The 115343-nt window shown below is 39.1% G+C and carries 104 protein-coding genes, 2 pseudogenes and 1 riboswitch (1 of these 107 only partly in view); of the genes and pseudogenes, 61 read left to right on the forward strand and 45 right to left on the reverse strand.

Annotation, left to right across the window (positions count from 1 at the left end; all coding sequences use genetic code 11):
- The 4 genes from FL972_RS00905 to FL972_RS00920 all read right to left on the reverse strand — a co-directional run.
- Window positions 1-365 carry the 5' portion of a hypothetical protein gene (locus tag FL972_RS00905; RefSeq protein ID WP_144602416.1) on the reverse strand. Its footprint begins 103 nt before the window's first position, so only the first 365 of its 468 coding nucleotides appear in the window; it begins with the start codon at window positions 363-365; its stop codon lies beyond the left edge, outside the window.
- Between the two features lie 11 nt (window positions 366-376).
- Complete coding sequence (locus tag FL972_RS00910; protein ID WP_144602418.1) at window positions 377-1201, reverse strand: DUF2490 domain-containing protein; 825 nt, start codon at window positions 1199-1201, stop codon at window positions 377-379.
- 1 nt (window position 1202) lies between these two features.
- Complete coding sequence (locus FL972_RS00915; protein ID WP_144602421.1) at window positions 1203-3146, reverse strand: hypothetical protein; 1944 nt, start codon at window positions 3144-3146, stop codon at window positions 1203-1205.
- 264 nt (window positions 3147-3410) lie between these two features.
- Complete coding sequence (locus FL972_RS00920) at window positions 3411-4814, reverse strand: arginine decarboxylase (protein ID WP_091650414.1); 1404 nt, start codon at window positions 4812-4814, stop codon at window positions 3411-3413.
- 291 nt (window positions 4815-5105) lie between these two features.
- On the opposite strand from FL972_RS00920, the gene rocF reads away from it, so the two are divergent.
- From rocF to FL972_RS00980, 12 genes are all read left to right on the forward strand, one after another.
- On the forward strand, window positions 5106-6056 hold the full coding sequence (gene rocF, locus FL972_RS00925) for an arginase (RefSeq protein ID WP_144602423.1): 951 nt from the start codon (window positions 5106-5108) through the stop codon (window positions 6054-6056).
- A 242-nt stretch (window positions 6057-6298) separates the two neighbouring features.
- A complete protein-coding gene (argS, locus tag FL972_RS00930; RefSeq protein WP_144602426.1) occupies window positions 6299-8089 on the forward strand; it encodes an arginine--tRNA ligase in 1791 nt (596 codons plus the stop codon).
- A 1-nt stretch (window position 8090) separates the two neighbouring features.
- Window positions 8091-8681 carry a glutathione peroxidase gene (locus tag FL972_RS00935; protein WP_144602429.1) on the forward strand — a complete coding sequence of 197 codons (591 nt, stop codon included), beginning with the start codon at window positions 8091-8093 and terminating at the stop codon, window positions 8679-8681.
- A gap of 9 nt (window positions 8682-8690) precedes the next feature.
- Window positions 8691-9599, forward strand: coding sequence for a 1,4-dihydroxy-2-naphthoate polyprenyltransferase (locus tag FL972_RS00940; RefSeq protein WP_144602431.1), 909 nt, complete (start codon window positions 8691-8693; stop codon window positions 9597-9599).
- 74 nt (window positions 9600-9673) lie between these two features.
- Window positions 9674-10525, forward strand: coding sequence for a universal stress protein (locus tag FL972_RS00945; protein ID WP_144602433.1), 852 nt, complete (start codon window positions 9674-9676; stop codon window positions 10523-10525).
- A 47-nt stretch (window positions 10526-10572) separates the two neighbouring features.
- The gene (locus FL972_RS00950) at window positions 10573-10926 is read left to right on the forward strand and encodes a translation initiation factor (RefSeq protein ID WP_144602435.1); all 354 of its coding nucleotides are present in this window, start codon (window positions 10573-10575) and stop codon (window positions 10924-10926) included.
- A gap of 89 nt (window positions 10927-11015) precedes the next feature.
- Window positions 11016-12284, forward strand: a complete 1269-nt coding sequence (locus FL972_RS00955; RefSeq protein ID WP_144602437.1) for a serine hydrolase domain-containing protein — start codon at window positions 11016-11018, stop codon at window positions 12282-12284.
- 254 nt (window positions 12285-12538) lie between these two features.
- Window positions 12539-13399: an ATP phosphoribosyltransferase gene (gene hisG, locus FL972_RS00960; RefSeq protein ID WP_144602439.1), complete on the forward strand. Its 861-nt coding sequence runs from the start codon at window positions 12539-12541 to the stop codon at window positions 13397-13399.
- 21 nt (window positions 13400-13420) lie between these two features.
- Window positions 13421-14716: a histidinol dehydrogenase gene (hisD, locus tag FL972_RS00965; RefSeq protein WP_144602441.1), complete on the forward strand. Its 1296-nt coding sequence runs from the start codon at window positions 13421-13423 to the stop codon at window positions 14714-14716.
- The gene (gene hisC / locus FL972_RS00970) at window positions 14713-15765 is read left to right on the forward strand and encodes a histidinol-phosphate transaminase (protein WP_144602443.1); all 1053 of its coding nucleotides are present in this window, start codon (window positions 14713-14715) and stop codon (window positions 15763-15765) included. Before hisD ends, hisC begins: the two co-directional genes overlap by 4 nt.
- Window positions 15766-15981: 216 nt before the next feature.
- Window positions 15982-17079, forward strand: a complete 1098-nt coding sequence (gene hisB / locus FL972_RS00975; protein WP_144602445.1) for a bifunctional histidinol-phosphatase/imidazoleglycerol-phosphate dehydratase HisB — start codon at window positions 15982-15984, stop codon at window positions 17077-17079.
- Window positions 17080-17165: 86 nt separating this feature from the next.
- A complete protein-coding gene (locus FL972_RS00980) occupies window positions 17166-17963 on the forward strand; it encodes a tetratricopeptide repeat protein (RefSeq protein WP_144602446.1) in 798 nt (265 codons plus the stop codon).
- On the opposite strand, the gene FL972_RS00985 is transcribed toward FL972_RS00980, so the two are convergent.
- Window positions 17960-18838 (reverse strand): ATP-grasp domain-containing protein, encoded by an 879-nt coding sequence (locus FL972_RS00985; RefSeq protein WP_144602447.1) that lies wholly within the window; start codon window positions 18836-18838, stop codon window positions 17960-17962. The two genes, FL972_RS00980 and FL972_RS00985, sit on opposite strands and share 4 nt — an antisense overlap.
- A 95-nt stretch (window positions 18839-18933) precedes the next feature.
- Between FL972_RS00985 and FL972_RS00990 the strand changes: the two genes are divergently transcribed.
- Window positions 18934-19713 carry a polyprenol monophosphomannose synthase gene (locus FL972_RS00990; RefSeq protein ID WP_091650373.1) on the forward strand — a complete coding sequence of 260 codons (780 nt, stop codon included), beginning with the start codon at window positions 18934-18936 and terminating at the stop codon, window positions 19711-19713.
- Here FL972_RS00990 and FL972_RS00995 read toward each other — a convergent pair.
- Complete coding sequence (locus FL972_RS00995; protein ID WP_144602449.1) at window positions 19664-20878, reverse strand: ABC transporter permease; 1215 nt, start codon at window positions 20876-20878, stop codon at window positions 19664-19666. The genes FL972_RS00990 and FL972_RS00995 overlap by 50 nt on opposite strands.
- 39 nt (window positions 20879-20917) lie before the next feature.
- Between FL972_RS00995 and FL972_RS01000 the strand changes: the two genes are divergently transcribed.
- The 6 genes from FL972_RS01000 (at window position 20918) to FL972_RS01025 (ending at window position 27024) form a co-directional block, all read left to right on the forward strand.
- Window positions 20918-22099: an exo-beta-N-acetylmuramidase NamZ family protein gene (locus FL972_RS01000; protein WP_144602452.1), complete on the forward strand. Its 1182-nt coding sequence runs from the start codon at window positions 20918-20920 to the stop codon at window positions 22097-22099.
- A gap of 31 nt (window positions 22100-22130) precedes the next feature.
- Window positions 22131-23057 carry a methionyl-tRNA formyltransferase gene (fmt, locus tag FL972_RS01005; protein WP_222115997.1) on the forward strand — a complete coding sequence of 309 codons (927 nt, stop codon included), beginning with the start codon at window positions 22131-22133 and terminating at the stop codon, window positions 23055-23057.
- Between the two features lie 45 nt (window positions 23058-23102).
- Complete coding sequence (locus tag FL972_RS01010) at window positions 23103-23609, forward strand: dihydrofolate reductase (protein WP_144602455.1); 507 nt, start codon at window positions 23103-23105, stop codon at window positions 23607-23609.
- The gene (locus tag FL972_RS01015) at window positions 23602-24390 is read left to right on the forward strand and encodes an SDR family oxidoreductase (RefSeq protein WP_144602457.1); all 789 of its coding nucleotides are present in this window, start codon (window positions 23602-23604) and stop codon (window positions 24388-24390) included. The genes FL972_RS01010 and FL972_RS01015 overlap by 8 nt, the downstream gene beginning before the upstream one ends.
- A gap of 4 nt (window positions 24391-24394) precedes the next feature.
- Window positions 24395-25651 carry a competence/damage-inducible protein A gene (locus tag FL972_RS01020; RefSeq protein ID WP_144602459.1) on the forward strand — a complete coding sequence of 419 codons (1257 nt, stop codon included), beginning with the start codon at window positions 24395-24397 and terminating at the stop codon, window positions 25649-25651.
- Between the two features lie 86 nt (window positions 25652-25737).
- The gene (locus FL972_RS01025) at window positions 25738-27024 is read left to right on the forward strand and encodes a dihydrolipoamide acetyltransferase family protein (RefSeq protein ID WP_144602461.1); all 1287 of its coding nucleotides are present in this window, start codon (window positions 25738-25740) and stop codon (window positions 27022-27024) included.
- Window positions 27025-27049: 25 nt separating this feature from the next.
- On the opposite strand, the gene FL972_RS01030 is transcribed toward FL972_RS01025, so the two are convergent.
- The 5 genes from FL972_RS01030 to FL972_RS01050 are packed head-to-tail and all read right to left on the reverse strand — an operon-like array spanning window position 27050 to window position 34995.
- Window positions 27050-29896: a PAS domain-containing hybrid sensor histidine kinase/response regulator gene (locus FL972_RS01030; RefSeq protein ID WP_144602462.1), complete on the reverse strand. Its 2847-nt coding sequence runs from the start codon at window positions 29894-29896 to the stop codon at window positions 27050-27052.
- Complete coding sequence (locus tag FL972_RS01035; protein ID WP_144602464.1) at window positions 29896-30903, reverse strand: cache domain-containing protein; 1008 nt, start codon at window positions 30901-30903, stop codon at window positions 29896-29898. The genes FL972_RS01030 and FL972_RS01035 overlap by 1 nt, the downstream gene beginning before the upstream one ends.
- A gap of 22 nt (window positions 30904-30925) precedes the next feature.
- Window positions 30926-31165 carry a hypothetical protein gene (locus FL972_RS01040; protein WP_091650345.1) on the reverse strand — a complete coding sequence of 80 codons (240 nt, stop codon included), beginning with the start codon at window positions 31163-31165 and terminating at the stop codon, window positions 30926-30928.
- The gene (locus FL972_RS01045) at window positions 31162-31578 is read right to left on the reverse strand and encodes an OsmC family protein (protein ID WP_144602466.1); all 417 of its coding nucleotides are present in this window, start codon (window positions 31576-31578) and stop codon (window positions 31162-31164) included. Before FL972_RS01045 ends, FL972_RS01040 begins: the two co-directional genes overlap by 4 nt.
- A 39-nt stretch (window positions 31579-31617) precedes the next feature.
- Complete coding sequence (locus FL972_RS01050; protein ID WP_144602468.1) at window positions 31618-34995, reverse strand: methylmalonyl-CoA mutase family protein; 3378 nt, start codon at window positions 34993-34995, stop codon at window positions 31618-31620.
- A 223-nt stretch (window positions 34996-35218) separates the two neighbouring features.
- On the opposite strand from FL972_RS01050, the gene FL972_RS01055 reads away from it, so the two are divergent.
- The 5 genes from FL972_RS01055 (at window position 35219) to FL972_RS01075 (ending at window position 41848) form a co-directional block, all read left to right on the forward strand.
- Window positions 35219-36511, forward strand: a complete 1293-nt coding sequence (locus FL972_RS01055; protein ID WP_144602470.1) for an acetyl-CoA hydrolase/transferase family protein — start codon at window positions 35219-35221, stop codon at window positions 36509-36511.
- A gap of 78 nt (window positions 36512-36589) precedes the next feature.
- The gene (locus FL972_RS01060; RefSeq protein ID WP_144602472.1) at window positions 36590-37936 is read left to right on the forward strand and encodes a sugar porter family MFS transporter; all 1347 of its coding nucleotides are present in this window, start codon (window positions 36590-36592) and stop codon (window positions 37934-37936) included.
- Window positions 37926-38801, forward strand: coding sequence for a carbohydrate kinase family protein (locus FL972_RS01065; protein WP_144602474.1), 876 nt, complete (start codon window positions 37926-37928; stop codon window positions 38799-38801). The genes FL972_RS01060 and FL972_RS01065 overlap by 11 nt, the downstream gene beginning before the upstream one ends.
- A 125-nt stretch (window positions 38802-38926) precedes the next feature.
- Window positions 38927-41233, forward strand: coding sequence for a TonB-dependent receptor (locus FL972_RS01070; protein WP_250161253.1), 2307 nt, complete (start codon window positions 38927-38929; stop codon window positions 41231-41233).
- A 12-nt stretch (window positions 41234-41245) separates the two neighbouring features.
- Complete coding sequence (locus tag FL972_RS01075) at window positions 41246-41848, forward strand: hypothetical protein (protein ID WP_144602476.1); 603 nt, start codon at window positions 41246-41248, stop codon at window positions 41846-41848.
- Between the two features lie 155 nt (window positions 41849-42003).
- Here FL972_RS01075 and FL972_RS01080 read toward each other — a convergent pair whose 3' ends face one another.
- The gene (locus FL972_RS01080; RefSeq protein WP_144602478.1) at window positions 42004-42516 is read right to left on the reverse strand and encodes a hypothetical protein; all 513 of its coding nucleotides are present in this window, start codon (window positions 42514-42516) and stop codon (window positions 42004-42006) included.
- An 87-nt stretch (window positions 42517-42603) separates the two neighbouring features.
- Between FL972_RS01080 and FL972_RS01085 the strand changes: the two genes are divergently transcribed.
- Together FL972_RS01085 and FL972_RS01090 are read left to right on the forward strand one after the other, a co-directional pair.
- Entirely contained in the window at window positions 42604-44196 is a 1593-nt protein-coding gene (locus FL972_RS01085) for an ATP-dependent DNA ligase (protein WP_144602480.1), read from the forward strand.
- On the forward strand, window positions 44186-46645 hold the full coding sequence (locus FL972_RS01090; protein ID WP_144602482.1) for a ligase-associated DNA damage response DEXH box helicase: 2460 nt from the start codon (window positions 44186-44188) through the stop codon (window positions 46643-46645). The genes FL972_RS01085 and FL972_RS01090 overlap by 11 nt, the downstream gene beginning before the upstream one ends.
- Here the strand turns inward: FL972_RS01090 and FL972_RS01095 are convergent.
- The 4 genes from FL972_RS01095 to FL972_RS01110 all read right to left on the reverse strand — a co-directional run bounded on the left by FL972_RS01095 (window position 46642) and on the right by FL972_RS01110 (window position 51833).
- Window positions 46642-48090 (reverse strand): TrkH family potassium uptake protein, encoded by a 1449-nt coding sequence (locus FL972_RS01095; protein WP_144602484.1) that lies wholly within the window; start codon window positions 48088-48090, stop codon window positions 46642-46644. The genes FL972_RS01090 and FL972_RS01095 overlap by 4 nt on opposite strands.
- Window positions 48091-48093: 3 nt before the next feature.
- Window positions 48094-49440: a Trk system potassium transporter TrkA gene (gene trkA, locus FL972_RS01100; RefSeq protein WP_091650315.1), complete on the reverse strand. Its 1347-nt coding sequence runs from the start codon at window positions 49438-49440 to the stop codon at window positions 48094-48096.
- Between the two features lie 139 nt (window positions 49441-49579).
- Window positions 49580-50824, reverse strand: a complete 1245-nt coding sequence (locus FL972_RS01105; protein WP_144602486.1) for a DNA recombination protein RmuC — start codon at window positions 50822-50824, stop codon at window positions 49580-49582.
- Entirely contained in the window at window positions 50814-51833 is a 1020-nt protein-coding gene (locus tag FL972_RS01110) for an alpha/beta fold hydrolase (protein ID WP_144602487.1), read from the reverse strand. Before FL972_RS01110 ends, FL972_RS01105 begins: the two co-directional genes overlap by 11 nt.
- Before the next feature lie 84 nt (window positions 51834-51917).
- On the opposite strand from FL972_RS01110, the gene FL972_RS01115 reads away from it, so the two are divergent.
- Genes FL972_RS01115 through FL972_RS01130 form a run of 4 tightly spaced genes read left to right on the forward strand, consistent with a single transcriptional unit; the run spans window position 51918 to window position 54588 of the window.
- A complete protein-coding gene (locus FL972_RS01115) occupies window positions 51918-53150 on the forward strand; it encodes an Nramp family divalent metal transporter (RefSeq protein WP_186299965.1) in 1233 nt (410 codons plus the stop codon).
- A 56-nt stretch (window positions 53151-53206) separates the two neighbouring features.
- The gene (locus FL972_RS01120; RefSeq protein WP_144602489.1) at window positions 53207-53752 is read left to right on the forward strand and encodes an RNA polymerase sigma factor; all 546 of its coding nucleotides are present in this window, start codon (window positions 53207-53209) and stop codon (window positions 53750-53752) included.
- A gap of 33 nt (window positions 53753-53785) precedes the next feature.
- Window positions 53786-54148, forward strand: coding sequence for a hypothetical protein (locus tag FL972_RS01125; RefSeq protein ID WP_144602491.1), 363 nt, complete (start codon window positions 53786-53788; stop codon window positions 54146-54148).
- Window positions 54145-54588, forward strand: a complete 444-nt coding sequence (locus FL972_RS01130; RefSeq protein ID WP_144602493.1) for a Spy/CpxP family protein refolding chaperone — start codon at window positions 54145-54147, stop codon at window positions 54586-54588. The genes FL972_RS01125 and FL972_RS01130 overlap by 4 nt, the downstream gene beginning before the upstream one ends.
- Before the next feature lie 37 nt (window positions 54589-54625).
- Here FL972_RS01130 and mscL read toward each other — a convergent pair whose 3' ends face one another.
- Window positions 54626-55051, reverse strand: coding sequence for a large-conductance mechanosensitive channel protein MscL (mscL, locus tag FL972_RS01135; protein ID WP_144602495.1), 426 nt, complete (start codon window positions 55049-55051; stop codon window positions 54626-54628).
- 172 nt (window positions 55052-55223) lie between these two features.
- On the opposite strand from mscL, the gene FL972_RS01140 reads away from it, so the two are divergent.
- The 6 genes from FL972_RS01140 to FL972_RS01165 all read left to right on the forward strand — a co-directional run bounded on the left by FL972_RS01140 (window position 55224) and on the right by FL972_RS01165 (window position 61745).
- Window positions 55224-57278 carry a S9 family peptidase gene (locus tag FL972_RS01140; RefSeq protein ID WP_144602498.1) on the forward strand — a complete coding sequence of 685 codons (2055 nt, stop codon included), beginning with the start codon at window positions 55224-55226 and terminating at the stop codon, window positions 57276-57278.
- A 113-nt stretch (window positions 57279-57391) separates the two neighbouring features.
- A complete protein-coding gene (locus FL972_RS01145; RefSeq protein WP_091650278.1) occupies window positions 57392-57766 on the forward strand; it encodes a methylglyoxal synthase in 375 nt (124 codons plus the stop codon).
- Window positions 57766-58752, forward strand: a complete 987-nt coding sequence (gene pfkA / locus FL972_RS01150) for a 6-phosphofructokinase (protein WP_091650273.1) — start codon at window positions 57766-57768, stop codon at window positions 58750-58752. The genes FL972_RS01145 and pfkA overlap by 1 nt, the downstream gene beginning before the upstream one ends.
- A gap of 83 nt (window positions 58753-58835) precedes the next feature.
- A complete protein-coding gene (locus tag FL972_RS01155; protein WP_144602501.1) occupies window positions 58836-59354 on the forward strand; it encodes a hypothetical protein in 519 nt (172 codons plus the stop codon).
- Between the two features lie 69 nt (window positions 59355-59423).
- Window positions 59424-60525, forward strand: a protein-coding gene (gene prfB / locus FL972_RS01160; RefSeq protein WP_139217432.1) for a peptide chain release factor 2 whose coding sequence is annotated in 2 segments (ribosomal slippage) — window positions 59424-59483 and window positions 59485-60525 — 1101 coding nt in all. Because the reading frame shifts where the segments join, the coding sequence is not laid out codon by codon here.
- Between the two features lie 50 nt (window positions 60526-60575).
- Entirely contained in the window at window positions 60576-61745 is a 1170-nt protein-coding gene (locus tag FL972_RS01165; protein WP_091650264.1) for an MFS transporter, read from the forward strand.
- A 239-nt stretch (window positions 61746-61984) separates the two neighbouring features.
- Here the strand turns inward: FL972_RS01165 and FL972_RS01170 are convergent, their stop codons facing one another.
- The 5 genes from FL972_RS01170 to FL972_RS01190 all read right to left on the reverse strand — a co-directional run bounded on the left by FL972_RS01170 (window position 61985) and on the right by FL972_RS01190 (window position 67199).
- Entirely contained in the window at window positions 61985-63337 is a 1353-nt protein-coding gene (locus FL972_RS01170; protein WP_144602504.1) for a M24 family metallopeptidase, read from the reverse strand.
- 76 nt (window positions 63338-63413) lie between these two features.
- A complete protein-coding gene (locus tag FL972_RS01175; protein ID WP_144602507.1) occupies window positions 63414-64763 on the reverse strand; it encodes an MATE family efflux transporter in 1350 nt (449 codons plus the stop codon).
- A gap of 1 nt (window position 64764) precedes the next feature.
- Window positions 64765-65307, reverse strand: coding sequence for an NUDIX domain-containing protein (locus FL972_RS01180; RefSeq protein ID WP_144602510.1), 543 nt, complete (start codon window positions 65305-65307; stop codon window positions 64765-64767).
- A 56-nt stretch (window positions 65308-65363) separates the two neighbouring features.
- Window positions 65364-65846: an Lrp/AsnC family transcriptional regulator gene (locus FL972_RS01185; protein ID WP_091650251.1), complete on the reverse strand. Its 483-nt coding sequence runs from the start codon at window positions 65844-65846 to the stop codon at window positions 65364-65366.
- 210 nt (window positions 65847-66056) lie between these two features.
- Window positions 66057-67199: a tol-pal system protein YbgF gene (locus FL972_RS01190; protein WP_250161260.1), complete on the reverse strand. Its 1143-nt coding sequence runs from the start codon at window positions 67197-67199 to the stop codon at window positions 66057-66059.
- Window positions 67200-67335: 136 nt separating this feature from the next.
- On the opposite strand from FL972_RS01190, the gene FL972_RS01195 reads away from it, so the two are divergent.
- Window positions 67336-67986 (forward strand): sulfate ABC transporter permease, encoded by a 651-nt coding sequence (locus FL972_RS01195; RefSeq protein ID WP_144602515.1) that lies wholly within the window; start codon window positions 67336-67338, stop codon window positions 67984-67986.
- Here FL972_RS01195 and FL972_RS19745 read toward each other — a convergent pair.
- Together FL972_RS19745 and FL972_RS01205 are read right to left on the reverse strand one after the other, a co-directional pair.
- On the reverse strand, window positions 67983-68207 hold the full coding sequence (locus FL972_RS19745; RefSeq protein ID WP_394344568.1) for a DUF2256 domain-containing protein: 225 nt from the start codon (window positions 68205-68207) through the stop codon (window positions 67983-67985). The genes FL972_RS01195 and FL972_RS19745 overlap by 4 nt on opposite strands.
- Complete coding sequence (locus FL972_RS01205; RefSeq protein WP_144602518.1) at window positions 68123-69592, reverse strand: cryptochrome/deoxyribodipyrimidine photo-lyase family protein; 1470 nt, start codon at window positions 69590-69592, stop codon at window positions 68123-68125. The genes FL972_RS19745 and FL972_RS01205 overlap by 85 nt, the downstream gene beginning before the upstream one ends.
- 39 nt (window positions 69593-69631) lie before the next feature.
- On the opposite strand from FL972_RS01205, the gene FL972_RS01210 reads away from it, so the two are divergent.
- Window positions 69632-69916, forward strand: coding sequence for a TIGR03643 family protein (locus FL972_RS01210; RefSeq protein WP_091650918.1), 285 nt, complete (start codon window positions 69632-69634; stop codon window positions 69914-69916).
- Window positions 69917-69935: 19 nt separating this feature from the next.
- Here the strand turns inward: FL972_RS01210 and FL972_RS01215 are convergent, their stop codons facing one another.
- The 4 genes from FL972_RS01215 to FL972_RS01230 are packed head-to-tail and all read right to left on the reverse strand — an operon-like array spanning window position 69936 to window position 72243.
- A complete protein-coding gene (locus FL972_RS01215; RefSeq protein ID WP_144602520.1) occupies window positions 69936-70271 on the reverse strand; it encodes a rhodanese-like domain-containing protein in 336 nt (111 codons plus the stop codon).
- 25 nt (window positions 70272-70296) lie between these two features.
- The gene (locus tag FL972_RS01220; protein WP_144602522.1) at window positions 70297-70581 is read right to left on the reverse strand and encodes a hypothetical protein; all 285 of its coding nucleotides are present in this window, start codon (window positions 70579-70581) and stop codon (window positions 70297-70299) included.
- Window positions 70551-71435 carry a sterol desaturase family protein gene (locus tag FL972_RS01225; RefSeq protein ID WP_144602524.1) on the reverse strand — a complete coding sequence of 295 codons (885 nt, stop codon included), beginning with the start codon at window positions 71433-71435 and terminating at the stop codon, window positions 70551-70553. The genes FL972_RS01220 and FL972_RS01225 overlap by 31 nt, the downstream gene beginning before the upstream one ends.
- Before the next feature lies 1 nt (window position 71436).
- Complete coding sequence (locus FL972_RS01230; RefSeq protein WP_144602526.1) at window positions 71437-72243, reverse strand: sulfite exporter TauE/SafE family protein; 807 nt, start codon at window positions 72241-72243, stop codon at window positions 71437-71439.
- A gap of 208 nt (window positions 72244-72451) precedes the next feature.
- Here FL972_RS01230 and FL972_RS01235 point away from each other — a divergent pair, with 208 nt between their 5' ends.
- Window positions 72452-73255 (forward strand): universal stress protein, encoded by an 804-nt coding sequence (locus tag FL972_RS01235; protein WP_144602529.1) that lies wholly within the window; start codon window positions 72452-72454, stop codon window positions 73253-73255.
- Here FL972_RS01235 and FL972_RS01240 read toward each other — a convergent pair whose 3' ends face one another.
- Window positions 73256-73912 (reverse strand): Crp/Fnr family transcriptional regulator, encoded by a 657-nt coding sequence (locus FL972_RS01240; protein WP_144602531.1) that lies wholly within the window; start codon window positions 73910-73912, stop codon window positions 73256-73258.
- Window positions 73913-74104: 192 nt separating this feature from the next.
- Here FL972_RS01240 and FL972_RS01245 point away from each other — a divergent pair, with 192 nt between their 5' ends.
- From FL972_RS01245 to FL972_RS01275, 7 genes are all read left to right on the forward strand, one after another.
- Entirely contained in the window at window positions 74105-75367 is a 1263-nt protein-coding gene (locus FL972_RS01245; RefSeq protein WP_144602532.1) for an NAD(P)/FAD-dependent oxidoreductase, read from the forward strand.
- A 105-nt stretch (window positions 75368-75472) separates the two neighbouring features.
- Window positions 75473-76102: a hypothetical protein gene (locus FL972_RS01250; RefSeq protein WP_144602535.1), complete on the forward strand. Its 630-nt coding sequence runs from the start codon at window positions 75473-75475 to the stop codon at window positions 76100-76102.
- 106 nt (window positions 76103-76208) lie between these two features.
- Window positions 76209-76430, forward strand: a complete 222-nt coding sequence (locus tag FL972_RS01255) for a FeoA family protein (protein WP_091650216.1) — start codon at window positions 76209-76211, stop codon at window positions 76428-76430.
- 6 nt (window positions 76431-76436) lie between these two features.
- On the forward strand, window positions 76437-78572 hold the full coding sequence (gene feoB / locus FL972_RS01260) for a ferrous iron transport protein B (RefSeq protein WP_144602537.1): 2136 nt from the start codon (window positions 76437-76439) through the stop codon (window positions 78570-78572).
- A gap of 1 nt (window position 78573) precedes the next feature.
- The gene (locus tag FL972_RS01265) at window positions 78574-78690 is read left to right on the forward strand and encodes a FeoB-associated Cys-rich membrane protein (protein ID WP_144602539.1); all 117 of its coding nucleotides are present in this window, start codon (window positions 78574-78576) and stop codon (window positions 78688-78690) included.
- A gap of 48 nt (window positions 78691-78738) precedes the next feature.
- Window positions 78739-80214, forward strand: a complete 1476-nt coding sequence (locus FL972_RS01270; protein WP_144602541.1) for a lipopolysaccharide biosynthesis protein — start codon at window positions 78739-78741, stop codon at window positions 80212-80214.
- A gap of 434 nt (window positions 80215-80648) precedes the next feature.
- On the forward strand, window positions 80649-81569 hold the full coding sequence (locus FL972_RS01275) for a universal stress protein (protein WP_091650203.1): 921 nt from the start codon (window positions 80649-80651) through the stop codon (window positions 81567-81569).
- Window positions 81570-81572: 3 nt separating this feature from the next.
- Here FL972_RS01275 and ypfJ read toward each other — a convergent pair whose 3' ends face one another.
- Window positions 81573-82463 (reverse strand): KPN_02809 family neutral zinc metallopeptidase, encoded by an 891-nt coding sequence (gene ypfJ, locus FL972_RS01280; RefSeq protein WP_144602543.1) that lies wholly within the window; start codon window positions 82461-82463, stop codon window positions 81573-81575.
- Window positions 82464-82659: 196 nt separating this feature from the next.
- On the opposite strand from ypfJ, the gene FL972_RS01285 reads away from it, so the two are divergent.
- Window positions 82660-83442, forward strand: a complete 783-nt coding sequence (locus FL972_RS01285) for a 3-keto-disaccharide hydrolase (protein WP_144602545.1) — start codon at window positions 82660-82662, stop codon at window positions 83440-83442.
- Window positions 83443-83476: 34 nt separating this feature from the next.
- On the opposite strand, the gene FL972_RS01290 is transcribed toward FL972_RS01285, so the two are convergent.
- From FL972_RS01290 to FL972_RS01310, 6 genes and pseudogenes are all read right to left on the reverse strand, one after another.
- Window positions 83477-83884 carry an energy transducer TonB gene (locus tag FL972_RS01290; protein WP_144602547.1) on the reverse strand — a complete coding sequence of 136 codons (408 nt, stop codon included), beginning with the start codon at window positions 83882-83884 and terminating at the stop codon, window positions 83477-83479.
- Window positions 83885-83958: 74 nt separating this feature from the next.
- Window positions 83959-84279 (reverse strand): annotated as a pseudogene (locus tag FL972_RS19705) (energy transducer TonB); the annotation flags it as partial.
- Window positions 84280-84495: 216 nt separating this feature from the next.
- Window positions 84496-85230 (reverse strand): annotated as a pseudogene (locus FL972_RS19710) (M56 family metallopeptidase); the annotation flags it as partial.
- Window positions 85227-85601 carry a BlaI/MecI/CopY family transcriptional regulator gene (locus FL972_RS01300; RefSeq protein WP_144602549.1) on the reverse strand — a complete coding sequence of 125 codons (375 nt, stop codon included), beginning with the start codon at window positions 85599-85601 and terminating at the stop codon, window positions 85227-85229. The gene FL972_RS01300 and the pseudogene FL972_RS19710, both read right to left, overlap by 4 nt.
- Before the next feature lie 87 nt (window positions 85602-85688).
- The gene (locus FL972_RS01305; RefSeq protein WP_186299966.1) at window positions 85689-86516 is read right to left on the reverse strand and encodes a DUF4249 family protein; all 828 of its coding nucleotides are present in this window, start codon (window positions 86514-86516) and stop codon (window positions 85689-85691) included.
- Window positions 86516-88915 carry a TonB-dependent receptor gene (locus tag FL972_RS01310; protein ID WP_144602554.1) on the reverse strand — a complete coding sequence of 800 codons (2400 nt, stop codon included), beginning with the start codon at window positions 88913-88915 and terminating at the stop codon, window positions 86516-86518. The genes FL972_RS01305 and FL972_RS01310 overlap by 1 nt, the downstream gene beginning before the upstream one ends.
- 143 nt (window positions 88916-89058) lie before the next feature.
- On the opposite strand from FL972_RS01310, the gene FL972_RS01315 reads away from it, so the two are divergent.
- The 13 genes from FL972_RS01315 to dprA all read left to right on the forward strand — a co-directional run bounded on the left by FL972_RS01315 (window position 89059) and on the right by dprA (window position 101132).
- A complete protein-coding gene (locus FL972_RS01315; RefSeq protein WP_144602557.1) occupies window positions 89059-90024 on the forward strand; it encodes a VWA domain-containing protein in 966 nt (321 codons plus the stop codon).
- Window positions 90024-90668: a hypothetical protein gene (locus FL972_RS01320; protein ID WP_144602559.1), complete on the forward strand. Its 645-nt coding sequence runs from the start codon at window positions 90024-90026 to the stop codon at window positions 90666-90668. Before FL972_RS01315 ends, FL972_RS01320 begins: the two co-directional genes overlap by 1 nt.
- Window positions 90665-91267: a hypothetical protein gene (locus tag FL972_RS01325; RefSeq protein WP_091650175.1), complete on the forward strand. Its 603-nt coding sequence runs from the start codon at window positions 90665-90667 to the stop codon at window positions 91265-91267. Before FL972_RS01320 ends, FL972_RS01325 begins: the two co-directional genes overlap by 4 nt.
- A 38-nt stretch (window positions 91268-91305) precedes the next feature.
- Window positions 91306-92487: an acetyl-CoA C-acyltransferase gene (locus FL972_RS01330; RefSeq protein ID WP_144602562.1), complete on the forward strand. Its 1182-nt coding sequence runs from the start codon at window positions 91306-91308 to the stop codon at window positions 92485-92487.
- Window positions 92488-92539: 52 nt separating this feature from the next.
- A complete protein-coding gene (locus FL972_RS01335; RefSeq protein WP_144602565.1) occupies window positions 92540-93628 on the forward strand; it encodes a toxin-antitoxin system YwqK family antitoxin in 1089 nt (362 codons plus the stop codon).
- A 58-nt stretch (window positions 93629-93686) separates the two neighbouring features.
- On the forward strand, window positions 93687-94628 hold the full coding sequence (locus tag FL972_RS01340; RefSeq protein WP_144602567.1) for a phosphoribosylaminoimidazolesuccinocarboxamide synthase: 942 nt from the start codon (window positions 93687-93689) through the stop codon (window positions 94626-94628).
- A 105-nt stretch (window positions 94629-94733) separates the two neighbouring features.
- The gene (locus tag FL972_RS01345) at window positions 94734-95117 is read left to right on the forward strand and encodes an STAS domain-containing protein (RefSeq protein WP_144602570.1); all 384 of its coding nucleotides are present in this window, start codon (window positions 94734-94736) and stop codon (window positions 95115-95117) included.
- Window positions 95114-96034 carry a ribonuclease Z gene (locus FL972_RS01350; protein ID WP_144602572.1) on the forward strand — a complete coding sequence of 307 codons (921 nt, stop codon included), beginning with the start codon at window positions 95114-95116 and terminating at the stop codon, window positions 96032-96034. The genes FL972_RS01345 and FL972_RS01350 overlap by 4 nt, the downstream gene beginning before the upstream one ends.
- Window positions 96031-96822, forward strand: a complete 792-nt coding sequence (locus FL972_RS01355; RefSeq protein ID WP_144602574.1) for a queuosine precursor transporter — start codon at window positions 96031-96033, stop codon at window positions 96820-96822. The genes FL972_RS01350 and FL972_RS01355 overlap by 4 nt, the downstream gene beginning before the upstream one ends.
- Before the next feature lie 229 nt (window positions 96823-97051).
- The gene (locus FL972_RS01360; protein WP_091650154.1) at window positions 97052-98815 is read left to right on the forward strand and encodes a DEAD/DEAH box helicase; all 1764 of its coding nucleotides are present in this window, start codon (window positions 97052-97054) and stop codon (window positions 98813-98815) included.
- Window positions 98816-98887: 72 nt separating this feature from the next.
- Window positions 98888-99592, forward strand: a complete 705-nt coding sequence (locus FL972_RS01365; RefSeq protein WP_144602576.1) for a 16S rRNA (uracil(1498)-N(3))-methyltransferase — start codon at window positions 98888-98890, stop codon at window positions 99590-99592.
- 87 nt (window positions 99593-99679) lie between these two features.
- Window positions 99680-100033, forward strand: coding sequence for a MerR family transcriptional regulator (locus tag FL972_RS01370; protein WP_144602578.1), 354 nt, complete (start codon window positions 99680-99682; stop codon window positions 100031-100033).
- Window positions 100005-101132, forward strand: a complete 1128-nt coding sequence (dprA, locus tag FL972_RS01375; protein WP_144602580.1) for a DNA-processing protein DprA — start codon at window positions 100005-100007, stop codon at window positions 101130-101132. Before FL972_RS01370 ends, dprA begins: the two co-directional genes overlap by 29 nt.
- Window positions 101133-101134: 2 nt before the next feature.
- Here dprA and FL972_RS01380 read toward each other — a convergent pair whose 3' ends face one another.
- The 7 genes from FL972_RS01380 to FL972_RS01410 all read right to left on the reverse strand — a co-directional run bounded on the left by FL972_RS01380 (window position 101135) and on the right by FL972_RS01410 (window position 113288).
- Window positions 101135-101686 (reverse strand): PepSY domain-containing protein, encoded by a 552-nt coding sequence (locus FL972_RS01380; protein ID WP_144602582.1) that lies wholly within the window; start codon window positions 101684-101686, stop codon window positions 101135-101137.
- A gap of 3 nt (window positions 101687-101689) precedes the next feature.
- Window positions 101690-102541 (reverse strand): hydroxymethylglutaryl-CoA lyase, encoded by an 852-nt coding sequence (locus FL972_RS01385; RefSeq protein WP_144602584.1) that lies wholly within the window; start codon window positions 102539-102541, stop codon window positions 101690-101692.
- An 85-nt stretch (window positions 102542-102626) separates the two neighbouring features.
- Window positions 102627-103580: a methylenetetrahydrofolate reductase [NAD(P)H] gene (gene metF / locus FL972_RS01390; RefSeq protein ID WP_144602586.1), complete on the reverse strand. Its 954-nt coding sequence runs from the start codon at window positions 103578-103580 to the stop codon at window positions 102627-102629.
- Complete coding sequence (metH, locus tag FL972_RS01395) at window positions 103577-106294, reverse strand: methionine synthase (protein ID WP_250161255.1); 2718 nt, start codon at window positions 106292-106294, stop codon at window positions 103577-103579. Before metH ends, metF begins: the two co-directional genes overlap by 4 nt.
- The gene (locus FL972_RS01400; RefSeq protein WP_144602751.1) at window positions 106284-107336 is read right to left on the reverse strand and encodes a homocysteine S-methyltransferase family protein; all 1053 of its coding nucleotides are present in this window, start codon (window positions 107334-107336) and stop codon (window positions 106284-106286) included. Before FL972_RS01400 ends, metH begins: the two co-directional genes overlap by 11 nt.
- A gap of 62 nt (window positions 107337-107398) precedes the next feature.
- Window positions 107399-107498, reverse strand: a riboswitch (SAM riboswitch).
- Between the two features lie 111 nt (window positions 107499-107609).
- Window positions 107610-108926, reverse strand: coding sequence for a hypothetical protein (locus FL972_RS01405; protein ID WP_186299967.1), 1317 nt, complete (start codon window positions 108924-108926; stop codon window positions 107610-107612).
- Between the two features lie 69 nt (window positions 108927-108995).
- Window positions 108996-113288, reverse strand: a complete 4293-nt coding sequence (locus tag FL972_RS01410) for a PAS domain S-box protein (RefSeq protein ID WP_144602588.1) — start codon at window positions 113286-113288, stop codon at window positions 108996-108998.
- A gap of 201 nt (window positions 113289-113489) precedes the next feature.
- On the opposite strand from FL972_RS01410, the gene FL972_RS01415 reads away from it, so the two are divergent.
- On the forward strand, window positions 113490-113810 hold the full coding sequence (locus FL972_RS01415; RefSeq protein WP_144602590.1) for a YbjQ family protein: 321 nt from the start codon (window positions 113490-113492) through the stop codon (window positions 113808-113810).
- Window positions 113811-113812: 2 nt separating this feature from the next.
- Here FL972_RS01415 and FL972_RS01420 read toward each other — a convergent pair whose 3' ends face one another.
- Both FL972_RS01420 and FL972_RS01425 read right to left on the reverse strand, forming a co-directional pair.
- Window positions 113813-114070 carry a (2Fe-2S) ferredoxin domain-containing protein gene (locus FL972_RS01420; protein ID WP_144602592.1) on the reverse strand — a complete coding sequence of 86 codons (258 nt, stop codon included), beginning with the start codon at window positions 114068-114070 and terminating at the stop codon, window positions 113813-113815.
- Entirely contained in the window at window positions 114070-115323 is a 1254-nt protein-coding gene (locus FL972_RS01425; protein ID WP_091650111.1) for a DUF819 family protein, read from the reverse strand. Before FL972_RS01425 ends, FL972_RS01420 begins: the two co-directional genes overlap by 1 nt.
- Between the last annotated feature and the right edge of the window lie 20 nt (window positions 115324-115343).

Genomic DNA, 115343 nt, shown 5'->3' on the forward strand with positions numbered 1-115343 from the left:
CATTGAAGTCCAGTACCCACATTGAATGTATGGAGATTTACAGGTGGATTCTCACTCAACTCAAATACTCTCTTATAATAGCCGTATCCTGAAGAAGCGTACCATTGATATTTTTTTTCTGTCAGATAATACCGTGCATCTAAATTTACCCCAGTCGCTTTTCCTGTTGCCGGTAGATACACAGATACGCTAGGACTAACAGATAAATAATGAATAGGGAAATATTCACCCGATATATTCATCGCAAAAAACCCAGGTTGGAATCGAAAATCATAGCCCTGAGATATCCTCCATTGCTTTTGATATTGAGCATGAACGCTCATGGATAAAGTAATTGCGATCAGCAATAAGCCAAATTTCTTCATGATTTTTAACCTTAAAATTGGAAGTCTCTGGTCAATGGTTTTCGGTTACCTCTAAAATCAAATGTGTACATAATATTCAAGCGAATAATATGTCTGTTCCGGTAAATACCCAAAGTGGATGTCGGGCCATAAGTCCACATATGTCCTCCAAAAAACATGAGGTTGTTGTAGGTATAACCTATTGCCGTGTATAGACGATTTTCTTCAAAAATATTCAGCTTAGTCTTGCCAGTTTCGAAGAATATCTCATTAGACGGTGCAATAAAAAAGGTCTTATTTTCCATTTTCGGCTTATTTAAAGGAACATAAGCCGTGATTTTATAGCGATACCTATTGGTAAAATCATAATCATCACCCACGTTATTTAATCGCTTGAATCTATGCTCAAATCTAAATTGATGAAGAACCTTTACCCTGCCGACTCCCTGTGTAAGCAACCATTGATGCCAAATTCTAGGTTCTAAGACAGAGGTCTCAAATTCCGGATTTCCAGGTTCAGGTGTGTAATTCCAAACTAAGGTCGGACCGAAAGTAACTTCGAAATTGTCTGTGAATAAATAGGTCATCCCGAAACGGTTATAAACCTGCCCCATTCTACCCACAAAATCACTTCTGTTGTCTATACTACTTCTCCTTCGATAGTGATTTTCCTGATACCACCACCACTTATCTGACAGCCTCAGCTTGAGGTACAACCCATTCCAGAGCTCAGTTGTTGCAGGTAAACCTTGGGGCTCTGTCATAGGAGAACTTTGAGCCAAAGCCAAACCAAAAGAGGTTACAAAAAATATCAGGATCAGACTCAACTGATGGACCCTATTGATCAATCTTTTCATTTTATTGAAGCCCAAGTGATTGTTCTAATTTTGAAATGGTAGCTCTCTTGTTGATGCTCCTTTCTATGCTTTTGGTGTCTTGATCCACTAAGGCCACCATCTTAGAGGAGAGCGTTTGAATTTTTTGAATCCAAACTGGAAGTTGTTTAGAATTCCTTTCCTGCATCAATTGGGTTTGGTAATATTCCAACAGACGTTCGTAAGCATCGTATAACTTGGGCTTAATTCTTTGATTGTAGCGGCTATAAGTAAATGGATTAAATACCTCTTCTTGATAAAGCTCGTCAACCTGCAGTGAGTAGCTATCCAACTCCAATAATTCAGGGTAATTAGAAATAAGGATAGAAAGCAAATCCAGTATGTTTTGACCTATCGCCTTCTTCTTATCAAATTCCTGCTCCTTCGCAAAATCACCCGTCAACTTTTGTAATGTTTGAGTATATAATTGCTCATATACTGCTTTAACATACTCATTTGCAAAGTCCTCCTGATATAGGTTTCTGGTTGCCTCAGACTTTTGAGCAATTTGCTTTTCCAAGTTAAGGAGCTCAGAATCTTGCCTAATCACGAATAATGATTCATCTACCAAATCCTGCTGCTGATCAATCAATTCTGATATCTGTGTCAACCAAGAATCCAATCCTCTAAAAAAACCTTTTGAAAATTCTTCTTTAGAAAAAGACAAGGATCTGCTAACACTTTCTCCGCCATAAGTGAATTTGATTGGGATTTCCTTAGGGAACTTATTTTCCAGAGATTTTTCCAATAATGACACATCATGATATTGAATATCCTTTGTTTCCAGAAGTTTGACCAACTCTTCCAATCCTTTCAGTCTATTTTCGAAATCACTGTGAATTTGATAAGCGTAAGCCATAGACTCTGAAGAGTTTTTATTCAGCACAAAGGAATCATCATCGAGATAGGTTTGAATTTTGGAGATGAGACTTTTATAGCTTCCCGGGATGGTTTCGATAAGTCTTTGCTGGGTGCGGTTAAATTCATAAACCATCCTTCTAGTATGCATTGGATAATCAATTAATTGCCCTGCTGCATTCACATAGGAGGATTCAAACTTTAAAAGTTTACTTAGGAATTCTTTTATGAATTGATTTCCAGCGTTTTGAGATTTAGCCTCTTCTGAGTCACTTAAAAATCCATCTCGGTAATCCAAATTAAAAACCCTATCTGCAACTCTAAATCCAGTATTTTTCCCTTGATCCAATAAATTGAGCTTATCTATGGTTTCAAAATAAACCTTGTCCATGATCAGTTGGTCAGTCTTCAAGTCCCTCTTGACCATCCCGATTAAAAAGCCGTTTAAATAATTCCGGACTTCTGAAATAAGCTTCTCCCCTTCTTTATAAACTATTACCCATTCTCCATCCATCACACCGTTTTCCAGGAGTTTACCCCTAATGAACTCGGCCCTACCATTATTTCTAAATTGAATTTCAAGTTTTTCAGAAAGATCTCCTTTTTTAAAAAGTAATTGATCAGAAAATGCCCTTCTTACTTTTCTCGGGCCATCTAAAGAATATTCCTCATATATCCAATTCCCTGAGGGCACCCCTCCTTCGTAATTAGCCTTTAATTCAATCAGAGTTCCACTTAAATCAGCCACTAGCTCAAGGTCCTTTACATCCCTTATAGTGACTTTATAATCTTCTGTGAGGTAATTCCATTTCTGGGCTTTCTTATTTCTATCATAGGCGCCTTCCACCAGAACCTTTAAGAGTTCATCCTTTTGAGGCAACTTTTTAGATTGGAATTTAAAATCTCCATCTAAAACCACAGAATCTTTATCGAAAGAATAAAATTCAAAATCAGCTTTTCCCTCGAATCCTCTCCATGAGTATGCACCGCTATAAATCTTTTTTTCCTGTCCCCAAATGTTATTACTGTATAAAAGGGCTAAAACAAGAAACCATCTTGAAAACTTCATAGGCCAATTGAATCAAGAATATCACCAGAAACTAAGTTTTAAAAAACCTCAGCAAACTCAATTAGTTCCTGCATATTATTTTTTTCGTGTTCTTTTAAAAAAGGGTTATTTAATTCCCCCAGTGTATCTAAACTGCAAATTTATTACGGGGGAAGCACTTTTTAAATAATATTAAAATTTTGAAAGCAAAAAACTACTTCTTTAATGTTTCATTAACCAAAAAAAGGAGAAAATCTACAAAGTGTAGACTTTCTCCTCAATTTATCATTTCTCAACTGGGGAATAGCCCAGTGTTTTGAGCATACTTTCCTCAGTTTGATCTTTCGCAAATAATTTATGGACAATACTTCCGGTTTCATCTCTATCTATCAACACATGCTTGGGAGCTGGAATCAAGCAGTGTTGGATTCCTCCATACCCTCCCAAAGATTCCTGATAAGCACCTGTGTGGAAAAAGCCGATGTATTGTTTTTTACCTTGCTCCACTTTAGGCAAGTAGATATTGAATTGGTGAGCTTCGGAGTTGTAATAATCCATACTGTCACAAGTCAAACCTCCCAAAGAAATATTGTGATATTCCTCATCCCAGTTATTTACGGCTAGCATGATATATTTCTGATTCAAGCCCCAGCTATCCGGTAACTGAGTAATGAAAGATCCATCAATCATATACCAAAGCTCCTTATCATTTTGGAGTTTCTCATCCAAAATACTGTAAAGAACAGCACCGCTCTCTCCTACTGTGTAACTTCCAAATTCAGTAAAAATATTCGGTTCATCGGTGTGGTTTTTAGCACACATCCATTTGATATTTTTGACAATTTGATCCGCCATATATTGGTAGTCGTAGTCAAAAAATACGTTTGTTTTGATAGGCCATCCCCCTCCAATATCCATGGTGTCCAAGCTTGGAGCTACCTTCTTCAGGTCCACATACTTTTGGATAAAGCGGGTCAACTCAGACCAATAATAGGCAGTATCCTTAATTCCTGAATTGATGAAGAAATGGAGCATTTTCAAGCTTACTTGAGGATTATCCTTGATTTTTTCCTCATACAAGCTGATAATATCATTATAACGCACTCCCAGTCTGGATGTATAAAACCCAAACTTTGGTTCTTCATCAGCAGCGATACGGATACCCACTTGGAATGGAACTTTCACATGCTCCAAGTAGTAATCAATCTCACTCAGATTATCCAGGATAGGAACACAGTTTTTAAACCCGTCATTCAGCAATTCAGAAATGTATTGCTTGTACAACTCTCTTTTGAACCCATTGCAAATAATAAAGGTATCCTTGGTGATTTTCCCTTCTGCATAAAGACTTCTCACCAAAGGAATATCGAAGGTTGAGGAAGTCTCTATATGGATATCATTTTTCAAAGCTTCATTCAATACGAAGCTGAAATGAGAAGATTTGGTACAGTAGCAGTAGGTATATTTTCCTTTATAGTTATGCGTTTGAATCGCATTGTTGAAGTAGGTTTTGGCATTCTGAATACTTTCAGAAATTTTGGGCAAATAGGTTAATTTTAAAGGTGTGCCATAAGTTTGGATGATCTCCATCAAGTTCACACCATTAAAAAATAACTCATTATTTTCAACATGGAACTCTTTGGTTGGAAAGTCAAAAGTCTGTTGGATCAGATCAATATATCGATTCATTTGCCTTAGTTGAATGTTTTATAATACACTTACAAAATTGGACAATAAATATGGAATTCAAATTAAAAGCCCATAAATCCCTGAAAAAGCTCTAGGACTTCATCTTTATAAAAGAGTTCAAGTTTCCTCTTTACACCTATCCAAAACCTCCTGTTTAACCTACTTGTTTGCATCCATATGAATAATAAAACTATCCCTATTTCAGAAAACCACTTTATCCTTGAATTAAATGGATTAAATCAGGGGTATTAAGTAGCTTTGTCGGCATAAACCCAATAAATTTTTGAGAAAATGAGAAATATCAAACTAGTAGAAGTTCGTTCTGAAATTGCAGCCGGCACCCGGGGTGCAAGTTTGGGTATAGACGCTCTCAAAATAGCTTCTCTGGATAAAAAATCAGATTTCTTTACTCAATTCGAGCCCATTAATGTGGCTGACGCGAATAATTACCTATGGAAGGGAAATAAATTTCCTCACGCCAAATACATTGACGGGGTGTATCAGGTTCTCAAAAATGTATACAGCTCAATAGAATCTCTTCGCTTGGATAAAAAATTTCCTATTGTATTGGCAGGAGACCACTCTACTGCAGCTGGCACTATCATGGGAATCAAAGCTGCTAACCCAGAATTAAGGTTAGGAGTGGTTTGGATTGATGCTCACGCAGATCTTCATACACCTTACACCACACCTTCAGGAAATATGCACGGGATGCCTCTTGCAATGGTTTCTCAACTGGACAATAAAGAATGTCAGGTTAACCAACCAGATGAAGAAACATTGTTGTATTGGGAGAGAATCAAAAAAATAGGTGGAGATCAGCCTAAAATTGATCCTAAAGATATAGTCTTCATCTCTGTAAGAGATACCGAATCCCCGGAGGATTTCCTGATCAAAAAGCATGAAATCCGAAACTTCAAAACCAGTGAGGTCAGAGAAAAAGGTATTAGTCAAATTGCCAACGAAACCTTAGAGATTCTCAAAGATTGCGATCAAATCTACATTTCTTTTGATGTAGACAGTTTGGATAGCTCCATTTCTGTAGGTACGGGTACTCCAGTTCCAGACGGTCTTACTGTTGAAGAAGCCATTCAGCTAAACGCAGAATTAATCAAAGATAAAAGGGTGTGTTGCTGGGAAATAGTAGAGGTAAATCCTACACTTGATACGGAAAACACCATGGCAGAAAACGCCTTTGAAGTACTCGAAGTTACCACCAAATCCCTGGTTGAAAACTTTTAAATGAGTTGAAACACTAAGGTAAAAGAGTGAATCTAGTAGGAATAATAAATGGCTAAAATCGATTATGTGAAATCGTCATTTTGATGCTTTTTATTTCAATCTTCAAAACAATCGATGCTGAGAAAATTTTAAACAGGGTGAAGATTAAAGTTTGCTGTTTTACCAGTTGACAATAGGTTGTATACATTCTAAAAAAAATCTTTGCGTACCTTCGCGTTCTTTGCGATTAGGTTAACAAAATCATGAATATTCAAGAAAATATCCTCTCAGGCATACAACAAGCCTTTCAAAATATCTTCAATCACGATCTAGCAGTAGATCAACTGAGTTTGGCGCCCACCAGAAAGGAATTTGAAGGAACTTACACATTTGTGGTTTTCCCATTTCTGAAAATCAGCCAAACGACTCCTGAAAACACAGCCAACCAAATTGGTGAATATCTTAAGGCAAATGTCAGTGAGGTTGCTGATTTCAATGTGGTCAAAGGATTCCTGAACTTAGTTTTGAATGAAAACTCCTGGCTGGATATTTTTCAAAAAATTTATTCCAATCCAAGTTTAGGGCAGCTTCCTTCCAATGGGCAAAAAGTAATGGTGGAGTACTCCTCTCCCAACACCAATAAGCCACTTCATTTGGGCCATCTTAGAAATAACTTTTTGGGCTTTTCAGTTGCGGAAATCCTCAAAGCAAATGGCTACGAGGTGATCAAAGCCAACTTGGTCAATGATCGGGGAATTCATATTTGTAAGTCCATGGTGGCTTACCTGCATTTTGGAAATGGAGAGAGTCCTGAAACCTCAAGGTTAAAGGGAGATCATTTGGCAGGGAAATATTATGTGCTTTTTGATAAGGAATACAAATCCCAGATCAAAGTCTTGATAGAGCAAGGTCAAAGTGAAGAAGAGGCAAAGAAAAACGCCCCTATCCTTTTGGAAGCACAGGAAATGCTCAGAAAGTGGGAAGCTAATGATCCTGATGTCGTTAGTCTTTGGAAGCAAATGAATACTTGGGTATATGCAGGATTTGACACCACATATACCAAAATGGGAGTTGACTTTGATAAATTCTACTATGAATCCGACACCTATTTATTAGGGAAAGATATTGTAGAAGAAGGTTTAAAAAAAGGTGTGTTCTTCAAAAAAGAAAATGGCTCTGTTTGGGTCGATTTGACTGATGAAGGCTTGGACGAAAAGCTTGTTTTGAGAGGTGACGGAACTTCCGTTTATATCACTCAAGACATGGGTACAGCAGACTTGAAGTACAATGATTTTCAAATAGATAAATCGGTATATGTGGTTGGAAATGAGCAAGATTATCACTTTGATGTCTTGTTCAAAATCATGCGTAAACTGGGCAGACCTTATGGACCCGGGCTTTATCATCTTTCCTACGGGATGGTAGATCTGCCTACAGGTAAAATGAAATCTCGAGAAGGTACAGTAGTGGATGCCGATGACTTGATGCAGGAAATGATTGACACTGCAGAATCTCATACCAAGGAATTAGGGAAAATTGAAGGGTTTACTAGCGAGCAAGCAGCTGAACTGTATGAGATATTGGGACTTGGCGCTTTGAAATATTTTCTATTGAAAGTGGATCCTAAAAAACGAATGCTCTTCAACCCTCAAGAGTCCATCGAATTTCAGGGAAATACTGGCCCATTCATTCAATATTCACATGCAAGAATTGCATCTATTTTAAGAAAAGCAGATCAGCTGGGAGTAAATTATCAAAACCCTGATTTTAGTAGCGTGAGCAAGATTGAAGAATCGGAATCTGCTTTGATATTCTTATTGAATGATTTTGAAAAGAAAATCAAGCAGGCTGGTGAAGATTACGCTCCATCCATCATGGCTCAATATCTTTTTGATTTGGCCAAGGAGTATAACCGCTTCTATGCTGACCTTCCGATATTTAATGAAAATGACACAAATATTTTGACATTTAGAGTTGCCCTTTCTTCACTTACAGCTCAAACAATCAAAAAAGGAATGAGTTTGCTAGGCATAGCAGTACCTGAACGAATGTAATATGAAAAGCATCTTCTACCTTCTCTTAGCTTTAGTTCTACTTTCCTGTGGGAAAACATTAGAAAGACCTGAGCATTTGAAAGCAGGAATGATGACACTAAACAATACCTCTATGGAAAGTTCATTCTATGATTTTAAACTCAAAAACATTGACGGAAAAGAGGTTGATTTCAGTCAATATAAGGGCAAAAAAGTATTGATTGTCAATGTGGCTTCTAAATGCGGCTATACTCCTCAGTATGAGTCATTGCAGGAATTACACGAAAACTTCGGAGATAAAATCGCAATTCTGGCTTTTCCGGCTAATAATTTTGGTGGACAAGAACCTGGATCTAATGAGGAAATCAAGGAGTTTTGTACAACCAATTATGGAGTAAGTTTCCCTGTTTTTGAAAAAATATCTGTAAAAGGTTTCGATAAACACCCTTTGTACAGATGGCTTTCTGACGAAAAACTAAACGGATGGAACAATCAGGAACCAACATGGAATTTCTGTAAATACTACATCAATGATCAGGGAGAATTAATGAAGTTTTTCCCTTCTTCCGTGAATCCTTTAGATGAAGAAATCATTTCATTGGTAGAAGCATAATCTAGATTTGTGAAAAGAGAAATTAGCACAAAAAAAGAAGCCTGGCTGCATGCAGTCAGGCTTCGTACTTTACCCTTAGCGCTTGCGAGCATATTCGCAGGTTCTTTTATTGCCGCATGGCAAAACTCATTTCGTTGGGAAATATTAGTCTTGGCTTCCTTAACCACTGTTTTTCTCCAAATCCTATCTAACCTCTCCAATGATTACGGAGATTCTGTGCATGGCGCAGACTCGATCGATCGCCAAGGACCAGTTAGAGCGGTCCAATCAGGGCTAATCACCCTGCCTGAAATGAAAAAAGCAATGTATCTATTTGGAGCTTTATCATTGATTTCAGGCCTTTCCCTTCTGTATTTGGCCGTTCAAGATTTGCAGATTTTCTTGCTTTTCCTAGGTTTGGGTTTGGCAGCAATTTGGGCATCCATCACTTATACTTCCGGTAAAAACCCATATGGCTATGCTGGTCTGGGAGATCTTTCAGTATTTATATTTTTTGGCTTATTAGGGGTACTTGGGACATATTTTCTCCATACCTATAGTAGCAATAATTTAGCTGTATTGATTGCGGTAGCTTTAGGTTTTTTCAGTACGGCAGTTTTGAATATTAATAATATCAGGGATATAGATTCTGATAAGCTAGCAGGGAAAAAGTCAATTCCTGTCAGAATCGGGAGAAGCAATGCAGTGAAGTACAATTGGTCTTTGATAATATTGGGAAACTTGGCTCTACTTTGGTTTGTAATTCATTCTAATGAATGGTTTTCACTCATTGCACTTCTAGCAAGTATCTTAATGATTAAGGTAGCCCGAGGAGTTCAAGTAGCCAAATCAGCTCAGGAAACTGACCCTTATCTCAAAAAAATGGCAATTAGTACCCTATTTTGGGTAGTTCTTTTTGGGATTGGGTTACTTTTTTAGTAAAAGCTGATAAAAGTCCTTTTATGGTCTCGATTTTATGCTAATTTGGCATAATACAATAACTCTTTTTGACCATGACAAAAGTACTCGTACCCTACGACTTCTCAGAACAAGCCCAATATGCACTGGATTTCACCACTAATCTGGCTGCGAAATTGGACAATATTACTGTGGAAGTGCTTCACGTTCTCGAAATCCCAACCAACTCAAGCCTTGGTACAATGGGTGGAGGCGAAATGATGCCTGAAATAGAAAACCAGATTTTCTTCGTGGAATTAACGGAACGAAGGAAAAAACAAATGAAAGAACTGGAAGAGAAATTCAAATCCCAAAAATTTGAATTCAAAACCAAGTTAAAACTTGGAAATGCCTTTCAGGCAATCAGTGAATCCATTAATGAAGAAAAACCAGATCTGGTTGTGATGGGGTCAAAAGGCTCTTCCGGCTTGGAGGAGGTCTTGGTGGGGTCGAATACCGAAAAAGTGGTAAGAAATGCCAAATGCCCTGTAGTCACCATCAAGTCTCCAGTTGATCCTAAGGATTTGAAAAAAATTGTTTTTGCCAGTGATTTCAGAGAAAATTCAGATGAAGTTGCGGCAAGAATCAAAAGGCTGCAAAAATTATTTGGAGCTGAACTCTACTTGGTCAATGTAAATACACCTGGCAGCTTTGAAACTACCAGAGAATCAATCGCCAGAATCAAGCATTACGTCAAGAAATATAGCTTCGAAAACGTCAAAGCTGAGATTTACAACTCTTCATCTGAGGAATCAGGAATCATTGAGTTTGCCGAAGACATCGATGCGGATTTGATTGCAATGGCAACTCATGGCAGAACAGGTTTCTTGCATTTAATCACCGGAAGCATTGCAGAAGACGTGGTCAATCACGCCAAAAGACCAGTTTGGACATTTCGGGCTGAGTAAAAAAACAAGTAAATTGCCTGCATAAAAGCAGGCTTTTTTATTGAATTATGGGAAGAAAAAACAACGATTGGAAAAAAAGAGACGGAGTAGTATACTCCACAAGCGACAACTTTGATTACAATTATGAAGAAGATGGAGCACAGGAAACGCTCCCTCCTGCTCAACAAAACCTGAAGGTAATGTTGGACAAAAAAGCACGTGGAGGAAAACAGGTGACTCTGATTGAAGGCTTTATTGGAACTGAGGATGATCTTAAGGATTTAGGGAAAATGCTCAAGACCAAATGTGGTGTCGGGGGCTCTGCAAAAGATGGAGAAATCTTAATCCAAGGTGACCATCGAGACAAAGTCGTACAAGTTTTACAAAGTGCCGGATACAAAGCAAAAAGATCCGGTGGCTGATTATTGAATTTTACATCTTATAAAATAACTGAGCAAAATAAACTCAGACCTACATATCTCTCACTACCTACCTAGCAATAACCCAGATCATGAAAACATCCCTTTCTCCCCTAGTTATCATCCTTCTTCTTCTATCTTTCTGTAGTCCCAAAGAAGAAACGAAAACAGAATTCTGGGTTGACCAGACCGTCAAAAATCGAATTGACTCTACACTCAATAGCTTTGTGGAGTCTGGAAATGTAGCAGGAATTTCAGCCTTGGTTTATGAAAAAGGCGAGGAAGTCTATTTCAACGCCTTTGGGTATGCTGATAGAGAAGCTGGTGTTCCTATGGACAGAAACACCATCGTGAAAATATATTCCATGACCAAGCCTGTCACTGGAGTAGCTTTGATGTCTCTGTATGAAGAAGGAAAGTTTCAGTTGGATGATCCGCTTGAAATGTATTTACCGGAATTTTCAGATATGAAGGTTTATCAAGGGGTTGAAAAAGATGGAAAAATGATTTTGGTTGATGCAGAAAGACCTATCAGCATCAGGGATATAACCCGTCATACTGCAGGCTTTCCAAATAGAAATGATATCCCAGGACTTAGTGAGGTCATGGCTGAAAAAGATGCGAGAAGTTTTAATAATACCCTAGCCAGTATGGCTCAAAAAATGGGTAGCACACCTTTATGGTTTCACCCGGGAACCCAGTGGGAATACGGCCTTTCTGTGGATGTGCAGGCATATTTGGTAGAAAAAATAGCAGGAGTTCCATACAAGGAATATGTTCAACAAACTATTCTGGATCCCCTGGGAATGAATGAAACACAATATTACGTCCCTGAAAATCTCAGAAATAGAGTGGCCGCAATGTATAATCGAACTGGAGAAGGTCAATTGGAAAGAATAGTGGACTCTGTAGCTCATGAATTTAATTTCAATGAATGGCCACTGACTCCAGGAGGTTTTGGATTGACGAGTACATTGGACGATTACATGAAATTTGCTCAGATGCTGGTAAATAATGGAAGCTACAAAGGGGTACAAATCCTAGAACCAGAGACGATCAAATTGATGAGTACTGACCACTTACCAGATTCAATTACTGAGAAATCTTGGCTTCCAAGCAAAGGAAATGTAGGGTTTGGGATTGATTTTGCAGTAAGAAAAGCGCCACCTTCCGATGAAAAGGAAAATAATGGGGTGGTAGGAGAATTCTTCTGGGACGGAGCTGCAAGTACCCTGTTTTGGGTAGATCCTGTCAATGAAATAACCGCAGTGCTATTTGTGCAACTTTTCCCGTATGATGGAATCGGTTTACACAAAAAGTTCAGAGATGCAGTTTACGGGTCATATAAAGCCCCGAATTAATTCAAAAAAACGAAAACTATCTTCAGGTTTGGATGTTTTAATTCCGTGCTTAACTTTGCCATTAGAAATGAACATCCAAACCACATATTTTACTTTTAGAGCAGCAGGCCACATGAGCCATTTGTTGCATCATTTCCATCATTCCTCTTGAGAGGAATTATTTTACACACCCACCCGGTGACGCCGATGACAGGGATTCGGCCTTTCACCAAAATTTATTACAAGCCTTTTATTTCTTAGCTTAACTTGCTACCATGGAAAAAATTATCCGTATTGCCGTTCAAAAAAGCGGTAGACTTTCAGACGATTCATTAAGCCTCATCAAAGAATGTGGCATCAAATTTTACAATGGAACGGGGAAACTCAAGTCCACATCCACCAACTTTCCGATCGAATTCCTCTTTTTAAGAGATGACGATATTCCAGGGTATGTTGCCGATGGAGTTGCTGATTTGGGAATCGTCGGGGAAAACGAATTAGTAGAAAAAGACAAAGACGTCACTACCCTAAAAAAATTAGGATTCTCAAAGTGTAGACTTTCCTTGGCCATCCCAAAAGGTCAGGAGTATTCCGGAATAGCATATTTTCAAGGGAAAAACATTGCCACATCTTATCCTAAAATTCTTGGAGATTACCTTGAATCCAAAAATATTCAGGCATCTATCCATGAAATTTCCGGTTCAGTGGAAATTGCTCCAAGTATAGGTTTGGCAGAAGGAATTTGTGATATCGTCAGTTCAGGTTCCACTTTGATGATGAACGGTCTGAAAGAAGTGGAAGAAATATTCAGATCAGAGGCAGTTTTGATTGCCAATAAAGACCTGGAAGAATCCAAAAAGCAAATCGTAGACAAATTGCTTTTCCGAATGAATGCAGTTCAAAAAGGAAAAAGCAATAAATATGTGCTTTTGAATGCTCCAAACGAGTCTTTGGATAAAATTGTCAGCTTGATCCCGGGAATGAGAAGTCCTACCATACTTCCTTTAGCTCAAGAAGGTTGGTCATCCGTACATTCTGTATTGAATGAGGATCAATTTTGGGAAAATATCGAGGAATTACGTGCCGCTGGTGCAGAGGGAATCTTAGTTGTCCCAATTGAAAAAATGGTGATTTAAATTGCTCTTAACGCGAATAACATGAAAATATTGGTCAATCCTGGTCCATCTTCTTGGAAAAAAGAACTTGCCAGACCGGTTTTTAAAACCAAAGAAATCAATAAAATCGTCAAGCCTATCCTAAGAAAGGTAAAACGAAGTGGAGACAAATCTCTCTATAAGTTCGCACATGAATACGATCATGTTGATCTGGATTCTTTATTGGTAGATGATACAGAAATAAAAGCAGCTGCTGCTGCCTTGGCGCCAGAGCTCAGAGAAGCTATACAAACCGCAAAAGCCAATATTGAACGCTTTCATGCTGCACAATTCAACCCTGAATTAGTAGAGGAAGTAATGCCAGGCGTGATTTGTAAAAGAAAAAGCGTTCCTATTCAAAAAGTTGGCCTATATATCCCAGGAGGAACAGCACCCCTATTTAGTACAGTTCTCATGTTGGGAGTACCGGCTAAATTAGCTGGCTGTAAAGAAATAGTGTTGTGCACCCCTCCTAATCGAGAAGGAAAAGTGCATCCGGCTATACTCTTTACCGCCGAACTGATAGGTATTGATAAAATTGTAAAGGTAGGCGGAGCTCAAGCGATTGCTGCCTTAACTTTTGGCACAGAATCAGTGCCGGCTGTTGATAAAATATTTGGTCCAGGAAATCAATTTGTTACCGCAGCCAAACAATTGGCGACCAAATACGGAGTTGCCATAGATATGCCTGCCGGCCCCTCTGAGGTATTGGTTTATGCTGACGAATCTGCTATTCCAGCCTTTGTTGCAGCTGATTTACTATCTCAGGCTGAGCACGGCGTAGATTCTCAGGTGGTTTTGGTAACTCATTCCGAGAAGTTTGCCAAAAAAGTCTTGAAGGAAGTTGACTCTCAGTTGGGAGATTTGTCCCGAAAAGATATTGCTAAAAAAGCTCTCAACAATTCAGTTGCTGTGGTACTGGATGATCAGGAAAGTGCATTGGCGTTAATTAATGCCTACGCTCCTGAGCATTTAATCATTGCTGTTGAAAATGAAGAAGAAGTAGTTGCAGGAATTGTCAATGCAGGATCTGTATTTATTGGGAATTACACACCAGAATCTGCAGGTGATTATGCCAGTGGCACCAACCACACACTGCCTACCTATGGCTATGCCAAAAACTACAGCGGTGTCTCCTTGGATAGTTTCGTGAAAAAAATAACCTATCAAAAGATTACCGAAGAAGGATTAAAAAACCTTGGGCCTACAGTGGAGATTATGGCTGCTAATGAGTTGCTTGATGCTCACAAAAATGCCGTAACTATTCGTCTTAACTATTTGAAAAAGAATAAACTATGAGTTTTGACTTAAACTCACTTTTAAGGCCGCATATTGTAAATTTACAGCCTTACACTTCGGCTCGTGACGAGTATACAGGCAAGGAAGGAGTCTTTTTGGATGCGAATGAAAATCCTTACGGGTCTATAACGGATCAGGATTTCAACCGATATCCAGATCCTTACCAATCTGAACTGAAAGAGAAGATAGCTGCTATTAAAGATGTAAAACCAAGTCAGATTTTCTTGGGAAATGGGTCAGATGAAGCTATTGATTTGCTTTTTAGGGCCTTTTGTAATCCCGGAGTGGACAATGTAATCCTTTTGCCCCCTACCTATGGAATGTATGAAGTTAGCGCTTCAATCAATGATGTAGCAGTTAAAAAAGTACCATTAACGACTGACTTCCAGTTGCAGACTGATTTGATTTTCGAAGCTATCAATGATAAAACGAAAATAATTTTTGTCTGTAGCCCGAATAATCCAAGTGGTAATAAGGTGAAAAGGTCAGATGTACTTCTGCTTCTCAAACACTTCAAGGGCTTGGTTGTAGTGGACGAGGCTTATATTGACTTCAATGATGAACCGAGTTTTACCAATCATTTGAAGGATTTCCCGAACCTCCTGGTCATGCAGACCTTTTCCAAGGCATGGGGTTTAGCTTCTTTAAGAATTGGAATGGCATTCGCTTCAGAGCAACTGATCAAAATCCTTAACAGAATTAAGCCTCCTTATAATATTTCAGGACTAACTCAGGATACTGTCCTTGCTGCAATTGATAAGCAGGAAAAGGTGGAATCCATGATCCAAAAAATATTAGATGAAAGGGACTTTCTTGAAAAGCACTTATTGGAAATTGATGCAGTTCAAAAAATCCATCCCTCTCAAGCAAACTTCCTTCTTGTAAAAGTACCTGCAGCCAATCAGGTGTACGAGCAATTGATCGAAAATAAAATAATTGTGAGGAATCGCGCAAAGGTTCAACTTTGCGAGAATTGCCTACGGATTTCTGTTGGAACCAGGGATGAAAACAAAGCCTTTATCAAGGCCTTGAAAGCCATATTAGATTAATTCACTTATGAAATGCCCATGAGGAAAAATCTCATACAAGGAGATGATTCCTCTGGGCATTCCATCTGACCTTTAAAAACAAATTATAAACAGATGAAATCGAGCACGAAGGAAAACCTCACACACAGGCATGCCCCGATGTATCGGGGAACCGGTGCGACCTGCCTGCCGCAGGCAGGGATTCCATCTGACCACTGAAAAACAAATTATAAACAGATGAAAAAGAAAGTATTGTTTATAGATCGTGATGGAACCATCATCAAGGAGCCACCTACTGATTTTCAGGTAGATAGTTTAGAGAAATTAGAATTTATCCCCAAAGCGATCTCAAACTTAAGAAAAATAGCAGAGGAGACTGATTATGAATTGGTTATGGTCACCAATCAAGATGGATTGGGTACCGATTCATTTCCTGAAAAGGACTTTTGGCCAGCTCAATTTAAAATGTTGAAGACTTTAGAGCAGGAAAATATTTTCTTCAAGGCCATTCATATTGACAAGACATTTGAGCATGAGAATGCACCAACCCGAAAGCCTCGAACAGGCCTGTTAACCGAATATTTTTCTGAGGAATACGATCTGGCTAATTCCTATGTAATTGGGGATCGATTAACCGATGTTCAATTGGCGGAAAACCTAGGAGCTAAAGCTATTTTCATTGGAAAAGAGCAGGAAAAAGTAGCCTTAAGCACGGAAAATTGGGATGAAATCTATGAATTCCTGAAAATGCCATCTAGGTCTGCAGAAGTAAAAAGAAAGACTTCAGAAACAGATATTTTGATTCGTCTGAATTTAGATGGCAGCGGGAAATGCGATATCTCCACTGGCCTTCATTTCTTTGATCACATGCTAGAGCAACTCGGAAAACATGGATCCACGGACTTGGAAATCAAGGTGAAAGGAGATCTTCACATCGATGAACATCATACCATAGAAGATACGGCTTTAGCTTTAGGCGAGGCTTATTTAAAGGCTTTGGGCGATAAAAAAGGCATTTATCGATATGGCTTTCTCTTACCTATGGATGATGCTTTGGCTCAGGTGGCCATTGATTTTGGTGGAAGACCTTGGATTGTTTGGGATGCGGAATTCAAAAGAGAAAAGGTCGGAGACATGCCGACAGAGCTCTTTTATCATTTCTTCAAATCATTTTCAGATACCTCTAAGTGTAATCTAAATATCAAGGTTGAAGGAGATAATGAGCACCATAAAATTGAGGCAATTTTCAAAGGATTGGCCCGAGCTATCAAAATGGCAGTGACAAGAGATCCTAGAAATATCAATCAATTACCAAGTACTAAAGGGGTTTTGTAGGCTTACAAGCTCAACATTTTCAAAGGGTTGAAAAATAATTTTTATTAAATTGTTTTTTAACCCTTTGTTTTTTTGTTTATTTAGGTATGCTACGAAAAATACATAAACCGACTGTTCTATTTTTGCTCCTGATTCTTTCATCTTGTTCCTCAGATCTTTTTCAGGCAGAGCAGCTGTTTTACAAAAAACAATATGAGGAAGCCATTTCGGAACTGAATAAATATCTTTTCTTGCATATCACTGATATTAAAGCTTTACATCTAAGGGCCAGGTCCTATGAGGAGTTGGACAAGACAGATGAAGCGATTCAAGACTATGAACGAATAATATCTATCAAACCTGATTATGCTCAAGCTTTTGCAGGAATAGGGAAAATTTTATTTGAACAGGAAAAGTATAAAGATGCAGAATTAGCACTTTTAAAAGCAGCTAAGCTGGACCCTGTTGATTACGAAATCCTTTATTTGGTGGGCAGGGCTTTAATGATGACCGAAGATTACAAAACAGCCAATAAATTCTTTGACAGAGCAAAAGAAATTAACCCCAAAGATGCCAAACTTTATTTTTATCAAGGAATGGCCAGGGCCTATATAGGAGACCCATTAGGCTGTGCGGCTTCCTTTAATACTTATGTTCAAAAAGAGCCAAACAATGCCGTAGCTGTGTACAACAGAGGTTTTGCATACCTCCATTTAGGTTACTTGGAATATGCCCTAGAGGACTTTGAACAAGTTTTAAAGTTTAATCCAAATCATACAGAAGCCCTCGCAAAAAAGGGAATCTGTATGGCTAAAATGGGTAATTCTGATGGATGTATTTATATACAGCAAGCTGCCAGAAAAGGCTCAGATTATGCCCAAAGTCATTTAGATATTTGTTCTTAAAGCAACCTTTCGCTCAAGGCTTGGATGTAATTTGGTATGGCTTGAGGTGTAAGAGCTAAGAATAAATAAGGCTCGATAAGCTCTAACTCCATCAGGTGAAATTTACCATCTACCATAACCCCGTCTACTCTGGCGTAAAGCGAATTCGAAGCAAATTCTCTTACAAATGATTTGGCCGATTCCAACATCTCGGGACTCGGCTCTATAACTTGAATTGTTCCCCCAAAATAATGCTGAACACGAAAATCTTCTTTTGCTGGAGTTTTCAAAACAGCATGAGACAATTTTCCATTGAAAAATATCATAGAATACTCTCCTACTTCAGCCACTTCCCTGATATAGGGTTGAACCAAAAAAGACTCATTTTCAAGTAAGTGATCTACTTTATCACTGTAATTCCCCCAATCTATCAGGGGAATTTTCAAGGTGTTTTTTGCGCCACCACTGATCAATGGTTTGACGACTACAATATCCGAAGACATTGCCTTTTGAATTTCAGTCAATGAAGCTTTACTCCCTTTCTCCAGTAGCTTTCCCGCAATTACCGGAAAGCCTCTTTCTTCAATTTCAAGCAAATAGGCCTTATTACTGTTCCATCGAATGGTATCCAAATCGTTTAAAACAGGAATTCCCAATTCCTTAATTTTTTCAATCCAAGTGAGAAATTCAGGATAATAGTCAAAATAGTCCCAAACAGATTTAACCAGTAGGAATGAAAAATCTTCCCAGTTTACACTTGGATCAGACCAAGCAACAATCCGATTGGGAACCCCCAAATCATCTAATATTCCAGATAAAATCTCGTCTTCGTTGACGGTATTTGTATCGTAAGCTCCGGTGGAAAAATAACTGACTATAGCAACAGACTGATTCATATCTTATTTTTTGGCAAAAGTAGTCTTTAAGGAAAATTTGTAAATACCATTCTTCAAAAACCGTTAGTAAACCTTACTTTTGATTTTCGGAAAAAATGAAGCACCAAAAATTAGTCATCATCCCCACCTACAATGAAATCGAAAACATTCCTGCAATGATTTCGAAGGTCATGGATTTAGAGGGAGATTTTGAACTTTTAATCATAGACGATCAATCACCTGACGGAACAGCTGAGGCAGTGAAAAGTCTTCAGGCATCATTTCCAGAAAGACTACATTTGATTGAACGAAAAGGCAAATTGGGATTAGGCACAGCCTATATCACTGGATTCAAATGGGCTTTGAAAAATGGCTATGACTACATTTTTGAAATGGATGCAGATTTTTCTCACAATCCCAAAGATTTGATCCGACTCTATGAAGCTTGCGCGGAACAAGGATTCGACCTGTGTATAGGCTCTCGATATATCACAGGTGTGAATGTAGTCAACTGGCCAATTGGAAGGGTTTTGATGTCTTATTTTGCTTCAGTTTATGTGAAATTCATCACTGGCTTACCCATCAAAGATGCCACTGCAGGCTTTAAATGTTATCACAGGTCCGTTCTTGCGGGGATCAATTTGGATGAAATCAGATTTATTGGTTATGCATTCCAAATTGAAATGAAATTCACTGCCTGGAAGCTAGGATTTAAGATTAAGGAGGTTCCGATTATCTTTACTGACAGAACCAAAGGCACTTCAAAAATGAGCTCTGGAATATTCCAGGAAGCAGTTTTTGGTGTGATTTGGATGAAAATCAAAAGTATTTTTTCTCCTTACCGCCTTAATCAAAACGTATTGACTGGATTGGATTTACCCGAGAAATCACAATAACAGGAATCCACAAAACTGCTGCAGTTAAGATAGTAATACCCAAATTGATGGCTATAAAAACAGGCCAATTCCAGTCAATGGGCACATAACTCATATAATAACTTTCCGCATCTAAAGGAATCAAGTTGAAAGTGGATTGAAGAAAACCTAGACCCAAGCCAACCGCATTTCCGATCAGTAGGCCTCTTCCCAAAATGCGAATTCCATTCCAGAAAAATATTCTTCTAATCTGCGCATTTTTAGCACCCAAGGCTTTCAACAAACCAATCATCTGAGTTCTTTCCATAATGAGAATAAAGAGAATGGCTCCCATGTTGAAAACAGCTACAAAACCAATTAAAGTGATAAAGACATATACATTGGTATCCAGTAACTTAAGCCAGTCAAAAATCTCTAGGTACTTATCTTGAGAATTGATCAATTTTAAATCCAAATCCAGGATATTCTCCATCTCAGATACTTGTTGGGAATTAGGTTGCTCCTTGACAAATACTTCCAAACCACCAACTTGCTCAGGCTTCCAGCCATTCAAATTTCTAATCGTCTGAAGCTCACCTATGACAATTTTTTCATCAAAATTTTCCAGAAAAGTTTCATAAATCCCAACTACCTCTACCCTTCTGTATCGTGGTGGATCCTGCACAAAATAGAGGATGATTTTATCGCCTACATTTAAAAGCAATCTATTGGCAATCAGACGGCTAAGCATTACTTCGTTAGAAGTTCCTTCTTCAGGAATTTTGATAAGCCTTCCAGATACCAAATACTTTTTAAAAGTCAGTGTATCAAAGTCTTGCCCCACACCTTTCATCAAGATTCCTTCTACTTCCTGATCGCCTTTAATGAGTGCTGCCTTATGCGCAAAGGACTGAATTCTCTCTACGAAGTCCAGATTATGATAATTCTTTGCAAAATCGCTTTCCAGTGAAAAAGGAGCCTCCTCAAAAGCATTACTCATGGTAAAACGTTGTACCTGATAATGACCTGTAAAGCCATAAACCTTATCAGCAACAGTTTTTTGAAACCCTCCCAAAACCATAAAGGCAAGGATGGAAACAGCCACCCCCAATGCCAAACTTCCCACTGCTATCCCATGAATGGTTGCAGAGAAGCCGCCTGCACGGCGAAAACTGATTCTTTTAGCAATGAAATAGGAAAGGTTCAATGGAGTGATTTAATTTGTCTAAACACAGCGCAAAATAGCATGAAGCACACGAAAAACTTATTTCTCCTACTTTTTTTGACAAGTATTTGTTTCCTTTTCCCTTTTTCACCCACCCAATCTTTTGGACAGATTTTGATGGGCTCCGAAAGGCCAGACCTATATCTCACTCATCTTCAGGGGAAAAAAGTAGGGATCGTGGCCAATCAGACTTCCATCATGCCTCAATCTTCCAATCAACATATCGTTGATTTCCTTTTGGGTCAAAAAGTGAATTTGAAGAAGGTTTTTGTCCCTGAACATGGATTTAGAGGTACTGCAGATGCAGGGGAGAAAGTAGACAATAGTGTGGACCAAAAAACAGGGCTACCAATTATTTCTCTTTATGGAAATAATAAAAAGCCTTCAGCTGATCAAATTAAAGATCTGGATGTAATCATTTTTGATTTGCAGGATGTTGGAGTCAGGTTTTACACCTATATCTCTACTATGCATTACATCATGGAGGCAGCAGCTGAGAATGGTAAAGAAGTTATCATATTTGACAGACCTAACCCAAATGGGAATTATGTGGCCGGCCCCGTTCTGAAAAAAGGCTTTGAAAGCTTTGTGGGAATGCATCCGATTCCTGTTGTCCATGGGCTTACTGTAGGAGAATTAGCACAGATGATCAATGGGGAAAAATGGTTGAAAGGCGGTTTAACCTGTCAAATCAAGGTCATCCCAATGAATGGTTGGAGCCATTCTAGTGTTTACAGTTTACCAGTCAAGCCCTCTCCCAACCTTCCCAACGACCTGTCTGTAAAATTATATCCTAGCACCTGTTTCTTTGAAGGTACAGTGGTCTCATTGGGCCGAGGGACCTATTTTCCATTTCAGGTTTTTGGATATCCCGATCCCAAATTCGGAGAATTTACCTTTACGCCTGTGAGTATTGATGGAATGTCCAAAACCCCTCCCCATCAGGATAAGTTATGCTATGGTAGAGACTTGCGAAAAGAATCTTTGGACCATCGATTTACCTTGGAATATCTTGTTGAAGCATACCAAAAGTCGGATATGAAGGAAAAATTCTTCAATAACTATTTCAATATATTAGCAGGTACAGATCAAATCAAAAAAATGATTCTAGCAGGCAAATCAGCATCTGAAATAGAGGCCTCATGGCAATCAGAGCTGGAGAGTTTCAACAAACTTAGACTTAACTACTTACTGTATAAGTGATCCCAAAATTTAGAATGTACAAACCAACTTCATGAGTAATAAAAATCTTAGAATAGTATACATGGGCACTCCTGAATTTGCGGTGCCAGCATTGGAAAAATTAGTAGCCGCAGGTTGGAATGTCGTAGGTGTAATTACAGCTCCTGATAAGCCTCAAGGACGTGGGCAAAAGCTAGTCGGCTCACCTGTTAAGCAAGCTGCAGAAAAACTTGGCTTGAATATACTGCAACCAAAAAATCTCAAAAGCGAGGAGTTTCAGGAAGAACTAAAAAGCTTGAAAGCTGACCTTCAAATTGTGGTGGCTTTTAGAATGTTGCCTGAATCAGTTTGGAGTATGCCCCCCTTAGGCACTTTTAACCTTCATGCCTCATTACTTCCAAATTATCGTGGGGCTGCTCCTATCAACTGGGCCATTATCAACGGAGAAACCGAAACGGGAGTCACTACTTTTTTTCTCAAACACGAGATCGATACCGGGAGCATCATTTATCAAGAAAAAGTCCCAATTCTTCCGGAAGAAAACTTGGGAGATGTGTACGAAAAGTTGATGAATATAGGCTCTGACTTAGTTCTAAAAACTGTCGAAGATATTGCTAAAGATGAAGTGAAACCTCTACCACAAGATGAAAGTAACGCCATTCATCATGCTCCGAAAATTTTCAAGGAAACCTGCAAGATACATTGGGAAAATACGGCTGAGAACATTCACAACCTGGTAAGGGGACTTTCTCCCTACCCTGCAGCTTGGACAGAGTTAGATGGTAAATTTTGCAAAATCTATCAAACGGAGTTGCTGTCCTCTTCAAGTAATTCTGAACCTGGAAAGCTTTATACCGACGGAAAAACTTATTTGAGAATAGGAACTTCAAAAGGACAACTGGGTATACTGGAGCTGCAAATTGAAGGAAAAAAACGAATGAAAGTCGAGGACTTTCTAAGAGGATATAAATTTGAATAAGAGTCAATAAGGTTAAAACGTCTTAAATCGGTCAAGCAATCTTGTATGGAAATAATATTAATAGCGGCAATAGGGAAAAATAGTGTTTTGGGCAAAGACAATGAATTGCTTTGGAGACTACCTGCTGATTTTAAAAGGTTCAAAGCAATCACCACTGGCAATTACCTTTTGATGGGACGTAAAACCTTTGAGTCCTTGGGAAAACCATTGCCCAATAGAACGCATCTAGTAATTACCCGTGACCCAAACTATCAAGTTCCTGAAGGACATTACCAGTTCACAAGCTTTGAGAAAGCATTTACTTTCTGCAAGAAATTGGATTTAGATAAGCTCTTTGTCATTGGAGGTGGAGAGATTTATACACAGACACTAAAAATGGCTGATAAGATGCTTTTGACTGAGGTAGAAGCCTCACCTGAAGGAGATACTTTTTTCCCTGAATTCGATAAGAGTAACTGGAAGGAAACTTTCAGAGAATTCCATCCAGCAGATGAAAAGCATGCTTATGCTTTTTCCTTTGTAGATTACGAAAAAAAGAGTCACAATGAGTGAAAACAAAGTGATTTGGATAACCGGTGCATCCTCAGGAATCGGCGAGGCCTGCTGTAAAAAATTCAATCAAGAAGGATATCGAGTTATCCTTTCTGCAAGAAATAAAAAAGAATTGAACAGAGTTCAAAGCTCTCTTAACTACCCGGAAAACAGTCAAATACTCTATCTAGATCTTGCTGAACTAGGAAATGTGGATGAATTGTTACAAAAGGCAATTGGTCTTTTTGGCCATGTTGATGTGCTTTTACATAATGGAGGAATCAGTCAGCGCTCTCTTATTCACGAGACAACTTTAGATGTAGACCGACGCTTGATGGAGGTAAATTATTTTGGGACCATCACTTTGACCAAAGCCCTATTGCCCCATTTTATCCACCGAAAAAAGGGGCATTTTGGGGTAGTGACTAGTTTGGTAGGGAAATTTGGCACCCCATTTAGATCATCTTACGCCGCCTCTAAACACGCGCTACATGGTTTTTTCGATACATTGAGAGCAGAGCATCATCAGGATCAAATTCAAGTTACCTTGATCTGTCCAGGCTTCATCAAAACCCAGGTTTCTGTCAATGCTTTAACTTCGGATGGAAGTCCCTTAAACTTAATGGATGATGCACAGGCAAACGGAATGAGTCCAGAAGAATGTGCTAATCAAATTTTTCAAGCTATAACCAAACAAAAACGGGAAGTATTGATTGGAGGAAAAGAAACAATGGGAGTTTACCTGAAAAGATTCTTCCCAGGCATATTTGCCAAATTCCTAACAAAAGCCAAAGTCAGATAAGTAAATGAAGCTAGTAAAAGCAGAAATCATAGCCATAGGAGACGAATTGCTATATGGACAAATCATGGACACCAATAGTCACTGGATTTCTCAGCAATTAGACCTAAAAGGTGTAAAGGTGGTAAGAAAAACTACCGTCGGAGATAATAGAGATGATATTTTAAAGGCCTTTTCAGAGGCTGAAAAAAGGGCGGATTTAGTGCTTATTACAGGTGGGTTAGGCCCAACTCAGGATGACTTGACCAAACCCTTATTGGCTGAGTATTTCAATTGCCCTGTAATTGAGGTTCCAGAGGCTGTCACAGCGATTACGGAATTTTTCAAAAGAAGAGGCCGAGAAATGACCCCTTTAAATGTCTTACAGGGACATTTGCCTTCCTGTTGTGAATACGTTCCTAATCCAGTGGGAACTGCGCCGGGCATGTGGTTTGATCAGAATGAAACTTATTGGATGTCCATGCCGGGTGTACCTCATGAGATGAAGAGGCTCATGAATGACTTTGTTTTGCCCAAATTACCAAGCCTGTTTGAGTTGCCAGTAATCTATCACAAGGTTATAAAAACCGCCGGGATAGGCGAAAGCTGGTTGGCTGATTTGATAGCTGATTGGGAAAATGCGTTACCTGAGCATATCAGATTAGCTTATCTTCCTTCACTGGGACATGTGAAACTGAGGTTAACAGGTTTTGGCAAGGATTTGAGTCAAATTCAGAAAGAAGTGGAAAATCAAATCCAGCTAGTACTACCTAAAATTGAAAAGTACGTATACGGGTTTAATGAAGAAACTCTGGAAACTGCTATCGGCAAGCTTTTGAAGAAAGCCGGGAAAACCCTAGCTTTGGCTGAGAGCTGTTCGGGAGGATATATTTCCCACTTGATAACAAGTATCCCGGGATGTAGTGATTATTTTCAAGGTTCTTTGATTCCTTATCACAACCAATACAAAAAAGATGTCCTAGGAGTAAAAGAGGATACTTTAACGAATTTTGGAGCTGTGAGCGAAGAAACTGTCCATGAAATGGCAAAAGGAATTAGAAGTTTATTTCATGCCGACTTCGGTTTAGCCTCTAGTGGGATAGCCGGACCTGATGGTGGAACAGACGAAAAGCCAGTTGGAACTGTTTGGATAGCTTGTGCCGGAGATGGCTTTTCAGAAGCAAAAAAATTACAATTGACCCAAGACAGATTATTAAATATTCAATTAACTGGGGTTGCTGTTTTGAATTTATTAAGAGTTTGCATCTCTCAATACAACAAATAAAATTTTATACTAAAGGTTTGTTTCAAATGTTTTTAAAATTTAATTTTAAAAGTTGAATGTAAACCCAATTAAATACCGAAAATAGTATGGCGAGTGTAGAAATGCTGATGCCTAAAATGGGCGAAAGTATCATAGAAGGCACCATCCTTACCTGGTTAAAAAAAGAAGGCGACCCTATTGAGCAGGATGAATCTGTCCTGGAGGTTGCCACTGATAAGGTGGATACAGAAGTACCTGCAACCCATGCTGGTGTTTTGAAAAGAATATTGGCTAAAGAGGGAGAGGTAATAGCTGTAGGTGCTCCAATTGCCATCATTGAAACTGCCGGTGAAGAAGCCGCCCCAGCTAATGCTTCTAAGCCTAAGGAAGAGGCTAAAGACGAACTAGTAGCCGCTGCTCCGGAGAAAACTGAGACCTTGATCTCAAGCCCAGAGCCAGTAGTAGCGGATGGAGATGATAGATTCTATTCTCCTCTTGTCAAAAGCATTGCAAAAGAGGAAGGAATTGACGCTTCTGAACTATCCAAAATACCTGGTACCGGCAAAGAAGGCCGAGTAACTAAGCAGGACATGTTGGAATATGTAAAAAACAGAAAAGCTGCACCAAGTGCTTCCTCTCCAAGCCCATCCATAGCTGAACCTAAAGTTCAAGTGAGCGTTTCGGCCAATGATGAAATTATCGAGATGGATAGAATGCGCAAGATGATTGCGCAGCGTATGGTGGATTCCAAGAGAATTTCTCCGCACGTAACATCTTTTGTTGAGGCTGATATGACTAACATCGTATTATGGAGGGAGAAAAATAAAGAAGCCTACAAAAAGAAATACGGAGAATCTATTACTTATACTCCATTCTTCATTGAAGCCATCGCCAAAGCAATCAGAGATTTCCCAATGATCAATATCTCCGTGGATGGAGATAGAATTATCAAGAAGAAGGATATCAACGTAGGAATGGCTGTAGCATTACCGTCTGGAAACCTGATTGTTCCAATCATTAAAAATGCGGATCAGTTAAACTTGGTGGGTATTTCCAAAAAAGTAAACGATCTAGCCAATAGAGCAAGAAATAACAAATTGACTGCCGATGACCTTTCGGGAGGCACATATACCGTATCCAATGTTGGCTCATTCGGGAATGTCATGGGTACTCCTATCATTCCTCAGCCTCAAGTTGCGATTATGGCCGTTGGTGCAATCGTCAAAAAACCTGCGGTGGTAGAAACACCTACTGGAGACGTGATTGCCATTCGACATAAAATGTTCTTATCCCATTCCTATGACCATAGAGTTGTTGACGGATCTTTGGGAGGAATGTTTGTCAGAAAAGTAGCAGATTATTTAGAGGAGTTTGATATGAATTCTTCCTTTTAATATTGACCCCGGCTTGAGTCGGGGTTTATTTTTTCCTCTTTTCTATGATTTTTTTATAATAATGTTCCAATCTTTCAGCCAATACAGCTAATCGTATTGGCTTTGTTAGATAATCATCCATCCCAGACTCTATTGCTTTCATTTGGTCTTCATCAAAAACGTTTGCTGAAAGTCCTATAATCACAAGATCCCTTTTCTTAGGGAGCTTTCTAATCTCATCGGTAGCTTCAAGACCATTCATTATAGGCATCTGTACATCCATCAGGACTATATCAAAATCCTGCTCTTTTACTTTTTCCACAGCTTCCTCTCCATTTCTGGCAACCTCGTATTGAAAACCCAATTGATTTAGCATTAACTTCATCAATTGTAGGTTCAAGTCATTATCTTCAGTCAAAAGAATTTTCAGAGGGTGTGTCTCACCCATTTCTTTGACCTCAGCCCAAGACAATTCCTTCTTGTCAATTTTCAGACTATCCTTCTCTACTTTTTTTACCAAAACAGAAAATTCAAATACCGAGCCTATTCCCTTTTCACTACTGATAACTAAATCTCCTCCTAAGAGCTCTATAAGCTTTTTCGCAATAGCTAATCCCAATCCAGTTCCTTGATAGTTTCGGGTTGCAGAGCTATCTATCTGATAAAATGGTTCGCTTAACTTTTCCAGATGCTCGTCGGATATGCCTATCCCAGTATCGATGATTTTACAATTGATATAATAAGCATCACCGCTTATTTGCTCCAATCCTACGCTGACGTCTACTTTTCCTTTTTCAGGGGTAAACTTGATCGCATTTCCCACAAGATTCAAGAAAATCTGATTGATTTTCACTTTATCTCCCTGTGCTAAAAAGTCCTGTTTGCTAGCTGATTCAAAATTGAATGCTATGTCTTTTTTATTTGCCAGTCCTGAAAGTATCTGTGCCTGATTCTCAAGCTCCTGCATAGGATCAAATACCTCATTGAAAATTTCAACTTTTCCGGCTTCAATTTTAGAGTAGTCCAAAATATCCTTGATTATACCCAAGAGCATATTTCCGGAATTTTTGATGATATCAACATATTGCTGTTGAATTGCATTCAATTTGGTTTGCTCCAAGAGATCTATAATTCCCAATAATCCATTCATCGGGGTTCTGATCTCATGGCTCATATTGGCAAGGAAGTCCGACTTCGCTTTGCTAGCTTGATCCGCAGCATTCATAGCATCCACCAATCCTTTTTCCCAAATCTTCTGAGTAGTAATATCTTTTGAAATAGACATCATTTTCTCAGCATCTAAAGGAAAGAATCTCATTTCAAAATGCTTCTCCCCTTTTGGGCCTTCCCATTTTACATTGATGGTCTGAATGGATCGTTTTTCTCTTGCCTTATAAAAAGCCTCTAAAACCACCCCTGTTTGACCATGTGGCACAAATTCTTGCAGGCTCTTTCCTAAAGTCTGACGGGAGGGTTCTTCCAATTCTTCTTTATCCTGAACATGAAAATCAATAACTCTACTGTCATTATCATACAGAAAAATATTATCCGGGATATTGCCAATGAGAGTTCTCAGCCTATTTTCACTTTCAATCAGCTTAATTCTCGATTGATAAGTATCTGTGATATCTGTACAGATACCCATTCCACCGTTGAACTGACCTGAAGCATCAAAAATCAATTTTTCAAAAACTTTGAGCCTAATCCTTTTTCCATCTGGCATGATAAAATCATACTCAAAGTCAACCAAGTCCCTTTTTTCATCCAATGCCTGAAAAATAATTGCACGGAGATTCTGAACCTCCACATTATTTGATTCAGCCTTGAAAGCAGATCTAAACTCATGAGGTTCCATGCCTAAAATATCCCGAACCTCATCACTGATACGAGTTATCTGCCCTTTGGCATCATGGAAATAAACAAAACCTTTGAGCTCTTGAAGCAATAAATTCTGTTGATCAAATAACTCGCTGATCTCTTGAATATTAGCTTCTTGAGTTCTCTGAAACTCTAAATTATTCTTTATAGAAACCACAAAAAATCCTACAGTAAAAATCAACAAGGCAACAAAACCCAGAAAAAGGAAAAAATATGTTTGGTAAATACCTGAAGTCAAACTTTCTGCAGGAACGGCAAAGACCATCGCTCCAGATTCACTGGAAAGCACAAAACTAAATGGATATTGAGCAATAATACCGCTTGTCTCCTCATCATTCCTTTGCCAAGAAGCTTCATAAAAGCCCTTCAACCCTAAAGCTAAATCATTCTCTAAATCTGCAATTTTGCTTGCTTGAATCTGAATAGAATTACTGTTTAAAGGGATAAGCCGATCATTATAAATCAAAAATTTACCTCCGCCAGGATTGAGATAATAATTCATCACAAACTCCTTTGCATAGGAGACTAAATCCAGTGAATAAAGAACACGAAAGCCCTTTTTCCCTAAAATCAAATTGGAAAATCTCTTTTCATCAGTCGAGGGGAAACCTTTATCAGACTGTGTTCGAAAAAATTCAGTTCTATCATTTTTATTGAAGACCAAAACCGAATCCATCATATCCACCCAAACTGTATCTACTAATTGGGGGAAAGAATTAAACAATCTTCTAACAGCGTAAGTGAATTCTTCATCATAGTCATCCAACTCGTGATTGGGATCCTCCAGATAGTTGATTAATTCCTTGGACTCTTCTTCGAATCTTCTAATCTCAAGTTCAATACCCCGTGAGGCGAGTTCAGTTTGTTTATTTAAAAATTCCTTTCTGGAATTTAATTGAGCATTAAAAATTGCCATGAAAAAGCTAAACCCCAAGGTGATTACCAAAAGGACTAAAAGTGACCCAATGACTAAGGTTAGCCAAAAATCAATACGGTAAGGCTTATTAGTTTCCATTAGCTTTTGATATTGATTTTAATGGCATACCACTCTATCTCTTTGAAAGCCCTACAAACTGCATCAGATAGGTAACTTTCCTCTTTGAATTCAAATTGATCTTTAGATTCCAAAAGGAAAGCCTGCCCCATTTTTCGAACTTCCCTACTTTTACTATTGAATAGATTAAAATCAGAAATTCTGAAATTATCCGATTGGATAGTTTCCCGGTATACATGGTTTTTCAATGGAGGCATGCTCAATGCCTCGATAGCAGAAGACTTTCCCGCTACTATGTCCCCTTTTTTGTTTACAATTAGATAGTCCCCATTAGTGTCTTCTAAAAATCTTTGGATCAGATGGTCTACTGTGATATCAATACCCAAAACAGCAAATAATTCATCTTGATCATACACCGGCTTGATTAGTGACAAAATCCATCCTTGCCCAGCCGGATCGATATATGGTTCGGGTATCCATACATATTCCCTACTAGGATTATTTTCTTGATCTGCTTTGTAATAAAAATTAAAGTCCTTGACATTAATATTTGGGTCTACTATTCCCACAGCATCATAAAAGGGATAAACTCTCGAAACTTGATTTTCTGAATTGGAATAGATCTGTGCTATGATATCATAACGCTTATAAATCTTAGAAAAAATTTCATCCAAACCATTGGTGAATTTCACTTCCTGCCTCGCTTTGGCATAATCTTCCGTTGAATTCAAGATGATAATGGAACTGTAATTTTCCTCTTTCACATACAGACCTTCAGAGAATGGCCCATTCATCTTGTACTTATACCCCTCTAAGTCTCTAAGAATTTTGTCTTTGTTCCTGATCAAAGAATCATAAAAAGTTGAGACCGAGTCAATCTCTTTTTCAAGTGCATTTGCGTGGCTTTCAAAGGAAGATACTAATTCCTGTAAACTTGCTTTATCAGCCTTCTTTTTCTTTTCCCGAAGGTCAGAACATGCCGAAAAAAGAAGTAGAATAGAAACTAAAAATAGTATTGGGGCTCTCATGTATCATATGCTTTGCGGGAAATTAAAGATTTTCCAACTGAGCACGAAATGATTTTCCCATTTCATGAAATCTTTCAACTATTTGCTTAAAAAAATCTCCTTCCAGAAAGCTTTCCAAGTCTGCTTCTTCCAATACATCCATCTCGTTTAACTTGAACGTCTGCTCCATGGGACCAAACTCAAATTTCAAGATGTACTTATTATTCCAGGAGAAAATACTAATTCGTATTTCCTCCCGGATTAATTCCTTGACTACTCTCATCCTGGTCTCTTTACCTCAGAACTATACGTTAATCTGGACTTTAAAGAAGAAGCAACTGAACAATATTTGTCAACGGATAGTGCAACCACTTTTTCAAACTCCTCCTCTGTTGCATTGGGAGAAATTAAAATGAATTTTAAGTGGATATCGGTATAAAATGCAGGTACTCCGTCATTTCGAATTCCTTCCACTTCCACCGAAAAATCGACTATCTCTCTTCTTTTTTTCTTCATCATCAAAACTGCATCCACAGAAGCACAGCCACCCACTGCCGATAAAAGCAAATCCATGGGAGATTGCGCTTTTTTGGCCGGAGCATCGTACATATCGATCTGAACTACATTTCCCTGGGGATTTACAGCTTCGTATTCATAGTCCGCTTTCATTCGGACAGTTACATTTCTTTTTGACATAGCACTTAATCTTTATTCTTTTTGAAAGGCTTACTCACCTTACATGTTTCTTCTATATTGACCACCAACCTCATAAAGCGCTCTCGTAATTTGTCCCAAAGAACAATACTTAGATGCTTCCATTAATCGCTCAAATACATTCTCGTTTTGAATAGCGGCTTTCTTCAAGGACATCAATTGCTCTTCTTCCTTGCCTTTATAAGCATGATGTAAGCTTTTCAAAGTCTGAATCTGAGCTTCTTTTTCCTCTTGAGTAGCTCGAATCACTTCCCCGGGAGTTACAGTTGGAGAACCTTCACTGGAAAGGAATGTATTCACACCAATAATCGGATACTCTCCAGTATGTTTCAGCATTTCATAATGCATACTCTCTTCCTGAATTTTACCTCTTTGGTACATAGTCTCCATCGCTCCTAGGACTCCACCTCTTTCAGTGATTCTATCAAACTCCACGTAAACTGCTTCTTCCACCAAATCAGTCAATTCTTCAATAATGAAAGCGCCCTGCAATGGGTTTTCATTTTTAGCTAATCCTAATTCTTTATTGATAATCAACTGAATCGCCATTGCCCTCCTTACAGATGCCTCAGTTGGAGTTGTAATCGCTTCATCATACGCATTGGTATGCAGGGAATTACAGTTGTCATAAATTGCATACAAGGCCTGTAGAGTCGTTCTGATATCATTGAAATCAATTTCCTGTGCATGTAGAGATCTTCCAGAGGTCTGAATATGATACTTCAGCATTTGCGAGCGTTCATTCGCCCCGTACTTCAGCTTCATCGCTTTGGCCCAGATTCTTCTAGCCACTCGTCCAATTACCGCATACTCCGGATCAATTCCATTGGAAAAGAAGAAAGATAGATTTGGGGCAAAATCATTGACATCCATTCCTCTGGAAACATAGTATTCCACATACGTGAATCCATTGGAAAGCGTTAATGCCAATTGCGTGATAGGATTAGCTCCAGCTTCAGCAATATGATATCCTGAAATAGAAACTGAATAAAAGTTTCTGACTTTGTTTTGTATAAAATATTGCTGCACATCACCCATGAGCCTCAGAGAAAACTCCGTGGAGAAAATACAGGTATTTTGTGCCTGATCTTCTTTGAGAATATCTGCCTGAACAGTCCCCCTTACTTTAGAAATGGTATCTGCTTTAATTTTTTCATAAACCTCCTTCGGCAAAACCTGATCTCCGGTCACACCCAAAAGCATCAAGCCCAAGCCATCATTGCCTTCAGGAATCTCGGCATTGTAAGTTGGTCTTTTCAGCCCTTTCTTTTGGTAAATGGCATCAATTTTCTGATTGATTTCATCTTCTAAACCATTGGCTTTAATATAAACCTCACATTGCTGATCAATAGCTGCATTCATGAAAAATGCAGTCATGGTAGCTGCGGGGCCATTGATAGTCATCGAGACTGAAGTCAAAGGGTCTACCAGATTAAATCCTGAATAGAGCTTCTTAGCATCATCCAAGCAGCAAACATTCACTCCGGAGTTTCCAATTTTGCCATAAATATCCGGTCTATAATCAGGATCCTCACCATAAAGAGTCACGGAGTCAAAAGCCGTGGACAATCGCTTGGCCGGCATATCCTTCGAAACATAGTGGAATCGCTTGTTGGTACGCTCAGGCCCACCTTCACCCGCAAACATTCTAGTAGGATCTTCACCTTCTCTTTTGAAAGGGAAAACTCCAGCAGTGTAAGGGAATTTTCCAGGTACGTTTTCTCTAAGCCCCCATTTTAATAGCTCACCCCAAGCTTCATACTTAGGAAGTGAAACCTTCGGAATTCTTGAATCCGCAAGCGATTTATGGAAAGTTTTTACCTTGATCTCCTTATCCCTTACTTTGAAAACATAGAAATCCTCCTGATATCTAGCGGCTTCTTCTGGCCACTCTTCCAGCCATTTCTTGTTTTTTGGATCTAAATTCAGCTCGACTTGAGTATAGACTTCTTCTAATTCTTTTTTCAATCTGTCTTTGTCCTCTACACCGGATTCTTCAATAGTGTCAATTGATTTCCGAATGGAATAAAGCTTTTGAGCAATCTCTTTTTGCTCTTCTACCCACTTGTCGTAGTTCCTGTTGTTCTCAGTAATCTCGCTTAGATATCGGGTCCTTGCAGGTGGAATAATATAGATCTTTTCAGAACTACCGGATGTCAATTCGGAACTGCTTTCAAAAGACTCAAACTTCTCATTGACTTTGGAAATGATTGCCTTATAAAGCTGATTCATTCCCGGATCGTTGAATTGAGAAGCAATGGTACCGAAAACAGGTAAATCTTCGTCTTTCGCTTCCCATAGATTGTGATTGCGTTTGAATTGCTTTTTCACATCCCGAATAGCATCTAGAGCCCCTCTTTTATCAAACTTGTTCAGTGCAATGATATCTGCAAAATCCAGCATATCGATCTTCTCCAATTGAGATGCGGCACCATATTCCGGAGTCATCACGTAGAGGGATAAATCTGAATGCTCGATAATTTCTGTATCTGACTGACCAATACCTGATGTTTCTAAAATCACCAAGTCAAATCCAGCCGCTTTCACAGTATCTACAGCATCTTGGACATATCGAGATAGAGCTAAGTTTGATTGTCTGGTGGCCAGAGACCTCATAAACACTCTGGGATGATGAATTGCATTCATGCGGATTCTATCGCCCAAAAGAGCTCCTCCAGTTTTTCTTTTGGAAGGGTCTACGGATATGATTGCGAGAGTTTTATCTTCAAAATCCAAAACAAATCTCCTGACCAATTCATCAACCAAGGAAGATTTTCCAGCCCCTCCAGTTCCTGTAATTCCCAAAACCGGGGTTTTTGACGCCTTGCTTTTTGATCTTACTTCTTCCAACAATTTTTTGGATTGATCAGGGAAGTTTTCAAAAGCAGAGATCAGTCTGGCCACATGATTTTTTTTATCTCTTTCCAGAGCAAATTCTTCCGGCAACTCATCTCCAATTGGAAAGTCGCATTGCTTTACTAAGTCATTGATCATTCCCTGAAGACCCATTGCTCTTCCATCGTCAGGAGCATAGATTCTGGAAATACCATATTCATGCAATTCCTTGATCTCTTCAGGAAGGATTGTTCCACCTCCCCCTCCGAAAAGCTTGATATGTCCAGCTCCTTTTTCATGAAGCAAATCATACATGTATTTGAAAAATTCTACGTGCCCTCCCTGATAAGAAGTAATGGCAATAGCTTGGACATCTTCCTGAATCGCACAATCGACAATCTCCTGAACCGAGCGATTGTGTCCTAAATGAATCACTTCACAACCAGTGGATTGAATGATTCTTCTCATAATATTGATCGCTGCATCATGCCCATCAAAAAGTGAGGCTGCAGTGACAATACGAATGTGATTTTTTGGCTTATAAATCTCCGCTTGGGTAGTCATACTTATGGGTTTATATACTCTATTTTTTGGGCTTTGAAACGACATTCAAGCCGATCTTTTCAGTCTGCGAATATAACAAATTTAAGGCTGCCTTAGGTTTAAAACACGTGATCAAACAAAATATTATTTGGTAGGCAAACAGATAAATCAAGCGGTTAGCTGACAATTGTCATCTTTTTTTATCATCTTAATTTAAACCTTTGGGGAATAAAAAAAATTGAAAATGATCAACTATACCACAGCAACTGAAGCAGTTCAGCTGGTTCAAAGCCATCAACGCGTATTTATTCACGGAAGTGCAGCAACCCCCACCACTCTTTTGTATGCATTGGCAGACAGAAAAAAAGAATTGAGAAATGTCGAAATCGTGGCAATCACTACGCTAGGTCCTATGCCTTTGGTAGAACCCGATTGTAAAGGGAGTTTCTTTATGAATTCCCTTTTCGTTTCAACTAATATCAGAACTGCCGTCAATACAGATCAGGGGGGCTATGTCCCTATTTTCTTGAGTGAAATCGGACACCTTTTTAGGAATAAAATTTTGGAAATTGATGTAGCAATGATTCAGGTTTCAGAGCCTGATGCACATGGGTTTTGTTCGTTGGGAACCTCAGTGGATATTGCCAAACCTGCAGTCGAAACCGCCAAAGTGATTATTGCGCAAGTCAATAAGCAAATGCCCCGAACACATGGAGATGGACATATTCATATTTCAAAATTTGATAAAGCTATCTATGTAGACGAACCACTACCTGAAGTAAACTATCTCGGAAAAATTACGGAGAAGGAAATTCAGATTGGCAATCACATAGCCTCTATTATAGAGGACAGATCAACCCTTCAAATGGGCATTGGTGCAATTCCTGATGCAGTTTTAAATAGCCTTCATCATCATAAAGATTTGGGAGTACATACAGAAATGTTTTCCAACGGAATCCTGAACCTGATGAAATCGGGGGCTGTCACCAATGCCTATAAGAAAAAACATCCCGGCAAAGTAGTTTCCGCTTTTACTGCAGGTTCAGCAGAATTATACCGGGAAATCCACGATAACCCTGAATTCTCATTTCATGAAGCAGCCTATGTTAATGATACTTCTGTAATCAGGAAAAACCCGAAAGTAGTATCGATCAACTCCTGTGTTGAACTTGATTTGACAGGACAAGTCTGTGCCGATTCGATAGGAAGCTATCATTATTCGGGAGTTGGTGGACAAATGGATTTTATGAGAGGAGCTTCACTGTCTGTGGGAGGAAAACCCATTATGGCATTAACAGCCTGCACAAAATCAGGAGAATCAAAAATTGTCCCTTTCCTAAAACCAGGAGCCGGAGTAGTTACGACAAGAGCACATGTTCAATATGTAGTGACAGAGTTTGGAGTCGTCAATTTGTATGGAAAGAATCTGAGACAGAGATCATATGAATTGATGAGAATCGCTCATCCAGATCATAGAGAAAGTCTGGAAAGAGCTATTGTAGAAAGATTTGGTAGCTATATCTATCCATTTCGTTGATTTGGCAATTTCATAAATGGGGTTTTGAATTATGCTGCTTCTACTTAGATTAGCGAATGATAAACCCCATTTCTTTTTATGTCTTCTAATAAATATGTCTTTTTCATTTCCATCACAGCTGCTCTTGGCGGCTTTTTATTTGGATTTGATACAGCTGTAATTTCAGGTGCGGAAAGAGCGATACAAGAAGTATGGCAATTAAGTGATTGGATGCATGGATTAGCCATTGCATCCGCTTTGTATGGAACTGTAATCGGCGCATTGCTAGGAGGAATACCAGCAGACAAATTTGGAAGAAAGAAAAGCTTACTCTGGATAGGTATATTTTATTTAGTTTCCGCTGTGGGTTCAGGAATGGCGTGGGACGTCACCTCCTTTACCATTTTTAGATTTATTGGTGGTTTAGGTGTAGGTGCATCCTCGGTAGTTGCTCCTATGTATATCTCTGAAATCGCTCCTGCAAAAAACCGGGGACTCTTGGTAGCCCTGTATCAGTTTAATATTGTATTTGGAATTGTAATCGCCTATGTCTCCAATTATCTAATCGGAACTGCTGGCTTGCCAGAAGAGTGGCGATGGATGCTGATTGTTGAAGGAATACCAGCTTTGATATACAGTGTAATGATTTTCAGAATACCTGAAAGTCCAAGATGGCTAATCGCCAAATTTAATGATCAAAGTCAAGCTAGAACCATTTTAACTCGGACAGATCCTGAAGGTGCCGAAGAGGCAATTAGACTTTCCATTGAAGAAGAAAAAAGGCAAAAGTCCAAAGCGAGCATTTCAACTCTTTTCAATTCAAAATACCTTTCCAGCACTCTTCTAGCGGTTATGATTGCCTTTTTTAATCAGGTATCAGGAATTAATGCCATCATCTACTTTGCTCCAAGAGTATTTGAAATGGCGGGGATTTCCACGGAAAACGCTTTAATCTCAACTGTAGGAATTGGAATCGTCAACTTGCTTGGTACTTTTTTAGGACTTTATTTGATAGATCGATTGGGAAGAAAAAAGTTGATGTATATTGGTTCCGCCGGTTATATCATCTCATTATCCTTGATGGCATATAACTTTCTGGGGCCTGGAATTCCATCTTTCTGGCTCCCTATTTTTGTTTTCGGATTTATCGTTTCTCACGCAGTAGGACAAGGTTCGGTGATTTGGGTATTCATTTCAGAAATGTTTCCTAATGAACTTAGAGCATATGGCCAATCGCTGGGCTCTTTTACCCATTGGATTTTAGCCGCTGTAATTGCCAATGTCTTTCCTTTCTTTGCCAATGCATTCGGACCAGGCTACATCTTTGCTTTCTTTGCATTAATGATGGTTTGGCAACTCCTTTGGGTGAAATTTAAAATGCCGGAAACCAAAGGAAGAACTCTGGAAGAAATTCAAAAAGATTTACATCAAGACTATGCCTCATAAAGTTTTTATTTTCGGTGAAATGCTATGGGATTGCTTACCTGGCGGTTCGAAAGCAGGTGGTGCGCCTTTGAACGTGGCCCTGAATCTTCACCAATTAGGACTGGATTCCAACCTTATCTCCGGAATAGGAAATGATTTAGATGGAGAAAAATTAGTGGAATACATGAAGAGTTATGGGATCTCGGATAAGTTTATTCAAAGAAAAGACCCTTATCAGACCTCAAAAGTCCTGGTTGACAATTCTGATCCTGAAAATATCAAGTATACCATTTTACCCAATGTAGCTTGGGATCATATTTCTATTACAGATGAATTGATTCAGGAAAGCCAGAACTGTGATGCTTTTATTTTTGGAACATTGGGAGTTAGAAGCAATGAAAGTCTCAAAACACTTTTAGCATTACTCCCGAAGCAAAAATTGAGGATTTTTGATGCCAATTTGAGAAGTCCATTTTACGATTTCGAAGTGATTGAAACTCTTCTTGGGTACACCGAAATTCTAAAAATCAACGAAGATGAATTAGAAATTTTCGCAGACTACTTCAATACAGAAGCTAAAGTAGAAAGTCTATGTGAATTTTTGGATCATAATTTTCCCATTGAAATCATCTGCATCACTTTGGGATCCAAGGGCGCTATGATTTATCAAAATGGACAAATCACACAGCATCCTGGGTATAAAATCAAAGTGAAAGACTCCATAGGAGCTGGAGATGCTTTCTTGAGCGGATTTGTCAAAACATACCTAGACGGCAAAAATTCAGAGGAGATTTTGGATTTTGCCTGTAAAATCGGAGCATTTGTAGCAACTCAAGAAGGGGGCACACCCAAGTATCAAGTAAGCAACATTAATCAAATACATTGAAATTTGGCTGTTTTTTGAAAAAATCGAGCATTTTTCTTCCTCAGGGATAAAAACCACTTATCCCTTTTTGCAACTTTGTTTCACTTTTTCTGGTATAAAGCTACAAAGCACTTTATTTTTGTGGCGTGAAGAAACTGATACCCTACATTACTGTATTTCTGACAACCCTAATTCTGGCTTTCCCTTCTAAAGCTCAGAACTGCAACCTGTCTATTCGGGGTAAGGTGATTCATTTAGAAAATAACCAACCCATCCCGGGAGCTTACGTGTGGCTGGAAGAAACCAAGCAAGGTGTAGTGACTGATCTTGACGGTAACTTTCTTATAAGAAATCTTTGTCAAGGCGAATACAATTTGAAAATCCAGTTTTTGGGGCATAAGGAAATTCAGGAAAAAATAGACTTGGCTTCCAGTTCATTCAATAAAACATTTCGAATGGAAGAAGAGTCCTTCGCTCTTTCTGGGGTAGAAATTCACGGACACAGAGATGCTGTTCAAACGACTACAGCGGTAACTGCTCTATATGGTGAGCAATTATTGGAGTCCAGAGGAGAAAACTTGGGAGAAAGCCTCAAAAGAGTTGCTGGTGTCACTACTTTTTCCACGGGAAATAGCATAGCAAAGCCAGTGATTCATGGTTTGCACTCCAATAGAATCATGATTCTGAATAATGGAATCCGACTTGAAGGACAACAATGGGGAGCTGAGCACGCCCCTGAGATTGATCCTTTTTTAGCAGATGAAATTACAGTAATAAAAGGTGCTGAAACAGTTCGCTTTGGGCCGGAGGCTATGGGTGGAGTGATTCTAGTTAGTCCGGCTGAAATCCCTACCAAAAGTGAAAGTAAGACAGATCTATATGTTTTAGGCGCAAGTAATGGTAGAATGGGGAATGTTTCTGTTACTCACCAAGATGGATTCAAAAGCATCAAAGGCTTGGGATACAGAGTTCAAGGGTCGGTAAAAAGGGCGGGTAATATTCAAAGTCCGGATTACTATCAGGCAAATACAGGGCTGAATGAAATCAACTTTTCTGGTGCACTTGGATATACGAGTCCAAAATTAGGAGCAGAGATTTATTATAGTTTTTTCAACACCGAATTGGGGATATTGAGAGATTCCCATACAGGAAATTTGACTGATTTACAGGAAATTATTGCCAATGGCAGGCCTTTTTCCAATGTGGGCTTCACTTATGATATCTTAAACCCAAAGCAGAAAGTAGCGCATCATCTTGGAAAAATAAAGTCTCATTATCATATCAACTCCAACTGGAAAGCAAATCTTCAATATGGTTTTCAGCTCAACCAAAGACAGGAATTTGATAGAAGAAGAGGAGATTTAAATGAAAGAGCTAGTTTGGATTTGGAGCTATTCACCAATACTCTTGACTTATTCGTAGACCATACCCACCCAAATGAGTTTAGCGGTACTTGGGGATTGAATATTATTCAACAGGCAAACAGCAACATTCCAGGAACTGGAGTAACTCCCCTAATTCCGAATTATCAAATGCTCAACATGGGTTTCTATGGAATTGAAAAATATTCCAAAGGACCTTTGGAAATTGAAGGCGGTATTAGGTTTGATTTTAGAGATGTCTCTACAGCAAGATTCGTCAATAATGAGCTAGAGGAAGTGGACTTGAACTACAGCAATTTCACAGCTTTTCTAGGTGCTTATTACCAATTATCCCCAAGTCTTACTTTTTCTACCAATTTGGGTTCCGCATGGAGACCACCGAATATCAATGAATTATTTTCCCAAGGATTACACCATGGGGCAGCTGCTGTGGAAATAGGTGATCAAGATTTGAACTCAGAAAAATCCCTAAAGTGGGTAAACTCACTTGAGTTTACTTCCAATAAATCAACCTTTGAGTTAACTGCTTACGCCAATAGGATTTCAAATTACATTTACCTCAATCCCACAGGAGATACTTTTGTGAGTTTGAGAGGTACTTTCAATGTTTATGAGTACCTGCAGGCAAATGCGCTGTTTTATGGATTTGATTTTTCTGGAAGCTATGAATTCACCTCCAATTTCAATGCTTACGTCAAAGGATCCATCATTAGGGCAAAAAATACAGACGAAGACAATTTCTTTCCATTTATTCCTTCGGACAGAATGGATTGGGGACTTTCTTATAAGCTAGGCCGGGAAAAAAAGACCCACAAATTTACTATCAGTAATCAGTTGGTTGCGAGACAAAACCGAGAGCCTGATTTTGATTTGGCTCCTGCTCCTGATGCTTATGCTTTATTCAACTTTGGGTATTTAAGACAATTGCCAATTGGACAAAACAAATTGAATCTTGGGCTACAGGTTCAAAATATCTTCAATACCAGCTATAAAGAGTACATGAACAGATTTCGATACTTCACTGATGATATCGGAAGAAACATCCTTTTGAAAATCAATTACCAATTTTAATTTATAAACACAATGAAAACTATCCAAAAAATCCCTTTTTACGCATTAATCGTAAGTTTATTCGTATTTACTGCCTGCGAGCCGGAAGAGCCTGTAGAGGAAAATGACGGAGAAGTAATTACTGATGTGACCTTAAATTTTACTGAGTTGGATGCTTCGGGTAATCCTATTGGTACACCAATCAGTTTCAAGGCTTCTGACCCAGAAGGAATTGAAGTAGGAGCTTCTCCTGTAGTGCAGACTGTAAGCCTTATGAAAGGTAAAACCTACCGTTTAGACATTGAAGTATTCAATGCTATCGAAAACGAGGATATTACAGAAGAGATTTTAGAGGAAGCTGATGAGCATCAGTTTTATTTCTTGGGATCAGCTTTCGTGGGATCTTCCGCACCACTTACTTATGTCTACGATGATGAAAGCGGAGAACTAATCGGTGTAAGAGGTATCGTTACAGTAGCTTCTTCTCCAGGTTTCAACAATGCTCAAATGAGAATTGTCTTGAGACACGATTTGGATAAAAACTATCCAGGAGCCAACAATCCAAACTTTGAAAATTTTGTGATGGCAGGTGGAGAAACCGATTTAGACATCACTTTCCCACTAGTCTTAAATTAAAAAAAAATTAGGCTGTCTCAAAAGTGCAATATGTCAAATTGAGCGAAGTCGAAATGTAGGCCACAACGATAGAAATGGCCTTCGACTCCCTGCCTGCGTCAGACAGGCGCTCAGGCTGACACTAGAGCTATTTATGAGACAGCCTCTTTTTTATTCTAATAATCCTTCCCGCAAATCACCATTTGAGACGGATCAAAATTGGAAGCATTCGCAGCTTTTCCAATATTTCCAGCAACCAAAATTGTATTGTAATCAGGTCCATCGGCAGCTAGATGAACTTTGATATGCCCTTCAAATCCTAATAGTTCATTGAACAGTAATCGATTTCCGTTGGTCATTTGCTCCAATACAGTCACTGATTTTAGGGATGCTGCATTTACCGGCTTGAGCATAAATGCTATTGTGGCTTGTGGGGTATTGATATTCCCAAAATGCAGATGAGCCGGGTAACTTACACTTGCATCACCTCTGGAACCTTCCAGATCAATACTCATCTCCAAATTCCCACCGATCAATTCCCTGACGGTCGCAGTTCCAGAAAAATCAAAATCTGAGGCTTTGAATAAAGTATATTCAACCTGCTTGCCGGTGTATTTATTTGATTCAAATGAGTCAGTGCAGGATATGAAAATTAACCCGGAAAGTAGCGCAAAAATTAACTTTTTCATGAATAGCTTGTTTTCAAATTGGTAAACGGCAAGAAGTCCATTAAGTTAAGATTTCAATTTAAATACTCTTACTCATTATCCATTTGAATGAAAAACTTTGCAGAGCTAATCACTAAGTTGGATCAAACCAACAAAACCAAAGATAAGCTGGAAGCTTTGCAACATTTTTTTGAAACATCTTCCTCAAAAGATAAAGTCTGGGCAATCGCCCTATTCACTCACAGAAGACCGAAAAGGCAAGTGAATACCCGACAATTACGAGAGTGGTGTATGGAAATGGCCGCAATTCCAGAATGGCTATTTGAGGAATCATATCACACAGTAGGAGATTTGGCAGAAACCATTTCTCTCTTGCTACCTCTACCCACTTCCGAGTCGAGCAATCATCTCAGTGATTGGATCAATCAGTTGATAGCTTTAAAGGAAAAATCCGACGAACAAAAGAAAGATTTCATTCTGAATGCATGGAGCAAACTGGACCGAATGGAGCGCTTTGTGTTCAATAAAATTATCACAGGAGGATTCAGAATTGGTGTCAGTCAAAATTTAATCACTCAGGCCCTTGCTAATTTTCTAAACCGGGAAAAAGCAGACATTGCTTATGCATTGATGGGAAATTGGGATCCTGAAACTTTAACCTTTGATCAGCTTTTTGACCAAACAGAAGCAGAAAAAGACTTAAGCAAACCCTACCCTTTTTTCTTAGCCCATCCTTTAGAAAAGATACCAGAAGAGCTAGGGAAGACAGAAGAGTGGCAAGTTGAATGGAAATGGGATGGAATTAGAGGACAATTGATAAGGAGAAACCAAGAAACTTTCATCTGGAGCAGAGGAGAAGAACTTGTCAATGAAAAGTTTCCTGAACTTATTGATTTAGGAAGTTCATTGCCTGACGGTTTGGTATTGGATGGAGAGATTTTGGCTTTCGATGAAGGAAAGCCCCTACCCTTTGGTATTTTGCAAACACGGATTGGAAGAAAATCCATTAGTAAAAAAATACTGAAAGATGCCCCTGTGAGCCTATTGGCATATGATTTATTGGAGTTTGAAGGTGCGGATTTCAGAGACTATCCTTTGAAAAAAAGGAGACAAATTTTGGAAGAAGTCGTCCGGAAGACTAAACATCCAAGATTGGAAATATCCAGTCCACTTCTGGCTGAAAATTGGGATGAATATGCCAAAATAAGAGAAAATTCCAGAGCTAATTTAGCAGAAGGCCTGATGCTGAAACACAAAGATTCTCCCTATGAGACAGGTAGAAAACGAGGGAATTGGTGGAAATGGAAAATCGATCCTTTGACGATTGATGGAGTCATGATTTATGCCCAAAAGGGACACGGAAGACGGGCTGACTTGTACAGTGATTATACCTTTGCGGTTTGGGAAGGAGAAAATCTTGTTCCTTTTGCAAAAGCATACTCTGGTCTTACCGATTCCGAAATGCGGGAGGTGGACCAATTTGTCAAGAAAAACACCCGAGAAAGATTTGGACCTGTGAGAACAGTGAAAGCAGAGCTTGTATTTGAAATTGCATTTGAAGGAATTCAGGCAAGCCCAAGACACAAAAGCGGTATAGCCTTGAGATTTCCCCGTATCTTAAGATGGAGAAAAGACAAGCCTAAAGAAGAGGCAAATACACTTCAAGACTTGAAAGATCTTTTAAAACTGTATGGAGGATAAGCGTTTTCAGGTTGCCTTAAATTACTTCAAGTCTAAAGGTTGGACAGCCTTTCCTTTTCAGCTTCATGCCTGGAAAGACTATTTAGATGGAAAATCAGGTCTATTAAATGCCCCAACAGGATCAGGAAAAACTTTTGCTTTATGGTTTCCGGTAATTCTGGAATTTATCCAACAGCATCCCGACGATTGGCAGAACAGCAAAACCAATGGACTTCAGCTTATCTGGGTCACTCCCCTTAGAGCCTTAGCTAAAGACATACAAAAGGCTATGGAAGAGGTTTGCGAGGCTATTGGTTTGCCTTGGCAAGTGGCAGTCAGAAATGGAGATACCGATGCCAAAACCAGAGCTGCATTGAAAAGAAGGCCTCCCGAAGTCTTAATCACAACTCCTGAAACACTGCATATATTAATCGCCCAAAAAGATCATCATAAACTCTTTCAAACGGTTCAAACTGTAGTGGTTGATGAATGGCATGAGTTGGTCGGAAATAAGAGAGGAGTTCAGGTTCAGCTTGCTTTAGAATACATACAGGCAATCTGCCCGAACATTTTCAAAAGATGGGCTATATCTGCTACCATTGGTAATTTGGAGGAAGCTGCCAAGGCGCTTTTAGGAAAAGACCTTCCCATAAATATTGTCAAAGCTGAGGTAGTAAAAGAAATCCGACTAGAATCTGTTTTTCCAGATGAAATCGAAAAATATCCTTGGTCTGGGCATCTGGGAATCAGGATGTTGGACAAAATAATTCCGATTATTGAATCGGGAAAATCTCTCTTACTTTTTACCAATACACGATCTCAGACGGAAATTTGGTATCAAAAAATTTTGGAAGCCAAACCTGAATGGGCAGGCTGGATCGCCATGCATCATGGCTCTTTGGACATGTCTGTTCGATCTTGGGTAGAAGAAGCTTTGCACGAAGGAAAATTAAAACTAGTGGTCTGCACCTCAAGTTTAGACCTCGGAGTAGATTTTAGACCCGTTGACAAAGTCATCCAAATAGGAAGTCCTAAAGGTGTTGCGCGCTTTATGCAAAGAGCTGGTAGAGCTGGACATCAACCGGGTGTTCCCTCTGAAGTTTATTTCGTCCCTACCAATTCTCTAGAGTTAATTGAAGCAGCAGCTTTAAGGGATGCCATGGAAAATGAAGCCATAGAGTCTCAATTTGCTCCTATCCTACCCTATGATGTCCTCATTCAATTTTTGGTCACACTGGCAGTAGGCGAAGGATTTGCACCGGAAAAAATCTATCTAATCGTCAAACGAACCTACTCTTTTTCCAATTTAAGCAAAGAGGAAATGGCCTGGGCTATGGATTTCATTACCAAAGGAGGAAATTCTCTGGGAAGCTATGAGGATTTTCTCAAAGTCAGTCAAGATGAGGATGGGCTATACAAAGTCAAAAACAAAAGAATAGCAATGAAACATAGGCTTTCTATGGGAACCATTGTTTCGGAAGCAATGATGAAAGTGAAGTTCAAAAATGGAACCTACCTGGGCACAGTGGAAGAGTACTTCATTTCAAAAATGAAAATTGGGGATAGATTCTTTTTTGCGGGTCGATCATTAGAGCTTCTTCAAATTCGAGACCTTAGCGCCATAGTCAAGGTCAGTGAGAAAAAAACCAATAACGTGGTAAGCTGGATGGGTGCAAGAATGTCACTTTCTTCCATGCTGTCAGATAAAATTCTCCAAATACTTTCAGAGTATAATAATGGCATTCATAAATCAGAAGAAGTCAAGCAGGTTTTACCGATTTTGGATCTTCAGAGTAAGCTTTCCATTGTACCTGATCAAAGCACCTTCTTGATAGAGTCTCATCAAAGCAAGCAGGGATATCACATTTTTTTCTACCCTTTTGAAGGCAGAATGATGCATGAATTGATGAGTGCTTTGATTGCCTATAGAGTTTCAGCAAGCTATCCAGTTACTTTCAATATGGCGATGAATGATTATGGCTTTGAGCTACTTTCAGATATGCCAATTCCTATTGAAGAAATATTAGAAGAAGATGTTTTCAGCCTAAAAAATATCAAGGAGGATATTCTTCACTGTGTGAATGAAAGTGAAATGTCCCGGAGAAAATTCAGAGAAATTGCCAGTATTGCAGGGTTGGTTTTTCAGGGATATCCAGGAAAACCCACCACATTCAAGCACATTCAGGCCAATTCCAGCTTACTTTTTCAGGTTTTTGAGCAATATGATCCAGATAACCTATTGTTGAAGCAGGCACATGAAGAAGCCATCAACCAGCAGATGGATAGAGATAAGTTGATTAATGCCTTAAAAAAGATCAATCGATTGAAGATCGTGGTCAAACACCCAGTTCAATTTACCCCATTCTCTTTTCCTATCATGGTGGACAGATTGAGCCGAACAACCATTTCCTCAGAAAGTCTGGAAGATAGAATTGCCAAAATACAAGCTCAGTTTACTATTTTTGATTAGTTCGCTCTCCAGAAGAATGGAGTGAATAAGATCAGAATGGTGAATAATTCCAATCTTCCAAGAAGCATGATAAAGGAAAGGAATATTTTAGCGGATCCGCTGAAAAAGGCAAAGTTGTCTACCGGACCTACTTCTCCTATGGCTGGTCCAACATTACCCAAACAGGTAGCCACAGCACCTAGAGAAGTCGGTAAATCATAGCCCATTAGAGAGAGTACCAATGCCCCAATGACAAAAGTCAATAGGTAAATCAAAAGGAAGTTCATAATATGGGTAATGATCCTTCCAGTAACCCGGTCACCATTGATCATCAATGGTACTATCGCCCTTGGATGGACCAGTCTTTTAAACTCCAACCAGGAATTTTTAATAAAAGTCAGGTGACGTACGAACTTGATCCCACCGGCTGTTGATCCTGCTGAGCCCCCCAAAAACAGAAGCATGAAGAAAATAAAGCTCATCCCCTGTCCGTATTGTGTATAGTCGTCAGTGACATATCCAGTAGTAGTTACCAGAGAGACCACTTGGAAAAGGGATTTTCTAAAAGCCAATTCATAGTCAACCCCTCCTTTTGCGAAAATTGGGTAGAATAATATCACAGATATCCCTAGCAAAGCGAAAGCGTAAGTTTTAAACTCATCACTTTTCAATACCCTTCTAAATTTCCCCATCAAACCAAAATAAATGATGGTAAAGTTGGTTCCGGCCAAAAACATGAAGACAATTGCTACATATTGAATAAAAGCCGAATCATAATAAGCCATTGAAGCATTTTTGGTAGAGAACCCACCCGTAGCCAAGGTCGTCAAGGCATGGTTGATGGCATCATAAAAAGTCATTCCACCTACCCAATAAAGAAGGGTTGCCAATAAAGTCAATCCCACGTAGACATACCATAACCTCTTGGCTGTTTCGGAAATCCTAGGATGCACCTTATCAGAAGTTGGCCCCGGTGACTCGGCTACAAAGAGTTCAATTCCACCAATTCCCAAAAGTGGGAAAATTGCAACCGTCAAGACAATAATTCCCAAACCACCAATCCATTGCGTCATACTTCTCCAGAAAAGAAGACCTTTAGGCATTGCCTCTATATCAGTCAAAATACTGGCACCTGTTGTAGTAAGACCCGACATGGTCTCAAATAGAGCATCGTGAAAAGAGGTGATTTCGGCGCTTAAAATAAAGGGCAACATTCCAAACAGCGTCATAAAAACCCAAGAAAGAGCCACAATCAAATAGCCCTCTCTTTTTCGGATATTTTGATCCTGCTTGGAAAAGGAAGAAAAGAAAAATGCACCAAAAAGGGCTGAAATACACATTGCAACCAAAATTGGCCAAGGGTCTTCTCCAAAATAAATTGACCACCCCGCTGCAGGAAGCATCAAAATCGAGATGAGCACCAAGAGGGCTCCCATGATTTTTGCTATTTCCTTAAAATGAATCATAGATTAATGGAAAAGTTTGTCCAAGGAACCTTTGGCTTGTGGAAGTGCCAATACAATAGCCTTGTCATTTAACTGAAGCTGGAAATCTCCATCCGGAATAAAAACTTCCTCTCCACGGATAACCCCGGCTACGATAGCAGTATCAGGAAAGTGAAGATCTTTCAGGGCATTTTTAGTCAAGCGGTTATTTTTGCAGACAGAATATTGAATAAATTCTGCATCTACACCATAGATACCGGATACGGCTTCTACAGTTCCTTTTTTCAAATACCTGGAAATTTCATTGGCCGCGACCAATTTTTTATTGATTAAGGAATCCACCCCAATACTGTGTGAAATATGAATATATTCCCTGGTATCCACGTGTGCGATGGTTTTATACACACCATGATTCTTGGCTGACAAACTTGTAATAATATTCGTTTCAGAAGACTCTGTAAGTGCCAAAAAAGCATCCATCTGCTCTAAACCCTCTTCAATCAAAAGCTCTATATTCTTGTAATCCCCGTTGATTATCAGTGTATTGGGGAGGTTTTCTGCCAGCCACTTACATCTCTCCTTATCTTTATTGACCAAAGTTACTCTGAAATGATTTTCAAGCTTGAGGGCAGTAGTCAGAGCCATGTCATCACCTCCGATGATCATGATATTTTTCACCTCTCTTTTCTCCTGACCAATCAACTCCAAAATACTTTCAGTATGCTTTTTATTAGAAATAAAGAACACGTGATCACTATTTCGGATAATTGTGGATCCTCTTGGTATTATGGTCTTCTGATCTCTTAAAATCGCGATGATGCGGATATCTTCAAAGATGGGATTGGTCTTCATATCCATAATCCTTTGATTGACCAAAGGATTAAATTGATCCAAAGTAACCCCAACGATATTTAATTTTCCTCCTCCAAAGTCAAAAACTTCTGTGAAAGAAGAATTTTGAATCATATTGAAAATCTCTCTACTACAGAGCATAGTCGGAGAGATCAGGTTATCGATTCCTAGATTTTGAAAATAATTAACATTTTCAGGATTGAGGTAAGAGTGATTTCTTACCCTGGCCATCACACGCTTGGCACCTAGCTGTTTTGCAAGAACAGCCGCAACAATATTGGTTTTTTCAGAAGTAGTAACTGCCAATACCATGCTGGCATTGGTCACATTTGCCCTCTGTAAAATCTCAATTGAAGTGGCGTCTCCCAATACGGTTAGGACGTCCAGTTTGGATGAAACATAATCCAAGACTTCTCGCTCAGTATCGATTAGCGTGATGTCTTTGTTGTCATAACTTAATTGCTCAGCCAGGTGATAACCCATATCCCCCGCACCGGCAATTACAATGTGCATCCCCATAGAAATTGTTCTGGTGATAAAAACAGGCACAAAAGTAATACCTTTCTTGATGGTTATCAGTATTTAAACCAATTCTTTTGTGCCAATAGGCTAAGGTAACAAAGCAGGTAGTTAAAAATTCATTTTTTTTCAATTTTAACTATTCGTCCAAGAGCTTTTCACTCTCTGCACTTGGAAGTTCCTGCACGTCTTTCAACTTTCTCTGGATAGCTCTTGTTCTAACTCCCACCAACTTATCCAACTCAGAATTTGCTTCATTCAGCTTTTTCTGTGTTTTCTCTATCAGCTCTCCGAATTTTCCGAATTCAGTTTTAATTGCTCCCAATATCTGCCAAACCTCAGAGCTCCTTTTTTGAATAGCTAAAGTCCTGAAGCCCATCTGTAAACTATTCAAAATAGCTGAAAGTGTGGTTGGGCCAGTTACCAGTACCTTATATTCCAGTTGAATTGCCTGCGCTAGTCCCGGCTCCCGGAGAATTTCAGCGTACAAACTTTCTACCGGAAGAAATAAAATTGCGAAATCTGTGGTATAGGGAGGATGGATGTATTTAAGCTGAATATCTGAAGCTGCCTTTTTTACTGCTTTAATCAACTCAGCTCTATTGAAATCAATCTCTGTTTTGTTAACAGCATCATAGGCATCTACCAATCTCAAGTAGGATTCTTGTGGGAATTTAGAATCTATTGGTAATAATACCGGATGATCCTGACCAGGCATTTTTACTGCAAACTCTACTCTTTCACGAGTTCCTTTTCCCACTTCGGCATTGCTTAAATATTGATCCGGTGCCAATTGATTTTCTAAAATGGCCTGTAATTGATACTCTCCCAAAACTCCACGGCTTTTCACATTGCTTAAAACCCGCTTGAGATCTCCTACTCCATTAGCGAGACTTTGCATCTCTCCAAGGCCTTTCTGAACTGCCTGCAGCTGCCTGCTGACCATTTCAAAAGATTGACCCAGCCTGGCTTCTAAAGTCTTTTGCAACTTTTCATCTACTGTTTCTCTAATTTTCTCTAACCTTAACTCAGTAGACTTCATCAATTCATCCTGTCTTCTATTCAATTCGCCAAATTTCTCCCTTTGAACGGAATTGAAATCCTGAACATTTTGCCTAAATAATTCCCCAAAGGACTTGAGTGATTCTTTTTGATCCTGAGCATGATTTCTTAGCGAAGTGAATACCAACTGAAATTGGGACTGTAAATTCTCTCTACTTTCTTTTCTGGCTAAAGCCAAACCATTATCGAGTTCATTTCTTAGTTCCGAGATTTGGGATTGAAGTAACTCTGAATTAAGATTTTTCCTCTTGTCCAATAGATAAAGAATCAGGAAAATCAGCTGTACAAAAAATATGAGTCCTAAAATAAATTCAATTTGCATAAGTCATCAATTTGGGACCATCAAGATAATCCTTCCTGATCTCGACCCCTAGAAAGGCCAGGTATTTTGCGACAGATTCTGTCGGTATCTCTTCCATGGGCACATGGCCCACTCCTTCGAAAACTATGACTTTACTTCCTGGTATTGCTTTTTCCAAGGAATATGCCTGAGAAATAGGAATCCAAGAATCCCTGTCTCCCCACATGATAAGAGTTGGCATAGTCAACCTATTGAAGTCAATAGAGGATTGTTTGGGGCCAGAAAGTCTATCCAAAGTTGCCTGCCTATTCCCATCTCTTAGCATCAATTCAAAATAACGATCTACCGTGCCTGACTTGATTTTCTCCTGATCTCCATAGACCTCTCTCATATTCATGGAAAATAGAAATTTCGGAGTGCATTTTAGAAGCACTTTTGAAAAAAGAGGATTTTCCAACAATTGAAAAACCCAAGCTCCACCTCCTCTAGCATTAGATTCTGAAGAGGATTCCAAACTCCTTTTTACAGGTTTTGGAGCACCTGAGGAGTCAATTAAATTTAAAGAGAGAACTTGATCCGGACGAGTGCTTGCAACTTGTAAAGCCACTGCTCCACCCATGGAATTTCCCGCTAGGTGAAAGCGGTTGATAGAAAGCTTCTCAGCCAACCTCAATATAAACTGACCATAATCTTCAATTGAATAACGTTGGAGTTCATCAGGCCCAGTCAAACCATGTCCCGGTAAATCCACCGAAATGGTCATAAAATAAGGGCTCATTTCTCTTTGCCAATCATCCCAAGTATGTAAGGAAGAAAAACTCCCGTGAATCAAAAATACCGGATCTCCTTTTCCCATAAATCTAACATGCAGATTAACCCCATCTACTTCAATAAAATGAGATTCAGGATAGCTGTATTTGTTGATGATTTTTTCTTCTGATATATCGTTGCGAAAAAGAAGCAATAAGAAAAACACCAAGGAAAGAAGTATTCCCAGCAAAATTTTAAAGACACGTCGCATCCAGATCATAAGAATTTCTTTAAGCCAAAAGAATAACCATAATTCTAACAAAAAGTCTTCCCAAAAAGCTATTTTGGCAAAAAAAGAAGTCAGTTGAGTCTAAAAAAACTACTTAGCGGCATTGGCCCCGGTCCCATCATCGCGGCGGCATTTATTGGCCCCGGAACGGTCACTGTTTGCACTTTGGCTGGATACAATTTTGGATTTTCCCTCATCTGGGCAATGGGCCTTTCCGTTTTAGCAACAGTTATTTTACAAGAAATGAGCGGAAGGATAGGCTTAGTATCAGGTAAGGATCTAAGTCAAATCATCAGATCCCAAAAGGGCTCTGCTCTATTCAAAATAGTACAAATCATTCTTGTTCTAACTGCTATAGTCATTGGAAATATCGCCTATGAATCGGGTAATATAACGGGCGCAAATCTCGGTCTTGGAGCATTTTGGAAAGCTCCAATATTCTCTTTTGGTCCATTTTCTCTTGACTCCGGCAACTTTCTTTTAGGATCAATCGCTCTTTTGATACTTTGGTCAGGAAATTCTAAAACCTTAGAAAAGACTTTGATCGCTCTAGTGGTATTGATGTCAATTGCATTTATCAGCACCACAATATTAGTAAAACCGGATTGGTCGGAAGTTCTTGCAGGATTTTGGCCTTCTTTGAAGAATGAAGAAATCCCAAGCTTGGTTGCCTTAATCGGAACTACCGTGGTTCCATACAATTTGTTCCTTTATGGAAGTTTGGCCAAAGCAAAATGGAAAAATCCAAGCGGAATTAAGCTCATGCGAAGGGATATCATTCTATCCGTTTTATTGGGAGGATTGGTTTCTATGGCGATTTTGATAGTAGGCACATTCAATACGAGCGAGTCTATTAATTCGGCTCAGGACGTAGCTTCAGGTTTAGAAACAGTTTTTGGAAAATCAGGCACTTATTTGATGGGGTTTGGATTGTTGGCCGCTGGTCTGACTTCTTCGATTACGGCTCCGCTCGCAGGTGCTTTGGTGATTTGTGGAATTATGAATTGGAGTCAGGAAAATAAATCACAAAGTATGAGAGTATCTTTTCTGATAATTGTAGGAGCAGGATTGGTATTTTCGTCATTTGGCATTAGACCTGTGGCATTAATTTCTCTGGCACAAATTGCAAATGGAGTTCTCTTGCCATTAATCAGTGCCTGGCTGATATGGATTGCAAATCAACAAGTTTGGATGAAAGAATATAAAAACTCAAAGTGGATCAATTCACTGGCAATTTTTATATGGATCATTACCTTGATTTTGGGCTTGAAAAGCCTGGATTCTGTTTTGGGGTTTCAAATATTTTAAATTTTTGAAAAAATTAAATAAACCTTGCCCATCATTTCAGGTCTAACCAAGCAGCAATGCAAATTAGTGATCAAGAAATTCTGAATCTAATTCAAAACCCTCATAGCAAGGAGATGGGTTTCAGACAATTGATCCAAGTCTACCAAAAAAGGGTATATCATGTCATCAGAAGGTTGGTGATCATCCATGAGGATGCCGATGATTTGACGCAAAATACCTTCATTAAAGCTTTTCATCATATACATAAATTTGAATCTAAGTCAAGTCTCTATACTTGGTTGTATCGAATTGCGACCAATGAAGCCTTGAGTTTTTTGGAGAAGAAAAAGAAACGCTATTTCTTTTCGCTGGATGATCATCAAGAGAAAATGGAGTCTTATCTGGATCATTCCTCTGGCTTAAACGGTGATGAGATTCAACTCAAGCTCCAAAAAACATTACTAAAATTACCTGAAAAACAGCGTCTTGTTTTTCATTTGAAATACCAAGAAGACCTCAGTTATGATGAAATTTCGGCCATTACAGGTACCAGTGTGGGGGCCTTAAAGGCCAGTTATCATCATGCAGTCAAAAAAATTGAAGAAATTATCAGTAATCAATAAACCTGAAGCACTAAATTAAGTCTAACCAACGATATGTCAGTTATCCCTCCTATTCAGCCATTTAAAGAGCCAAAAGGCTACTTTGAAGACCTGCCTGATCAAATCATGGCACGTGTGCAATCCAAAACTGATTATTCATGGATCAAATGGGCTGCAGTTGCTATTATAGCATTGTCAGTCGGGATTTACACCTTTCTTCCCCAACCCAAAACCGATGAATATCTAGTTTTGGACAATCAAGTCAATCTGTACATTGACGCAAATTACTGGACTGCGGAAGACATTTTATCCATGAGTGATAATCCTGATGAATTGCTGGAAGGAATTATAGAAGAGGAATTCCCTGTTGTGGATGAACTGTGGGATACTGATGATCAAAATTTATATGAATTATGAGAAAAACCCTATGGATAGGCATTTACCTCTTTCTCTTTTCTTTGCAGGCATATGCTCAAAGGCCGGGTCAGCAATTTGACAGACAGAAATTAGAGGATGCCAAAATCGCCTTCATTTCTACAAGATTAGACCTAAGTCCGGAACAAGCCCAAAAATTCTGGCCATTATACAATCAATATTCAAATCAAAGAGAAGCAAACCTTCGAAAACTTGCAGAGCTAAATCCTCGAAGAGAAGCGAATTCTATTTCAGATTCTCAGGCTAAGGATATGATTGCTAAAAGATTTGCGGTACAGAGGCAAATGATTGATGATGAAGAAAAGTTCGTGAAGGAAGTAGCCTCAGTCATTAGCTATGAACAAATTCTCAAGTTGAATGGAATTTCAAGAGATTTTACCAGAATGCTTTATCAGAGGCAGAAAGGTAGAATCCAACAATAATAAAAACGGCTCCCAAATATGAGAGCCGTTTGATTTTTTACTGCTTCTTGAGCAAATCTCGAATTTCTTCCAAAAGAACTTCGGATTTTGGTGGTGCTGGCGGTGGAGCAGCTTCTTCTTTTTTCTCCTCTTTCTTTTTCATGTTGTTCATGCCTTTGATAGCAAGAAAAATCACGAAAGCGATGATTACGAAATCCACTACGTTTTGGATAAACATTCCATAGTTTAAACTTACAGCTGCAACTGCAACTTCTCCAGCGGCATCCATTTCAGCTTCCTTCAGCACTACAGCGAGATCTTTAAAATCTACACCGCCTAATAAAAGACCCAGAGGAGGCATTATTATATCGTTCACAAAAGACGACACAATTTTGCCAAACGCTCCCCCAATAATTACCGCGACCGCCAAATCGACTACATTGCCCTTGACAGCGAATTCTTTAAATTCTTTTAGCATTCCCATAGGTGAAAGGTTGATGGTTGATTAAAACTCCCTTAATATTTTAATAAAAATTGAATGAAACAATAGCTCATCCCTTTTTTATCAGTTTTTATACCTAAAAAAATGCATTTAATTTCAAAATCGGGTCCTCGTCAAGCCTTTTTAGTAAACTTGCAGCCTAAATTGAAATTTGATGAATTCACCAATAGCCCCTAAGAAGCCAGAGATTTTAGAAGCACACGGACACCGAAGGATTGATAATTATTACTGGATGAGAGATCGGGAAAACCCGGATGTCATTCAATACCTAAAAGATGAAAATGCCTATCTGAAAGAGGTTATGAAAGATACTGAAGAGTTTCAGAAGGATCTTTTTGATGAAATGAAAGGTAGAATCAAGGAAGATGATGAAAGTGTACCCTATTTCAAATCTGGATATTATTGGTATGTGAGATATCGTCAAGGAGGAGAATATCCGATCTATTGTAGAAAGAAAGATAGCCTTGAAAATCAGGAAGAAATTATCCTTGACGTCAATGAACTAGCAGATGGAAAGGCTTATTTCCATGTAGCCGGAATTGCAGTCAGTTCTGATCAAAAAATGTTGGCCTTTCCGGTAGATGAAGTTGGAAGAAGAATCTATACCATTCATTTCAAGAATCTTGAAACCGGAGAAATCCTACCGGAAAAAATCGAACAAATTACAGGAAACATGGCCTGGGCAACAGACCATTACACCCTATTCTATGCCAAACAGAACCCTGATACGCTGAGGTCTAATCAAATATTTCGCTATGAACTGGGTACTAAGCCTGAGAACTCTGAGTTGATTTTTGAAGAATTGGATGAAGAATTTACTTGTCATGTTCACAAGTCAAAGTCCCAGGACTATCTATTCATTCATTCTGAAAGCACCATTTCTTCGGAAATTAGGTATTTAGAAGCAAAAAATCCAAACGGAAAATGGAACTTGATCCAAAGTAGAGTTCCTCATTTGGAGTATGCAGTCGATCATTATGAAGAGCATTTTTGGATTAGAACCAATCATCAAGCTCAAAACTTTAAAGTGGTCAAAGCTCCAATTTCAAACCCTTCTTTGGAATATTGGGAAGACTTCATTCCCCATCGGGATCAGGTATTAATAGAAGACTTTGATTTATTTGAAAGTTTCTTCGTATCTCAAGAAAGAAGTAATGGGTTGACCAGAATATTCATCAAACCCTGGGATGGAAGTGCTGGTCATGAACTGGAATTTGAAGAAGAAACCTACACAGCTTGGATAGGAAATAATCCCGAATTCAAAACAGAGATTCTTCGGTTTGGATATAATTCTTTGGTTTCTCCACCTTCAACTTTTGAATACCACATGGTCACGAGGAAAAGAACCTTATTAAAGCAACAAGAGGTTGTCGGAGGCTATCAGGAGAGTGATTATCAATCCGCTAAGATTTGGGCAAAAGCCGAAGATGGAGTAATGATCCCAGTTTCTCTGGTTTACAAGAAATCTCTTTTTAAACCTGATGGAAACAACCCTCTCCTTTTATATGCCTATGGCTCTTATGGTTTTAGCATGGATGCTTATTTTTCAAGCAGTAGACTGAGCTTATTGGACAGAGGGTTTGTTTATGCCATCGCGCATATTAGAGGAGGAGAAGATTTAGGCAGGAATTGGTACGAGGACGGTAAATTGTTAAAGAAAAAGAACACATTTCTAGATTTTATAGCCTGTGCCAATCATCTAATCAAAGAAAAATATACTAGCCCATCTCATTTGTACGCAATGGGAGGCAGTGCAGGAGGACTTTTGATGGGTGCAGTAATCAATATGAGTCCGGAGCTTTTCAATGGAGCAATTGCAGCTGTTCCTTTTGTAGATGTGGTGACCACAATGCTGGATGAAACTATTCCATTGACAACAGGTGAATTTAAAGAGTGGGGAAATCCGAAAGAGAAAGATTATTATGATTATATGCTTTCGTATTCTCCTTATGATAATGTAGAAACTAAATCCTATCCAAATCTCTTAGTAACTTCAGGTTTGCATGATTCTCAGGTGCAATATTGGGAGCCGACCAAATGGGTAGCAAAACTCAGGGAACTTAAATCAGATCAAAACCTTTTGCTCTTACACACCAATATGGAAGCGGGGCATGGAGGAGCTTCCGGGCGATTTAATGCTTTGAAAGAAATAGCCTTGGAATATGCCTTCCTTTTCAAACTGGAAAATATGATTCCAAAGAAAGGATGATTAGTTCCAAATTATCTTCTGCTTATTGAAAAATAAGCCTGAAATCAAATCATCAAAAGCTTAAAAAAAGGATTTTTTCCTAACTTTGGCACCAACCTATTAAACTAGATTTCATGAAAATTGCATTGATTGCCCATGATGGAAAAAAAGCCGACATGGTTCATTTTTTAAGCGGCTTTAAGAATAACCTGCAAAGAGTAGATGTTCAGCTTGTTGCAACAGGCACAACTGGGTCGCATATTGAGAAAGCTGGTTTTGAGGTTCAGAAATTATTATCTGGCCCAATTGGAGGTGATGCACAAATTGCCGCTATGGCTGCACAGAAAGAGCTTGATATGGTTGTGTTTTTCAGAGATCCTTTGGACAAACACCCCCATGAGCCGGATGTACAAATGCTGATGAGGATTTGTGATGTCCACAATATCCCACTAGCTACCAATCCAGCATCTGCTGAATTAATGTTCAAAGCCTTAACTCAAACCTTATAATGGAACCTAAAACTATCCGTAAAATCGGGGTACTTACCTCCGGAGGGGATTCTCCTGGTATGAACGCTGCTATAAGAGCAGCCGTACGGGCAGGATTTTACTATAATCTGGAAATGTATGGTATCTATAGAGGCTATGAAGGCCTCATCCAAAATGATATCAAAAAATTAGATTCAAAAAACATCGCTCACGTTCTTGAAAGAGGCGGTACATTTCTGAAATCTGCAAGAAGTGACGAATTTAGAACTCCGGAAGGAAGAAAAAAAGCCTACGAAAATCTAAGAAGTCATGGTATAGACGCTTTGGTGGTGATCGGTGGTGATGGTTCTCTAACTGGAGCCCATTTGTTTTACAAAGAGTTTGGAATTCCTGCCGTAGGTTTACCAGGAACCATCGATAATGACCTCTCAGGAACTGATGTAACAATTGGGTTCGATACTGCCTGCAATACTGCCATCGAAGCGATTGATAAAATCAGGGATACAGCTACATCTCATGACAGACTTTTCTTTGTGGAAGTGATGGGTAGAGATGCTGGTTTCATTGCTATCAATGCAGGAATTGGTTCTGCAGCGGCAGCAATTCTGATACCCGAAAAGAAAATGCCAATTGAAGATTTGGTAGAAAAACTAAAGATCAGAACAAAGGCCAAAAAATCATCCAACATTGTCATTGTAGCAGAAGGCGGAAAAAGTGGTGGTGCTGCTGAAATAGCTGAAAAGGTAAAGAAACATCTTCCTTATTACGATATCAAAGTAACTATCCTTGGTCATTTGCAGCGAGGCGGAGCTCCAAGTTCTTATGATAGACTATTGGCATCTAAACTAGGCGTAGCTGCTGTAGAAGGTCTATTACAAGGTAAATATGATGTGATGGCAGGGCTAATCAATCATAAGGTTGTGTACACTCCTATTAAAAAGGCGATCGTAGATGACAAATCAGTGGATGAAGATGATTTCAGAGTTGCAAAAATTCTTTCTACATAAAAACCAAAAGCTGTTGAAAATTCAACAGCTTTTTTTCTTTCTCTTTCGTATAGAATTTTTTAAGACTAACTTAACCGCTGTACATGAAAGCAATCAACTTACTTATTTTTACGATCTTTTTGACAATCTTGAGTTTTTCAAGTTATGGTCAATCCAAAGATTTTTTACTCTTGAAAAGAGGCAGTAATACCAAAACCCAAATCCGATTTTATATAGGTGAACCGATCACCTACAAAAGTTCGAAGCTAGGATATTACATCACAGATGTGATCAAAGATCTCAATGACAATTATATCTATTTGAGTGAGAATATACTTTCTCCTGATGATATCTTGGAAATTGATATCAGAAGAAAAGATCCCAGAAACTCTACCCTGAGAAACATGAATGCCTTAGTTCTAGGGTCAGGTGTAATCTTACTGGGGGTCGAGAGTATAAATTCCATTTACCAAACTGGGGAGTTTTCCATTGACAGAGGCGTTGGAGTGATTGGAGGTATTTTAACTGGAACAGGTTTAGCACTTTTACCTATTCGGTACAAAACATTCAAAAATCAAGGGCGAAACCGAATTCAGATTATCCAAATGAGATTACCGGATTGATTTTGCTTTTACTTAGTAAAAACGGATTTTTTTTCAGACTTTTGCAGCTTAATTTTCAACTTTAAAATCATGACTTCGGACCAACTGAAAGACTTGAAAGCTCGCACCTCGGCTTTAAGGAGGTATCTTTGACTACGATCGGAAGAAAGCAGAAATAGAAGATTTAGAGGCAGTATCTGCCCAGCCTGATTTTTGGAATAATCCAGAAGAGGCTGAAAAAACGATGAAACAAATCCAGGTCAGAAAAGGCTGGACTTCATCATTCGAAGATCTGGAGCAGATTATTCAGGACTTGGAAGTATTGTATGAATTCTATTCAGCTGATGAAGTCAGCGAAGAAGAAATCAAAACTGAATACCAAAAAGCCAAAACAGCTGTAGAAGATCTTGAACTCAAAAAGATGCTCTCCTCAGAGGAAGATCAGCTGAATGCAGTGCTGGAAATCAACCCTGGAGCGGGAGGAACTGAAAGTAATGACTGGGCTTCCATCCTAATGAGAATGTACATCATGTGGGGTGAAAAGAATGGCTACAAGGTAAAAGAGGTAGACGTTCAGCCAGGTGAAGTTGCAGGTATTAAATCAGCCACTTTAGAGTTCGAGGGTCCTTTGGCATATGGATTCCTTAAATCTGAAACAGGTGTTCATCGACTGGTGAGAATATCCCCTTTTGACTCAGGAGGAAGAAGACATACTTCATTTGCCTCGGTCTATGCCTATCCTGAAGTGGATGATAGCATTGAGATCGACATCAACCCTGCGGATATTGAACTACATACTTCCCGATCCGGAGGTGCAGGTGGTCAGAATGTGAACAAGGTGGAAACCAAAGTTCAATTGACACACAAGCCAACCGGAATCGTTGTGGTATGTCAGGTGGAAAGATCCCAGCTTGCCAACCGGGAAAAAGCCATGCAGATGTTGAAATCCAGGCTTTATCAAATGGAGCTGGAAAAACGAAATGCTGAGATCGCGAAGATAGAATCTTCCAAACTTCGGGTAGATTTTGGTTCCCAGATCCGAAACTATGTCCTGCATCCATATAAACTGGTGAAGGACAACCGGACAGGTTTTGAAACCTCTGATACCCAGCATGTATTGGACGGGGGCTTGAATGAATTTATGAAAGCCTTTCTACTCGCTCAAAGCGAAGAAGAAGCAAACAAAGAATAATTACAGGGCCGATTTTATTTTCGGCCCTGTTCCTTTTCAATCCAAACTTCATGAAAATCTTCCCATCCTTTTTCAGTCTGGATTTTTTCCTGCTCTGCTTGAGCTCTTTTTTGTTTTTTTCTTCTTTCAATATGATTATTCCTGAGCTTCCCTCCTACCTAAGTTCATTGGGTGGTGAAGATTACAAAGGTTTGATCATTTCATTATTCACCTTATCTGCTGGTCTTTCCAGACCTTTTTCCGGAAAGCTCGCAGATAAAATCGGAAGAATACCGGTCATGATTTTTGGTGCTTCAGTATGCTTTATTGTGGGCTTATTGTATCCAATTTTAAGTTTTGTCGGCGGATTTCTATTCCTGCGATTTGCACATGGATTTTCAGCTGGATTTACTCCCACCGGCACTTCTGCCTATGTAGCCGATATTGTTCCTTTCCAAAAACGTGGGGAAGCAATGGGAATCCAATCTCTTTTTGGTTCCCTCGGCATGGCTGCAGGCCCGGCTATCGGTGGATGGATTGCAAGTATTTGGGAGTTGGAAATTCTTTTCTATGCTTCTGCCTTTACTGCAATCTTTTCCATTCTAATTCTATTGAAGCTGAAAGAAACGCTACCAAACAAAGAGCCTCTCAAACTGAATTTATTCAAACTTAAAAAAGACGAGATCATAGAAAAGCGGGTATTGATGCCGTCAGCGATACTTTTCTTGTCTGTTTTTTCATTTGGAGTGGTTCTTACCATTATTCCAGATCTCTCAGAGCATTTAGGAATCAAAAACAAAGGACTTTTCTTTGCTGTATTTACACTCTCCTCATTAGGAATAAGATTGATAGCTGGAAGAACTTCAGACCGATATGGAAGAATTCCTGTCCTAAGAGTAGCCAGTATTTTTATGATTATGGCAATGATGACAATTGCATTTGCAGAAACGAAAGCCATGCTGATGATTGCGGGGGTATTGTTTGGGTCTGCAGTTGGGATGTATAGTCCTACCACGGCTGCCTGGGTGGTGGATCTTTCCTTGGATGCTTATCGAGGTAGGGCTTTAGCAACCATGTATATATTTTTGGAAGCAGGAATCGGTATTGGAGCGATCGTTTCAGGCTTTTTGTATGCCAATAAAGCAGAAAACTTTCAACTCGTATTCCTCAGCAGTGCGGGCATGGCCTTTTTGGCTTTCTTAGTCTTGGTCAGTATCAGAAAAAGAAAGTATCAAACATAAAAAAAGCCTTGAGTTCCTCTCAAGGCCTTTTTTCAATAATTGATATCAATATTCTCTTTTAGCCAGTTAGAAGAAAAACATGGCTTAGTATTAGCCCAAATGATTAGAATCCGGAAGCTTCGCCTGCCTGCCGTGGCTGGGTCATCGGTCACCTATGCTGAGCGAATTCGAAATGTCCTATCGGTCAAGCAAAGAAAATATGGTAAGTGGCAAGATTGAGGATTATCAGATAATTAATCTCAATTCCCCAAATAATTACTCATACGTGGGATGGATAGAATCTTTTTCTGTCTTCCATTATAATAAGTCACTTTTTCACCATCGAAAAACGCTCCTTCTTCCAGCATAATTCTCACATCTTTTTTCCATTCCTCCACATAAACCACGGCATTCAATTCAATGGCATATCCAGTATTGGCATGAAGCGGAAAATCTCCAGCACCTGGAGTATCCCCTTGATTATCCCACATTCCGATGGTTGGTCCTGCTGAATGTCCATAAAATCCCAATGGATGCGTATAAATACTTCCTCTAATTCCTTCTGATTCCATTTTTTGTCTGGATGCCCTTAGAATTTCATTTCCTGTACGGCCAGCTACATAGTTTTCCGTTAGAATATCCTGTAGTCTATTTCCTACTTCGAATGCTTTCTGAAGGAAGACTGGAACTTCTGTTTCCCCTGGCTTAAGGACATAGGCTAATTCCTGAGTGTCAGTATTTAACCTGAGGTAAGTTATTCCAAAGTCAATATGAAGTAAATCTCCCGGCATAATGGTCATCTCAGAGGGTCGGACTGCAAATGACCTGTTTGCTTCATTGGAAGAAGGGTCCGGACGCTGAATATCTACAGTTGGATGAAACCAGGTATCCAACTTCATTTCTTTGATCTTCTCTCTATACCACCACACCACATCTTCAGTTGTTGTCTTTCCGGGAGTGATCACTTTTTCAGATAAACCTTCCTGAATAATATCATGAGCCAATTGCTGCACATGTCTATAGGTAGACATTTCTTGTTCAGTTCGGGTTTCCAACCATCTTACTGCCAATGTTTGGGCAGATACAACTTTTGATTTCAAAGCACTGGGTAATTGATTGACGAAAGCCTGATGTTCTGAATAAGTCAAGCCGTCAGCATGACCATAATCTTTCGCATAATTCAAACCAATTTTTTGAGGGTTCTTACTTGCTACCAAGTCAATTAATGCTTTCCACTGATCTGGCTGCTGTTCAGGATTCCAAGCTCTTTTGAATGCCTTTCCCACATCATATCTGGCAATTGCGTAAGTTTCCACTGGAGAATTTGGCTTAGGCTGATACATCACCAATATAGTTCGTCTTCTAGCGGCCATCCAAGTCGCGGGAAGCATAGTTCGTATAACCGGATCCTCATTGTACTCCCTGGAGATCACTATCCACATATCGATACCTGTCTCTGTCATCAATTGAGGTAATAGAGAGTTGATCCTGACATCCAACCAAGAGTCAATCAATTCAGCCTGTTCGCGTTGAGTTAAAACAGCAAGTTTCTGAGAAAAGGTGAACTGACTAAACAAGAAAAGTAATAGGGCAAGGGAAAATATTTTTTTCATCGGTAGAATATTAATTAAGTCCTGAATATAAAGTTTCCTTTATTGATTCAGAAACCCTTTAAAAAAGACTTTTTGATCAAGTGTTAATTCCTTTTTCCAAAATTGCTTTCCTGGATAATTTATGGAATCGGTAAAAAAGAACTATTGCCGTTATACTCAAGCCGATCAGCAAGCCATACCAAATTCCTTTTTCTGCCATTCCCATTTCGAAAGCTAAAAAATACCCTAATGGAAGACCCAAAACCCAATAAGCAATTAAGGTGATAATTGTGGGAAATTTCACATCCTCCATACCTCTGAGAACACCTAAGCCCGCGACCTGTACACCATCCGATAATTGAAACATTCCCGCTATGATTAACAAAGTGGCTGAAGTAGCTATCACCTCAGGATCATCTATATAGAAAGTTGGAAGAAAATTTCTACCTGCAACAAAAATAACAGCTGTAACCGCCATGAAAATCAGCACCATGGCAAACACAACCATTCCCGCTTCCCGCATAGCTTTGAAATTATTCTTGCCAATCTGATTACTTACCCGAATCATTCCGGCAGTGCTGAGACCAGCAGCCATCATATAACTGATCGAAGCTAAGTTTAAAGCTATTTGATGTCCTGCAAGGGCATTTACTCCTATCCAACCCATCATAATAGCCGCAGAACCAAAGGCGCTGACTTCAAAAATATATTGAAAACCGGTTGGTATCCCGATTTTTAATATTCTGTTGATCATCGGAAAGCTCATCTTTGAAAGCCCCAAAGTCAATTGAAAGTTTTGATATCTCGATGACTTCATTACATACCAGCCAATCATAATTGGCATCAAAATCCTGGAAATTAAAGTAGCCAATCCAGCACCAATCAAACCCATTTCCGGAGCTCCCAATTTCCCAAAAATGAGAACCCAATTTAAAAACACATTGACCAAATTACAGATAATGGTCACATACATGGCTTGTCTTGTTTGCGAAAGTCCTTCAGCAAATTGCTTGAAAGTTTGGAAAATCATAAACGGAAAAAGGGAAGCCGTAATGATAAAGAGGTAAGGAATTGCCTCTTTCACCACTATTTCAGGTTGATTGAGATGGGAAAGCCCTTGTGAGAGACCCAAAATAATGATGGTTAAAACCAATGCTGTAGAAAGATTGATCCACAACCCGTGCTGAAATAAACGTCCGATACGAATAGATTTCCCTTTACCTTCTGCAATAGAAACCAAAGGAGTAATTCCCATGGATACTCCCATGCCAAACATGAGCAAAACAAAAAATATGGAATTCGCCAGGGAGGCAGCTGCCAAAGGTACTGCACCCAATTGCCCCACCATCATGCTATCTGCTACCCCAACCATTACTTGCCCTAATTGACTCAAGACAACTGGATAAGCTAATTTGGAAGTAATTTTAAAATGATCTTTAATAGTCATATCACAAACCCAAAACTCGGGCAGCTTTTAGGATTCCGGCAATACTGATTGCATCTGTAATTTCTCCATTCATAACCATAGAAACGGCTTCCTGAAGTGGGAGCTTTTTGATTTGCAATACTTCAGTCTCTTCGAATTCCGTATCGAGTAGAGTTAAATCTTCAGCCAGATAAACAAAGCCCTCCTCGTCTGTAACTGAATTGGAAGTATGTATTCTGAGAAGCTCAGTCCATTTTTCGGCAATTAAGCCGGTTTCTTCTTTTAATTCGCGCTTGGCAGATTCCAAAAGGTCCAGACCAATAGGACCTCCACCCATGGGAATTTCCCAGGAATATTCCTTCAAAGTATACCGGTATTGCCCAACCAGCCAAGTGTTACCATTTTTATCTACAGGTATAATGCCCATAGCTTTATTTTTAAAATGCACTTTACCGTAGATCCCCTCCTTTCCTGCGGGATTTAAGACATCGTGTTCTTCGAGTCTTATCCAAGGATTATTGTAAATGGGTTTAATTTTTAGGGTTTTCCAAGGATTATGTTCCATAGCTTCAAAAAAAAAGGGTGACAATTGCCACCCTAAATTCTATTCTATTCTAATAATTAGGCAGGGATAGGCAATACCTTTGAGTCTTTAAATGTGGACAAAATTACCATGGATTGCATGGAGTCCACTTCTTTAATTTCAGAAACTTTTTCCAACATCAACTTCTGATAAGCAGTGATATCTTTTGCAATGATTTTAAGAATAAAATCACCTGTACCTGTAATGTGATGACATTCAATAACCTCTGGAATTCCGTTGATTTCCTTCATGAATGCATCTATATTACCTTTGTTGTGACCAATAAGAGATACCAAAACAAATGTACTTACCCCAAGGCCAATTTTTTCTGGGTCTAATTTCGCATGGTAACTTTTAATGATACCAGACTGCTCAAGTTTCTTCACTCGCTCCAAGGTTGGAGCAGGAGAAAGCCCGATATCTTTTGAAAGTTGAGCGTTAGTGATCTTTGCGTTTCCCTGAAGGATTTCTAGAATCCTACGATCAATTTTATCGAATTTTATTCTTACGCTATTATCCATGATTTCTTGCTTTTACAAAATTTTATGCTGTGCAAATTTATAATAATTAAGGAAAATTTTAAAACTATTATCCGTTTTTATATCGACCTAATTCGAAATTTTCTTAAGGATAGTGGGGATTTTAGCAAAGATTCCTTCTAAAAATCCTCCTTCTCTTGGAAAAATTCAAATTATCTCTTGCAGTAAGTGCTAAAAACGCAAACTTTTTGATTAAAGTTTATTCTTTTTGATAAAATCCCTTGCGGCCTGATGAGCGGGGTGTTTTCGCTTTGCGTATTTCTTTACTTTTTTGAAATATTCTTTTGCAAGTGCTTTGTTTTTCTCTACCAGTGCAATTTTCCCCAACTCTACCAAAGAGTGTAAATAATACCCACTTTCCTGGGATTCTGACTCCTCACCATAGGAAAGAGTTTTGAGATAATATTTTTTGGCCTCCGGTCTATTCCCGATTCTATCATAGTATTGAGCTATATAGAAAGCTGCATAGCGACCACTATTTGATTCATAACCAGTTTGCTTCGCATCAATTCTTCTCAGAATCTCTTCTGACTCTCTCAATGACTCAGTCCACCTTCCAACGGTATATAAATGTCTCGCATAGGATCTATGGAAATAAGGGTTGTTTGGGAATTTTTCATTGAGGTATTCTGAAATTCTGAGGGCCTCATAAGGTTTCTTTTCTTCCGAAGCATAGAGCCTAAATAAAAAATACATAGCCTCAATTCTGGTATAAAAGGCATTTTCAGCCACTTGTTCCAGCTGCTTCAAGCCAAGCTGCTTGTTACCTTTAGGAAATAAGGCTAGAATTGGTTTTAAGAGCGGATAATTTTCTGGAATCCAAACAGAGAAGTAATTAAAAAGGGCATCCCCTAGAAGAAGCTCAGGATTAAACTCTTCCTCTCCTCTGCTTAATTCCATATATTTTAATGCATTTCTTCCCGCCCAAGCTGCACGCGTCCAGCTTTTTCTTTCTGATAAAAGCCTTCCTTGGAATCCATAACCTGCAGCTAGGAAAAATGCCGCTTCCTTGTTGGTTTTATCTTCGTCATAGAGCTTTTCAGCCTTCTCATTTGCCCGATCAATGTAGGCCAAAAATATTTTATCGTATTTTTCATTGGTCACATCTACTTCTATCCTCCACCAGTAACTCAAAGCCATCAAAAAATCAGGTAGTGGGTGATCAGGGTATTGATAGGCAATTACTTTGAAGTCTCTTTCAGCCACATCAAAATCAAAATTATACATGCTGTTGATTGACTTAGTAATCCTGTATTGTAAACCACGATCCAGCAATAGATAAGGAGAGGCTTTTACAAATAAGCTATCCGAAGGCGCAGATTGAGCCTTCACCATGCTTCCTGCTAAGCAGCAAAAAATGAATGTAAAACTTAAAATAAACTTCTTTAACATAGATTTTTCTCCTTCAGGGCGCAAAATTAGGTCTTATCTCAGACAATCAATTAGATTTAAGTAAACTTAACCTCGAAATATGCCTAAAGAACGCTCTCCATTAGCACAACGTCTTTCTGACTATTTAGATTTTGATAAAAGGCTTTATTTTTTTCTTTTGGTTTTACTCTTTATTCTCATCCGATATCTTACTAACACCATCATACTTGAAGCAATTCCCGATTCGGAGAATTTAGACGCGAGAGGTGATTTTATGATATTTCATATTTTCAATACGTTGGAATATGTTTGGACACCATTTGCCCTTCTATGGAAGTTTACGGTAATATCCTTTCTTTTTTGGTTGGGCGCTTTTTTTCTGGGTTATAAAATCCCTTACAAAGAACTCTGGAAATTTGCTTTGGTGGCAGAGGGGATATTTTTATTTCCTGAGTTGATAAGATTTCTGGTTTATATCAACCCGCATTCAGCGAGCACTTACCAGGAAATCCTGGAATACAGGCCCCTTTCCCTTTTATCATTTATTGGTTTTGATAATTTAAATCCAAGGTGGTATTATCCTCTTGGTACTCTCAACTTATTCGAATTAGGATATGGAGTTCTTTGGGTGATGGGATTTCATATGATCAGCAATAGAAGTATCAAAGAATCTATTTTAGCGGTTGTGGTGTCCTATTTTGTTCCTTTGACTATTTGGCTTACCTGGTTTGTAATGGTTTACCGTGATTAATGCCTGCTTTTTTTAGCATCTCCAGAACATCGTTTAGAGCAATATTTGACTTCTTCCCAGTTCTTTTCCCATTTCTTTCTCCAAGAAAAGGGCCTTTGGCAAACCGGACATATTTTGGAAGGTAAATGCTGTTTTTTCATGCCCATCTGTTTGGTAAAGTATGTTGCTCCACTATTCGTTCTGATTCCTGGAGGACCGCTGGATCTTTTTGCGCTGCCCATATTCTCTTTCTGGCCTCTGCTCCTGCTTTTTCGGGATCCACTATTGGAAATGGATAGTCTCTTCCCAAGTGAAAGTCTAAATCTTCCTGCTCTAAAGGACTGATTTTCCATGGTTCATGGACCAAAGCAGATGGAATTTGGCTTAATTCCGGTACCCATTTTTTAATAAACTCCCCTTCAGGATCATGATCTTTAGATTGTTTGATAGGATTATAGATTCTCACAGTATTGATTCCTGTCACTCCCGCCTGCATCTGTAGCTGAGGATAATGTATACCCGGCTCAAAGTCTAAAAATTGCCTACCCAAATGATCTGAGCCATCTTTCCAATTTTGCCCTAAATGATGGGTAAGAAATGAAACCAACATAGCTCTCATTCTAAAATTTAAGTACCCTGTTTGAATCAAACATCTCATACAGGCATCTATCAATGGAATCCCGGTATTTCCCTCCTTCCAAACCTGAATAAAGGCTGGATTTTTTTTGTATTCTAATTTTAAAAACCCCCTATTAATGGGTTCAAACTCCATTCGGCATTCCATCTCAAATTTTTGGATAAAATGACAATGCCATCTTAGTCGGGATTGAAAATTGGTGAAGTTTCTAACCTGAAATTTTTCCTTTTTTTTACTTTCTGAAGCCTGAAAAACTTGCCGGATCGATAAGCATCCCCAAGCTAAATAAGGCGAAACTCTTCCACAGCTCCTTCTACTTCTTTCAGGCTTTGAAATATTCCTGCTGTAATTGGAAACTCTATCTTCTACAAAGCTTTTAAGGTATTTGTGCCCAATAGTCTCCCCTCCTTTCTGCATCAAAGGATTAGGTTTTTTCCAATCCCCCGGAATATTCAAATTACTTCTTAGAATTTTTCCTATTTCCGTGTTAGAGAGAAATCTCGCTTGATTTAAGTTCGGGTCTACTTGTTTGGCTGCCGCATAGGCAAACCATTCCTTTCTCCAATTAGCTCTTGATTTTCTACCCCTTCTAACTCCTTGTTGAAGGAACTCATACCAGGGTATATTTCTAGATTGAAGCCAAGATTTTATTTGTAAATCTCGCTGAAAAGTTATCTGAATCCCTGTTTCCTGATGTGAGAATACGGAAGCGATTTCAAATTTTAACTCCAATTGGCTGAAAACTTCATTTACTTCCTGATGAAAAATAGCAACCTCAGCTTGATAAGGTTGAAGCTGCCGATTCAGATCTTCTAGAGATTCCCATACAAACCTCCAATGACGAAGATCACTTTGAGAAGCTTGAATCAAAGAAGGCTCAAAAACATAGGCTAATAGAATGGGATGCCCCAGATTAATAGCAGCATCCAAAGCTGGATGGTCCTTTAATCTTAAATCTCGTTTTAGCCAGACAACAGAAATTTTCTCCACCTTCTAAAAACCTTAATGGACTCGAAGGGTTTGAAGAATATGAAGAAATTCCAGAATTTAAGTGAAAGAGATATTGATCGCATCATTGAAATGGCATGGGAGGATAGGACCCCTTTCGATGCAATTGAATCCCAATTTGGCGTAAAAGAGGCCGAAGTAATTCAGTTGATGAGAAGAGAAATGAAGCGAAGCAGTTTCAAAATGTGGAGAGCCAGAGTTCAAGGCAGAAAAACAAAGCACGCTCAAAAAAGTCCAGAAGATATGGATCGATTTAAATCAAACTTACAACGATCCATCAGTATGAATAAAATCTCAAAAAAATAAGTGGGTCACCCCACTTATATTAAACCAATTCAAAAGGCCACCTCATAATTCCCCCGCTGAGGTTTTTGAGATTTTTAAAGCCCATTTCAGCCATTATCGCACAAGCTTGGGCGCTTCTGTTTCCACTTCTACAGTACACCAAGTATATTTTGTCTTTGGGCAGCTCATTTATTTTCAATTTGAAATCCCGAGACATGATGTCCAGATTTTTTGAATTTCTAATTTTCCCTGATTGATTTTCACCAGAAGTCCTTACATCCAATATTACAGTTGCAGGATTCAACATCAATTCGTGAAATGCACCTGAAGGTATATCCTCGTAGTTTTTCGGTTTTGTTTTAAAGAAGTCAAACATAGATTTTTTATTCTCAAAATTAGACCTACCCTAGCTCTCCTTCAGTACCAGAAGTCACATTCCTCTGATAAATGTCCCTAACTTTTAAAACAAATAGTCTTCCCAATAAAAGCCAGGGAAAACCATGCAATACCAAATCTCCCCAATCCATCAATTTCATTCCATCTGCCCCACCTGATACCCACTTGATCTTTCCCCAAACATGGGGTTCAGGGGTAAAAGGAGCTAATCCCAAGACCAAGCACAGCAAAATAATTGTAGTCCAACTATTTAATGGGTTTAAGCTTTTTTGTTTTTCTTTCTGAGCCATGGGTATGTGATTTGTGTCCAAAATGTTTGAGGAAATTCCTCCACTTTATCAAAGCCTAATGGCTCATTTTCTCCATCATTGGGGATATATGCTGTTCCAAACAAATAATCCCATAGACTTAGAGAAATCCCGTAATTCACTCCATGGCTTCCTTTGGGAAGATACTTGGCATGATGCCAGGTATGCATCACGGGATTGTTGAAAATATATTTGAGTGGACCGTAGGATATTTTGACATTTGCGTGATTTAAATGACCTATTGCAATGGTGAAAATATGCAAGACAAAGAAATCTGCCAGCCCAAAACCTATCATTGCCAAAGGAATATACTGCACTGATTTATAGACAATTGTCTCCATCCAGTGATGTCTCAAGTGCGCGGCAAAGCCCATTTGCTCGACTGAGTGGTGAACCTTATGAAACTCCCACAACCATGGAACCCGATGAAGCATTCGATGTACATTCCATTGTATAAAATCAGCTACTACAAATAAGAGTAAGAACTGACCCCAAACTGGCCAGGAATTGACCTCAATAGCTACCAAATTCGTGATTCCAAAAAGCCCTAAGAAATCATTAAATGCTTCTACAAATACATTGGAAAGGGAATTGTAGAGAATCAATGAAAACAGGAAGAAATTGAAGAACATGTAAAATGCATCCAACCAAAAGTCTTTGCGGAAAAAGGGACGACCTTTTCTCCAGGGAAAAATTACTTCGAGCATCCACACTAATAAGGACAAGCCTATCAGCCAATAAAAATAGTTATGCCAAGATGGATACAATATTTCTGATTGAAGGTAGTTCCAGTACCCATAGTAACCATCCAGAAAGATTTTGAAATACTTTTCCAACTTAAATCCCTGCTAATTCTTTCCCAATAATATAAATGCCCATGATTAAGACAAACCAGCCAAACCCTTTTTTAAGTGCTTTTTCATTGATTTTCTTTGAAAGTGCACTACCTATGAAAATACCCACCACTGATAGTCCAGAGAAAATCAAGAGCATATTCCAATCGATTGTTTGATTTCCCAAATCACCCAAAAATCCAATTAATGATTTTGCTGCTATAATCAACAAAGAAGTACCGACTGCAAGTTTCATGGGAAGTTTGGCTAATAAGACTAAAGCTGGAATGATCAAAAATCCTCCACCTGCTCCCACTATTCCCGTAATAACTCCTACCACTGAACCTTCCACCGCTATCAAAGGAATGTTAAACTTAACTTCCCCTTCCTCGCTAGCATCCTCTGAATTATTATTCTTAATCATGGAGTATGAAGCCGCCAGCATAATCATTGCAAAGAAAATCATGATGCCTACACTTTTTGTGATCGCCAATTCTCCTATAGAAAACAGGGGATCAGGAAGCCAGGGCACCAAAAATTTTCGGGTAAGAAATACTGCGATAAATGAAGGTATGGCAAATACAATGGCAGTTTTATAATCAACTAGTCCATGTTTCATATAATTGCCTGCTCCAACCAAAGATGTAGCTCCCACAACAAATAATGAATATGCTGTAGCCAGAACCGGATCTACATTTAAAATATAAACCAGTACAGGAACTGTTAAAATTGATCCTCCTCCACCTATCAAACCCAAGCTTACACCAATAATTATTGCAGCTGCATATCCTAAAAGGACTATCAAATCCATAGTTTTTTTGATTTTAAATAACCTGTACAAAAGTACATGTGTGTGATAGGCTTAAGCAGTGACAAATGTTACATCCAAAATTACATAAATACCAAGGGAGCCCAGCAGGAAATTATACTAGTGTAGCTAAATCTGAATTCAGATTGATTTTTATCATAGTATAAGCTGAATCTTAAGGTTAAATTAGAGAAGTTTAATTCAAATCGGCATGAAAATCCTTATTCCTTTAGATTTCTCAGACAACTCGGTGAAGGCTTTAGAATTCGCCAAAGGCTTGTGCAAAAAAGGCGAAAATGAAATTATTCTACTTCATGTGGTAGAAGTCGTCTATGATTTTGCCTCCCAAGCAGCCATAGCTTTGGACAATATGCATAATGATGCGCGCGAAATGATTTCCAAGCTTAAAAAGAAGCATGAGCATGATTCAATCAATTATCGGTCAATCATTAAGGAAGGAACTGCTTCCATTAGTATCGCTCGGATTGCTGAAGAAGAAGAGGTTGATATGATCATAATGGGAACCCATGGTGCCTCAGGAATCAAAAAAGTATTAGTGGGTTCAACAGCTGTGGAGGTAATTAAAGAAGCTAGGACACCTGTATTGTTAATCCCTTCAGAAGGAAAAACCTCTTCAATTACAAAGATTACTTTGGCCTTGGAAATCTCCAATCATGAAGAAGAATATATTCATAAGGTAGTTGGACTTGCAAAAAAATGGGAATTATCTCTTGAAATCCTACATTTTGAGAAAAGTGATGATTTTCGGGAAAAACTAGCAGAAAAGGGCTTACAGGTGTTTTTAAAAGAAGAATTTCCAGATTTAAAGTCTACGCTAATCAGCATTAAAAGCAAAGAATTAATCAAGGGGTTAGACCAATATTTTGATGACAAGACTGATTCAATTTTAGCCATGTGTCATCAACATAAAAGCCTTTGGGAGCAAGTTACCGGAAAAAGTAGATCATTGGAAATGGCCTATCATACGCATGTGCCGCTTCTGGTTATGCTTTGATCATTTGGAAATCAATTCTTCGAAATCATCTCGAATATAAATCATATTTCTACCCAATTCTATCCATTTTTTCTTTTCCAATTGTTTTAATAGTCGGGAAATCACTTCTCGGGAAGTACCTAATTCTGTGGCAATATCCTGATGGGTAGTTTGAAGCTCATTGGTTTTATATTGTTTCATTTTGGTGACAATATATCGCATCAATCGCTCATCCATTCTTTTAAAAGCTACTGCATCTAATGCTATTAACATTTCCTGAAACCTACTTTGATAAGTGGATGAGACAAAATCCTTCCATTGCTTGAATTCATCAGAAAGCTGTTCATGAACTGTAATTGGAATCCCTATAATGGTTGTAGGCTCTTCCACTACTGCTTTGATTTCACTTGGTTTGGAGGCAGAGCAGCAAGTCAAGGACAAAGCACAAGTCTCTCCTGCATCCAAGTAGTATAAAAACAATTCTTTTCCATCCTCATCCATCCTGGAAACCTTAATGGATCCATTCAAGACAATCGGTACCATTTTGATAAATTTCCCTGGCTCCATCAAAACCTTTCCCGGCTCAAGACGCATGATTTGACCTTTGCCCAAAAGGATTTCTAAAAGCCTTGGATCTGTGAAATTTGGAAGTGCTGATTTAAGTTCTTCTACTGTCATAATTATAAAAAAACGAAACTAGTCTTGACTGAAATGGAAGTTAGTGATAATTGTCACAATGCAGTAATCGTACTTTTAAAATAATACTGAATCAGAAAGGTGATTTATCTCATCTTTCCCAGCAAAGGTGATGAAAGTCACTAAAAGGTCTTTTGATTTTAAATACCTTCCTATCAGTCAAACAACCGAATCATGAAACATTATCAAATAGTAATCATTGGTGGAGGTACCGCCGGAATTACAGTTGCTGCCCAATTAAAACGTAAGGATAAAAATCTGGCAATAGCCATCATTGAACCTTCCGAAAAACACTATTACCAGCCAGCTTGGACACTTGTAGGCGCTGGTACTTTTGATTTTAAAGATACCGAAAGAGAGGAGGCCGACTACATTCCCAAAGGAGTGGAATGGATTAAAGACAAGACCACAGCCATAGATCCTAAACAGAATAAGGTTTCAACTGACAAATCAGGAGGTGTTTCTTATGATTATTTGGTAGTAGCTCCGGGTTTGGTAATGGCGCCGGAATTATTACCTGGGCTAAGCGAAGCAATGGATAAAAAGGTTGTTTGTAGCAATTACACAGATCCCGAACATACCTGGGAAGTATTAAAGAATTTCAAGGGAGGCAATGCTGTTTTCACCCAACCTACAACACCAATCAAGTGCGGAGGAGCGCCTCAAAAGATTATGTATTTGGCTGAAGAATTTTTCAGAAAAGCTGGAGTCAGAGAAAAAACAAACGTGATTTTTGCTACCCCTGGGACCGTGATATTTGGAGTTCCGGACTTTGCAAAAACACTCAACAAAATCATCAAGGATAGAGATATAATATTCAAGCCCTTTTATGCTCCAGTAAGAATAGATGCTGAAAATCAGGATATTTATTTTAAATACATTAAACCTGATTCTGTTCATTCTTTTGATGGAGCAGGTATAAAAATAGGAGAAGAACAGCTTGGCAATAATGAGATCAAAATTCACTTTGATATGCTTCACCTAGCACCACCGCAGGCTGCTCCCAAGTTCATTCAGGAAAGTGACATATCCCTCAAAGAAGGGCCTGGAAAAGGGTGGGTGGACGTAGACATCCATACGCTACAGCACCTGCGTTTCCCCAATATTTTTGCTTTGGGAGACGTCGCACACCTTCCTACTGCAAAGACCGGTGCTGCAATCAGAAAACAAGCTCCCGTACTAGTGGGAAATTTACTTCAATTAATTCGGGAAAATAAAGTTGGAGAAGAGGCTTATTCTGGATATTCTTCCTGTCCATTGGTCACAGGCTATAGTAAAATGGTTTTGGCTGAATTCAAATATGATAACGTAAGAGACAGTGATCCATTAATCTCGAAATTTGTGGATACATCGAAAGAACAGTATAGTATGTGGCTTTTGAAAAAATATGGGCTGCCCTTTATGTATTGGAACTTGATGCTGAGAGGAAAAGCTTAAAATCAACCACCAACAATCCTAAAGCCTATATTTTCTGGATATAGGCTTTTTTATTCCTAACTTTTCGTGAATACTTGAGTTTAAAGATCATAGCTCCTCTCAATAATGAAAAACGCCGGTAAAGTCACTTTACTCACTTTTTTAATTTTCTCCTCATTGGCAATTTTACCTATGAGTTGTACCAACTTCTGTAATGACTCTTGTGGCTGCGGACCGGTTTTTGATATTAAGGATTTTAGGATTTTATCCTTCGAAACACTCTCCCTCACCACTGATGGTCAGCAGGTAAGCCCCAGTACCGTGCTTCCGTATTCAACCATTACGAAATCATTCCGCATAAAAGAAACACAGACACTTGCATACTTGGAGTCCAATCCCTCCTACTTTACTTTCGGGACTGCAATGGCCTGTAGTCCACCTTCACCAAAATCTGCCGAGAAAATGATTGGAGTTCAGATCATCAATACCAGAGAAGTCATCTTGGGAAGCGGTGAGGTCATCAAAGTGGGACAAGACATCAGTAATCACTTTCAGATGAATTATTTTTTCAACAACACTACACGATCCATTGATCAGTTTCTGGAGAATGGATTAACAGTTTTTCGGGATGATTTATTCAAACTCGTCTGGAACAAAGATCCTGGTAAAGAAATCGAACTTGAGTTCAGTTTAAGAATTATGATGGAGGGTGGCCTGGAATTTAACTTGCCAAATGAAATCCTAAGTATTCGTTGATAACCATCTATCTAAAAACTGACAAAAATCTTTATTCTTTTTCTTTAGATCCATTCCAAATAAGTTATTTTTGCAAATCTTAGAAAAGGATTCCGACATTTAGTACATGACAGCTGACCAACTACCCATTTCCAAAAGTGCCGTTATCAAGGATGTTTTAGACTCCCCTTTGAAAATCAACTTAATGGAACTGGGCTTTCTTCCAGGAAAAAAAATCACCTTGCAACACGTTGCTCCTTTGAATGGCCCTATGGCATTCAGACTGGAAGAATCCACTTTAGCACTTCGAAAAGCCGAAGCTGCATTGCTGGATATTCAATTACTATAATCCCACATGCCTGAACAGACTCAATCACCATTAGTCAAGCCACTCAAAATTGCCATCATAGGAAACCCCAATGTTGGTAAGTCGACCATATTCAACCAACTCACCGGTCTAAGCCAGAAAATAGGTAATTACCCGGGGGTAACTGTGGATAAGAAAATTGGTATGATGAATTACCAAGGGTCTACTTATGAAATTATAGATCTTCCAGGTACTTATTCCCTCTATCCAAACTCCGAAGATGAAATTATAGCCCACAGAGTATTAAATCAGTTGAGTGAAGTTGAGCGGCCTGATTATGTGTTGATGGTAATTGATTCTCTTCAGCTATCCAGAGGAATGTTTTTAGCCTCCCAGTTGATTGACCTAGGATTGAATCTGGCTTTAGTACTGAACATGTCAGATTTAGCTGAAAAGCACGATCTGGAAATAAAAGGCTTCGAATTATTCAAAGCTTTGGGTGTACCAATTTTGAACACAGACGCAAGAGGTTCCAAAGGTTTGGAGCAAATCCGGGAATTGATCCACCAGAAGAATTTTTCCAAAAAAAATCAATTCCTCCAGGTAGACGATTTCATAGACACTTCTCTTCTACAAGACATTAAAGAGAAGTTCGATCTCTCCAATGACTATCAGGCCTATCAAATTTTAAGATTTGGACTGAAAGATAAAGGGCTTCCTCTGGAAAAAAGGCAATGGGTTAAAAACAAGATAGACAGCTTGAATATCAATTTGGAATCTGCCCAACTTGAAGAAACCAAGCTCAGATATAGAAGAATCACCGAAATCATTGAAAAAGTACTGGTTAAAAAAGAGGATAGAAAAGAGTCTTCTAGCACCATCGATAAAATTATTTTACATCCTGTTTTCGGTTATCTCTTATTCGCCTCCATCCTATTGGTCATTTTTCAGGCAATTTTTGCCTGGGCCACAGTTCCAATGGACTTGATAGATGGGGTTTTTGCTGATTTGGGAACTTGGGTGAGTACAGTTTTACCAGAAGGAGTATTGACCAGTCTCTTAGCCGAAGGTATTATCCCCGGTATAGGAGGTATAGTCATTTTTATTCCTCAAATCGCCTTGCTTTTTGGATTTTTAGCCATTCTGGAGGACACAGGGTATATGTCCAGAGTGGTCTTTTTGATGGACAGATGGATGCGCCCCTTTGGTCTTCACGGTAAAAGTATAGTGCCTTTGGTTTCAGGAGTAGCATGTGCTATTCCAGGAGTCATGGCTGCAAGAAATATCGGTAACTGGAAAGAGAAAATCATAACCATCATGGTGACTCCGCTAATGAGTTGCTCAGCAAGGCTGCCGGTTTATATTATTCTAATTGGTTTGGTAGTTCCAAATGAGACCGTTTTAGGGTTTATTAATCTTCAAGCTGTCGCCTTATTGTCTCTTTATCTTTTGGGAGTTATTGGCGTTTTATTTACTGCTTTTGGACTTAAAAGCATCCTAAAAACCGATGAAAAGAGCTTTTTGATGGTAGAACTCCCATCTTATCGTACCCCAAGGTGGAAAGACGTTATCATTACCATGTACAATAAGTCCAAGACATTTGTGACTGAGGCAGGAAAGGTGATTTTAGCTATTTCAATCATTCTATGGGTATTGGGCACCTATGGCCCTCCTGAAAAAATGGAGGAAATCAGAGCAGAAAGGGATCAAAAAATAGAATTGGCGTCTTCTGAAGTGGACATAGAAGAAATCAGAGCAGAAGCCTCATCAGACTTATTGGAAAATTCCTTCATAGGAATCATGGGAAGAGCTATTGAGCCAGCTATTCGACCCTTAGGTTATGACTGGAAAATTGGAATAGCATTGATCACATCCTTTGCGGCTAGAGAAGTATTCGTATCCACCATTGCGACTATTTACAGCATAGGGGGTGATCCAGAAGACGATTCCACCATTCGGGAAAAGTTGAATGCTCAAATTAACCCGGTGACGGGTGATAAAGTATTCAACAAAGCCACCGCATTCTCTTTGATGGTATTTTATGTTTTCGCTATGCAGTGTATGAGTACCCTGGCGATTGTGTACAGGGAAACTAAAGGATGGAAATGGCCGTTAATCCAAACAGTATACATGACCGCTTTGGCTTATGTATCAGCATTGATTACTTATCAAATTTTATCCTAAAATGTGGCAAGAAATAATCGTAGGAATTATCGTGTTGGGAGCAGTAGTCTATTTGGTTAGAAGGTTTTTCTATAAGCCTAAAACCGAACCGGGCTGTGATAAATGTGCTAAACCTTGATTTGAAGAAAAAAAGGTAGCATTTCCAATTTTTTGATAATTTCACCCTATGGGCAAAGTTGCCAGTCAAAGTATTCAAACCACACTTTTTTCCTACTTAGGTGTAGTCATTGGCTATTTTAATGTCCTTTGGTTATATCCTTATGCTTTAGAAGCTGCTCAGCTAGGTACTTTTCGCACTATTCAAGATCTAGCTTTACTCTTTGTTCCCTTTGCTCAATTAGGATTGGGACACGGAATTACCCGGTATTTCCCCAAATTAAAAGCAGGTCATTCTGCTTTTTTGAGTTTTAGTTTGCTTCTCGCCTCCGCAGGCTTTGTTTTAGTGAGTTTTCTATTCTTCGTATTCAAAGAGGAAATTATTGGTTTATTTTCGGCTAATTCTCCTGAGCTGATCAATTATTTATGGATTGTTTTATTGATCACATTTTTGGCTTTGGCCAATTCTATCTTAGATGCCTACAGCAGATCCTTTCTTAAAGTAGCTATTCCTACCTTCTTCCGGGAGGTTTTGCTTAGATTACTGACAGGCCTTTGGGTCATTTGTTTTTTGATGAAATGGATCAATTTTGATTGGATGATGGCAGGGCTAATAGCAGTCTATGGGATACCGCTATTAGGGATTCTGGTTTATTTATCATGGTTGAAAGTTTTGAAAGTTGACCTTAATTGGCGGTCATTTCCAAAAGGATTCAGAAGCTCATTTTTAAAATTCAGTCTTATAACTTTCCTAGCCACTGCTGCCTCTACCCTAATTATGAAAATTGACAGCATCATGGTCAGTTCCATGGTCAATTTGGAAGCAAATGCAATTTATACCATTGCATTTAGTATGGCATTGGTCATAGAAATGCCAAGAAGAGCTATTTCTCAAGTTGTGATGCCCGTAGTCGCCGATCATTTTTCAAAAAACAATCTGGTAGAAATTAACCGGCTATATAAGGAAGTTTCCACAAGGCAATTCTACATCTGTGTTTTATTATTTCTGGGAATTTGGGCCAATATTGATTCCATTTACCATTTCATTCCAAACAGAGAAATATATGAAAGCGGAAAGTGGATCGTATTCATAATTGGTTTGGGAAAACTCATTGATGTGGCCTTTTCTATCAACTCAGAAATTCTGGTTTTCTCCAAATATTATAGGTTTAACCTGGTTGCCACAATTGCCATGAGTATCTTGATTATTTTGATGAATTATTGGTTAATTCCTATTTATGGGATAGAAGGAGCTGCAATTGCATCAGCATTGGTCATGTTGGCATTCAATGCAGTTAAATTTCTATTCCTAAAAATCAGGTTAAATTTTAATCCATTCTCAGTGGACACGGTAAAAATCATCGGCTTAGGTCTTTTCGCTCTGATTATGACTTCCATTTTACCAATGATGGAAAATCCATTGATCGATTTGACAATTAGATCAATCTTGATTCTAGGAATATTTTGGTTGATTGCGGTGAGTGGTTTTTATGGAAAAGCTGAACTCAACTGGATAAAGGAAAAAATTAAAAAGTCCGGGTCTTAGAGTGTTACAAACCTCCGTATAGACAAGATTTGAGCTGCCTTTAATCCGCAAACTTCCACTGTTATCCTGCTTTTATGGGCGAGGCCCCGATTAGTCCGATAACATCGGTATCGAGGTGAGGCCTGTTTTTGGAAAGGGCTTCACTCGGTAATTATGTTAATTGTGAAGTTTGAACATGTCGGCGACCCGGACTCGTGCAAATATACGATATTATGAGAGAGGGGTTAAGTAAATAGAGGATTATTCCAGAAATATCCGGAGAAAACAAGATGTCAAATCGATTAAAATGAAATATAATTCTGATTATTGGAGCCCTTTTCTTTAAAAATTAGAACCAAATCAAAAATTTAGCGTTCGCAACAAAATATTATACCGTTTCTATATTTAAACATTTCATTTAGCCTTAACTTTGTAATTCCAAAACCCGGAGAACTATGTACTTGATTAAAAAAATGATCGTTTGCCTGGACCAAACTTCTTTGGACAAGACCTTGATTCAATATGCGGCATTTATCGCCAAAGTGAATCAAACCAAGAAGATTTACTTTGTCAATGTGATCAAAAATCTATCTGTACCTAAGGAGGTTTTGGAAGAGTTTCCAAATTTGGTGGAGAGCATGATCAATGAAAGACAAGCCGCCATGGAAACGGTTGTCTCTGAAAACTTCCCTGATCAAAAAGGTATCTCCTTAAACTATATTGTAAAAGAAGGTTCTTTATCTAAAAAGGTTCTCAAATTAGCTGAGGAGAAATCTGCTGATATGATTATTGTTGGTAGAAAAATTCATCTCCCAGGCACTGGCGTAGTATCTTTGAGGCTGGCAAGACGTGCATCTTGTTCCTTATTGATCGTTCCTGAAAACTCTCAACCAAAAGTTCAAAAAATTCTGGTTCCATCTGATTTTTCGGATTATTCTAAGGATGCGCTGGAAGAAGCGATTATGATCGCTGAAAAACATGGAAATGTGGAAATCGTCTGCCAGAATGTATTCTCTATCCCTTCCGGTTATCATTTCACAGGGAAAAGCTACGAAGAGTTTACTCAAATCATGCAAATGCATGCTGAGATAGCTTACAAAAAATTCATTCGGAAAATAAATACCAAAGGAATCAAAATCACTCCTGTCTATACCAAAGACGAGGATGATGACCCCGTTCAGGAAATTGTGAACAAGGCCTTGGAAATCAATGCTGATGGCATCATTATCGGAGCTAAAGGACGAACAGCTGCTACCGCACTTTTCATTGGCAGTATGGCTGAAAGACTTATTCAATTCAATGACAGCCTTCCTCTTTTAGTCACAAGGCCTAAAGGCAAAAACGCAGGTATTCTAGATTATATCCTGGAAATCTAAATCTTACAGTGATTTGGCGCTGAAGGTATCGCCTTGGCTCAAATCCCCTGTATCAAATCCTTTTTTGAACCAGCGCATTCTTTGAGCAGATGTGCCATGGGTAAAAGAATCAGGTACTACCCTACCCCCTGCCTGTTTTTGAAGCCGGTCATCTCCAATAGCATTGGCAGCATTCAGTGCTTCTTCCAAATCCCCCCTTTCCATCATCCCGCTGCTTTTTTGGCTGTGATGTGCCCAAACTCCTGCAAGGAAATCCGCCTGAAGCTCCAGTCTAACAGAATATTGATTATACTCTTGATCGCTAATCTGACCTCTCAGGGAATGAACCTCATCAGTAATTCCCATGATTTTTTGGATATGATGTCCTACTTCATGGGCAATAACATAGGCTTGAGCAAAATCACCCGGCGCATTTAATTTCCTTTCCATATCCTCAAAAAAGCTCAAATCTATATACAGTTTTTCATCAGCCGGACAATAAAAAGGACCTGTTGCCGCGCTGGCATTACCACAAGCCGAAGAAACTGATCCAGTAAAAAGTACTAAAGTTGGTTCTCTATAATTGGAAATTAATTGATTCCATACCTGCTCTGTATCCCCCAATATGACTGCACTAAATTCAGCCAATTCATCTTCCTCAGCAGTTGGCTGATAATTGGATTCCGTCGTAAATCCTTGCCCTCCACCTTGCAAAAATCCACCTAAAAAGCTTAATGGGTTGGTACCTGTAATAATGGAAAATGCAATTAATATCCCTACTATAATGAGTCCTGTTTTGGAAAAGAGGATTTTGAGCAATGAACCTATCAATAATGGATTCATTCCTCCTCCAGAAGAACTTCTTCCTCTTCTATCATCGATATTGCTGCTTTTTTTGCGGCCTTGCCATTTCATAGTATTCCTTTTGATGTTAAAGTCCCTTTTATTCTTTTCATGAAAAAGATAAACAAGGGCTTAGCGTAGAAAATAATTTAAAGAAAGAAAGATCTCTTCGCATTCTCCGTGTAAAATTTATTTCCCACATCATTAAAATTAACCAAATTGACCAAAAAGCAATCAATAGCTTTTTAATAAATCAAACCCAAAACCTATGAAAAACACAAAAACCTTCATCCTATGCCTTTCATCGGCATTCTTTTATTTCCTTTTCTTAAGCTGTGAAAGCACTGCACAAGTCGGAGTGGGTGTCAAACCTATTGAAGGAGCAGAACTCATGTTAGATGGCACCAAGTCTATGTTGCTTGAAAAATGGGAGTATTGGGAAGGACCTCGATTTTCAGCTGAGGCACCTATCAAATGGCCTGAGGTTCAAGATCCTGTGACAGGAGGCAAAGCAATCAGTTCCAATGACCCAGCAGGAGCAGGAGGAAAATATGGAGCTGCAGATATCGTTACCAAAAAGAAATACAAGGACTTCAGGGCTCATGTGGAGTTTTTGATAAAAAATGAGGGAGGAAATAGCGGTGTTTATCTTCAGAATCGCTACGAAATTCAAATCCTGGATGGAGACTATGGACTCCATGGATTGGCTGCTGTGATCAATGAACATCTCCCAAAAGAACAGGCCTATAATGGTCTTGGAAAATGGAATGCCTATGACATTGTATTCAAAGCAGCTCGCTTTGAAAATGGAATAATAAAAGAAAAAGCCAGAGTCACAGTTTATTTTAATGGTAAAAAAATCCACGAAGATGTGGTAATCCAACAGGTATGGGGCGGTCCAAATTCTGGACTTGATGGAGGAAATGATGGTGGTAAAGGAATTACAGATAGACCCGGAGGTTTGAAGCTTCAGGCAGAGGGGCATGAAGTCCTCTACAAAAATATCTGGATAAAGGAATTGGATCTCGAAGGAAAGTCAACCGATTTCTAAAAAAAGAAAGCTGGCCTTATTAAGCCAGCTTTTCTTAGCCCAATTTGAATCGAATCGGAAGTCTCATTCTAGTTCTGACAATCCCCCCATCCTTTTCACCGGGAGTCCAATTATCCGAGCCTTTGACCACGCGAAGAGCTTCCTCATCACATCCTCCACCTATTCCTCTCATCAACTCAATGTCGGTAAGTGAACCATCTTTCTCAATTATAAAGGATATTATAACTGTGCCCTCTATTTGTTTTGAACGCGCCTTTTCAGGGTATTTCAAGTTTTTGGCTAGATATTGCATCCACCCATTTAACCCACCCGGAGGCTGAGGAGCAACATCTAATTTTTCTATCTGTTCCTCAACTGTTTCGCCGGTTTGAGCTTTCAACTCCACCCCGATCAAAAATAGGAAAAGGGGAATAAGTACTAGGGTTAATTTATAGTTTTTCATGATTTTAAATCTTAAAGGAAAAAACTCTCCAATAGCTTGGAGAGCTTTTCAGGTTGCTTAACACGATTATTTGCTTAACTCAACTTGAACCGAATTGGTAATCTCATTCGAGTTCTTACTTTACGACCTCTTTGTTCGCCAGATTTCCAGTTAGCGGAATTTTGAACAACTCTTAGTGCCTCTTCATCCAAACCTGAACCAACTCCTCTCAAAATTTCCACATCCTGAACTGAACCATCGGTATTGATAACAAAAACTACAATAACCGTTCCTTCAACTCCTTCAGCCTTAGCAGCTTCCGGGTATTTAAGACTCGTTTTCAAGTAATTATTCCATCCAGACATTCCCCCCGGTGGTTGAGGCTGAGTTTCCACCACGTCAAATATTTCATCCGCAGAAATTTCAACCATTTTACCATTCACCATTCCTTTCAATTCAGTTGATCCATCTTCATTAATAATATCCACTACTTGCTCTGGCTTGAGTGGTTCATCTGATAAGTTTTGCTCACAAGCGAATACAAAAACCATTAATGAAAAAAGAGGGAGAACTAACAAAAATCTACTCTTTTGCAGTTCAGTTGATTTGGATTTATTCATCATAACAATGCGTTTTTTAGTTTGAAATTGATTAAAGCTATTCATGAACTGCCAGCCTTGGTCTTTAGCCAAAAGTCTAACTAGCAATCTGGAATAATCGAATTGAGAAAAAGATTTGGTTACCCCTTGGTCTGCTTGAAATTCATGAACCTCCCGAAGGGATTTTTCTAAAGCATAAACGAATGGATTAAACCAAAAAATAGCCTTAGTAAACTGAATCAGAATCAAGTCCCAAGTATGTTTTTTTGCCACGTGAATTGATTCATGAAGTAAAATCTGTTTTTGATCAGGATCCTCTGGGTCAAATTTTGGCAATAAAATATAATTGAAGAAAGATGCTGGTTCAAAGCTAGGATGGATGGCTAATTTCATTCCCTGATAATTCTTCTTTTCGACCAATTGCAGCTGAAAAATAGGTTTGGCCAAACCCAAACAGAATTTACCCAGTGAAAAAACCAATCCAATGGCAAATACCACTAAGATCATTTCTTGCCAGGAATAAGTTTCTATTTGTTCAGTAGTACTTCCAAAATCAAAAGTAGGAAGCGTGTATTCCGCAAGAGGTGCCGCCGCTTGAGTCATCTCAAATGACAATAGGGGCACAAAAAGAACCAGCAGCATCAAAACCAGAAGAGTTACTCTATTCCAGTCAAAGAAGGTCAGTTTTTCTAATACTACCTTATAAAAAACCCATCCGCCTACCAGGCAAATGCTTCCTTCTAAAAGATAATTTAAAACATTATTCATTGTTTATCCTTGTTTTCGTAATCATCAATCATCTTCTGCAAATCATCAATTTCATCCTTGCTGATTTTTTTCTCTTTCACCATGAAGGATAAGAAATTACCGACAGACCCTTCAAAGAAATGCTTCACCATATGATTGATGCTTTTTTTAGAATAGTCTTCCTGGCTGATAGTCGGGATATACATATGAACTGTCCCATAAACCTTGTGAGTCAAGTACCCCTTTTTCTCCAACAATCTAATCGTCGAGGCTAAGGTGGTATAAGGTGGCTTTGGTTCCGGAAATTCATCCAAAACGTCACGGATGAGACCTTGTCCCATCTTCCATAATATGCGCATGATGCGCTCTTCCTGTTCTGATAATTCTTTCATGACCTTAATTTAAAATGAATTTTTTAAATAACCTATTAAAAATTAGTAGATCTATTGAAAAATAATTTATGACTGACTTAAAATAGGTTATTCACGGATAAAAATGGATTCCGATAATAAAGGTGAAACAAGAAAATACCCCAAAACCTCACCTTCTCCCTGAATGACCCGAATATTGGTTTCTGGATTTTGTGGAGGAGGACTGAAGAGTCCACCATCATTGAATAACAAACCTACCAACTGGGTAAAATAATTATAAACGTCTCTATTCATTCGAAAAAGCTCCAGTCTAACTCTGTCTCCAGGCTGAAAAGCATAATTTAACTCTAAACCCCTTTCGAAAAAACTCAACCCAAAAGTGTCATCGAATAGTAAATAATCCTCCCTATTGTTTTTCAAGGTATCATTTTCAATGACTCGAATTCGATAATAGTTATCTCTAGAGAATGGAATTTTGCCATAGGCTTTGATATAGTATCCTTCATCAGAGAAAAGTCTTTTCTCTTTGAACTCATAGGTTAAGCTATCAATTTTTGGAGCCTCTAACATCAGTCCCGAAGCTTGATAAATATTATCCCTCCATTTAACGGAAAGAGTATATCGCTCTCCGACTTTTGCCACCTTTCTCCTATCCTTCGGCCTATAGCTCCCTGTACTGGAATTGTAGACAAATGGGATCAAAACTTCAGTCCCAGGAATACTGATTACCACCTCAGCATCAGAAATCACTATTCTAGGGGATTCATCAAAATAATTCTTAGCAAGGCTGATTGTAACCTCATTATAAAAGTCCTTATCTGTCCACGTACCTTCTATTACAGGAATTTCTCCTTCTATAGTTGCCAATGGGAGATCTACTTCTTCCTGACAGGAAAAAAACAACACACTCAATAGAAGAATAAGCAATCGTCTCATCAAAACTGAAAATTATAAGTAATAGAAGGAAGAAATGTAAACAAATAGGTCATGACGATTCCTTGCCGACTTGATTCAATAGGGCCATCCCCCGCACTAAATCTAAAATCATCATTGTAGATCTGACGAAACTCATAGGCAAATGGGTTCTTTCTTCCATAAAGATTGTAAACACTGAAGTTCCAGCTTCCCCTCCATTTTCTCCCTTTATTGGGATTTTTCCAGGTGACTGAAGCATCCATTCGATGATAATCTGGGAATCTATCCTGATTTCTGAATTTGGAAAAAAGTGGTAATTGCTGGTTGTCTACTGGATAAGTTCCGATTGGAAATGTAACTGCCTGTCCTGTGGTATAAACGAAGGTTAAACCTGCAGACCAGGAAGGAGAAAACTCATGATTTAAGACCAAAGTCACATCATGAGGTCTATCAAATCTTGGGTTATACTTTCGGTTTTCACTAATTCCTTCAATCAACCTCCAAGTCCTAGACCAGGTATATGCCAGCCAGCCTGTAGTTTTTCCTGTATTTTTTCGAAGTAAAAACTCCACTCCATAAGCCCAGCCTTTTCCGGTAAGAATTTCTGTTTCCACCTGGTCTGTAAATAGAACCTGAGCTCCATTTCTCAAGTCAATGATATTTCTCAGGTCTTTATAATAAGATTCAACTGAAAACTCCCATTTGTTATTTTGGAAGTTTTTGAACAATCCTATTGAAATTTGATCAGATCTAATTGGAGGAACATAAGTGCCTGCCAAAATCCATCTATCAATTGGCAATCCTGCAGAACTATTAGAAGCAATCTGCACGTATTGAAAATTCCTGTTGTAGGCGGCTTTCAACGAAAACTCTTCATTCATCAAATACCTGAAAGCCAATCTTGGCTCCAAGCCTTGATAAAACTTGATGTTTTCGAAGGAATTGAATTGAACAGAATCAATCACTTCCACATCCGGTCCAGGAACACCTCCCGAATATCTATAATCCACACCTCTACCTAGCTGATTGAAAAAACCCCATCGGAACCCAGCCTCAGCACTCAATTTTGAAGAGAATTGATGAGACACTCCAGCGAATAAATTATTCAAAACTCCATTTTTTGGATTGGTATTGATTGGATCCAGATTACTGTTCGGAAGAGGTTCTAAATTGATCGGTGAAAAATTGTAAAACTGGGAATGAAAACCCCAGTAAGTCTGTGTTTTTGAATTATTATTTAAGGACCAGTTTCCCTTAATTCCTGATTCAGAAAGGTTATTATTCCAAATAAACCCATTATCTGGATCATTGATTTCGATTTTATAATTGTAAAAAGAGTGGTAAGCATCTAAGTCAAAAAACAAGTCATCAGAAATATTTCTAGACCACTTCAATGAACTCACCCAATTACTCCAACCCAACCCGAACTCTCTATTTACTCCCAGAAAATCTCTCCCTTGATAGGTAGAGAAAGTGATCTTATCTCTTTCCGAAAGTTTGAATGCCAACTTCCCGCTTAAATCGTAAAAATTAAGCCTATTGTCTCTAAGGTCTGGATCATTGGCCAGTTTCAAAAAAACATCTGCGTATGTTCTTCTTGCTGAAAATACAAAGGAGGATTTTTCGGAAAATAATGGACCGTCTATGGTAAATCTCGAAGAAATTGTTCCAATTCCTCCCTCTCCATGAATTTGATCATAATTTCCTTCTCTCAAACTAACATCAATTAGAGAAGATAACCTTCCTCCATAGGAAGCGGGCATGTTTCCCTTATATAATTCCACCTGTTCCAATGCATCTGGGTTAAACACCGAAAAGAATCCAAAGAAATGGGAGGGATTGTAAACAGGAGCTCCGTCTAGTTGCACTAAATTTTGATCGGCAGAGCCTCCTCTAACGAACAAACCGGTAGTCCCCTCCCCTGCAGTTTGAACTCCCGGTAGTAATTGCAAACTTCTAAGCAAATCAACCTCTCCAAATAAGGCGGGGATATTCTTAATCGTCTCGATAGGAACCCTTGCTTTTCCAGTCTCCAGATTTCTAACATTTTCATCCGGACGTCTTTCCTGAATGATCACTTCCTCAAGAGATAACTCCTCAGGATTCAAAAAAAAGCGCTGAAATTTGGCTAAATCTTTTTCAGTAAGAACTCTGATTGATTTTTCATAGCCTATAAAAGAGACAATCAATCTGGCTGGAAGTTTAGTAGACTGGATTTCAAAATTCCCATCTAAATCGCTAACTACTCCAGATTTTAAATCATTTTCCCAAAAAATATTTGCTCCCGGCAAGGGTGATGAATCTTTCACATCCAAAACCTGCCCACTGATTTTCGTACTTTCCTGAGCAAATAGAAAAAACGGCAACAGACTTAAAGCTAAGACTATCAGTAAATAAAAATTGACTTTGGATAAATTCATCGACCAAAAATATTGAACCCATTCAAATTACTCGGAAGGATTTGGGATTTAATAATTGTTAATATTTACAAACATTGAATTTATAACCGACCACTTGCATGAAAGTTCCTTTCAAAGTAAGCTTTATTTTATAATTTCATGCCATGATTTGGGCATATCCTGACATCAAGCTTATTGCAATCCTAGCAGGAATTTTTATTCTGCTCTATCTGGTATATTTATCCAGATATTGGGCCATCAATAGAAGGCTACAAGTTGAAAAGCGAAGGCTTTTCACCAAACTGGTTATCCGAACCCTTTACTTCATATTATTTCTAATCGCTTTGGCAGGACCATCCATTGGAACATCCACCAAAGAAGTCAAAGAAGAAGGAAAGGATATTTTCATTGCAATTGATTTATCCCAATCTATGAATGCAACGGATATTGGCCCAAGTCGTTTGCAGAGAATCAAGTTTGAGTTGAAAAATTTGATTAAAAGTTTTCCATCTGACAGAATTGGTTTGATAATTTTCTCCTCTGAGGCTTTTATGCAGTGTCCTTTGACATTTGATCAAAGTGTGCTCCAGCTTTATTTAGATGGATTGAATACCGGTTTGGTTCCGAATTCAGGCACGGACCTGACAGGCCCTTTAAAAATGGCTTTGGAGAGATTCAACAATGATGAAAGCATGGAAGTAAAATCCAAGTCCATAGTCTTGATCTCCGACGGAGAGAATTTCGGGGATGATTTGGACGACGTGGGCGATAGACTAAGCGATGCTGGGATCAAGGTTTACTCCTTAGGTATTGGAACAGAAAAAGGAAGCTCTATTCCACGAGGAAATGGAGTAATCATCAATCCTGAGACTGGGAAACCTGCTGAAACTAAATTAGATAGAGGATCTTTAAAATACATTGCCTCAGAAACAGGAGGTCAATATTTTGAAATCTCAGATGAAGCCCAGGAGCTGGGTGATCTCACTGCAGCACTGGAGAGATTAGAAGGAGGAACTGTAGGTACCAGAAAAATAGAAACCTCCTCCAATAAGTATTTCTATTTTCTTTTGGCAGGATTGGTTCTGTCTCTCATTGACATGATTTTACCTATCAAAACAATTAGATTATAATGAGCTGGGGCAAAGTCATCATAGCAATTTTCCTAATAATCCCTGCATCATGGACCCGGGACTCCAGGTTGAATGCAGCGATAGATGTTGCTGCTGAAAGCTATGCCAAAGCAGACTATGAGCAGTCTATTAAAGATCACTTGTTTGTAATAGAACAATTTCAGCTCCAGTCCTACGCATTGGATTTCAACTTGGGACTCAGCTATCATTATGCAGAAAATCCCGATGAAGCCAGTACTTATTTTGACAAAGCATCCACTAGTCCAGATAAGTTACTCTCATCTTTTTCTTACAATCAGGGTGGAGTGATTCTGGGAAATAAGAAGGAATATGAAGCAGCTCTTAATAAATTTAAATCTGCTTTAATTCAAGACCCATTCAATGAGGTGGCAAGGCATAATTACGAATTACTTGCTCGCTGGATGCAAAGAGACGAGGAAAGGAAAAATGAGGAGCAGAATAAGCCTGAGCCATCTGAATTTGCCAAGCGCAAAAAAGCGGAGGCTGATCGCCTGGTTGAACAATTTAGGTTCCAGAATGCGTTACAGGTAATGACTGATGCTCTGCAACAGGATGAGACGGTTGCAGCTTATCAGGACTTTATCAACAGTCTCCAAGAAATAACAGAAATAGAGAAAAAATGAAATACCTATTAAGCATCATTTTCTTGCTTTCCGCTTTGAGCCTTCAAGCTCAAACGGCAGGGGATTTCTTTAACCGAGCTGCGAGGTCCTATGTCAAAACTGAAAAAGAGGATGCTCTTAAAACAGTAAATCAGGGATTAAGTAAATATCCTGAGGACCAAAAATTAAAAGCTTTGAAAGAAAAGCTGGAGCAGGATCAAGAAAAGGAACAAAACCAAAATCAGCAGCAGCAGAACCAACAAAATCAGGAACAGCAGCAGCAAAATCAGCAAAGTCAAGGGGAAGAAGGCCAACAGCAGGAGTCCAAAGATCAAGGGGAGAAGACAGATCAGGATAAAGCTAAGGAATCTCAGTCCGGAAATCCTACAGACAAGAGCAATGACCCTGCAAGCCAAAATGCCAATGATCAAATGGATGCCAATTTAGCTGACAGACAGAAAGCCATGGAGGAATTCAAGGAAAAGCTTAAGGCTATGAACTTGACCCCAGAGCAAGCTGCTCAGATTTTAGAGAGCATGAATGCAGCTGAATTACGGTATATCCAACAGAATAAAAAGAAACCAACTCAAAGACCTAAAAGGGGAATTCCTGATTGGTAAAATTTTCTAATTGAGCTTTTAATTAAACCCAAATAAACATGTCTAAAGAAGTATATATTGTTTCAGCAGTTCGTACACCACTCGGAAGTTTTGGAGGAAAGCTTTCAGGACTTACTGCCATTGAGTTAGGGAGCACTGCGATCAAAGGTGCCTTGGAAAAATCCGGTGTCAAAGCGGATGACGTACAGGAGGTTTTCATGGGAAATGTAATATCGGCCAATCTAGGTCAAGCCCCTGCAAGACAAGCCGCAATTGGAGCAGGAATTGGGTACCAAGTACCTTGTACCACTATTAATAAGGTATGTGCTTCTGGTATGAAAGCAGTAATGTTTGCCGCTCAGTCCATCATGCTTGGAATCAATGATGTGGTCGTTGCTGGTGGCATGGAAAGTATGTCCAATGTCCCATTCTATGTTCCTAAAGCCAGATTTGGATACAAGTATGGAAATGCAGAGTTCGTGGACGGTTTGGTAAAAGACGGTTTATTCGAAGTTTACTATAAATTCCCAATGGGGAATTGCGCAGATAATACTGCCAAAGAGATGAAAATCAGCAGAGAAGAGCAAGACGCTTATGCCATACAGTCTTACCAAAGATCTGCTGATGCTTGGGCAAAAGGATACTTCAAGGACGAGGTAATTCCTGTGGAACTTAAAGGAAGAAAAGGGGAAACAATTCTTATTGACGAAGATGAGGAATATAAAAATGTCATGTTTGATAAAATCCCTTCCCTTCGTCCTGTATTTGATAAAGAAGGAACAGTAACAGCAGCCAATGCTTCCACCATGAATGATGGAGCATCTGCATTAGTATTAATCAGCAAAGAAAAAGCGGAAGAATTGGGATTAAAGCCGCTGGCGAAAATCAGAGGTTTTGCAGATGCAGCTACTGACCCACTATGGTTTACTACTGCTCCAGCACTTGCGATTCCTAAAGCTATCAAGCATGCAGGTTTGACTGCAGATGATGTGGATTTTTATGAAATCAATGAAGCCTTCTCAGCGGTGGCATTAGCCAATCAAAAACAGCTGAATTTGAATCCAGACAAATTGAATGTATTTGGAGGTGCAGTTTCCCTTGGTCACCCACTTGGGGCTTCAGGAGCTAGAATCATCGCTACCTTAAATTCAGTCTTGCATCAAAAATCCGGTCAGATCGGCGTTGCCGGTATCTGTAACGGAGGCGGCGGTGCTTCTGCTTTAGTATTAGAAAAAGTCTGAAAAAGCAATTAATTTGATCCTTGGTGAGTTAACCTCACCAAGGATTATTTTTATGAAAAAAGCCCTTTCAACTCTTCTCCTTCTTTCCTTTTGCATGATGGCAAAAGCTCAGGATACGATTCGTACCTATTATGACGAAGATCATGAGCTCCTAAAGGAAATATACGTCCGTATAAACGGTAAAGCTCAAGGGCAAATCAAAAGGTATAGTGAGGATGGACAATTGATCCAAATCGGTTTTTTAAAAGACGATCAAAGACATGGATTATTTGTTGATTTAGATCCGGCTACCGGAGATACAATTCGCATTGTCCCCTTTTTGGAAAATCAAAGAAATGGCTTGAGCAAAAGCTTTTATCCATCAGGGCAAGTTCAGCAGGAACTTAATTTCAACAATAACCTAATTCAGGGAAAGGTTACCACTTATTATCCCGACGGAAGTCTTCAGGACCTGACTGAGTTCAAAAATGACAGGCCAAATGGGTTGAGTGAATCTTTTTATGAAAATGGGGAAATCCAAAGCAGGCGCAATTTCTCCATGGGACAATTTGATGGCTTGGTAGAGGAGTTTGATGAAAGTGGTCAAAAATTAAGAGTTGCAACCTACTCTAAAGGAGTTTTGGATGGAAAAGAAGAGCAGTATTATGAAAATGGAAAAATTCAGTCTTCTATCGATTACAAAAAAGGCCTCTTGGATGGGGCATATATTTTAAATTTTGAAGATGGAAGCCCTCAAAGGCGGGGAACTTACAAAAATGGGATAGCTGAAGGTGATTTGCTGGAATATTTTCCTGATGGAAGTATAAGATCCCAGATAAGCTATAAAAAAGGAATCCCTACCACTCCCCTTTTGGTTTATCATGCAAATAGAAAAATTGCTATCGAAAGAAAGTTTGTTCCTAATTCAGATTTGGTACTAAGTGAGAGCTTTTATTTCCCAAATGGGCAGCTTCAGATGAAAAACACCTATCTCAATGGTTTATTGGAGGGAGAAGTTAAAATATTTAGGGAGGATGGGAGTTTAAAAGAAATCAAGAATTTCAAAAAAGATAAACTGGATGGTAAAAGGGAGTTCTATGATGAAAATGGAGAACTTATAAGAGTAGAAATTTACAAAGCAGGTAAAATCGAAGAGAAATAATCCCCAAAGCCAAAGTATAAAGGCAAAGCTTTTCCTATTTTTGCCAAAAATCAAAAGCATGAGTCAAGCCATCAAAGAAACCAATTTTCAATTCCCTGGCCAACAGGGCTTTTATAAAGGAAAGGTAAGAGATGTCTATATCTTCGAAAAAGAATTGGTGGTAGTAGCCTCTGACAGGATTTCTGCTTTTGATGTGGTTTTACCCAAACCCATCCCATTCAAGGGACAAGTTCTAAATCAAATTGCAGCGAAATTTCTTGCTGCCACAGCTGATATAGTTCCAAACTGGGTAGCAGCTACCCCTGACCCAAATGTGACCATAGGAAAAAGATGTGAGCCATTTAAAGTTGAAATGGTAATCAGAGGCTATTTGTCCGGTCATGCTGCACGTGAATACAAGGCAGGAAAAAGAATGATTTGTGGAGTACCTATGCCTGAGGGCATGAAAGAAAATGATCGCTTTCCTACGCCTATTATCACTCCTACCACCAAAGCTTCAGAAGGTCATGATGAAGATATTTCCAAAGAGGATATTTTGGTAAAAGGAATCGTAAGTGCGGAAGACTATGGTGTTTTGGAAAAATATACGCGTGCGCTTTTTCAAAGAGGGCAAGAAATGGCCGCAGAAAAAGGATTGATTCTGGTAGATACAAAATATGAATTCGGGAAATACGGAGATCAAATATATCTGATTGATGAGATCCACACACCAGACTCCTCCAGATACTTCTATGCAGATGGTTATGAGGAAAATCAAGAAAAAAACTTGCCACAAAAACAGCTTTCCAAAGAATTTGTTAGACAATGGTTGATTGCTAATGGTTTCCAAGGGAAAGACGGACAGCAAGTACCTGAAATGTCCGATGAGATTGTAGAAAGTATCTCAGATCGTTATATTGAGCTTTTCGAGAAAATCACCGGTGAAAAGTTTCAGAAAGCAGAGACAAACCAACTTGAAAATAGGATTGAAAAAGCGATAAACGCTTATCTTTCCAAATAAATTTAAATTTATGAGGTCAGTCAATAACAAGAAAATCTAGAAGTGAATTGACAAGATCTCAACCGATTAAATTCGGGATTACCACTTAAATACAATCGTCTAAATATGAAATACAGCATTGATAAAAAAGAACAATATGTGGTTTTCACTCCAATGGAGGAAAAACTGGATTCTATTCTTGCACCAGCCTTAAAATCTGAGCTATTGACAGTTCATGCTGAAGGCTATGAAAACCTGGTTTTGGACATGAGCCAGGTAAAATATGTAGACTCTAGCGGACTGAGTGCTCTATTGGTTGGAGATCGTGAATTCAATAAAAATGGTGGAATTTTTATCATCTCCGGAGTTCAGGATCACGTGATGAAGCTATTGAAAATCTCCATGCTTGATAAGAAATTGAATCTAGTCAACTCATTGGAGGAAGCCAGTGAGGCTATTTTCATTCACGAAATCGAAAGCGGACAGGAAGAAGAAGAGGAAGAAGATTGATCAAAGATTTTGAGGTAACGATTCTTGGAAACACCTCCTCTATTCCTGTTCACGGTAGGAATCATACATCACAGGTGGTCCAAATTGGTCGGGAGTTAATTTTACTCGACTGCGGAGAAGGCACGCAGTTACAACTGAGAAGGTATAAGGTCAAAACCTCAAAAATCTCACATATATTTATTTCTCATTTGCATGGGGATCATTACCTTGGATTGATTGGATTACTGTCCAGTTACAATCTATCCAAGCGTGTTGACCCCATTTTCCTTTTTGGCCCTAAAGGTCTGGACGAAATTATCACCACACATTTCAGGTATAGTAATACTCAGCTTTCATATCCTCTTCATTTTAAAGAGACAAATCCAGAGAAAGGATTCAGTTTATTGACAGATCAAGCTAACTATCAGGTTTATAGCTTTCCACTAAAACATAGACTTCCGACCACAGGCTTTTTGATTCGGGAAAAAGCTGGATTTAGAAACCTGATCAAAGAAAAGCTACAAAAGGAACAACTTCCCCTGGAAGCTATTCATTCTTTGAGAAAAGGTTTGGACTACATTGGAAGTGATGGATCCTTTTACTCCGTGAGGGAATACTGTTATCCACTAGCTCCTTTGCGTTCTTATGCCTTTTGCTCCGATACAATTTACAATCCTGATATCAATGAGTTTATCAAAGGAGTGAATCTATTATATCATGAATCAACTTTCATGGAGTCAGACGCAGCCAGGGCTGAAAAAACTTTCCACAGTACAGCAAAGCAAGCTGCAGAGATAGCAAAAGCTGCTCAAGTGAAACAGCTCTTATTAGGACACTTTTCTTCCAGATATGTAGACTTGGAACCCATGTTGGAAGAAGCCAAAACAGTATTTGAAAACTCCGTGTTAAGCTTGGAAGGTCAAACCTATACTTTATGAACAAAGCCAATAATTCCCGGAAGACTAACTTGTTTATGATTCTTGGCGGGATATTTCTCACTAATGCTATTCTTGCAGAGATTATTGGAGTAAAAATCTTTTCCGCTGAAAAGACCTTGGGTTTATCTCCCGTTAATCTCAATATTTTCGGGGAATATTTATTGGATTTCAATTTGACAGCGGGGGCGGTAATCTGGCCAGTGGTGTTTATTACCACGGATATTATCAATGAGTATTTTGGCAAAAAGGGAGTAAAAAAGATCAGCTTTCTGACTGCGGGGTTAATTGCTTATTCATTTTTAGTAATTGGCTTGGTGACCATGCTGACTCCGGCAGATTTCTGGCTGGAAGTAAATGCCACAGACCCAGAAGGAAATGCTTTCAATATCAGTTATGCCTTCAACACCATTTTCAGACAAGGTCTTGGAATTATTATTGGATCATTGACTGCCTTTTTATTGGGACAGCTGATTGATGTTTTTGTCTTTCAGAAGTTAAGGGCGATCACAGGAGCCAAAATGATATGGTTGAGAGCAACTGGCTCTACCTTAGTGTCACAATTCATTGACTCTTTTGTGGTTTTGGGCATTGCTTTCTATGTATTTGGAAATTGGGACTTGTCCCAAGTGGCTGCTGTAGGCATTATCAATTACATCTATAAATTCACTGTAGCTGTGATTTTGACACCTCTACTCTACCTGGCCCACGGATTGATTGACAATTATTTGGGAGAAGAACTTTCACAGGAAATGATGAAAGAGGCATCTTCAGACAGGTCTTTTTTATAGTCTGGATAGCACTTTGAAGCCAACCTTGCCAAATATTTTACTCCAAAATCATGTTAATTTTTAAGAATATTCTAAAAAGACTGAGAGTACGTTAGGTTTACAAAATAATTACTATTACTTTTGCACCGTCAATAAGACATAGAACATTTTTCTGAGCCGTGAAATCCTTACTGTCGCTTGTCGTGGGATAATCACAAGGAGTACATGGCAAGAAAAGTAAGGAAACATCATGGAAAACAACACAAAATTCTCAGACCTGGGGATTTCAGCAGAAATCTTACGGGCAGTGGAAGAAATGGGCTATACCCAACCTTCCGAAATTCAAACTCAAGCCATTCCTTTCGTATTAGAAGGTCGTGACGTAATTGGTCAGGCTCAAACTGGTACTGGAAAAACCGCAGCTTTTGCAATTCCTATCATCGATTTGGTTGATCCGGAATACAACAGACCGCAGGCTATTATCCTTTGCCCTACCCGTGAACTTGCTGTTCAGGTTGAAGGCGAAATTCAAAAACTTGCCAAATTTCACAAAAGAATAAACTCTGTAGCCATCTACGGTGGTGAATCTATCGACAAGCAGATTCGCGTACTGAAAAAAGGAGTTCAGATTGTAGTAGGTACTCCAGGTAGAGTTCAAGATCACATCAACAGAGGTACATTAAAGCTGGAAGATGCTGGAATCATCGTTTTGGATGAGGCAGATGAAATGCTAGACATGGGCTTCAGGGATGATATCGAGGCGATCTTGCAGGAGATGCCAGAACAAAGACAGACTGTCTTCTTCTCCGCTACCATGGCTAAGCCTATTATGGACTTAACCAGAAAATATCAAACAGATCCTCAAATAATCAAGGTTGCCAAAAAAGAACTAACTGTCGATAGAATCGAGCAGGTTTTTTATGAGGTGAAGCCTTCTTTGAAAATGGAATTGATGACTCGTCTAATGACAGTCAACAACTATGCGCTTTCTGTGGTATTCTGTAATACAAAAAGAATGACCGATGAGGTGACTGAGTCTTTGGGTTCAAGAGGAATTTTAGCTGAAGCACTTCATGGAGATCTATCTCAAGCTCAGCGTGACAAAGTAATGGGCAAGTTCAGAAAAGGACTTTGTACTGTATTGGTTGCGACTGACGTAGCAGCAAGAGGTATTGATGTAGACAATGTTGAGGCAGTGTTCAACTTCGATCTTCCATTGGATGAGGAATACTACGTACACAGAATCGGTAGAACCGGTAGAGCTGGTAAATCAGGAACTGCTATCAATTTTGTAACCGGCAGAAGAGATTTCATGAAAATTCGTGACTTGGAGAAATTCACCAAGGCAACGATCGCAAAAATGGACCCTCCTTCAGTTTCTGACTTGATTGAGTTGAAAAAAGCTCAATTGGTGAAGGATGTTTACAGACATTTAAGCAAAGAAGAGGATAATCAAATTTTCGAAGCGACTATTGGCCAAATGTTGGCCGAAGGTTTAAGCATGGACCAAATTGCTTTAGGATTACTAAAGATGACCATGGGAGATGCTGTGAAAGAAATGAGAGACCAAGACTTCGCGCTTCCTTCATTCAATGAAAGAAGAAGAGAAGGTGGACGTGACGGAGGTCGTGAAAGAGGAGAAAGAGGCGGAAGATTTGAAAGAGGTGGAAGTGACCGATTCGGACGTGGAGAAAGAGGTGAAGGCAGAAGAGAAAGACGTGAAGGTGGAAGAGACAGCAGAGATGGTGGAAGAAGACCTGAGAGAGTTCGTGATGCCAACATGGCCCGTCTATTCTTAAACCTAGGTAAAAAAGACAGAATCCGTCCTAATGATATCGTGGGGGCAATAGCTGGTGAAGCCGGCATCCCAGGCAGAAGCATTGGAGGAATTGACATATTTGACAACTTCTCTTTTGTGGACGTTCCACAGAAAGATGCTGATCATGTAATCCGCACTATGAAACATAACACTATCAAAGGGAAGTCCGTTAATATGGAAATCTCTAAAGGTTGAGTTTTTAGGTTATAAGGTTAATTGGTTAAAAGCACAATTTCTTCGGGAATTGTGCTTTTTTTGTAAGCAGATATGCAACTCTTTTTTCAACAAAATATAGCCCCTCCTACTATTTATCTGGAGTCTGAAGAATCAAAGCACCTCACCAAGGTTCTGAGAAAAAGAGTCGGTGATCAGGTTTTTGTTACCGACGGTGAAGGGAATTTATTTGAATGTACCATCACGGAGGCCAACCCTAAAAAAACCATTCTGCAGGTACTCAATCAGGAAACAATAGCAGAGGATGAGTATCATATCCATTTGGTCATCGCACCTACGAAAAGTCCAGACCGAATGGAATGGATGGTGGAAAAAATCACGGAGCTGGGTTTTCATGAATTGACTCTAATCAAGACGATGAATTCTGAAAGAAGCTTTCTGAAAACTGAAAGGCTGGAGAAAAAAATCATCGCTGCTTGCAAGCAAAGCCTCAAATATAGGATCCCGAAACTCAACCCTTCCTGCTCTTTGGAGGATTTCTTTGCTGATCGAACCCACAAAGACCATGAGAATTTCATTGCATACGTAGACGAGGATCATGACAGGCATCTTTTTGATGCAACCAGTAAAGGAAAGAGTTATTGCATCCTAATCGGACCGGAAGGTGATTTTGATCCCAAAGAAATAAAAAAGGCATTTGAATGTGGCTTCCAACCTGTATCGCTAGGAAAAAGCAGATTGAGAACAGAAACAGCCGGACTTGCAGCTGTGCAAATGCTTCAACTACTCAATCGATAATTTTTTCGTTTGAAAATCAAATACCTCAAGTTTTACTTGAAGAGAAATCTATATTTTCACTAATTTAGAGTTTAAACCATTTTTGCTGTGCCGTACAAAGAGCGAGAAATAGAAAAGAAATATCATTCCATTGGTGAAGTTGCTCAGATGTTCAAAGTAGCTCCTTCTTTGATCCGTTATTGGGAAGGAGAATTTGATATTATCCGCCCTAAAAAGGATAAAAAAGGAAACCGTCGCTACACCAAGGATGACATTCAGAAAATTCGCTACATTTTTCATTTAGTAAAAGAAAAAGGCTACACGCTAGATGGTGCTCGTGAGGTTATAGCACAAGGAAAAGACAAAGGCTTCGATAAGGTAGAGGCCGTTCAGAAACTTCAGGAAATCAAAGACTTTTTAATCAATCTGAAAAATGAACTTCAAGGAAAAAAAGACACCTGAGGAGTATAGGTATTTTTTAGCCTTATCATTGGCTCCAAAAATAGGACCGGGAGTATTTAAAGCAATTTTGGCTTATGCAGGATCTGCTCAGAATTTTTTCCAAATCCCTAAAGGAAAAGCAGCTAAAATCCCAAAAGTAGGTCCAAAACTACTTGAATTACGCGAGCAAAAGGACACTTTACTCAGAGCAGCTGATCAACTCATTCAGAATTCTGAGAAGAAAAATATCCGGATTCTTACCCATTTGGATCCTGAGTTTCCGCAAAGATTAAAAGCCCAGGAAGATGGACCCGTAGTGCTATTCATTAAGGGAAATAGTACCCTGAATTTTGAGAGAACAGTAGGAATAGTAGGTACCAGAAATGCTACCGATTATGGAAAAAGTGTTACTCGAAAAATAATTGAAGATTTAGCTGTATATCAACCTGTTATAATATCTGGTTTAGCCTATGGTATTGATATTGAAGCTCATAGACTGAGCCTCAAAACAGACCTTCCCACCATTGGAGTATTAGGTTCTCCAATCGACCAGATTTATCCCGCTGTTCATAAAAGTACTGCCGAGCAAATGCTGGAAAAGGGTGCTTTGATCAGCGAGTACCCCTCAGGATCCAAAATGGCGCCGGGAAATTTCCCAGCGAGAAACCGGATTATTGCAGGACTCTCCGATGCCCTTATTGTAGTTGAAGCGGCCGAAAAAGGCGGAGCCTTGATCACAGCAGAAATAGCTTACAGCTATGATAAAGAAGTTTTTGCGGTACCGGGCAATTTGCAATCATCCTTCAGTGAAGGATGCAATCATTTGATCAAAAAGATGAAAGCATCCATTTATACAGGTCCGAATGATATTGCTGAAGCCTTATTTTGGACCAAACCAGGAGAGCAAAAAGTCCGCAAGCCAAGCTTAGATTTGAGTTCTAGAAATGGTGAAGAGAAACTGATTTTAGAATTATTGCTGGACAAAAAGGAACTGGAAATAGACATGATATCCTATCAAACCGGAATACCTTTGGGATTATTATCATCCAAATTGCTGGAATTGGAATTTGAAGGAATCATTAAATCCTTACCTGGGAAAAAATATAGAATCCAATACTAATCTTAGCTTTTCAACCTTCTGATCAATTTCGGATAATACCAAAGATAAAACCCGCTGATTGCCAGCAAAATCAATCCTAAAGAAACCAATGTTGAATAGGTCAACTTCGCACCTTCATCTCCTGAAGTATAAAAGTCTATAATACTTCCGTCGTGCACTTTCTCTATCCAATCCGAATGTCTGATGTCTACTGATAATATTTCTCCCGAAAATCCATCGACCTGCACTTCTTTAAAGTGATTTTTGAAAGTCACTTTAGCTATGCCCTTATCTGGCCGAATATCTATTCTGTCTACTTCCTTGGACTCTCCTAGCCTTTCCATTTCTAGCTCGGCAATGGTAATCATCATTGCTGGAGAAATCCACTCTCCCTGTTCTAAAAATTCACTTTTCTGTGTTGGAGGCAAAAGGTCTGCCTTCTTTTTCCAGGCCAAGAGAATAGAGGTAATTCCAATAATGAAAAAGAAAATAATCAATGGAACACCCATCCATTTATGAAGCACCCTCAGCCATCTCAGGGCTTTGACTTTACTTTGAATTAATGGAGTACTCATTACTTAGGACTGGAAAACATAATTAGCCAACTTCATGGATTCTCCCAACTCGGCTTTATTGAGGTTCAAGGAGTGCCCCTCTCCTTCCAGAGTTTCTATCATAACTTCAGTAGCCATATTTCCAACCAAGTCATCATTTGCCATAGGACAGCCGCCAAATCCCTTTAACGCCCCATCGAATCGCTTGCATCCTCCTGCCAATCCAGCAATTACCTTTTCAGCTATACTTTCTCTTCTACTGTGCAAATGAGCACCGAATTCTATATGGGGGAAGGCTTGAATTTGTACTTCAAATAGATTTTTAATCAATTCATTATCAGCTACTCCTACCGTATCACTTAAAGATATTATTTTGACTTCGAGGTCATCTAGTTTTTGAACAAACTCCGCCACTAATTCCGGGGAATAAGGATCACCGTAGGGATTCCCAAAACCCATACTCAAGTAGACTACCAATTCTTTTCCCTTGGTTTGACAAAGATTTTGAACGGTTTCCACTGTTTCTAAAGCCTTAGAAATAGAAGCATTGGTATTTCGCTGCTGAAAGGTTTCAGAAAGAGAAAGAGGAAATCCCAAGTAATCAATTTCAGGAAAATGAAAGGCATCTTCTGCCCCTCTGACATTGGCTATGATGGCTAAAAGTTTGGATTGGGATTTATGCAGATCCAACAAACTCAATACTTCCACAGTATCCCTCATTTGGGGTATTGCTTTGGGACTTACAAAACTTCCAAAATCCACTGTATCAAAGCCTACTTCCAATAACTGGTTGATATAAGCCGCCTTGATTGCTGTATCCACAAAATCGGGCAGTCCCTGCATGGCATCCCGAGGACATTCGATTAATTTAATCATGCCCGAAGATAGGGAGAAATGAGAAAAAGAGGGAAAAATTGGGAAGAATGGTCAATTCTAACAGTCCTCTTGGACACTAAGGAAATTAAAACACCTCCTTCGCAATCTTATAAGTCGCATCTGCCTTACTCATAGTATAAAAGTGAAGACTCGGTACATCTGCAGCTACCAGTTCCTTGCACTGCTGAATGGCCCACTCTATACCCACTTCTTTCACTTCTCCATTGGTCTTGCACTTTTCCAGTTCGTCCATCAAAGCATCTGGTAAGTCCAAGAAGAAAGTTCGAGGAAGCATGGTAATCTGGCCTATGGTCGTAATGGGCTTGATTCCCGGAATGATGGGAACCGTAATCCCCGCTGCTCTCACATCTTCCACAAATTTGAAATACTTCTCATTGTCAAAAAACATCTGAGTCACGATGTATTCGGCACCTTTCTCCACTTTTTCTTTCAGGTACTTCAAATCAAATTTCATCGAAGGTGCCTCAAAATGCTTTTCAGGATAGCCTGCTACTCCCACACAAAAATCCGTATGAAAACTGGTTTCAGTTTCTTCATGCAGGTATTTCCCTTGATTCATGCGAATAATCTGTTCTACCAACTCGCTGGCAAAATGATGACCTCCATTTTCAGGAACAAATCTTCCTTCTGTTTTTGGAGCATCTCCTCTTAAGGCCAATACATTTTCCACCCCTATGAAATTGAGATCTATCAGAGCATTTTCGGTTTCCTCTTTGTTAAAACCTCCACAGAGCAAATGAGGGACAGCGTCCACCTGAAATCTATTCATGATGGCAGCACAGATACCTACCGTTCCCGGCCGCTTTTTGGTACTAATCTTTTCCAACAAACCGTGCGGATGCTTTTTATAAATAAACTCCTCACGGTGATAGGTCACATCTACAAAAGGAGGTTTGAAATCCATCAAAGGAGCGATTCCTTCCAAAAGTTCTTTCAAACTTTGTCCCTTCAACGGCGGTAAAATTTCAAAAGAAAACAGCGTAGATTTCGCGTTTTTCAGGTGTTCGGTTATCTTCATACAGTCTGATTCACAAGTAATTTTGCAGGCGTATAGGCCAAATTGGGTGATAATAATCTTTCGGCATCCTCTAGGCTGATGCCTTTTCTCTTCGCATAACTCTCCACTTGATCTTGGGCAATTTTCCCTAAGCCGAAATACTTCGCATCTGGATGTGCAAAATAAAAACCTGAAACAGAACTAGTCGGATACATGGCATAACTCGAAGTCAAAGTAATTCCAATGGCTTTTTCCATTTCCAATAGGTTGGCAATGGTTTCCTTCTCAGAATGCTCAGGACAGGCCGGATAGCCTGGTGCAGGTCGGATTCCTGTATATTCTTCTCGGATCAAGGAATCGTTTTCCAAATTCTCCTCTGGCGAATAACCCCAATAGTTTATTCGGACTTGCTCGTGCAAATATTCGGCTGCTGCTTCTGCCAACCTATCCGCTAAAGCCTTGAACAAAATATCATTGTAATCATCCCCGGCTTTTTGAAATTCTGCCAATTTAGACTCCATTCCCAATCCGGAAGTCACTGCAAAGCAACCTATGTAATCCACTTTATCAGGATGCAGGTAATCAGCCAAAGAACGGTTTGGAACTCCTTTTCCCTTTTTACCTTGCTGTCGAAGAAAATGAAATTGACCCAGGGTCAAATCTTTCTTTTCAGGACTGTATACCACTGCATCATCTCCTTTTCTCTGAACAGGAAACAGTCCAAAAACACCTTTTGCAGTCAACCATTTTCCATCAATTAACTGATCCAACATTCTTTGGGCATCATTGAAAAGCTTTTTTGCTTCGCTACCCACAACTGGATCTTCAAGAATTTTAGGATACTTCCCGCTTAACATCCATGTACTGAAGAATGGGGTCCAGTCAATGTATTTTCGGATTTCATTTAAATCCAAATTATCTAAAATCTGGGTTCCCAAAACTTTGGGTTTAATAGGCTCAAAAGCAGTCCAATCAATGTCCACAGGATTTTCCATAGCCTCTGCATAGGAAATCAATTGTTTGGCGGATTGTTTGGCTTCATGCTCTTCTCTCAATCGCTTGTAAGTTTCCTTGATATCTAGATGATATTGATCTCTAGTTTCTTCTGAGATGGATTCACCAGCAATTGGCACAGACTTACTCGCATCAGTTACATGGATCACAGTGCCGGAATAAACAGGATCAATTTTAACAGCAGTATGAATCCTGGAAGTAGTGGCCCCACCTATCAGCAAAGGAATTTTCAATCCCTGACGCTCCATTTCTGAAGCTACATTGACCATTTCATCCAAAGAAGGAGTAATCAAACCACTTAGACCGATGATATCAACCTTATTTTTAACAGCTTCATCGATTATCTTTTGGGCATCTACCATCACTCCCAAATCAATGATCTGATAGCTATTGCAGGCCAATACGACTCCCACAATATTTTTCCCGATATCATGCACGTCCCCTTTCACAGTAGCCAGCAAAATTTTCTTCAGGGAACTGTCCTCTTTTCCCTCTTCAGGTAGTGGCATAAATGGCTCGAGATAGGCTACAGCCTTTTTCATCACTCTGGCAGACTTCACTACCTGAGGCAAAAACATCTTCCCTTCTCCAAAAAGATCTCCTACCACATTCATTCCGTCCATTAGTGGACCTTCAATGACTTTCAATGGGTTTTGAAGTAACTGTCGGGCTTCCTCTGTATCTTCAACAATAAAATCCAGAATACCTTTTACCAAGGCATGCTCAATTCGCTTGGCCACCGGATCAGAACGCCAAGCTTCATTCACCACCTCTTTTTTACCGGAGGATTTGACAGTGTCTGCAAACTCCAATAGCCGTTCAGTAGCATCTTCTTTTCTATCAAAAAAGACATCCTCCACCCGCTCCAATAAGTCTTTAGGAATATCATCATAGACTTCCAGCATGCTAGGGTTGACGATACCCATATCCATTCCATGATGAATCGCATGATAAAGAAAAGCTGCATGCATAGCTTCTCTCACTCGGTCATTTCCCCTAAATGAAAAAGAAACATTGCTAACCCCACCACTTACTTTTGCTCCGGGCAGGTTTTCTTTGATCCATTTGGTAGCAAGGAAAAAGTCAAGGGCATTCTTTCTATGCTCTTCCATCCCTGTTGCAACCGGGAATATATTGGGATCAAAAATGATGTCTTGGGGATTGAAGCGTACCCGATCCACCAAAATCCTATAACTCCGCTCACAAATCTGAATTCTTCGCTCGTAGGTATCCGCCTGCCCTTTTTCATCAAAGGCCATTACTACTACCGCGGCTCCAAATTTCTTGATGGTTTTAGCCTGATGGATAAATTCTTCTTCCCCATTTTTAAGAGAGATGGAATTAACGATTCCTTTCCCCTGAACGCACTTCAAACCAGCCAGAATGATACTCCACTTGGAACTGTCAATCATGATAGGAATTCGGCTGATTTCGGGTTCGGAAGCGATTAAGTTCAAAAACTTAACCATGGCCGCTTCTCCGTCCAGCATTCCTTCATCCATACAAACGTCCAGAATCTGAGCTCCTCCACGTACCTGATCTAATGCTACCTCCAAAGCCTCATCATAATTCCCATTCAAAATCAAACGGGCAAATTTCTTGGAGCCTGTCACATTGGTTCTTTCTCCAATATTGACAAAGTTCAGGTTGGGTGTAAATACTAAAGGCTCAAGGCCTGATAATTTCAAATAGTCCTTCATTGCCTGCTCCTCAATCTTCATTTTCAGCTAATTCTTCTTTTCCGATTTTTCTTGGCTCAAAACCATCCGCTAGTTTTGCCAATTCTCGGATATGGTCGGGGGTGGTTCCGCAGCAACCTCCCAAAATATTCAACATGCCTTCTTGCAAAAACTCTTTGACTTGTGCGGCCATCTCCTGTGCATTTTGATCATAAGCACCAAATTCATTCGGCAAGCCCGCATTGGGATAGGCGGATACAAAAAATGGAGCTTTGTTTGCCAAAACTTTCAAATAAGGTCTTAATTCTTTGGCTCCTAAAGCGCAGTTTAATCCTACTGAAAGTAGAGGAACATGCGATACGGAAATCAGAAAAGCCTCTGTAGTCTGCCCTGAAAGTGTTCTTCCTGAGGCATCGGTGATAGTTCCAGAGATCATGATAGGAATACCTCCCTCAAGTGGATCCAATGGTATATTTCTTTCTTCGAATACATCTTGAATTGCAAACAGCGCTGCCTTAGCATTCAAAGTATCAAATATTGTTTCCACCAATAAAATATCTGAACCTCCGTCCAATAATCCTCTCACTTGCTCGGCATAAGCTTCCGCCAGTTGATCAAAATTAATTGCCCTATATCCCGGATCATTCACGTCCGGAGAAATGGAAGCAGTTCTATTAGTGGGGCCCATGGCTCCTGCTACAAATCTTGGTTTCTGAGGATTTTGAGAAGTAAATTCTTCAGCAACTTCTCTGGCTAATTTTGCAGATTGAAAATTGATCTCATATGCTAAATGCGATAACTCATAATCAGCCTGAGCTATACTGGTACCTGAGAAGGTATTGGTCTCAATGATATCCGCTCCAACCCCAAGATATTCAGCATGAATTGCCTTGATAATATCCGGTCTACTAAGAGAAAGTAAATCATTATTTCCCTTTAGAGATTTTGGGTGGTTTTTGAGACTTTCGGTGCGGAAGTCCTCTTCTGTTAATTGGTATCTTTGAATCATGGTACCCATCGCTCCATCAAGGATTAAAATCCTATCTTGAATTGCCTGAAGCAGGGTTTCCGTTCTATTTTGCATCATTCTATTAAGTTTAAAAAGCTAATCGAGCAAAACCACGGAGCAAAGTAAAAATACTTTTCCGCTCATCTTTTTCCGGCATTTCCGGAACGGGAGTTAGCACCTTGATTACAGGTTGCTAAGACGTCGTAGGGCCCTTCCCTCGGTCTTTCTCGATAAGCAACTCAAATGTACTAGCTATTTGGCAATAAAACAGCGCTATCGTTGGATTTTTAAAACTTTTCGCCCTCTTTTTTTAAGATTCGGTAAGTAAAAATGCGATTACTCTAAAATTCAAGGTCTTACCCCTATTCCAAAAGTCAAATAAGGGGCTGACATATAAGAAGCCATATCCAACTCCCCTAGTCGATAATTTGCCAAAGCAAGTTCATATCCAGCAGATGCGGTAAATACAAGGTCTACCAACTTCCTTTTGGTCATTGGAATTCCATACTCTAAAAACACTTCGGGTTTACCCATCAAACCAGAATTTCTCAAATACCCGTCAAACTTTCTCTGCTCAAATAATTCTGGAAAGTCCGGCTTATTTCTCTGCGTCAAGGTATATCGTATATTTCCAAAGCCCAATCCGGCCAAAGCTCCAAATCCAAAATTTTTGTATTGAATAAATTTGTATCCCAAATTCCCATACACTCTCAAACTGTTGAGAGAATGGGATTGGGTCTCGCTTGCACTACCATGCATGGCTAAGTTGTAAACATCTGCTCCATAAAGCATGCGTTCGGATTCACCTTTAATCCTAATCCCCAAATTGGAAGGCCTGCCTTCTAAGGGATCATAGCCCGCCTCTTCCAAAACCTCATTAAAAGTGTCTGGGCTTGTGAAATGAACCCCAGAAATCATGTGAAGCCCAATGGAGGCATCTTTATAAAAGAAGTTTCTATCTGGAATGGAAATACCTGCTCCTAGTCTAAGAAATGCACCACTTTGAGCATTATCGAAAGACATCCCATTCAGCTCCCATTTTCCTTCAAATGGGCTAAATGCGTATCCTGCTTTTGCAATGATGGAAAGTGCTTCTCTTCTGCCAGGAAGATCAAAGTCGTAGGTCATATGGAAGCCTATTTCTGTTAAAAAGTTCCCATAGTATTTTGATCCTTTTTGGATATCATTTTCACGAATAATAAATCCCTGCTTTGGGTCAGCCAGAAACTCTTCCAAACTGGAAGGCCTTTCGGATGGAAGCATTTGAAAATTCAAAAAGCCCATTCCCAAAGACATGTAGTGAATTAGCTGAAATTTGGATTCCTCGGTGAAAGCATATCCCACATTGAGTAAAACTTTGGAAGTCCTGTACCCCAATTTAAAGCCATCCAAATCACTGTTTGCCCCACGATTGTGATACAGCTCAAGACCAATCACGAAATCATTTATTCTGCTTTGATAGCCTAATCCTAAGGTTCTATATCTATTTCTCAAGCCTGTTAAACCTCTATCTTCCAGCATTTGGTCAAATTGATTCAATTTGGCACCACTGGTACCTACCACGGTATACAGTGTGGTTCGCTTGGATAGAAGTTGCTGAGAAAAAGCATAGCCAGAACCAAAGAAGAAAACTATTGCAATGCTTATTCTAAAAAAAAGGGACATGAGTAAGGAAAATTTCGGCTGTAAATAAATAACCCACAGCCTTTAGGCAAAATTAATGCTAAAGATGTCTTAGACCCTTTCTTTGGGACGAAGAAATTTCAACAATTTCTCGTAGAGATTTTCCGGAGTAAATGGTTTGGCCACATAGTCGTTTACACCTACTTCCATTAACTGTTCCTTTACTTCATGCAAGGAAGTGGCAGTCAATGCAAGCATAGGAACTTTACTTTTTACCGGATCTTCCATAGACCTGATTTTCTTGGCAACTGTAAAGCCGTCATAAATTGGCATTTGCAAATCCAATAGAATTAAATCAAAATGTTCCTTCTCAAAAAATTCCAGAGCCTCTTGCCCATCAGAAGCCACAACCACATTTCCGGTATTCCATTTTTTCAAAAATTTCTGGATCAAAATCTGGTTGACCATGTTGTCTTCCGCGACGAGAATAGAAGCTCCCATCAGAGATTTGATTTGAGGCTTATCCTCAGCTGAACCAGTGTTCGCCCTCTCTTCAAAAGGCTTCAAATGAATCACAAACTCAAAAACACTTCCTCCACCTGGATTTGGAGAATAGGTAATATCCCCTTGATATAATTCCACCAGGCGTTTTACAATAGCCAATCCCAAGCCTGTACCTCCATACTTTCTAGTAGTCTCTGAAGAAGCCTGTGTAAATGCTTCGAAAATAGTGGAAACCTTTTCTTCTGGAATTCCAATTCCAGTATCCTCAAATCTAAATTTGACTATAGCTTTTCCTTCTTTATCGACTCCCTCGGATTTGAGAATTATTTTTACACCGCCTTTTTCGGTGAATTTAATCGAATTGGAAACCAAATTATTGACGATTTGACCCAATCGGACAGAATCAGCTAAGATACTTTCAGGAAGTGCTTCATCAATTTCAGAAATCACATACAAAGATTTTTCTGTAGCCTGAAAACTATGAGAATGCACTATTCGCTGAATGAAATTCTTTAAATCAAAAGGCATTTCCTCCAACTCTATTTTCCCTGAATCAATCTTATTGTAATCCAAAATATCATTGATCAGGGCCATCAAACTTTCTGCAGAAAACTGTAGTGTTTTAAGGTTTTCCAACTGATCAGGTTTAGGATCATCTTCCAAAAGAAAATGCGCCAACCCGATCACGGCATTCATTGGTGTCCGGATTTCATGACTCATCACGGAGAGAAACTGGGATTTGATCAAGGATGCTTGCTCTGCTTTTTCTTTTGCTTTAAGTAATTCTCTCTGAGCATCTTTGAGCTTGGATATATCCCTTGCAATACCCGTATACATCCTACTTCCATCCCTATCTTTTATTACTTTTCCATTAGAGTTAAATACTCTGTACTCTCCATTTTTGTGACGCAATTTGAACTCCAGAAACTGATTATGGGAGAAAAAGTCCTTGGTTTCTTCTAATAGTGACTGAAAAACATCTAGGTCTTCCGGATCCAGGAATTCAAAAACACTTTTTCCGATAACTTCTTCCATCTCATAGCCCATAAATTGCTTGACATTAGGCGAGATGTAATCCACTATGAATGATTCCGATAAAGAGAAAATAATCTCTGTAGATTCTTCTACTAAGGTCCTATACTTTTCCTCTGACTGTCGGAGATTTTCTTTTGCCTGATGCTCCTCTGTAATATCTCTGACAATACTCAAAGCATATTCTACCTTACCATATTCTAATATTGGCCGGATTACTCTATGATACCTTCTCCCCTTTAAAAAGAATTCAGACTCAACAATCTCCTGATCATCATAAACCCTATCCAAGAAACTGGATACCTCCTGAGAATCAGTTAGAGCTATATCAGTCAGGTAATTGCCTTCAAAATCAGATGGACTCAGCCCCCAGTTTTCAAAGTTGGTCCCTTCTGCCAAAATGTATTTTCGGCTTTTATCCAAGAGGAAAATATTCGTTCCTGGAATATTGGAAGCCAAGACTCGATATTGTTTTTCTTTTTCCTCTTTGAATTCTTCAAAATTCTTTCTCTCGGTAATATCCTGAAACAGACCCTGATGTAGAATGATATCGCCTACTTCGTTTCTAACGTCTGTGGTTTTATCCTCAACCCAGATAAATGTCCCATCAGTTTTTTTGATCCTATATTCCCCAGAAAAGGAAACTACTCCTGACTTACCCCTTGATTTGCTATTGATCTTTTTGATGATTTTGGCATCATCAGTATGTACAATATCTAAGAATGGAACCCTATTTTCCATCAATTCCTTTGACTGATAGCCAAACTGGTTGATATTTTCCGAGATATAATAGATTCTGTAGTCATCATTAGGATCCACCTGAAATAATACAGCTGGACTATTCTCTACAATCATGTTGGCTCTCATAGCCAAGCGTTCATTTTCGTATTTCTCAGAAAGGTCCCGGAGGATCAAAGAGTAGCCTATTTTCTCCTTTCCATCTGCATGGATTGCCTGCATAGAAATTTCAAAAGGAGCCTTGGTCTGAACTCCTGTTTCTAGAAATAACTCTTGTTTCTTTACATCCCCTACTTCAAGTTTGTTACCGATTTTTTCAAATCTTTCACCATTAGGAAAATTAAATTTGATGACAGAATCTATGTGTTCATTATAGGCATTCTCCTTCTCCATCCCACATAATTCCACGGCAGCTTTATTCAGGTAAATTATCTGATATTCGAGATTTGTCACCAAAATGGGATCATTAACCTGAGCTAGAATCTGAGATTGAAGTCTGAGATACTCCTCACTTGCCCGTTTGTGCGTGATATCAGTACAAAATCCATTTACCTCAATTCCCTGGGTAAAAAAGTCCTGTTTGGTTTCTATTTCATAGGAAATGTAAACCGGTTTACCATCCTCATTGCGAATAGTAAACTCTCCCGAGGCATGACTTTTTTCCTGTATACTTCTTTTCAGATTTTTGACAAAATCCTCTCTGTAGCTCTTATCAATCCGAAGAATCAAAGAAGAAAATTCAGCTGTTACAGGTTGAATCCCCAAGTCAAAAATTCTTGCTAAACCACCTGAGATATAAAATAGATTTCTTGTAGTACTGTATCTCCAGGAACCGGATTTAGATAGCCTTTCTGTTGTAGCAAGAAGATTCTCGTTTCTTTCGATTCGTCGAGTCATCAAACTACCGATATATGCTCCGGCGAGTATATCGCCCAGTTGTCGGAAAATCTGCAACTCCTTCTCAGTAAACTCCAAGTCTTCCTGATCTATTTCAAAATAGATAACACCCAATATCTTGGATGCAGATATCATTGGAATCAAAATAAGCCTGGCAGAAGAATCAAAGCCCTCCGACTCCAAGTCAATCAGTTTTACTATGCCTGCCTCCAACCTTTTTTTACGGGAATCAATGATCGCTTTGAAATCAATTTCTGACTCACTTTTCCAGCTGGATAAACTCCAGGTATTTATAATATCAAGCTCTTGGGTTTCCTGATTGAATATGCTGATTACACCACGATGAGCCCTCAAAAAATGACTGAATTTTCTTAAAAACTCCTGAAAGTCTTCTTCCAGATTACTCAACCTTCTATTAATCAAACGGGAGGAAACCTGATTGATCAGGTTTTCTATTTCATATCTTTTCTGAAGAGACCTATCTGTTTCAATAAAATCAGTGATATCTCTACTCGAAAATAAAACGCCATTGATCTCAGGATGATAAATTAGGTTTTTGGCAAAACTTTCGAGATAGATACGTTTACCCTTGGATCTATTAACCCAGAAATCAACTGCAACCTCCTCTGTAGAGTCTAGAACCTCCTCAAAACTTCCCTTTACCAACTCAATAATTCCTTCCTCAATGAAGTCACGGAAATTTTTCCCAACTATATAATCTACCGGAAAACCAATCTTTTGGACCACCGAATCGGAAATGAATTTATAATTTCCCTGCTCATCCAAAATGGCAATTAAATCATGACTATGGTGAAGAATACTTTGGATATAACTCAGTTCCCCTACTGTCTGCTCTTGCTTATCCAAAATTGAATTCTCAACCGCTTTATTACCTAAAAACTTGATGGGATTAGCCTTAACTATCAAAAATCTACTGCTATAACTGGATGGTAGATTTACAAAAACCCATTCAAACCGCTGAAATTCACCACATTTCTTCTCTAAAGACTTGAAATAAGTGATTTGGGGCAGAATTCCTTCTTTGAAAAATAAAAGTAGTTTTTGTTCTAGCTCCTCGTTTGAAATCCAAGCCTTCCAATCCTCAGGAAGGTTTTTGAAATTTTCAGTTGCGGTATTGTTCCAAAAGATGATTTCTTCGGAATCCATCAGAAACAAGGGTTCGTTGATTTCATTGAAGAAATCCGAAATATCAAACTGATGGAATTGACTCATTTAATTAACTACTTACTTGGGTTTATTTACAACTCGGAAAATATTGAAAAAAGATGATCTAAAAAACAAGTTTAGAGAAACAAATTCATTTTATAACTTATCGCAGTTAAATAAATCACCTAAAATCAATTTAAATGGTTTATTCAAACTTGCGCCTTAAATTATGCGTGCATTAGATATGTTTCACTTAATTTAAATACAATGATTATCTCAACTACCAACCAACTAGAAGGCTACAAAATCGATGAATATTTAGGCATTGTTTCCGGAGAAACCATCATTGGCGCCAATGTTTTCAAAGACTTCTTTGCCAGTATTACCGATATTGTAGGAGGCAGATCTGGCTCATATGAGCGTGTTCTTAGAGAGGCCAAAGCCACGGCTATGGCAGAAATGGAAATACAAGCTAGGACATTTGGAGCAAATGCCATTGTAGGCATTGACTTGGATTACGAAACTATTCGAGATGGGATGCTGATGGTGACTGCCAGCGGAACAGCTGTCAAGACAACCAAACTTTAATCTCAGCCCTGATCTTTCAGGGCTTTTTTCATTTGATCCAATATTTTTTCTGTACTGGTTTTTTTTAAAAAATGATCTTCGACTATCACAACCGGAGCAGACTTACACATGTCCAAACATTTGGTTTGGATCAGTTTGCAGCAACCTTTCCAAGGATTTTGTTTGCTGGCAATTTTCAGATCTTTCTTGATCAGTTTGGAACCTGCTTTTTTACAATCTGAACCTGTACATATAAAGACTAACTGTCTGCTGTGTTTCATTATCCAATAGAAATGGCCTGCATCATTAAACCGCATAAGTAGGCCCCATAAGTTCCCACAGCATAACCTAATACTGCCAAAAGAACTCCAACCGGCGCCAAAGAAGCATCAAATGCCGAAGCCACAATTGGCGCAGATGCAGCTCCTCCCACATTCGCCTGAGAACCAACTGCCACGTAGAAAAATGGTGCTTTAATCAACCAAGCTACCAAAAGCATAATTAGAATATGGAAGAACATCCATAAGATACCTATCAGAAACAAAATTGGATTATCCAATACAGCTCCCAAATCCATCTGCATTCCAATGGTTGCCACCAAGACATATAAGAAGGCGCTACCCAATCTTGATGCACCTGCACCTTCCAAGTTTCTTGCTTTAGTAAAAGAAAGTGCAAGACCTGCAGTAGTGGCAATCACCACGATCCAAAAGAAAGTTGAATCCAAAGAGTATTGCTTCAGTGCAGGATAATCACTGGAAATAATCGGAGCTATCCAGTCTGCTATCAAATGCGAAACCCCGGTAATCCCAAAACCCACGCCCAGTATGGTCATGGTCTGAGCCAAACTTGGAATCGTCATGATCTTGGATCTAAAATCCGCTATTTTGTCTCGCAACTCATAGATTGCCGTAGAATCAGCCTTGAATATTTTGTCAATTTTTTCAGGTTTGGCAGCCCAGTACAGCAAAAAAGCCATCCAAAGATTAGCCACTAAAACATCTACTGCTATCATTTGGGCGAAAAGGCTGGAACTTGCTCCAAATACCTCCAACATGGCAGTTTGATTGGCTCCCCCTCCTATCCATGATCCGGCAATGGTAGCCAAACCTCTCCAAATCGCATCCGGACCAGTGCCGCCTAGGAGTTCAGGCTGAATAAAGCCCACTGTCATTAGCGCCAATGGACCTCCCAGCATGATCCCTAATGTACCTGCCAGAAACATCGTCAATGCCTTAGGCCCTAATTTGAGAATACCCTTGATATCAATGCTGATTGTAAATAAAACCAAAGAAGCAGGCAATAAATACCTAGATGCAACAAAGTACAGGTTGGAATCCTCACCTGAAATAATTCCCAAGGAGTTAAAAACCGCAGGAATAAAATAGCAGAGTAGTACTGCCGGAACAACCTTATAAAATTTTTGAAAAATACGATTTTGGCTTGCTGAGGTGCTGAAAATTACTGCTAGAGTGGCTACTAGTAAGCCAAAAACCACAGCATCATTGGTGATCAAAGGAGCTTGTTCTTCCATATTTTTGCTTAAAGGTTACA

This window comes from Algoriphagus algorifonticola, assembly GCF_007655305.1.
Classification (GTDB): Bacteria; Bacteroidota; Bacteroidia; order Cytophagales; family Cyclobacteriaceae; genus Algoriphagus; species Algoriphagus algorifonticola.

Bases quoted from the DNA above. Each gene is read 5' to 3' on its own strand.
- FL972_RS01400 (WP_144602751.1), bottom strand. From the start codon at position 107,336: ATGCAAAATAGAACGGAAACCCTGCTTCAGGCAATTCAAGATAGGATT.
- FL972_RS01340 (WP_144602567.1), top strand. From the start codon at position 93,687: ATGAGTCAAGCCATCAAAGAAACCAATTTTCAATTCCCTGGCCAACAG.
- FL972_RS00935 (WP_144602429.1), top strand. From the start codon at position 8,091: ATGAAAAGCATCTTCTACCTTCTCTTAGCTTTAGTTCTACTTTCCTGT.
- FL972_RS01365 (WP_144602576.1), top strand. From the start codon at position 98,888: ATGCAACTCTTTTTTCAACAAAATATAGCCCCTCCTACTATTTATCTG.
- ypfJ (WP_144602543.1), bottom strand. From the start codon at position 82,463: ATGAAATGGCAAGGCCGCAAAAAAAGCAGCAATATCGATGATAGAAGA.
- pfkA (WP_091650273.1), top strand. From the start codon at position 57,766: ATGGAACCTAAAACTATCCGTAAAATCGGGGTACTTACCTCCGGAGGG.
- FL972_RS01155 (WP_144602501.1), top strand. From the start codon at position 58,836: ATGAAAGCAATCAACTTACTTATTTTTACGATCTTTTTGACAATCTTG.
- FL972_RS01015 (WP_144602457.1), top strand. From the start codon at position 23,602: ATGAGTGAAAACAAAGTGATTTGGATAACCGGTGCATCCTCAGGAATC.
- FL972_RS01090 (WP_144602482.1), top strand. From the start codon at position 44,186: ATGGAGGATAAGCGTTTTCAGGTTGCCTTAAATTACTTCAAGTCTAAA.
- FL972_RS01360 (WP_091650154.1), top strand. From the start codon at position 97,052: ATGGAAAACAACACAAAATTCTCAGACCTGGGGATTTCAGCAGAAATC.
- FL972_RS01235 (WP_144602529.1), top strand. From the start codon at position 72,452: ATGAAAATCCTTATTCCTTTAGATTTCTCAGACAACTCGGTGAAGGCT.
- FL972_RS01230 (WP_144602526.1), bottom strand. From the start codon at position 72,243: ATGGATTTGATAGTCCTTTTAGGATATGCAGCTGCAATAATTATTGGT.
- metH (WP_250161255.1), bottom strand. From the start codon at position 106,294: ATGAAGATTGAGGAGCAGGCAATGAAGGACTATTTGAAATTATCAGGC.
- FL972_RS01050 (WP_144602468.1), bottom strand. From the start codon at position 34,995: ATGACTACCCAAGCGGAGATTTATAAGCCAAAAAATCACATTCGTATT.
- FL972_RS01270 (WP_144602541.1), top strand. From the start codon at position 78,739: ATGGGCAAAGTTGCCAGTCAAAGTATTCAAACCACACTTTTTTCCTAC.
- FL972_RS01315 (WP_144602557.1), top strand. From the start codon at position 89,059: ATGATTTGGGCATATCCTGACATCAAGCTTATTGCAATCCTAGCAGGA.
- hisC (WP_144602443.1), top strand. From the start codon at position 14,713: ATGAGTTTTGACTTAAACTCACTTTTAAGGCCGCATATTGTAAATTTA.
- FL972_RS01215 (WP_144602520.1), bottom strand. From the start codon at position 70,271: ATGTTTGACTTCTTTAAAACAAAACCGAAAAACTACGAGGATATACCT.
- fmt (WP_222115997.1), top strand. From the start codon at position 22,131: ATGAGTAATAAAAATCTTAGAATAGTATACATGGGCACTCCTGAATTT.
- FL972_RS01250 (WP_144602535.1), top strand. From the start codon at position 75,473: ATGAAAAACGCCGGTAAAGTCACTTTACTCACTTTTTTAATTTTCTCC.
- FL972_RS01330 (WP_144602562.1), top strand. From the start codon at position 91,306: ATGTCTAAAGAAGTATATATTGTTTCAGCAGTTCGTACACCACTCGGA.
- FL972_RS01275 (WP_091650203.1), top strand. From the start codon at position 80,649: ATGTACTTGATTAAAAAAATGATCGTTTGCCTGGACCAAACTTCTTTG.
- metF (WP_144602586.1), bottom strand. From the start codon at position 103,580: ATGAAGATAACCGAACACCTGAAAAACGCGAAATCTACGCTGTTTTCT.
- FL972_RS01290 (WP_144602547.1), bottom strand. From the start codon at position 83,884: ATGAAAAACTATAAATTAACCCTAGTACTTATTCCCCTTTTCCTATTT.
- FL972_RS01095 (WP_144602484.1), bottom strand. From the start codon at position 48,090: ATGATTCATTTTAAGGAAATAGCAAAAATCATGGGAGCCCTCTTGGTG.
- FL972_RS01210 (WP_091650918.1), top strand. From the start codon at position 69,632: ATGAAGAAATTCCAGAATTTAAGTGAAAGAGATATTGATCGCATCATT.
- FL972_RS01080 (WP_144602478.1), bottom strand. From the start codon at position 42,516: ATGAAAAAGTTAATTTTTGCGCTACTTTCCGGGTTAATTTTCATATCC.
- FL972_RS01175 (WP_144602507.1), bottom strand. From the start codon at position 64,763: ATGACTATTAAAGATCATTTTAAAATTACTTCCAAATTAGCTTATCCA.
- FL972_RS01170 (WP_144602504.1), bottom strand. From the start codon at position 63,337: ATGAAAAAAATATTTTCCCTTGCCCTATTACTTTTCTTGTTTAGTCAG.
- FL972_RS01035 (WP_144602464.1), bottom strand. From the start codon at position 30,903: ATGAGAGCCCCAATACTATTTTTAGTTTCTATTCTACTTCTTTTTTCG.
- FL972_RS01025 (WP_144602461.1), top strand. From the start codon at position 25,738: ATGGCGAGTGTAGAAATGCTGATGCCTAAAATGGGCGAAAGTATCATA.
- FL972_RS01055 (WP_144602470.1), top strand. From the start codon at position 35,219: ATGATCAACTATACCACAGCAACTGAAGCAGTTCAGCTGGTTCAAAGC.
- FL972_RS01385 (WP_144602584.1), bottom strand. From the start codon at position 102,541: ATGATTAAATTAATCGAATGTCCTCGGGATGCCATGCAGGGACTGCCC.
- FL972_RS00980 (WP_144602446.1), top strand. From the start codon at position 17,166: ATGCTACGAAAAATACATAAACCGACTGTTCTATTTTTGCTCCTGATT.
- dprA (WP_144602580.1), top strand. From the start codon at position 100,005: ATGAACTTCAAGGAAAAAAAGACACCTGAGGAGTATAGGTATTTTTTA.
- FL972_RS01410 (WP_144602588.1), bottom strand. From the start codon at position 113,288: ATGAGTCAATTCCATCAGTTTGATATTTCGGATTTCTTCAATGAAATC.
- FL972_RS01355 (WP_144602574.1), top strand. From the start codon at position 96,031: ATGAACAAAGCCAATAATTCCCGGAAGACTAACTTGTTTATGATTCTT.
- FL972_RS00955 (WP_144602437.1), top strand. From the start codon at position 11,016: ATGAAAACATCCCTTTCTCCCCTAGTTATCATCCTTCTTCTTCTATCT.
- FL972_RS01285 (WP_144602545.1), top strand. From the start codon at position 82,660: ATGAAAAACACAAAAACCTTCATCCTATGCCTTTCATCGGCATTCTTT.
- FL972_RS01420 (WP_144602592.1), bottom strand. From the start codon at position 114,070: ATGAAACACAGCAGACAGTTAGTCTTTATATGTACAGGTTCAGATTGT.
- FL972_RS01345 (WP_144602570.1), top strand. From the start codon at position 94,734: ATGAAATACAGCATTGATAAAAAAGAACAATATGTGGTTTTCACTCCA.
- FL972_RS00990 (WP_091650373.1), top strand. From the start codon at position 18,934: ATGAAGCACCAAAAATTAGTCATCATCCCCACCTACAATGAAATCGAA.
- FL972_RS01145 (WP_091650278.1), top strand. From the start codon at position 57,392: ATGAAAATTGCATTGATTGCCCATGATGGAAAAAAAGCCGACATGGTT.
- FL972_RS00915 (WP_144602421.1), bottom strand. From the start codon at position 3,146: ATGAAGTTTTCAAGATGGTTTCTTGTTTTAGCCCTTTTATACAGTAAT.
- trkA (WP_091650315.1), bottom strand. From the start codon at position 49,440: ATGGGGATGCACATTGTAATTGCCGGTGCGGGGGATATGGGTTATCAC.
- mscL (WP_144602495.1), bottom strand. From the start codon at position 55,051: ATGGGAATGCTAAAAGAATTTAAAGAATTCGCTGTCAAGGGCAATGTA.
- FL972_RS01040 (WP_091650345.1), bottom strand. From the start codon at position 31,165: ATGAGAGTAGTCAAGGAATTAATCCGGGAGGAAATACGAATTAGTATT.
- FL972_RS01190 (WP_250161260.1), bottom strand. From the start codon at position 67,199: ATGGTGAAGGCTCAATCTGCGCCTTCGGATAGCTTATTTGTAAAAGCC.
- argS (WP_144602426.1), top strand. From the start codon at position 6,299: ATGAATATTCAAGAAAATATCCTCTCAGGCATACAACAAGCCTTTCAA.
- FL972_RS01300 (WP_144602549.1), bottom strand. From the start codon at position 85,601: ATGAAAGAATTATCAGAACAGGAAGAGCGCATCATGCGCATATTATGG.
- FL972_RS01065 (WP_144602474.1), top strand. From the start codon at position 37,926: ATGCCTCATAAAGTTTTTATTTTCGGTGAAATGCTATGGGATTGCTTA.
- FL972_RS01405 (WP_186299967.1), bottom strand. From the start codon at position 108,926: ATGTCCCTTTTTTTTAGAATAAGCATTGCAATAGTTTTCTTCTTTGGT.
- FL972_RS01105 (WP_144602486.1), bottom strand. From the start codon at position 50,824: ATGCAAATTGAATTTATTTTAGGACTCATATTTTTTGTACAGCTGATT.
- FL972_RS01325 (WP_091650175.1), top strand. From the start codon at position 90,665: ATGAAATACCTATTAAGCATCATTTTCTTGCTTTCCGCTTTGAGCCTT.
- FL972_RS00950 (WP_144602435.1), top strand. From the start codon at position 10,573: ATGGGAAGAAAAAACAACGATTGGAAAAAAAGAGACGGAGTAGTATAC.
- FL972_RS01130 (WP_144602493.1), top strand. From the start codon at position 54,145: ATGAGAAAAACCCTATGGATAGGCATTTACCTCTTTCTCTTTTCTTTG.
- FL972_RS01320 (WP_144602559.1), top strand. From the start codon at position 90,024: ATGAGCTGGGGCAAAGTCATCATAGCAATTTTCCTAATAATCCCTGCA.
- hisD (WP_144602441.1), top strand. From the start codon at position 13,421: ATGAAAATATTGGTCAATCCTGGTCCATCTTCTTGGAAAAAAGAACTT.
- FL972_RS01075 (WP_144602476.1), top strand. From the start codon at position 41,246: ATGAAAACTATCCAAAAAATCCCTTTTTACGCATTAATCGTAAGTTTA.
- FL972_RS01305 (WP_186299966.1), bottom strand. From the start codon at position 86,516: ATGAGACGATTGCTTATTCTTCTATTGAGTGTGTTGTTTTTTTCCTGT.
- FL972_RS01110 (WP_144602487.1), bottom strand. From the start codon at position 51,833: ATGATCTGGATGCGACGTGTCTTTAAAATTTTGCTGGGAATACTTCTT.
- FL972_RS01060 (WP_144602472.1), top strand. From the start codon at position 36,590: ATGTCTTCTAATAAATATGTCTTTTTCATTTCCATCACAGCTGCTCTT.
- FL972_RS01195 (WP_144602515.1), top strand. From the start codon at position 67,336: ATGCCTAAAGAACGCTCTCCATTAGCACAACGTCTTTCTGACTATTTA.
- FL972_RS01245 (WP_144602532.1), top strand. From the start codon at position 74,105: ATGAAACATTATCAAATAGTAATCATTGGTGGAGGTACCGCCGGAATT.
- FL972_RS01255 (WP_091650216.1), top strand. From the start codon at position 76,209: ATGACAGCTGACCAACTACCCATTTCCAAAAGTGCCGTTATCAAGGAT.
- FL972_RS00945 (WP_144602433.1), top strand. From the start codon at position 9,674: ATGACAAAAGTACTCGTACCCTACGACTTCTCAGAACAAGCCCAATAT.
- FL972_RS01140 (WP_144602498.1), top strand. From the start codon at position 55,224: ATGAATTCACCAATAGCCCCTAAGAAGCCAGAGATTTTAGAAGCACAC.
- FL972_RS01125 (WP_144602491.1), top strand. From the start codon at position 53,786: ATGTCAGTTATCCCTCCTATTCAGCCATTTAAAGAGCCAAAAGGCTAC.
- FL972_RS01180 (WP_144602510.1), bottom strand. From the start codon at position 65,307: ATGGAACATAATCCTTGGAAAACCCTAAAAATTAAACCCATTTACAAT.
- FL972_RS00910 (WP_144602418.1), bottom strand. From the start codon at position 1,201: ATGAAAAGATTGATCAATAGGGTCCATCAGTTGAGTCTGATCCTGATA.
- FL972_RS01335 (WP_144602565.1), top strand. From the start codon at position 92,540: ATGAAAAAAGCCCTTTCAACTCTTCTCCTTCTTTCCTTTTGCATGATG.
- FL972_RS19745 (WP_394344568.1), bottom strand. From the start codon at position 68,207: ATGGGCAGCGCAAAAAGATCCAGCGGTCCTCCAGGAATCAGAACGAAT.
- feoB (WP_144602537.1), top strand. From the start codon at position 76,437: ATGCCTGAACAGACTCAATCACCATTAGTCAAGCCACTCAAAATTGCC.
- FL972_RS01185 (WP_091650251.1), bottom strand. From the start codon at position 65,846: ATGGATAATAGCGTAAGAATAAAATTCGATAAAATTGATCGTAGGATT.
- FL972_RS01220 (WP_144602522.1), bottom strand. From the start codon at position 70,581: ATGGCTCAGAAAGAAAAACAAAAAAGCTTAAACCCATTAAATAGTTGG.
- FL972_RS01165 (WP_091650264.1), top strand. From the start codon at position 60,576: ATGAAAATCTTCCCATCCTTTTTCAGTCTGGATTTTTTCCTGCTCTGC.
- FL972_RS01415 (WP_144602590.1), top strand. From the start codon at position 113,490: ATGATTATCTCAACTACCAACCAACTAGAAGGCTACAAAATCGATGAA.
- FL972_RS01310 (WP_144602554.1), bottom strand. From the start codon at position 88,915: ATGAATTTATCCAAAGTCAATTTTTATTTACTGATAGTCTTAGCTTTA.
- FL972_RS01425 (WP_091650111.1), bottom strand. From the start codon at position 115,323: ATGGAAGAACAAGCTCCTTTGATCACCAATGATGCTGTGGTTTTTGGC.
- FL972_RS01020 (WP_144602459.1), top strand. From the start codon at position 24,395: ATGAAGCTAGTAAAAGCAGAAATCATAGCCATAGGAGACGAATTGCTA.
- FL972_RS01265 (WP_144602539.1), top strand. From the start codon at position 78,574: ATGTGGCAAGAAATAATCGTAGGAATTATCGTGTTGGGAGCAGTAGTC.
- FL972_RS01000 (WP_144602452.1), top strand. From the start codon at position 20,918: ATGAAGCACACGAAAAACTTATTTCTCCTACTTTTTTTGACAAGTATT.
- hisG (WP_144602439.1), top strand. From the start codon at position 12,539: ATGGAAAAAATTATCCGTATTGCCGTTCAAAAAAGCGGTAGACTTTCA.
- FL972_RS00985 (WP_144602447.1), bottom strand. From the start codon at position 18,838: ATGAATCAGTCTGTTGCTATAGTCAGTTATTTTTCCACCGGAGCTTAC.
- hisB (WP_144602445.1), top strand. From the start codon at position 15,982: ATGAAAAAGAAAGTATTGTTTATAGATCGTGATGGAACCATCATCAAG.
- FL972_RS01120 (WP_144602489.1), top strand. From the start codon at position 53,207: ATGCAAATTAGTGATCAAGAAATTCTGAATCTAATTCAAAACCCTCAT.
- FL972_RS00920 (WP_091650414.1), bottom strand. From the start codon at position 4,814: ATGAATCGATATATTGATCTGATCCAACAGACTTTTGACTTTCCAACC.
- FL972_RS01045 (WP_144602466.1), bottom strand. From the start codon at position 31,578: ATGTCAAAAAGAAATGTAACTGTCCGAATGAAAGCGGACTATGAATAC.
- rocF (WP_144602423.1), top strand. From the start codon at position 5,106: ATGAGAAATATCAAACTAGTAGAAGTTCGTTCTGAAATTGCAGCCGGC.
- FL972_RS01085 (WP_144602480.1), top strand. From the start codon at position 42,604: ATGAAAAACTTTGCAGAGCTAATCACTAAGTTGGATCAAACCAACAAA.
- FL972_RS01380 (WP_144602582.1), bottom strand. From the start codon at position 101,686: ATGAGTACTCCATTAATTCAAAGTAAAGTCAAAGCCCTGAGATGGCTG.
- FL972_RS01010 (WP_144602455.1), top strand. From the start codon at position 23,103: ATGGAAATAATATTAATAGCGGCAATAGGGAAAAATAGTGTTTTGGGC.
- FL972_RS01030 (WP_144602462.1), bottom strand. From the start codon at position 29,896: ATGGAAACTAATAAGCCTTACCGTATTGATTTTTGGCTAACCTTAGTC.
- FL972_RS01240 (WP_144602531.1), bottom strand. From the start codon at position 73,912: ATGACAGTAGAAGAACTTAAATCAGCACTTCCAAATTTCACAGATCCA.